The 115,343-nt window shown below is 30.9% G+C and carries 104 protein-coding genes and 1 riboswitch (2 of these 105 cut by a window edge); of the genes, 95 read left to right on the top strand and 9 right to left on the bottom strand.

Annotation, left to right across the window (positions count from 1 at the left end; all coding sequences use genetic code 11):
• From glgB to B9N53_RS04220, 13 genes are all read left to right on the top strand, one after another.
• Positions 1 to 1,839, top strand: the 3' portion of a protein-coding gene (gene glgB / locus B9N53_RS04275) for a 1,4-alpha-glucan branching protein GlgB (RefSeq protein ID WP_094203835.1). It extends 66 nt beyond the left edge of the window; 1,839 of the gene's 1,905 nt are visible here — the last part of the coding sequence; its start codon lies off the left edge, out of view; it ends in the stop codon at positions 1,837 to 1,839.
• 8 nt (positions 1,840 to 1,847) lie between these two features.
• Complete coding sequence (locus B9N53_RS04270) at positions 1,848 to 2,987, top strand: glucose-1-phosphate adenylyltransferase (protein WP_094203834.1); 1,140 nt, start codon at positions 1,848 to 1,850, stop codon at positions 2,985 to 2,987.
• 9 nt (positions 2,988 to 2,996) lie between these two features.
• On the top strand, positions 2,997 to 4,109 hold the full coding sequence (gene glgD, locus B9N53_RS04265) for a glucose-1-phosphate adenylyltransferase subunit GlgD (RefSeq protein ID WP_094203833.1): 1,113 nt from the start codon (positions 2,997 to 2,999) through the stop codon (positions 4,107 to 4,109).
• Positions 4,110 to 4,119: 10 nt separating this feature from the next.
• Positions 4,120 to 5,544: a glycogen synthase GlgA gene (gene glgA, locus B9N53_RS04260; RefSeq protein ID WP_094203832.1), complete on the top strand. Its 1,425-nt coding sequence runs from the start codon at positions 4,120 to 4,122 to the stop codon at positions 5,542 to 5,544.
• Entirely contained in the window at positions 5,541 to 7,634 is a 2,094-nt protein-coding gene (locus B9N53_RS04255) for a glycogen/starch/alpha-glucan phosphorylase (RefSeq protein ID WP_094203831.1), read from the top strand. The genes glgA and B9N53_RS04255 overlap by 4 nt, the downstream gene beginning before the upstream one ends.
• Positions 7,635 to 7,643: 9 nt before the next feature.
• Positions 7,644 to 9,452, top strand: coding sequence for a type I pullulanase (pulA, locus tag B9N53_RS04250; RefSeq protein ID WP_094203830.1), 1,809 nt, complete (start codon positions 7,644 to 7,646; stop codon positions 9,450 to 9,452).
• Positions 9,452 to 9,637, top strand: coding sequence for a hypothetical protein (locus tag B9N53_RS09300; protein ID WP_242432399.1), 186 nt, complete (start codon positions 9,452 to 9,454; stop codon positions 9,635 to 9,637). Before pulA ends, B9N53_RS09300 begins: the two co-directional genes overlap by 1 nt.
• Positions 9,579 to 10,070: a hypothetical protein gene (locus tag B9N53_RS04245; protein WP_242432398.1), complete on the top strand. Its 492-nt coding sequence runs from the start codon at positions 9,579 to 9,581 to the stop codon at positions 10,068 to 10,070. The genes B9N53_RS09300 and B9N53_RS04245 overlap by 59 nt, the downstream gene beginning before the upstream one ends.
• Positions 10,071 to 10,079: 9 nt before the next feature.
• Positions 10,080 to 11,777, top strand: coding sequence for a phospho-sugar mutase (locus tag B9N53_RS04240; protein WP_094203829.1), 1,698 nt, complete (start codon positions 10,080 to 10,082; stop codon positions 11,775 to 11,777).
• A 119-nt stretch (positions 11,778 to 11,896) separates the two neighbouring features.
• The gene (locus B9N53_RS04235; RefSeq protein WP_094203828.1) at positions 11,897 to 12,469 is read left to right on the top strand and encodes a xanthine phosphoribosyltransferase; all 573 of its coding nucleotides are present in this window, start codon (positions 11,897 to 11,899) and stop codon (positions 12,467 to 12,469) included.
• A gap of 88 nt (positions 12,470 to 12,557) precedes the next feature.
• Positions 12,558 to 13,064, top strand: a complete 507-nt coding sequence (locus B9N53_RS04230) for an FHA domain-containing protein (RefSeq protein ID WP_002837647.1) — start codon at positions 12,558 to 12,560, stop codon at positions 13,062 to 13,064.
• On the top strand, positions 13,054 to 14,388 hold the full coding sequence (locus tag B9N53_RS04225) for an FtsW/RodA/SpoVE family cell cycle protein (protein WP_094203827.1): 1,335 nt from the start codon (positions 13,054 to 13,056) through the stop codon (positions 14,386 to 14,388). The genes B9N53_RS04230 and B9N53_RS04225 overlap by 11 nt, the downstream gene beginning before the upstream one ends.
• Entirely contained in the window at positions 14,378 to 15,796 is a 1,419-nt protein-coding gene (locus tag B9N53_RS04220; RefSeq protein WP_094203826.1) for a peptidoglycan D,D-transpeptidase FtsI family protein, read from the top strand. Before B9N53_RS04225 ends, B9N53_RS04220 begins: the two co-directional genes overlap by 11 nt.
• A gap of 53 nt (positions 15,797 to 15,849) precedes the next feature.
• Here the strand turns inward: B9N53_RS04220 and B9N53_RS04215 are convergent, their stop codons facing one another.
• Complete coding sequence (locus B9N53_RS04215; protein WP_094203825.1) at positions 15,850 to 16,671, bottom strand: NAD(+)/NADH kinase; 822 nt, start codon at positions 16,669 to 16,671, stop codon at positions 15,850 to 15,852.
• Between the two features lie 64 nt (positions 16,672 to 16,735).
• Between B9N53_RS04215 and B9N53_RS04210 the strand changes: the two genes are divergently transcribed.
• The 12 genes from B9N53_RS04210 (at position 16,736) to B9N53_RS04155 (ending at position 28,255) form a co-directional block, all read left to right on the top strand.
• Positions 16,736 to 17,557, top strand: a complete 822-nt coding sequence (locus B9N53_RS04210; protein WP_094203824.1) for an RluA family pseudouridine synthase — start codon at positions 16,736 to 16,738, stop codon at positions 17,555 to 17,557.
• Positions 17,558 to 17,905: 348 nt separating this feature from the next.
• Complete coding sequence (locus B9N53_RS04205) at positions 17,906 to 19,147, top strand: zinc ribbon domain-containing protein (RefSeq protein ID WP_094203823.1); 1,242 nt, start codon at positions 17,906 to 17,908, stop codon at positions 19,145 to 19,147.
• 91 nt (positions 19,148 to 19,238) lie between these two features.
• Positions 19,239 to 19,862: a YtxH domain-containing protein gene (locus B9N53_RS04200; RefSeq protein ID WP_094203822.1), complete on the top strand. Its 624-nt coding sequence runs from the start codon at positions 19,239 to 19,241 to the stop codon at positions 19,860 to 19,862.
• Between the two features lie 7 nt (positions 19,863 to 19,869).
• On the top strand, positions 19,870 to 20,310 hold the full coding sequence (locus B9N53_RS04195) for a hypothetical protein (protein WP_094203821.1): 441 nt from the start codon (positions 19,870 to 19,872) through the stop codon (positions 20,308 to 20,310).
• A gap of 158 nt (positions 20,311 to 20,468) precedes the next feature.
• Positions 20,469 to 21,374 carry a diacylglycerol/lipid kinase family protein gene (locus B9N53_RS04190; protein WP_094203820.1) on the top strand — a complete coding sequence of 302 codons (906 nt, stop codon included), beginning with the start codon at positions 20,469 to 20,471 and terminating at the stop codon, positions 21,372 to 21,374.
• Positions 21,375 to 22,382 carry a LacI family DNA-binding transcriptional regulator gene (locus B9N53_RS04185; RefSeq protein ID WP_002836734.1) on the top strand — a complete coding sequence of 336 codons (1,008 nt, stop codon included), beginning with the start codon at positions 21,375 to 21,377 and terminating at the stop codon, positions 22,380 to 22,382. It abuts the gene before it with no gap.
• A gap of 67 nt (positions 22,383 to 22,449) precedes the next feature.
• Entirely contained in the window at positions 22,450 to 22,710 is a 261-nt protein-coding gene (locus tag B9N53_RS04180; protein ID WP_002836732.1) for an HPr family phosphocarrier protein, read from the top strand.
• 59 nt (positions 22,711 to 22,769) lie between these two features.
• A complete protein-coding gene (gene ptsP, locus B9N53_RS04175; RefSeq protein ID WP_094203819.1) occupies positions 22,770 to 24,464 on the top strand; it encodes a phosphoenolpyruvate--protein phosphotransferase in 1,695 nt (564 codons plus the stop codon).
• A 53-nt stretch (positions 24,465 to 24,517) separates the two neighbouring features.
• Positions 24,518 to 25,402: a hypothetical protein gene (locus B9N53_RS04170; protein WP_094203818.1), complete on the top strand. Its 885-nt coding sequence runs from the start codon at positions 24,518 to 24,520 to the stop codon at positions 25,400 to 25,402.
• The gene (locus B9N53_RS04165; RefSeq protein ID WP_094203817.1) at positions 25,386 to 25,724 is read left to right on the top strand and encodes a winged helix-turn-helix domain-containing protein; all 339 of its coding nucleotides are present in this window, start codon (positions 25,386 to 25,388) and stop codon (positions 25,722 to 25,724) included. The genes B9N53_RS04170 and B9N53_RS04165 overlap by 17 nt, the downstream gene beginning before the upstream one ends.
• Before the next feature lie 128 nt (positions 25,725 to 25,852).
• Entirely contained in the window at positions 25,853 to 26,785 is a 933-nt protein-coding gene (gene arcC, locus B9N53_RS04160) for a carbamate kinase (RefSeq protein WP_002836727.1), read from the top strand.
• A gap of 120 nt (positions 26,786 to 26,905) precedes the next feature.
• Positions 26,906 to 28,255 carry a uracil-xanthine permease family protein gene (locus tag B9N53_RS04155; protein WP_094203816.1) on the top strand — a complete coding sequence of 450 codons (1,350 nt, stop codon included), beginning with the start codon at positions 26,906 to 26,908 and terminating at the stop codon, positions 28,253 to 28,255.
• Between the two features lie 23 nt (positions 28,256 to 28,278).
• Here B9N53_RS04155 and B9N53_RS04150 read toward each other — a convergent pair whose 3' ends face one another.
• Positions 28,279 to 29,304, bottom strand: a complete 1,026-nt coding sequence (locus B9N53_RS04150; RefSeq protein WP_094203815.1) for an NAD(P)/FAD-dependent oxidoreductase — start codon at positions 29,302 to 29,304, stop codon at positions 28,279 to 28,281.
• A 239-nt stretch (positions 29,305 to 29,543) separates the two neighbouring features.
• Here B9N53_RS04150 and B9N53_RS04145 point away from each other — a divergent pair, with 239 nt between their 5' ends.
• The 4 genes from B9N53_RS04145 to B9N53_RS04130 all read left to right on the top strand — a co-directional run bounded on the left by B9N53_RS04145 (position 29,544) and on the right by B9N53_RS04130 (position 34,243).
• Positions 29,544 to 30,620, top strand: coding sequence for a BMP family lipoprotein (locus tag B9N53_RS04145; protein ID WP_094203814.1), 1,077 nt, complete (start codon positions 29,544 to 29,546; stop codon positions 30,618 to 30,620).
• Positions 30,621 to 30,685: 65 nt separating this feature from the next.
• A complete protein-coding gene (locus tag B9N53_RS04140; protein WP_094203813.1) occupies positions 30,686 to 32,218 on the top strand; it encodes an ABC transporter ATP-binding protein in 1,533 nt (510 codons plus the stop codon).
• Complete coding sequence (locus tag B9N53_RS04135) at positions 32,208 to 33,308, top strand: ABC transporter permease (RefSeq protein ID WP_094203812.1); 1,101 nt, start codon at positions 32,208 to 32,210, stop codon at positions 33,306 to 33,308. Before B9N53_RS04140 ends, B9N53_RS04135 begins: the two co-directional genes overlap by 11 nt.
• Positions 33,308 to 34,243 carry an ABC transporter permease gene (locus B9N53_RS04130; protein WP_094203811.1) on the top strand — a complete coding sequence of 312 codons (936 nt, stop codon included), beginning with the start codon at positions 33,308 to 33,310 and terminating at the stop codon, positions 34,241 to 34,243. The genes B9N53_RS04135 and B9N53_RS04130 overlap by 1 nt, the downstream gene beginning before the upstream one ends.
• A gap of 52 nt (positions 34,244 to 34,295) precedes the next feature.
• On the opposite strand, the gene B9N53_RS04125 is transcribed toward B9N53_RS04130, so the two are convergent.
• From B9N53_RS04125 to B9N53_RS04110, 5 genes are all read right to left on the bottom strand, one after another.
• Positions 34,296 to 34,640: a hypothetical protein gene (locus tag B9N53_RS04125; protein ID WP_094203810.1), complete on the bottom strand. Its 345-nt coding sequence runs from the start codon at positions 34,638 to 34,640 to the stop codon at positions 34,296 to 34,298.
• Positions 34,633 to 35,061 (bottom strand): DUF1576 domain-containing protein, encoded by a 429-nt coding sequence (locus B9N53_RS09295; protein ID WP_242432397.1) that lies wholly within the window; start codon positions 35,059 to 35,061, stop codon positions 34,633 to 34,635. Before B9N53_RS09295 ends, B9N53_RS04125 begins: the two co-directional genes overlap by 8 nt.
• Positions 35,052 to 35,897 (bottom strand): DUF1576 domain-containing protein, encoded by an 846-nt coding sequence (locus tag B9N53_RS04120; RefSeq protein ID WP_242432396.1) that lies wholly within the window; start codon positions 35,895 to 35,897, stop codon positions 35,052 to 35,054. Before B9N53_RS04120 ends, B9N53_RS09295 begins: the two co-directional genes overlap by 10 nt.
• Positions 35,898 to 35,989: 92 nt before the next feature.
• Positions 35,990 to 37,108 carry a toxic anion resistance protein gene (locus tag B9N53_RS04115; RefSeq protein WP_094203809.1) on the bottom strand — a complete coding sequence of 373 codons (1,119 nt, stop codon included), beginning with the start codon at positions 37,106 to 37,108 and terminating at the stop codon, positions 35,990 to 35,992.
• Positions 37,108 to 38,187 carry a 5-bromo-4-chloroindolyl phosphate hydrolysis family protein gene (locus tag B9N53_RS04110; RefSeq protein WP_094203808.1) on the bottom strand — a complete coding sequence of 360 codons (1,080 nt, stop codon included), beginning with the start codon at positions 38,185 to 38,187 and terminating at the stop codon, positions 37,108 to 37,110. Before B9N53_RS04110 ends, B9N53_RS04115 begins: the two co-directional genes overlap by 1 nt.
• A 163-nt stretch (positions 38,188 to 38,350) precedes the next feature.
• On the opposite strand from B9N53_RS04110, the gene B9N53_RS04105 reads away from it, so the two are divergent.
• From B9N53_RS04105 to B9N53_RS03900, 43 genes are all read left to right on the top strand, one after another.
• Positions 38,351 to 38,755 carry an NUDIX hydrolase gene (locus B9N53_RS04105; protein WP_002836712.1) on the top strand — a complete coding sequence of 135 codons (405 nt, stop codon included), beginning with the start codon at positions 38,351 to 38,353 and terminating at the stop codon, positions 38,753 to 38,755.
• 4 nt (positions 38,756 to 38,759) lie between these two features.
• Positions 38,760 to 39,677 (top strand): DNA-binding protein WhiA, encoded by a 918-nt coding sequence (gene whiA, locus B9N53_RS04100; RefSeq protein WP_094203807.1) that lies wholly within the window; start codon positions 38,760 to 38,762, stop codon positions 39,675 to 39,677.
• A gap of 64 nt (positions 39,678 to 39,741) precedes the next feature.
• Positions 39,742 to 43,227 carry a DNA polymerase III subunit alpha gene (locus B9N53_RS04095; RefSeq protein WP_094203806.1) on the top strand — a complete coding sequence of 1,162 codons (3,486 nt, stop codon included), beginning with the start codon at positions 39,742 to 39,744 and terminating at the stop codon, positions 43,225 to 43,227.
• A gap of 9 nt (positions 43,228 to 43,236) precedes the next feature.
• Positions 43,237 to 44,196 carry a 6-phosphofructokinase gene (gene pfkA / locus B9N53_RS04090; RefSeq protein WP_094203805.1) on the top strand — a complete coding sequence of 320 codons (960 nt, stop codon included), beginning with the start codon at positions 43,237 to 43,239 and terminating at the stop codon, positions 44,194 to 44,196.
• Between the two features lie 12 nt (positions 44,197 to 44,208).
• The gene (pyk, locus tag B9N53_RS04085; RefSeq protein ID WP_094203804.1) at positions 44,209 to 45,966 is read left to right on the top strand and encodes a pyruvate kinase; all 1,758 of its coding nucleotides are present in this window, start codon (positions 44,209 to 44,211) and stop codon (positions 45,964 to 45,966) included.
• 34 nt (positions 45,967 to 46,000) lie between these two features.
• Entirely contained in the window at positions 46,001 to 46,891 is an 891-nt protein-coding gene (locus B9N53_RS04080; protein WP_094203803.1) for an HAD family hydrolase, read from the top strand.
• On the top strand, positions 46,878 to 47,123 hold the full coding sequence (locus B9N53_RS04075) for an RNA-binding S4 domain-containing protein (protein ID WP_094203802.1): 246 nt from the start codon (positions 46,878 to 46,880) through the stop codon (positions 47,121 to 47,123). Before B9N53_RS04080 ends, B9N53_RS04075 begins: the two co-directional genes overlap by 14 nt.
• 1 nt (position 47,124) lies before the next feature.
• Positions 47,125 to 47,499: an FtsB family cell division protein gene (locus tag B9N53_RS04070; RefSeq protein ID WP_094203801.1), complete on the top strand. Its 375-nt coding sequence runs from the start codon at positions 47,125 to 47,127 to the stop codon at positions 47,497 to 47,499.
• Positions 47,500 to 47,567: 68 nt separating this feature from the next.
• The gene (locus B9N53_RS04065; RefSeq protein ID WP_094203800.1) at positions 47,568 to 47,990 is read left to right on the top strand and encodes a S1 RNA-binding domain-containing protein; all 423 of its coding nucleotides are present in this window, start codon (positions 47,568 to 47,570) and stop codon (positions 47,988 to 47,990) included.
• Positions 47,991 to 48,027: 37 nt separating this feature from the next.
• Positions 48,028 to 49,383: a tRNA lysidine(34) synthetase TilS gene (gene tilS, locus B9N53_RS04060; protein WP_094203799.1), complete on the top strand. Its 1,356-nt coding sequence runs from the start codon at positions 48,028 to 48,030 to the stop codon at positions 49,381 to 49,383.
• Positions 49,373 to 49,933, top strand: a complete 561-nt coding sequence (gene hpt / locus B9N53_RS04055) for a hypoxanthine phosphoribosyltransferase (RefSeq protein ID WP_094203798.1) — start codon at positions 49,373 to 49,375, stop codon at positions 49,931 to 49,933. Before tilS ends, hpt begins: the two co-directional genes overlap by 11 nt.
• The gene (gene ftsH / locus B9N53_RS04050; RefSeq protein ID WP_094203797.1) at positions 49,933 to 51,846 is read left to right on the top strand and encodes an ATP-dependent zinc metalloprotease FtsH; all 1,914 of its coding nucleotides are present in this window, start codon (positions 49,933 to 49,935) and stop codon (positions 51,844 to 51,846) included. The genes hpt and ftsH overlap by 1 nt, the downstream gene beginning before the upstream one ends.
• On the top strand, positions 51,846 to 52,307 hold the full coding sequence (locus tag B9N53_RS04045) for a DUF5673 domain-containing protein (RefSeq protein WP_094203796.1): 462 nt from the start codon (positions 51,846 to 51,848) through the stop codon (positions 52,305 to 52,307). Before ftsH ends, B9N53_RS04045 begins: the two co-directional genes overlap by 1 nt.
• Before the next feature lie 117 nt (positions 52,308 to 52,424).
• Positions 52,425 to 54,479, top strand: a complete 2,055-nt coding sequence (locus B9N53_RS04040; RefSeq protein WP_094203795.1) for a glutamine synthetase III — start codon at positions 52,425 to 52,427, stop codon at positions 54,477 to 54,479.
• Between the two features lie 14 nt (positions 54,480 to 54,493).
• A complete protein-coding gene (locus B9N53_RS04035) occupies positions 54,494 to 56,092 on the top strand; it encodes a CTP synthase (RefSeq protein ID WP_094203794.1) in 1,599 nt (532 codons plus the stop codon).
• 5 nt (positions 56,093 to 56,097) lie between these two features.
• Positions 56,098 to 56,886, top strand: coding sequence for a type III pantothenate kinase (locus B9N53_RS04030; RefSeq protein WP_094203793.1), 789 nt, complete (start codon positions 56,098 to 56,100; stop codon positions 56,884 to 56,886).
• Positions 56,879 to 57,811: a tRNA dihydrouridine synthase DusB gene (gene dusB / locus B9N53_RS04025; RefSeq protein WP_094203792.1), complete on the top strand. Its 933-nt coding sequence runs from the start codon at positions 56,879 to 56,881 to the stop codon at positions 57,809 to 57,811. Before B9N53_RS04030 ends, dusB begins: the two co-directional genes overlap by 8 nt.
• Positions 57,812 to 57,893: 82 nt before the next feature.
• Complete coding sequence (gene greA, locus B9N53_RS04020) at positions 57,894 to 58,373, top strand: transcription elongation factor GreA (protein WP_094203791.1); 480 nt, start codon at positions 57,894 to 57,896, stop codon at positions 58,371 to 58,373.
• A gap of 2 nt (positions 58,374 to 58,375) precedes the next feature.
• A complete protein-coding gene (gene lysS, locus B9N53_RS04015) occupies positions 58,376 to 60,268 on the top strand; it encodes a lysine--tRNA ligase (protein WP_094203790.1) in 1,893 nt (630 codons plus the stop codon).
• Between the two features lie 114 nt (positions 60,269 to 60,382).
• Positions 60,383 to 60,976, top strand: a complete 594-nt coding sequence (locus tag B9N53_RS04010) for a type IV toxin-antitoxin system AbiEi family antitoxin domain-containing protein (RefSeq protein ID WP_094203789.1) — start codon at positions 60,383 to 60,385, stop codon at positions 60,974 to 60,976.
• Positions 60,969 to 61,268 (top strand): nucleotidyl transferase AbiEii/AbiGii toxin family protein, encoded by a 300-nt coding sequence (locus tag B9N53_RS09490; RefSeq protein ID WP_275542207.1) that lies wholly within the window; start codon positions 60,969 to 60,971, stop codon positions 61,266 to 61,268. The genes B9N53_RS04010 and B9N53_RS09490 overlap by 8 nt, the downstream gene beginning before the upstream one ends.
• Positions 61,262 to 61,792 carry a nucleotidyl transferase AbiEii/AbiGii toxin family protein gene (locus B9N53_RS09485; protein WP_335341176.1) on the top strand — a complete coding sequence of 177 codons (531 nt, stop codon included), beginning with the start codon at positions 61,262 to 61,264 and terminating at the stop codon, positions 61,790 to 61,792. Before B9N53_RS09490 ends, B9N53_RS09485 begins: the two co-directional genes overlap by 7 nt.
• A 108-nt stretch (positions 61,793 to 61,900) precedes the next feature.
• On the top strand, positions 61,901 to 63,178 hold the full coding sequence (locus tag B9N53_RS04000; protein ID WP_094203788.1) for an ABC transporter permease: 1,278 nt from the start codon (positions 61,901 to 61,903) through the stop codon (positions 63,176 to 63,178).
• Between the two features lie 10 nt (positions 63,179 to 63,188).
• Complete coding sequence (locus B9N53_RS03995) at positions 63,189 to 63,833, top strand: ATP-binding cassette domain-containing protein (RefSeq protein ID WP_094203787.1); 645 nt, start codon at positions 63,189 to 63,191, stop codon at positions 63,831 to 63,833.
• A 10-nt stretch (positions 63,834 to 63,843) separates the two neighbouring features.
• On the top strand, positions 63,844 to 65,220 hold the full coding sequence (locus B9N53_RS03990; RefSeq protein ID WP_094203786.1) for an ABC transporter permease: 1,377 nt from the start codon (positions 63,844 to 63,846) through the stop codon (positions 65,218 to 65,220).
• A gap of 78 nt (positions 65,221 to 65,298) precedes the next feature.
• Positions 65,299 to 65,955 carry a response regulator transcription factor gene (locus tag B9N53_RS03985; protein WP_094203785.1) on the top strand — a complete coding sequence of 219 codons (657 nt, stop codon included), beginning with the start codon at positions 65,299 to 65,301 and terminating at the stop codon, positions 65,953 to 65,955.
• The gene (locus B9N53_RS03980) at positions 65,952 to 67,265 is read left to right on the top strand and encodes a sensor histidine kinase (RefSeq protein ID WP_094203784.1); all 1,314 of its coding nucleotides are present in this window, start codon (positions 65,952 to 65,954) and stop codon (positions 67,263 to 67,265) included. Before B9N53_RS03985 ends, B9N53_RS03980 begins: the two co-directional genes overlap by 4 nt.
• Positions 67,266 to 67,276: 11 nt before the next feature.
• Positions 67,277 to 67,843, top strand: a complete 567-nt coding sequence (locus tag B9N53_RS03975; RefSeq protein ID WP_094203783.1) for a hypothetical protein — start codon at positions 67,277 to 67,279, stop codon at positions 67,841 to 67,843.
• 370 nt (positions 67,844 to 68,213) lie between these two features.
• A complete protein-coding gene (locus B9N53_RS03970) occupies positions 68,214 to 71,768 on the top strand; it encodes an Ig-like domain-containing protein (RefSeq protein ID WP_158520787.1) in 3,555 nt (1,184 codons plus the stop codon).
• Between the two features lie 163 nt (positions 71,769 to 71,931).
• A complete protein-coding gene (locus B9N53_RS03965) occupies positions 71,932 to 72,969 on the top strand; it encodes a metal ABC transporter solute-binding protein, Zn/Mn family (protein ID WP_094203781.1) in 1,038 nt (345 codons plus the stop codon).
• A gap of 1 nt (position 72,970) precedes the next feature.
• Entirely contained in the window at positions 72,971 to 73,612 is a 642-nt protein-coding gene (locus tag B9N53_RS03960) for a metal ABC transporter ATP-binding protein (protein WP_094203887.1), read from the top strand.
• A complete protein-coding gene (locus tag B9N53_RS03955; RefSeq protein ID WP_094203780.1) occupies positions 73,605 to 74,411 on the top strand; it encodes a metal ABC transporter permease in 807 nt (268 codons plus the stop codon). Before B9N53_RS03960 ends, B9N53_RS03955 begins: the two co-directional genes overlap by 8 nt.
• Positions 74,412 to 74,526: 115 nt before the next feature.
• Positions 74,527 to 75,417 carry a YitT family protein gene (locus tag B9N53_RS03950; RefSeq protein WP_094203779.1) on the top strand — a complete coding sequence of 297 codons (891 nt, stop codon included), beginning with the start codon at positions 74,527 to 74,529 and terminating at the stop codon, positions 75,415 to 75,417.
• A gap of 12 nt (positions 75,418 to 75,429) precedes the next feature.
• Complete coding sequence (locus B9N53_RS03945; RefSeq protein ID WP_094203778.1) at positions 75,430 to 76,287, top strand: S1 RNA-binding domain-containing protein; 858 nt, start codon at positions 75,430 to 75,432, stop codon at positions 76,285 to 76,287.
• Positions 76,268 to 77,020 carry a peptidylprolyl isomerase gene (locus B9N53_RS03940; RefSeq protein ID WP_094203777.1) on the top strand — a complete coding sequence of 251 codons (753 nt, stop codon included), beginning with the start codon at positions 76,268 to 76,270 and terminating at the stop codon, positions 77,018 to 77,020. Before B9N53_RS03945 ends, B9N53_RS03940 begins: the two co-directional genes overlap by 20 nt.
• A gap of 19 nt (positions 77,021 to 77,039) precedes the next feature.
• Complete coding sequence (locus B9N53_RS03935) at positions 77,040 to 78,599, top strand: cell wall-binding repeat-containing protein (RefSeq protein ID WP_094203776.1); 1,560 nt, start codon at positions 77,040 to 77,042, stop codon at positions 78,597 to 78,599.
• A 111-nt stretch (positions 78,600 to 78,710) separates the two neighbouring features.
• Positions 78,711 to 81,134, top strand: a complete 2,424-nt coding sequence (locus B9N53_RS03930; RefSeq protein WP_094203775.1) for a hypothetical protein — start codon at positions 78,711 to 78,713, stop codon at positions 81,132 to 81,134.
• Entirely contained in the window at positions 81,135 to 81,983 is an 849-nt protein-coding gene (locus B9N53_RS03925) for an ABC transporter ATP-binding protein (RefSeq protein ID WP_094203774.1), read from the top strand.
• Positions 81,984 to 82,190: 207 nt separating this feature from the next.
• Positions 82,191 to 83,441, top strand: coding sequence for a dicarboxylate/amino acid:cation symporter (locus tag B9N53_RS03920; protein ID WP_094203773.1), 1,251 nt, complete (start codon positions 82,191 to 82,193; stop codon positions 83,439 to 83,441).
• Positions 83,442 to 83,596: 155 nt separating this feature from the next.
• Complete coding sequence (gene uvrB / locus B9N53_RS03915) at positions 83,597 to 85,567, top strand: excinuclease ABC subunit UvrB (RefSeq protein WP_094203772.1); 1,971 nt, start codon at positions 83,597 to 83,599, stop codon at positions 85,565 to 85,567.
• Positions 85,568 to 85,576: 9 nt separating this feature from the next.
• Complete coding sequence (gene uvrA, locus B9N53_RS03910) at positions 85,577 to 88,396, top strand: excinuclease ABC subunit UvrA (RefSeq protein WP_094203771.1); 2,820 nt, start codon at positions 85,577 to 85,579, stop codon at positions 88,394 to 88,396.
• Positions 88,397 to 88,457: 61 nt separating this feature from the next.
• Entirely contained in the window at positions 88,458 to 89,147 is a 690-nt protein-coding gene (locus tag B9N53_RS03905; RefSeq protein WP_094203770.1) for a response regulator transcription factor, read from the top strand.
• A complete protein-coding gene (locus tag B9N53_RS03900) occupies positions 89,147 to 90,421 on the top strand; it encodes a sensor histidine kinase (RefSeq protein WP_094203769.1) in 1,275 nt (424 codons plus the stop codon). The genes B9N53_RS03905 and B9N53_RS03900 overlap by 1 nt, the downstream gene beginning before the upstream one ends.
• An 86-nt stretch (positions 90,422 to 90,507) precedes the next feature.
• On the opposite strand, the gene B9N53_RS03895 is transcribed toward B9N53_RS03900, so the two are convergent.
• Positions 90,508 to 91,281 carry a DeoR/GlpR family DNA-binding transcription regulator gene (locus B9N53_RS03895; protein ID WP_002836607.1) on the bottom strand — a complete coding sequence of 258 codons (774 nt, stop codon included), beginning with the start codon at positions 91,279 to 91,281 and terminating at the stop codon, positions 90,508 to 90,510.
• A gap of 209 nt (positions 91,282 to 91,490) precedes the next feature.
• Here B9N53_RS03895 and B9N53_RS03890 point away from each other — a divergent pair, with 209 nt between their 5' ends.
• The 6 genes from B9N53_RS03890 to B9N53_RS03865 are packed head-to-tail and all read left to right on the top strand — an operon-like array spanning position 91,491 to position 97,850.
• Positions 91,491 to 92,558, top strand: a complete 1,068-nt coding sequence (locus B9N53_RS03890; protein WP_094203768.1) for an ABC transporter ATP-binding protein — start codon at positions 91,491 to 91,493, stop codon at positions 92,556 to 92,558.
• Position 92,559: 1 nt separating this feature from the next.
• On the top strand, positions 92,560 to 93,489 hold the full coding sequence (locus B9N53_RS03885) for a carbohydrate ABC transporter permease (RefSeq protein WP_094203767.1): 930 nt from the start codon (positions 92,560 to 92,562) through the stop codon (positions 93,487 to 93,489).
• A gap of 8 nt (positions 93,490 to 93,497) precedes the next feature.
• Positions 93,498 to 94,325 carry a carbohydrate ABC transporter permease gene (locus tag B9N53_RS03880; RefSeq protein ID WP_094203766.1) on the top strand — a complete coding sequence of 276 codons (828 nt, stop codon included), beginning with the start codon at positions 93,498 to 93,500 and terminating at the stop codon, positions 94,323 to 94,325.
• A gap of 17 nt (positions 94,326 to 94,342) precedes the next feature.
• The gene (locus tag B9N53_RS03875; protein WP_094203765.1) at positions 94,343 to 95,671 is read left to right on the top strand and encodes an ABC transporter substrate-binding protein; all 1,329 of its coding nucleotides are present in this window, start codon (positions 94,343 to 94,345) and stop codon (positions 95,669 to 95,671) included.
• A gap of 51 nt (positions 95,672 to 95,722) precedes the next feature.
• Positions 95,723 to 97,153, top strand: a complete 1,431-nt coding sequence (locus B9N53_RS03870) for a CehA/McbA family metallohydrolase (RefSeq protein WP_094203764.1) — start codon at positions 95,723 to 95,725, stop codon at positions 97,151 to 97,153.
• Positions 97,143 to 97,850, top strand: coding sequence for an HAD family hydrolase (locus B9N53_RS03865; protein ID WP_094203763.1), 708 nt, complete (start codon positions 97,143 to 97,145; stop codon positions 97,848 to 97,850). The genes B9N53_RS03870 and B9N53_RS03865 overlap by 11 nt, the downstream gene beginning before the upstream one ends.
• Before the next feature lie 147 nt (positions 97,851 to 97,997).
• Here B9N53_RS03865 and B9N53_RS03860 read toward each other — a convergent pair whose 3' ends face one another.
• Positions 97,998 to 100,925 carry a penicillin-binding protein 1A gene (locus tag B9N53_RS03860; RefSeq protein WP_094203762.1) on the bottom strand — a complete coding sequence of 976 codons (2,928 nt, stop codon included), beginning with the start codon at positions 100,923 to 100,925 and terminating at the stop codon, positions 97,998 to 98,000.
• A 127-nt stretch (positions 100,926 to 101,052) separates the two neighbouring features.
• Between B9N53_RS03860 and hflX the strand changes: the two genes are divergently transcribed.
• The 17 genes from hflX to folK form a co-directional block, all read left to right on the top strand.
• Positions 101,053 to 102,309, top strand: a complete 1,257-nt coding sequence (gene hflX / locus B9N53_RS03855; protein ID WP_094203761.1) for a GTPase HflX — start codon at positions 101,053 to 101,055, stop codon at positions 102,307 to 102,309.
• Positions 102,296 to 102,940: a YigZ family protein gene (locus B9N53_RS03850; RefSeq protein ID WP_094203760.1), complete on the top strand. Its 645-nt coding sequence runs from the start codon at positions 102,296 to 102,298 to the stop codon at positions 102,938 to 102,940. The genes hflX and B9N53_RS03850 overlap by 14 nt, the downstream gene beginning before the upstream one ends.
• Before the next feature lie 39 nt (positions 102,941 to 102,979).
• Positions 102,980 to 103,705, top strand: a complete 726-nt coding sequence (locus B9N53_RS03845; protein WP_094203759.1) for an NAD+ synthase — start codon at positions 102,980 to 102,982, stop codon at positions 103,703 to 103,705.
• 12 nt (positions 103,706 to 103,717) lie between these two features.
• Positions 103,718 to 104,443, top strand: coding sequence for a YebC/PmpR family DNA-binding transcriptional regulator (locus B9N53_RS03840; RefSeq protein ID WP_094203758.1), 726 nt, complete (start codon positions 103,718 to 103,720; stop codon positions 104,441 to 104,443).
• Between the two features lie 2 nt (positions 104,444 to 104,445).
• Positions 104,446 to 105,192 carry a prolipoprotein diacylglyceryl transferase gene (gene lgt, locus B9N53_RS03835; RefSeq protein WP_094203757.1) on the top strand — a complete coding sequence of 249 codons (747 nt, stop codon included), beginning with the start codon at positions 104,446 to 104,448 and terminating at the stop codon, positions 105,190 to 105,192.
• Between the two features lie 30 nt (positions 105,193 to 105,222).
• The gene (locus tag B9N53_RS03830) at positions 105,223 to 105,816 is read left to right on the top strand and encodes an SOS response-associated peptidase (RefSeq protein WP_242432395.1); all 594 of its coding nucleotides are present in this window, start codon (positions 105,223 to 105,225) and stop codon (positions 105,814 to 105,816) included.
• Between the two features lie 228 nt (positions 105,817 to 106,044).
• Positions 106,045 to 107,442: a glycine--tRNA ligase gene (locus tag B9N53_RS03825; protein WP_094203755.1), complete on the top strand. Its 1,398-nt coding sequence runs from the start codon at positions 106,045 to 106,047 to the stop codon at positions 107,440 to 107,442.
• 4 nt (positions 107,443 to 107,446) lie between these two features.
• A complete protein-coding gene (locus tag B9N53_RS03820) occupies positions 107,447 to 108,712 on the top strand; it encodes a Glu/Leu/Phe/Val family dehydrogenase (protein ID WP_094203754.1) in 1,266 nt (421 codons plus the stop codon).
• Positions 108,712 to 109,596, top strand: a complete 885-nt coding sequence (locus tag B9N53_RS03815; protein ID WP_094203753.1) for a DNA-3-methyladenine glycosylase family protein — start codon at positions 108,712 to 108,714, stop codon at positions 109,594 to 109,596. Before B9N53_RS03820 ends, B9N53_RS03815 begins: the two co-directional genes overlap by 1 nt.
• Positions 109,597 to 109,774: 178 nt before the next feature.
• The gene (locus B9N53_RS03810; RefSeq protein ID WP_002836581.1) at positions 109,775 to 110,059 is read left to right on the top strand and encodes a co-chaperone GroES; all 285 of its coding nucleotides are present in this window, start codon (positions 109,775 to 109,777) and stop codon (positions 110,057 to 110,059) included.
• Between the two features lie 13 nt (positions 110,060 to 110,072).
• Entirely contained in the window at positions 110,073 to 111,692 is a 1,620-nt protein-coding gene (gene groL, locus B9N53_RS03805) for a chaperonin GroEL (protein ID WP_094203752.1), read from the top strand.
• A gap of 105 nt (positions 111,693 to 111,797) precedes the next feature.
• Positions 111,798 to 112,916 carry a YcjF family protein gene (locus B9N53_RS03800; RefSeq protein ID WP_094203751.1) on the top strand — a complete coding sequence of 373 codons (1,119 nt, stop codon included), beginning with the start codon at positions 111,798 to 111,800 and terminating at the stop codon, positions 112,914 to 112,916.
• Complete coding sequence (locus B9N53_RS03795; protein ID WP_002836577.1) at positions 112,909 to 113,124, top strand: hypothetical protein; 216 nt, start codon at positions 112,909 to 112,911, stop codon at positions 113,122 to 113,124. The genes B9N53_RS03800 and B9N53_RS03795 overlap by 8 nt, the downstream gene beginning before the upstream one ends.
• A gap of 29 nt (positions 113,125 to 113,153) precedes the next feature.
• A riboswitch (THF riboswitch) is annotated at positions 113,154 to 113,242 on the top strand.
• A 103-nt stretch (positions 113,243 to 113,345) separates the two neighbouring features.
• On the top strand, positions 113,346 to 113,900 hold the full coding sequence (gene folE / locus B9N53_RS03790; RefSeq protein ID WP_094203750.1) for a GTP cyclohydrolase I FolE: 555 nt from the start codon (positions 113,346 to 113,348) through the stop codon (positions 113,898 to 113,900).
• Positions 113,900 to 114,379, top strand: a complete 480-nt coding sequence (locus tag B9N53_RS03785; RefSeq protein WP_094203749.1) for an HD domain-containing protein — start codon at positions 113,900 to 113,902, stop codon at positions 114,377 to 114,379. Before folE ends, B9N53_RS03785 begins: the two co-directional genes overlap by 1 nt.
• An 11-nt stretch (positions 114,380 to 114,390) precedes the next feature.
• Positions 114,391 to 115,206: a dihydropteroate synthase gene (folP, locus tag B9N53_RS03780; RefSeq protein ID WP_094203748.1), complete on the top strand. Its 816-nt coding sequence runs from the start codon at positions 114,391 to 114,393 to the stop codon at positions 115,204 to 115,206.
• Positions 115,206 to 115,343: the 5' portion of a 2-amino-4-hydroxy-6-hydroxymethyldihydropteridine diphosphokinase gene (gene folK / locus B9N53_RS03775; RefSeq protein WP_094203747.1), read on the top strand. 681 nt of this gene lie beyond the right edge of the window; 138 of the gene's 819 nt are visible here — the first part of the coding sequence; it begins with the start codon at positions 115,206 to 115,208; the stop codon falls past the right edge of the window. The genes folP and folK overlap by 1 nt, the downstream gene beginning before the upstream one ends.

Genomic DNA, 115,343 nt, shown 5'->3' with positions numbered 1-115,343 from the left:
AATAATTTGTATAAATTTTTGGGATCTCATATTTACTCAGATGATTTAGGAACCTACACCAGATTTTTGGTGTGGGCACCTAATGCCAAACATGTAAATTTGGTTGGAGATTTCAATGATTGGGACGATTATTCACTTCCACTTCAAAAATTACACGATGGAGAAATTTGGGAGATTTGTCTCAGAGATGTTAAAATCTTTGATTCATATAAGTACAGAATAGTTACACAAGATTCAGAAGTTTTGTACAAGGCGGATCCATTTGCATTTCATAGCGAATTAAGACCTAAAACAGCAAGTAAAGTTTATGACATTGAAGGTTATAAGTGGAATGACAAAAAATGGCTAAAAAAAAGAGAACAAACAGATAGATTTCACAGCCCTATGAGTATCTATGAGATAAATCTTTCTTCATGGAGAAAACATGGGGAGAATTATTTATCTTACATTCAATTAGCAAATGAACTTGTGACTTATCTTAAAGAAATGAATTACACACATGTTGAATTTATGCCTTTAATGGAGCATCCTTTTGATGGATCATGGGGATATCAACTTACGGGATTTTTTGCAGCTACTTCTAGATTTGGTTGTCCAAAAGATTTGATGTATTTGATTGACAAATTACACCAGAACGATATTGGAGTTATCATGGATTGGGTTCCGGCTCATTTTTGTAGAGATGATTTTGGACTTAGAAAATTTGACGGAAGTAATTTATTTGAAAAATCCGACCAGTACTTAGCTGATAATGATCAATGGGGAACACTGAACTTTGACTTTTCAAAAAAAGAAGTGGTGAATTTTCTGGTATCTTCTGCATTATTTTGGTTCAAATACTACCATTTGGATGGACTTAGGGTTGATGCAGTTGCTTATATGATATATTTGAATTTTGCTGGAAAAGATATCAGAAACGAAGATGGCAGCTACGAAAACAAGGAAGCTATAGAATTTATTAAAAAATTAAATCAAACAATTAAACAAGAATTTCCAAGTGCTTTTGTAATTGCAGAAGAATCAACTTCATGGCCAAATATTACGAAACCTGTAGAAGAAAACGGACTTGGTTTTGATTTTAAGTGGAATATGGGTTGGATGAATGACATAATCAAATACATGAAGATGGATCCTATTTTCAGGAAAGACCATCATAATTTATTAACTTTTTCGATAATGTATGCCTTTAACGAAAATTACATTCTACCATTTAGTCACGACGAAGTAGTTCACATGAAAAACTCAATGATTGGTAAAATGCCTGGAACTTACGATGAAAAATTCGATCAAATAAGACTTTTGTATTCTTTTATGTTTTCTCATCCTGGAAAAAAACTTTTGTTTATGGGTAATGACATTGGCCAATTTGATGAATGGAATGAATACAAAGAAGTAACGTGGGAAGTTTTGGAATACGAAAAGCATCAAAAATTAAAACATTTTATGAAAGATTTAAATAAATTTTATATTGATAATGATGAATTCTATGATATGGATACAAGTTATTCGGGTTTTCAATGGGAAGATGTAAACAACGCAAGTGAATCTTTGATAATTTTTGAAAGAATAAATTCCAAAAATGAGAAAATAATTTGTATTTTTAATTTCACACCTGTAAAAAGAGAAAAATATCCAGTAGGAGTCGATGATTACGCACTTTATTCAGTTGTACTTAATTCTTCAATGAAAAAATACGGTGGAAATTTACCAAGGAACAAACCTTATTATTCGAAAAACGTAGAACACAACGACAGAAAATTTTCAATTACAGTTGATATAGAACCATTTTCTGCGATGTTTATAAAATTAAATAAACTTAGAAATATCAATAAAAAATAGGAGGACTTATGAAGGCACGAAATAGAGTTGTCGCAATGCTTTTAGCGGGAGGACAAGGTTCAAGACTAAAAGCATTGACAAAAAATGTTGCAAAACCAGCAGTGTCATTTGGTGGAAAATATCGAATAATTGATTTTGCTTTGAGTAATGCAGCAAATTCAGATATAAGAGATGTTGGAATTTTAACACAATACAAACCGTTCAAATTAAATTCACATTTAGGTAATGGATCTAGCTGGGATTTATCTAGAAATTCTGGTGGTTTGAGAATTTTATCGCCGTTTGCGACAGAAAGTGGTGGTAATTGGTATGAAGGTACAGCTAATTCTATTTACGAAAATATGAATTATTTGGATGAATTGGACGCGGAATATGTTGTGATTTTATCTGGTGACCATATTTACAAAATGGATTACAACAATATTTTAAAATATCACAAAGAAAAAAATAGTGAGCTAACAATTGCAGTAATGGAAGTAGATTGGAGCGAAGCTAGTAGATTTGGTATTATGAATACTGATGAAAATGGAAAAATTGTTGAATTTGAGGAAAAACCAAAAAATCCTAAAAGCAATTTGGCTTCTATGGGAATATATATTTTCAATTGGCACACTTTGAAAAAATATTTGATTGAAGACAATGATGATAAGAATTCCAAACACGATTTTGGAATGAATATAATTCCTAAGATTATAAATGACGGTTTAAATGTTTTTGCATGGAAATTTGATGGCTACTGGAAAGATGTCGGAACTGTAAGAAGTTACTGGCAAGCTAATTTGGATTTATTAAATCCTGATAATAGGCTGGATTTGTATGATACTAGTTGGAGAATTTACACGAAAAATAGAAATCTTCCACCACATTATGTTGATGAAGTTGCAGAAGTAAAAAAATCTTTAATCAATGAAAATTGTTTGATTTACGGAAATGTAAACAATTCAGTTTTGTTTTCATCTATAACTGTGGAAAAGAATGCAGAAGTTCATGATTCTGTCATTTTAAGCGATACTGTTATCAAAAAAGGCGCAAAACTTTACAACTGTGTAGTTGCAGAATCCATGACTATCGAAGAAAACCAAGTGATTGGTGAAAAGGACTCCGACAAAATCTTCTTGGTTAGTGAAGATGGAATTGAAGAGTGTTAGGAGGAAATTATGCAAAATTGTATTGGAATTATATACGGTGGGAAAAGTAGACAAGATTTTGGATATCTAACTGATTCCAGACCAGAATATATGCTTCCTTATGGAGCAAGATACAGAATTATAGATATTGCTTTAAGTAACTTTGCAAATAATGAGTTTTCAAATGTTGTTTTGTATGGCGGAAAAATTATGAGATCTACTCTAGATCACTTGGGAAATGGTGAAAGTTACGAATTAAATAGAAGAAGAAATGGACTTGTTATATTTCCTCCAACTTTTGAAAATGCTGGTAAGGAAATCGTCGCTTACAACGAAACTAGGGAATTTTATTTGAGATCAAAAGAAGATGAGTTGTACTTCTACGATCCAATGGTTATTTTCAGAGAAGATTTTTCTGTTTCTCACGATAGATTTATCGAAGAAGATTTGGATATACTATTGTTTTGCAAAAAAATGGACAATGCAACGGGATTATTCATCGGAGAAACTAGATTAAACTTGGATGATGAAGGCAATCTAATCAGTATAGGAACGAATCAAGGAATTGATGATGAATTTAATTTGATGACAAACATTGGTTACATGAAAAAAGAAGTTTTCTTGAATTTGATTCACGATGCAGCTAAAAATTCTAATTCTAATGAATTAATCGATGTTATTATTTCTAATTTGGATAAATTAAAAATCGGTATTTACATGATTGATGGATATGTAGAAGTAATCAGAAATTTGACACAATTTTACGATGCAAATTTGAAATTATTAAATGCCGATATTTACAATAATGTATTTTTCAAAAATGGATTGTTGTTAACAAAATCAAAAGACGAACCGTCAGCATTATACGGTGACTCTGCTTGCGTTAAGAATTCATTGATAGCAAACGGAGTCAAAATAGATGGTAAAGTTGAAAATTCAATTATTTTTAGAGGCGTAGAAATTCAAGAGGGCTCTGTTATCAAAAACTCTGTTATTTTCGAAAGAACGGTAATAGAAAAGAATGCAGTAGTTGTAAACACGATTACTGATAAAGGAGTTTTGATAAAGGAAAATGTAACTGCAGTTGGTAATCCAAATTATCCATACGAATTAAAAAAGAATGCAATATTAGAAGATAAATAGGGGAATGTAAATGAAGATATTATATTGTGCAGCAGAGGCTGATCCGTTTATAAAAACTGGTGGACTTGCAGATGTAGCGGGTACACTTCCACTTGAAATGAAAAAACAAGGTCATGATGTGAAAGTGGTCATCCCTTTGTACAAATTGATAAATGAGGAATACAGAAATAAATTTGAATTTGAAGGAAGCTTTTATGTAGATTTGGATTTTAAGCATCATTATGTTGGTGTGTTCAAATACATTCATAGAGGTGTCGAGTTTTATTTTATAGATAACGAAGATTATTTTAACAGAGATAATGTGTATGGAGAAAATGACGATTGCGAAAGATTTGTGTTTTTCTCTAAAGCTTGTGTCCAATTACTAAGATATATCGATTTTGATTGCGACATTATCCATTCCAATGATTGGCACACAGCCATGGTCAATGTTTATGCAAGAGATTTTGCTAAAGGTGATCCATTCTATGAATCTATCAAAACTGTTTTTACAATTCACAACCTAAAGTATCAAGGTGTGTTCAGTTCAAATTCACTTCGACAAACTGATTTATCACCGATGTATTTTTCTGAAGATGCATTGAAATTCTACGATGCAATCAACTTCATGAAAGGTGCTATAGTTTTCAGCGATAAAGTTACCACTGTTTCTAAAACTTATGCTGATGAAATTAAGTACTCATTCTTCGGAGAAGGATTGGATGGAGTTATCAGGCAGTATCATTACAAAATATCTGGAATCACAAATGGAATTGATACAACTATTTGGAATCCAGAAACAGACAAATTTTTATTTAAAAATTACTCAATGAAAAATATTAAAGACAAATCTGTCAACAAAAAAGCACTGCAAAGAATGTACGGTTTGGAAGAAAAAGATGTTCCTATATTCGCAATGGTGACTAGATTGGTTGAAAATAAAGGATTAGAACTTGTTAGATACATTATGGATGAGTTTTTGACGACAGAAGATGCACAAGTGATAATTTTGGGAACAGGTGATTATTCATATGAAGAAATGTTTAGATATTACGAATGGAAATTCCCAGATAAATTAAAAGCAAATATTTATTATAATAATGAAGAATCACATAAGATTTATGCAGGAGCAGATTTCTTGATGATGCCTTCAATATTTGAACCTTGTGGTATATCCCAATTAATTGCTATGAGATATGGAACCATACCAGTAGTGCGTGAAACTGGAGGATTGAGGGATACTGTTCAATCATTTAACGAATTTAGCAAAGAAGGAAATGGATTCTCTTTTACAAATATCAACGCGCATGATTTCTTGTACACATTGAGACGTGCAATATCCTTTTATTACAGTGATGATTTCAAAATAATTCAAGAAAATGCTATGAATTCCAAAAATGATTGGGAAAAATCTGCAAAAGAATATATCGAACTTTATGAGGAGATCATTAAATGATTGATATTTCAGAAGATCGACTAAGGAAATTATTGCAAATCAAATTATCGTATAATTCATTGGTCGATCTTCAAAATGCGAATGTCTATGAAATTAGAATAGCATTAAATGAAGCCATTAAAGAAATTATTTCTGAACAATACACAAATACCTTTGCCGATAAATATTCTAGGACATACATTGTGTCATTTGAACTAATGGTAGAAAATTTGTTTGACGATTATATTGAAAAACTCAATTTAAAAGCTCCATTGCAAAAATTATTAAATGATAAATATGACAATGTTGTAAATATGAACAATGATTTGCACTTGGGACAAAGTTATATAGGAAGATTCTCAGTAGATTTGTTTGAGAAAATCTCAAAACAAGGACAGTTTTGTAAAGTGTATTCGATTTTTTACAAAAATTCACAGTTTAAACAACAAATAGTCGATGAAAATCAGATTGAGACTGTATTCCACGAACCAAAAACAAGTGTAGTTTTTAAAAGATCTAGCGAATACGATATATTATTAGACAATAATAAAATTAAATCACAAATTTACGATATTCCTTATATAAATGATAATACGAATTTCATTAGATTATTTTCACCAAAAGCTAATCCAAATCTTAATTATGAAAATTTTATTCGTGGAAGAATTGAGGAGATTTATTCTGAGGAAAACAAATTGGACTCAATTCGCCAATTTGTTTACACACCTGAAATCGACGAATTCGGCAAGTATATTAAATTCTTGCAACAAAAATTTCTTGCGGATTCAATAGTTGAAGACATATTTAATGACGAAATAAAATTTTTTAAAAATACAGATAAAATCGAAGACCATATTCAAATTAATATCGTTGAAACAAATGTCGCTTTGTTAATAATCACGTTTTTACAAAAACTAATGGGTGAAGGATATGATTTCGAAAAAGCTTTAGAAAAATCTAATAAAATTTTCGAGTATTTTAACATCAATTTACACAGAGAATCATTTGAATTAATGGATCTGAGTTACTTGTATCAGTTTGATAACATTAAAAATATTATTCAGTTGATAAATGAAAATGCACTGAAAAATGGATATCCGGAAATTTTTAAAGACAATTTCCTAGACTGTTTTAATCTTATAGCTTTTGTAACGCATTCTATAATAGTTGGGTCTGAATATCAGAAGAAACATCTATTGAAAAGCGAATATGTAGTTATTGATAAAAATATTGAAGATAAAATTGTGATACAAACTTACGGTTTTAACGACGATTTATTCAGAAATAAAATCCAATATCATGATTTGTATTATAGCAAACTAAAATACAAGAAAAAACTTGTCGATAAGTACAACTTAAAAAATATCAACGATAAGAGTATTTTCAATATGCAATTATCAGACTTTCACGAGGGTAAGAGACAAATTCTGAATGTTTTTTATATTTTGTATCTGTACTTAAAACTCAAAGATAATGTAAATACGATAATTACTCCTACGACATTTTTTATCGGAGGAATGAGTTCATTTGATTACTTGTTTTGCAAGAAAACAATAAGTTTGTGTCTTGGTTTGTCTAAGGTAATTAATTCGGATAAGCTAATTCAAGAAAAAATAAAATTGGTGTTTGTCGAAAATATAATGCTAGATCAAGTGCCAGACTTCGCCAAAGCTTGTGATGTTTTCAATTATATACCATATAAAAACTTCGACATTTCAAACACATATCCCTATGCATTTATGAATAACGGTTCGATTTTATTAACGAGTAATTCTAGTATTTTTGAAAATATATGCCAATTAAAAGATATTGGAGTTTTCAAGTTTGATGAAGAACGTTTAGTAAATACTGAATCCAGATGTATCGATTTTATTTTAAAAAATATCGAATTATTAAAAAACAAAAAAATCATAGATGAATTTTATGAGATCTATAATTTGATTCTTAAATACAATGATAGTTTTAATGTGATAAATTCTTTTGACAATTTTGTGGAAGTTAACGGAAGAATTCAAAAATTGTATTTGAATGAAAATTCGTGGAATGATTTAATGAATAAGAATATAGAACTATCCAAAAAATTTGGGATTAATTATCTGAAAGATGTTTAGGAGTTATAAATGTATGAGTTAGGGTTTAATTACAACAAAGAATATACAGTTTTTAAGATTTATGCTCCGCAAATAACTAATGTCAAGTTATTATTGTACGAAAATTTCGATGATGTCAGATACAAATCCATTGATATGAAAAAAAGTGATGGGTATTTTGAAGTCAAGGTTGAAGGAGATTTGGATGGAATTTATTACAAATATCAGCTTGATGATGAGTTTGAAATTGTAGATCCATTTTGCAAAGCTTCATCAATTAATAGCTTAAAGTCATGTGTCGTAGATTTGAATTCCACAAATCTAGAAGGTTTTGCTGATGAACAATACAAAATAGCAAACAGAAATGAAGCTATAATCTATGAATTGTCCATAAAAGATTATTCTTCAGATATTTCCAGTAAAGTTGATGAAAATCATAGAGGAAAATTTTTAGGATTGGTAGAAGAAAATGATGTTTCAGGAATAAATCATTTGAAAAATTTGGGGATAACACATGTTCATTTGATGCCTGTTTTTGATTTTGTAGGTGTAGATGAGAGAAATTCCGAAAGTTTTTCTGAAGATAATTACAATTGGGGATACAATCCTGAAAATTATAATTGTATTGAAGGAAGCTTTTCTACAGAACCAGATAATCCCAAAAAACGAATTATCGAATTCAAGAAAATGATTCAAACTTTGCATGAAAATAATATTGGGGTGATTATGGATGTTGTATACAATCACACTTTTAGAAACAAAGATCATCCATTTAATTTGATTTATCCACAATTTTATAGATGTGATAATAACGGAGATTTCACGAATGGATCTGGAGTTGGCAATGAATTAAATACCGAAGATGAATTTGTGAGAAAATTTATTATCGACAGCTTATTGTATTTTCAAAAAGAATTTCACATTGATGGTTTCAGATTTGATTTAATGGCTTTAATAGATTCAGAAACAACTGATAAAATCGTATGTGAACTTCGAAAAATCGATGAAAATGTAATTATTTACGGAGAACCTTGGGCGGCAGACGAATCTCCATTACCAAAAAACAAAAGAACCACTTTTGGTAGTCAAAAAGTAAAAGCTTATGCTTTATTCAATCCTTTTTTCAGGAATGCCATTAAAGGTGATAACGATGATAATTCTACAGGTTTTGTTCAAAAAAATGTAGATAAAATCGCTTTAGAAACTGGAATTTGTGGATCGATTGACTATGATGAAAAAAGACGTGGATTTTGCAAAAATCCTAATGAAACTATTAACTATTTTAATTCACACGATAATTTAATACTTCAAGATAAATTGCTTAAAACAAATACGGATATCGTAATATCGACAAAACTTTGTTTTGATTTGATAATGCTAAGTCAAGGGATACCTTTTTTCCATTGTGGAAATGAATTCTTGAGAAGTAAATTGATGTTTAAAAATACTTATAATCTACCGCTTGATGTTAATGCAGTGGATTGGAAATTGAAGAATTATAACAACGAAGTATTCCAATATGTAAAATCGCTTATTGAATTTAGAAAAACACATCCAGAATTTAATTTAAAAGATGAAAATGAGATTAAAAACAAAATAAAATTTTTCGATGTAAATGATTTTTGTATTTGTTTTAGTATTAAAAATGATAGAGGATTTTTGCTTGTTTTTATTAATTCGGGAGAAAAATTCGAATTTGATTTGAACGATTATTTTAAAAATTTCGTAAAATGCACGAAGATTTTTGATGACAAAATAATTGAGACACAAGTAACAGACAATGTGATTTTGATTGATGGGAGAAAAAGCGGGGTATATTCTATAAGTATGGAGAAATAATGGATACTAGATATGAACTTAAAGATGTAGATAGAATTTTGAATATTGAAGGTTTTTTCGGTGGAGATCAACAATGGTTTGAGTATGTTTTGCATTCAAACTACCTAACGAAAAAAAGGTTGTTCAGTGATTGCTATCACAAATTTTTTCATCTACATTGCAAATACAAAAAAAGAATATGCTAAGTTAGTTCCTGAAAATTTTATAGACAGTCCGATAACCAAGACTGATTATATAAAATTTGCTGACAAGCTATCTACATTTGTTAAACCTAAAATATACGGCGTGCCATTTTTGTTTCCAATGAACAGTGGTATTCGAAAGTATGCCAAGAAAAACGGAATGAGTTTGGTGACACAAAACTACAATTTTACTTGGAAAATCAGAAACATAGTGACATATATTATCGGTGCAATAGCAAATGGTTATCCGGTTTTGATGTTAACATTAAATCACAAAAATCCTGATGTTAAATTTCATTGGGTTACGATAACTGCGATTTACTATGATGATAGCTGGAAAATTGAATGCTCAAACTGGGGAACAAAGAGAGTGTATGATTTAGAAAAATGGTTTAAGGAAAAGTCTTTGTATAAAGGATTAATTTATTATCAATAGGAGGATTTTATGGATTATTTAAAAGTATACAATGAATGGTTGAATGATGAGTCTTATGATCAAGAAACAAGAGACGAATTAATGTCAATAAAAGATAATGATGAAGAAATAAAAGATAGATTTTATAAATCATTAGAATTTGGTACTGCAGGTTTGAGAGGAAAAATCGGTGCAGGTACAAATAGAATGAACAAGTACAATATAATGAAAACAACACAAGCACTTGCTGATACTATAAAACACTACGGAGAAGAAGCTTTGAAAAGAGGCGTAAGCATTAGCTACGATGTCAGAAAATTCTCCAAAGAATTTGCAGAAATATCAGCAAATGTATTAGCTTCTAATGGAATAAAAGTTTACTTGTCTGACGATATTAGACCAACACCTATGTTGTCTTATTCCATAAGAAAATTCAATTGTATTTCAGGGATTATGATTACAGCTTCTCACAATCCAAAAGAATACAATGGATACAAGGCCTATTGGGAAGAAGGTAGCCAAATTCTTGAAGATAAAGCTAATGAAATTTTGAATAATTTGGACAAAATCGAAAGTTTTACTGAAGTGAAGATAGGAGATTTCGAAAAATTAATAGCTGAAGAGAAAATAGAATATTTTGGTGAAAATTTGGACAAAGATTACTTTGAAGATGTGCTTAGCCTTACAATTAATGACGACAATATTGATAAAGATGTAAAAATAGTTTACACTCCATTGAATGGGACTGGAAATAGATTTGTAAGACATATCTTAGATGTCAGAGGATTTAAAAATGTCTACGTAGTAAAAGAACAAGAAAATCCAGACAGTGATTTTACGACTGTTCCTTATCCAAATCCTGAAAATCCAGAAGCGTTTGAATATGCTATCAATTTAGGAAAAGAAGTTGGAGCTGATTTGTTATTGGCAACTGACCCTGACGCTGATAGAACTGCTGTGGAAGTTTTAAGTGATGGTGAATATGTCTTCTTAGATGGAAATAAAATCGGAGCTTTATTGACTAATTATATTTTGAGTCAAAGATACGAAAAACACGATTTGCCAGAAAATCCTGTAGTTGTAAAATCAATTGTAACAGGAGATTTGTCAGCTAAAATTGCTAAAAAATACGGCGTTGAAATGATAGAAACATTAACTGGATTCAAAAATGTATGTGGAAAAGCTAATGAATACGAAAAAACTGGAGAAAAATCTTGGGTATTTGGATATGAAGAAAGCATTGGTTATTCTTACGGAACATTTGTAAGAGATAAGGATGCGGTAAGTTCTTCAATGATGATTTCAGAAATGTTAGCTTTTTACAAGAAACAAGGAAAGACTTTGATAGACGTTTTAAATGATTTGTATGAAGAATTTGGTTATCACGAAAACTCACTTTCTTCAGTAGTATTAGAAGGATTGGATGGTCAAGAAAAAATCGGAAGAATTATGGAAGAATTCAGACACAATCCAATTAATGAAATAGGTTCTACAAAATTAGTTGAAACAAAAGACTACGATGTAAATTACAAAGATTTTGGAACTCCAAGATCAAATGTTTTGAAATATTATTACGACGATGGGTCATGGTATGCATTAAGACCTTCTGGAACTGAGCCAAAAATAAAATTATATATATATTCTGTTGCAGATTCAAAAGAAAAAGCAGAACAAAAAGTTTTGGATATTGAAAAAATAGCAAAAGAAAAAATGATGAATGTTAAATAATTTTAAGATATCACTTGCTCTTATATTTTTAGGGTAAGTGATATTTTTTAAATTGGCAAATATTGAGATTTTTTGATATTGTATGTATAATATACTATATTAAATTCTAGGAGAGAAATATGAGAAAACTTGAAGAGAGAATAATGAAAGATGGTCAAGTATTACCAGGAAATATACTTAAGGTAGACAGGTTCATTAATCACATGATTGATCCTGTTCTTTTTGAAGATTTGGCAAATGAATTTTACGAAAAATTTAAGGATAAAAAAATAAACAAAATACTTACGATTGAAGTTAGCGGAATAGCAATTGCGTATGCTTGTGGAATTAGATTTAATTGCCCGGTTGTTTTTGCCAAAAAAACAAGTTCAAAAACTTTGGGAGACAACTGCTACAGAACAGAAGTGTTTAGTTTTACTAAAAATAGAAGCTACGAAGTAATGGTTTCAAAAGAGTACTTAAATGAAAATGATCATGTTTTATTGATTGATGACTTCCTTGCAAATGGTAAAGCGTTGGAAGGTTTGATTGATATTTGTTCACAAGCGAATGCAACTGTTGAAGGAATTGGAATTTTAATCGAAAAAGTTTTTCAAAAAGGTGGAGACAATTTAAGACAACAAGGTTATACAATAGAATCATTGGCAAGAATTAAAGGATTCACCGACGATTCTGTTATATTTGAGGATTAATTTTGACAAATTGTAACTTTATTATTCATTTTTTAAGTCCAAAATATGATATATTAGATTAGGATAAAAATGAGAAAGGATGGAGCCTATGAAATACATTATTGACATATTGGACGCATTCTTTTCTATACAAATTACTCCAAATTTAAAATTATATAATTTAATTTCTATGTTTTTTAAATATTTATTTGTAATAATAATTTACTATTTTATTTTCAACATAATCAAGATGATTTATTTGGACATAAAAGGAACAAACAATATGAATTACAGTTCAAATACTTATTTAAAACTAATTAATAGAAAAGAAAATTTGCCTTTTAAAATACAAGAGCATTATTTTATAGGAAGAACTGCTACTATAGGAAGAGACGACAGCAATCAAGTTGCATTAAAAGATAGGTTTATATCGAAGAGACATGCACGTATTTATAAAGAAAAAAATAATTATTATATAGAGGATTTGAACTCTGCTAATGGAACTTTTTTGAATGGAAATAAATTGATTAATTCTGCAAGATTGAACGACAAAGATTTGATAGATATCGGACAAATTGAATTTATGTTTGTAAATGGTGACAAAGATGCAAACTAAACGTAAGAAAAATAGCAGATTTAAAGAATTTATCGATAACTTAAAACCAATGCGTGTAAATAGTAAGATGATTAAACCAGTTTATTTGATATTACTGTTTAACATATTTGGTTTTTTTCTAGCTTTGGGATCAAATGAAAAAGAATTAGATCCGAAAGCCTTAGCTTACTTTTTGTTTGCTACAATTTTAATGTTTTTGGCAAATAAATACGTAACAAAAATCACTAAAGGTGATGGATATATATTACAAATCGCTTGTATGCTTTTTAGTATTGGTGTAATCGTGATTTACAGGCTTAATCCTTATGAAGGATTGAAGCAAATAATGTGGTTTACCATTGGGATACTATTGTTTTTTGGAACATTTTTTATTTTAAAAAGCTACAAAAAATGGTACAAATTCACGGCACTTTATTTAATAGGTTGTGTTGTGATGTTTCTAATGACACTAGTTCTCGCTGAAGATAAATACGGAGCTAGAAACTGGATTAGCATATTCGGGGTTGGTTTCCAACCGTCTGAAATTACGAAAATATTGTATGTATTTTTCCTTGCTAGTTATGATTACAACACTGATTTGTTAGATAAGATAAATATAAAGTCAGCGCAAAAATACAAAAAATATCTACCTGTAATCAAAAGATATTTCTTGATGATAGTTGTTTATTTATTTATAGGTATGTTTTTCTTGCAAAAAGATTTGGGAACTGCAATGATTTTTTACGGATTATTCTTAGTTTACCAAATTGTAAATCAAGAAGACATCAGATTAATTTTATTAAATTTATTCATAGCGATTGTCGGGGCGGTGGCTGCGTATATGCTTTTTTCTCATATAAGAATAAGGGTGTCTACATGGCTTGATCCATGGAAGAATATCGATGGAATAGGTTATCAAATCACACAAGCTTTGTTTGCGATTGCGAGTGGAGGATTTTTTGGAACGGGTCTTGGATTAGGAAGACCGGATGTAGTTCCTGTAGTCACAAGCGATTTTATTTTCGCTGCGATTTGCGAAGAAATGGGAACTTTCACAGGAATGGGTGTAATAATGTTGTTCTTGATTTTGATTTACAGGGGAATGAAAATTTCGTTGTATCAATCAAATAAATTCTACAAGATTGTAGCGCTTGGAATTTCTGTTATTTTTGCAATTCAAGGGCTTGTTATGTTTGGTGGTGTTATGAAGTTGGTTCCTTTGACAGGAATTACGATACCATTTGTAAGTTACGGTGGTACTTCAATGGCGATGTCATTTATTTGCCTTGCGATTTTACAATTCTGTTCAACTGATCAAGGAGAGGAAGATATTTATGCAAAATAAAATGAACAAAAGAATTATTGTGGTTTTATCTTTCTTGATGACTTTATTTGTATTGTTGGTTTTGTATTTGACTTATTTCCAAATAGTAAAAGCTGATAAAATTGCAAACAATGAATACAACAAAAGGTTGTGGGTAGATGAAGATAAGGTTGAACGTGGAACAATCTATGATAGAGATAAGAATGTTTTGGTCGAAACTAAGAAAGATTCATCTGGGAAAAATTATAGATTTTTCGATTATGCAGATATTTATGGAAATATAACTGGATACAATTCAAAAACTTACGGTACAGCTGGTCTTGAAAAATCGTATATGAAAGAATTGTTAAACATTAACAAAGATACTCCTTTATCGCAATTGAGAAATATAGTAAGCTCAAACAATAAAGGTAACGATCTTGTTTTGACAACAAATTCCACTTTACAAAAACTTGCGTACAATTTATTAGACGGCAAAAAAGGTTCAATCGTAATGATGAATCCGACAACTGGTGAAGTTTATGTAATGTCAACTTTCCCTTCATATAATCCAAACGAAGTTTCATCACAATGGCAAGAACTTTTGAATAGGGAGACATCTCCATTATTAAATCGTGCAACGCAAGGAATGTATACTCCAGGATCGGTTTTTAAAATAATTACTGGTAATGCAATATTAGAAAATGAAGACAAAGTTGATAAAGTTGTAGAAGATAATACTGGTACAATTGAGTTTAATAAATACACAATTTCTAATAACAACGGCGCTGTTTTTGGAGAGACGGATTTGAGAAAAGCTCTTGAAAAATCATCAAATGTTTATTTTGCATCGCAAGGTGTAAAATTGGGCAATAAAATTTTGCAAGACAATGCTTCAAAATTTATGATTGGCAAGAAAATTCCTTTTGATTTGCCAGTAGCAGTAAGCATTAATGGATATACAAAAACAAAAAGTGATGCAGATATTGCAACGACAAGTTTTGGACAAGGAGAAACTTTGGTAACTCCATTGAATATGGCTATGGCAATGAGCGCTGTAGCAAATGATGGACAAATGTTGAAACCTTACTTGGTTAGTCAAATAATAGATTCAGAAGGAAAAGTAATTAAAGAAACTAAGCCAGAATTATTATCTGAAGTTGGCAATAAGAAGAATATGGAAAACTTAAAAGATTATTTGAGATCTACTGCAGAAAGTTACGATACACTTAATGTTAGTACATCTGTAATCGCAAAATCAGGTACGGCAGAAATTAAAGATAAAACAAGTACACATGCTTGGTTTGTAGCTGCTGCACCGGCAAAAAAACCAAAATTTGCGATAGCAGTTATTTTAGAAGATGATAACTCTTATGGTGTAAAAACTGCAGGACCTATAGCTTCAAAAATGCTCAACGCAGCAATTAATGAATTGGGATTAGAAAAATAAAACAAAACATGGATAGCTTTGATGATTCATTGCAATCCATGTTTTTTTATTGCTTATAAGAATTTGTCTTTGATATTTAACCAATACCAGTCTTTTAAGAAAACTAATTTATTGATATATTGATCTGAATAAGTGAAGTTTACATAATCTACATTATCATAACTTCTGTTCAATCCATCAGCTAGAACTATGGAACTTTTTCTGTCAAAATTGTGATCTCTAAAATACAATGTAACGTTACTTTTTGATGGAACTACAAGAGAATTTAAAAGCGAACGGTATGCTTTTGAGTTAATTGGTGCAAGAGGTGTCACTTGGAAACCATCAAGCCCGTGATACAATACAGATCCACCAGCTGAGAAGTTATACGCAGTTGACCCAGAAGGAGTGGATACTATTATTCCATCTCCAGCAAAGGACTCTAAGTGGTTATCATCGATGTATACATCCAAATATACAATCGATGAGTCATCACTTTTTACTACGAATTCGTTCAGTGCTTTGTGTGTATAAGTTTTGCTGCTATTTCTGATTGCGGTTTTAGATTCTAGTAGGGAAATTTTTTCGATTCCGTAATTCTCGTTAATTAAATCTGAAATGAATTTGTCTATGTTAGGGATTAGAATTTCTTGATAAAATCCTAAGTGTCCAGTATTTATTCCGACAAAAGGAATAGTTGAAAATTCGTATTTGTGAACTGCTCTTAAGAATGCTCCATCTCCACCGATACAAAGATTAATCAGCGCATTCTCATCAAAATCAAAAGTAGGTTTGAATCCTTTTTGTTCTAATTTTTCTTTGACAATTAAAGCTGTTTCAAGTGATTTTTGGTTATCGTTTACATATATATTTATAATTTTGCTGTCCTTATTCATTTATACTAAAAGCTCCTAATATTTGATATAATTTTATTATACCAAATAACTGGAGATTTAAACAATGAAACAAATTAGTTTTGATATAGATAAAAAAATAAGGTTAGATGAATTTTTGAAATCAAATCACATTTCCAAAAATTTATTTCTCAGTATTTACAAAGATGACATTTTTATAAATGGAGAACATGCTAAGAGAAACTCTAAGTTAAAACCAGGTGACAAAGTAACTATCAATCTTAAAAATGAGGAAAATAATTACGAACCAATAAACTTAGACATTGAAGTTTTGTATGAAGATGATGATATTTTTGTATTAAATAAACCTGACAAACTCACGATGAATACAGATGGAGAAGAAAGCTTAGCGAATTTTGTGTCTTATTTATTTGAGCAAAGAAATATTAATCAAAAAGTTAGATTTATTAGCAGATTGGACCAAGACACATCAGGAGTTGTAATGGTTGCTAAAAATAAAATAGCTCAAGCGTATTATCAAAAAACTTCGTTTGAGAAAAAATACTTAGCAATCGTAGAAGGAAATCCTAAAAATCAAAAGATAGAATTAAATTTAAAACGCGATGGAATTAAAACAGAAATTGATGAAAATGGTAAAAAAAGTGTTACTATTTTGCAAAATCTCAAAAGTTACGGAGACTATTCCTTGGTTAGTTTAAAGCTTTTGACGGGAAGAACTCATCAAATAAGAGTAAGCATGGAATATATTAACTGTCCAATAGTTGCAGATAGTTTGTATGGAGAAAAAATTGAAGGATTTTCTCAAATGCTTCACGCGAATGAAATAGAATTTGTAGATATGAAAGGAAATAAGCATATTATTGCGACAGATTTTCCTAAAAGATTTAATAATTTTTTGAAGAAATAATCTCCCTTGAAAACACTTTTATGTTGTAGTATAATTAAATTAACCTCAGAAGAGGAACCCTGAAAAATTAAACCGACACACACTATAAGGGATGACGGACGTTCGATAATTGATGACGAGCCCTCTTTGAAGGGATGTCAGATGTTTGAGACAGTCAACCCACCTTCACATACTGAAGGTCATTAATTGATTAGGGTCTTCTGAGGATATTTTGTAAATAAAAGCGATTTCGCTTATTAGCATGGGACAAAATCTCATGCTTTTTTCTTATGTGTTTAAATTGAGATTATCTATTCACTAAAGTAGTATGAGAATGTATAATATATGGTAGATAAGGTGAGTGATATTATGAAAGATTCTAATTTAAAGAAATGCCCAAATTGTAATTCATTTGTTGGCGTTGATGATAGATTTTGTAGAGTTTGTGGTCATGATTTTTCAAAAGATGATGATTTTTCTTCTGAAGGAAAAACATTTGAGGATTTTTTGTTAGAGGCTTCTAAATTTAAAAACGAAACTCAAAATCATGATCTTGATTTTATAAAAAAAGAAGATAGTTCAACTGATAATGAAAAGATTTATTCTAAGATAGATAATGGATCTAATCAAGATACAACTGACAGATTAAATGTGGTGGATATTGAATCAGAATCATTAAAAAAAGAAAGAGAAAAAGCATTCCAAGAAACAAGCAACGATTATGATGATTACTATGATTATTATGATTATGAGGATGATGAAAAATCATCGATATTTAAGAAAATTATATTTTCAGTTATTGGTGTGGCTTTATTAATTGGTATTGTATTTGGCGTTAAATACATAAAACCTATGTTCCAAGAAAATCTAGCTGAAAAGACTATTACAGCAGAATCTGTAAAAGGTAAGTTCATACAATCAGTACAAGCTAAATCCTCAGAACAAATGATGAGTATTGTGAAATCATCAAATCAATCTGTACCATTCAGAAACAAAGATGCGGAAGAATTTATCAACGAAATAAATTCTAACCCTGAGTATCAAGCGACTATATTAAAATGGTTAGAAGATGATGAAGCAAACTTAAAATCGGATAAATCTTATAAAAGTACTAACCAATTAAAAATGGTAAAGGAAAACGACGGATATAAAATTTTGATTGATCCTATAAAGATAACGATAGAAAATCCAGAAAATGCAAAGTTGAGTTTAGAAAATGCTTCAGAATACGCATTTCCAGGAAAGAAAATTTTGTTAATAGAATCTAATGATTTAACTTTGAGACAAAATTATGATTTATCTTTCTTCTCAAAGAATAATGCGATTAATTGGGATATTGTAGATATTAATAAAACATTGTCTGATTTTGATGTAACAAGTGGTGAGAAGAATTACGAAATCAGAAAAACAATAGATGATGATTGCCTTGTATTTGTTAATGACAAAAACACTGGACTTACTACTGATAAGTTTAATGAAAAAGGCAGAAAGAATTTAACGGAAGACCAAGATTTTGTAAGAATGGTTGCCAAAGGAAAAAATGGTTTATTGAAATCACCAAAACAAACTGTTGGCTGGGAAACTTGGGTTAGATTGTATCTGAAAGATTAAAACTTTATAAATAATTCACTAATAATGTTTGAGATATGAAATTAGAGGGTATACAATAATCATAAGAAAATTTATTTAAGGAGATGTTATTATGAGTTTAATGGATTATTTAGAACATAAAAGAAGAGAAAAGGAAAGACAAATCAAATGGGAAATTGCTAAACGTAAATATGAAGACGAAGCTAAAATTACTTTAGGTACAGTTATTGGTGCTTCATTAGGTTTAGCAGCAGGATTATTATTGGCACCTAAATCAGGTGAAGAAACTAGAAAAGATATCAAAAAATTTGCAGAAGAAACAAAGAAAACAGCAGTAAATAACTTTAACGATGCAGTAGATACTGTAAAATTAACTGCTGACAATGTAACAGACAGCGTTAAAGACAAATATCAAGATTTCCAAGATAGAGGAATGACTGAATTAAATAGAGTTTCTGATCAATTTGACGAAGTTAAAACTGATTTGGGAGTTCTTGGTGAAGATCTTAAAGAAGTAGTTAAAAAAGACGGAAAAGAAATCAAAGAAGATGTTAAAGACACTAAAGATCAAGTAAAAGATTCTGCAGAAAAAGTTGGCGAATCAGCTAAAAAAGTAGCAGAAGAAGCAAAAGACGGTGCAGAAAAAACTGTCGAAGAAGGAAAAAAACAAGCAAAGAAAACTGCTGACACTGCAAAAGAAGAAGCAAAAGAAGTTAAAAAAGAAATCAAAAAGTAGGTAAGAAATGGTAGATGCTTTATATATATTTAAAATAATATTATATATTTGTTTATCTGGATTCTTAATTGCTTTAATCGTATTTTTCTTTAAACTTACTGACTTAATAAAGGGCGTAAAGGCCGTTTTAGCAGATAACAAAAAGGATATCGATAGATCAATTGGCGAAGTACCACAAATACTAGATAATGTAACTGGTATTACTAATAAAGCCGATAGATTAATAGGCGATGTTTCTCCAGATGTAAGAAATATTACAAACAATGTAAGTAACACTTTGTCTCACGTTGAATCAGTTTCAAGTAACGTGTCTAATACTGTGGACTATGTTGCCGAATCTGTAACAGATACTGCAACTAATATTAAATACGGATTTTTAAACTCTACAGACTATGTTGGGTCTGCAAGAGATATTATTAATTTCGTAAAAAGTTTAGCTAAAAGATAATTAAAGAAGATTTTATAAGCCAATCGGAAAATTTCTGATTGGCTTATTGTAAATCTTTAAAATTTTTTATAATTCATGAAAACAATTGTAGAAATTGTTAAAATCCTATTGAAAAACAATTAATTTTTTGGTATGCTATTAAGGAAAGATGGGATAGAATGAAAAGAATAAAAATTATCTCAAATCCTTCATCTGGAAGTCAAACACACGCGAGAGATTTAACAAAATTGATTAATTATCTAATTGAGGATAATTTTGTCGTTCAGCTTTTCAAAACTAAAGGCAAGAATGACGCATACAATGAGGCGTTAAACACATCTTCTGATGATTGGGATTTGATAGTTATTTCAGGCGGAGATGGAACGGTTAACGAAGTTGTTCACGGAATTTGCGACAGCGATAGCGATATTCCAATTACGATTTACTCCACAGGTACAGTAAACGATTTCGCAACTTACTTAAACTTGCCATCAACACCTTACAAATTATATAGAATGATTAAAACTGGGAAAATAATAAAAAGTGATGTCGGAAAAGTTAGCAATGAAGACTCACACAGATATTTCATCAACGTTTTTGCAGTTGGAAACATAGCGTCTGTTAGTTATGTTACTGATAAAGCTCAAAAAGCGATTTTTGGTAGACTGGCATATATTGTAGAGGGGTTGAAAGAACTTCCTAACACATTGAATCAGCCTATGGAATTGAAGATTAAAACAAAGGATGATTATTTAGAAGTAAAATCTCCTGTTATGATTATTTCCAATTCAAATACTGTAGGTGGATTTGAAAATATTTGCCCACAAGCCAAAATTGACGATCAAAAGTTAGACGTTTTGATTATTAAGCATTCCCGTCTTAAAGAAGTTGCTCAGATTTTAATAGATGCTTTTAGTTCAAAGCATATTTACTCTGAAGATGTATTATATTTTCAAACTGATACTTTAACCATTGAATCTAATCAAACAGTTCCAGGAGATGTGGATGGAGAATATGGTGGAAATTTACCAGTGAAAGTTGAGATTAATAATAAACCAATAAATATTTTAGTAAGGAGCGATTAAATGTCATCACCAACAATTAAAGACGTAGCAAAACTTGCTGGAGTTTCAATTTCTACAGTATCTAGAGTTATGAATGATTCCAAGCCTGTAAGTCCAGAAGCACGTAGAAAAGTTTTAGACGCAATTGAAAAACTTGACTTCAAACCAAACGAATTGGCAAGATCTTTAGTAATGAAAAGATCCAATTTAATAGGCGTAGTAGTTAAGGATATCGGTATTCCATACATGGCACAAATTGTAAGAGGTGCTGAAGAAATTGGAAGAATGTACAAATACGATATATTATTGTCGTCTACATACGGCGATTTGGAACAAGAAAAGAAAATTATAGACTTCATGTTTACAAAGCAAGTAGAAGGGATAATTTTGATTTCTGAAGACATTGAACCAGAGGTTATATTCAAGTTGAAAGATCAAACTGTTCCTTATATCCAATTGGATAAATTCTGGAATATAAAAGACGTGCACACAGTACAAATCGACTACAAAGAAGCTATGATAAATATGATTAATCATATTTATGATTTAGGTCACAAGAAAATTTTATTTGTAAAGGAAAATCAAGACACTGAGATTGGTCAAGAAAAACTTAAAGGTTACAGACAAGCTTGTGATGACTTGAAATTAGAAAAATTTGAAATCTCATCAGAAGGAGTTTCAGTAAAAGATGGTTACGAAGCTGGGGATAAGATTTTCGAAATGAAAGATTCGAAAGACATAACTTGCGTAAGTTTTAGTGAAGACGCACAAGCAATTGGATTTATAAATTATTGCTATGATAATAACAAAAAAGTTCCAGATGATATTTCAGTATCTGGATTTGGCGATATACCAATGACAAGTATTTACAGACCTACTCTTACTACAGTTCAAGAACCTTATTATGACATAGGGGCTGTATCAATGAGAACTTTAGTAAAGGTTTTGAAAGAAAATAAAATTATCAACGAAAAGGCAATATTGGGTTCTCAAATAATGAAGAGAGAATCCGTAAAAGATATCAATTAAAATATTTTCCTGTTTAAAAAATCAATTAATAGGATATAAATAAAGTAGTCATAGGAGGATTATTATTATGGTAGAACAAAATGTTATAGTTAAAAACGAAACTGGTTTGCATGCTCGTCCAGCTGCATCTTTGGTACAATTTGTAAAAAATTTTGATGGTAAAGTTGAACTTATTAAAGATGGTAAAACAGCTAACGCAAAATCTATTTTCAACGTTATGGCTTTAGGTATTTCTCAAGATACTGAAGTTACTGTTAGATTAGATGGCGAAAACGAAGAAGAAAACTTAAAAAAACTAGTTGAATTTATAGAAAACTTAGAAGATTAATTAAATCAAGAATTTATAGCCGTCACTTTTGTGGCGGCTTTAGTTTATGAGGAGGTATTATGAGTTTAATTAAAAAAGGTATTATTGCAAGTGAGCAGATAGCAATTGGTAAAGTTAAACTTATGAAAAAACAGGAAGTTAAAATAAGTACCGAAAAAATTTCTGATGATGAAATAAAGCTTCACGTTGATAAATTTAATAAAGCTTTGAGTGATTACAAAACAATATTATCTGAAACAAAAGTTGACAATGATACACAAAAACAAGTAATAGAAGCTCATTTGAGTATGTTGGATGATCCTTTTTTATCAGAAAGTGTAATTTCAAAAATTAACGAACATTATTCAAGCGACAAAGCACTAACAGATACGATAGATGAAATGGTTGTTATGATGCAGTCACTTGATAATGAATACATGAGAGAAAGAGCATCCGATTACAAAGATATTGGTCAACAATTATTGTACAAAATTAAGGGAATTGAGAACCAAAAACTCGACTCATTAGAACCAAATACTATTTTGGTTTCAAAAGAACTAACTCCTTATGAAACATCAATAATTGATAAAGATAATGTTGTTGGATTTTTGATGGACTTAGGAGGAAAAACCGCACATACTTCAATTATTGCGCAAACCTTAGGCATTGCTTGTCTTGTTGGAATGAAAGATATTACAGAAAACGTCAATGATTCTCAAACAGTTATCATCGATTCATTTAAGGGAATATGTATAATTGATCCTGATGAAGAAACTCTTTTAGAATACAAAAAGAAAAAATCTGAACTGGATGATGAAAAATCAAGACTCGAAAAGAACAGATATAACAAAGCTATTACTAAAGATGGAAGAGACATTGATGTTATGACAAATATCGGCAACATCGAAGATTTAGAAAAAGGCTTGGAATCTGGTGCAGAAGGCGTTGGTTTATTTAGAACAGAATTTTTGTATATGTATAATGATAATTTTCCGACAGAAGATGAACAATTTGAATCTTATAAAAAAGTAGTCGAAATTTTAGATGGAAAATCAGTAATTATTAGAACTTTAGATATTGGTGGGGACAAAGAACTTCCTTACTACAAGTTTCCTAAAGAAGATAATCCATTTTTGGGTTGGAGAGCTTTGAGATTTTGTTTTGATATGAAAGATATTTTTGATGCTCAAATCAAAGCGATTTTGAGAGCTTCTGCGTTTGGAAAAATAAGAATTATGCTTCCTATGGTTATTTCAGTAGAAGAAATGGAAAAAGCTCTCGAAATAATTGAAAATAATAAAAAAGAGTTGAGAGATGCAAATATTGATTTCGATGAAAATATAGAGGTTGGTATAATGATTGAAACTCCAGCTAGTGTTATTGTCGCTGAAGATTTAATAGAATATGTTGATTTCTTTAGCATTGGAACTAATGATTTAACTCAATATATCTTGGCAAGTGATAGAGGAAACGAAAAAATTTCAAATCTTTACAACACATACAACCCAGCAGTTTTAAGAGCTATCAAAAAAGTTATCGATGTTAGCCACAAACATGAAAAATGGACAGGAATGTGTGGAGGATTTGCAGGAGATACCAAAGCGACGAAACTTCTCTTAGGTATGGGATTAGATGAATTTTCTGCCCCAGCAGCTTCAATTCCAAAAATTAAGGATGTTATCGCTAACAATTCATTTGAAGAAGCTAAAATTTACGCAGATGAAATTTTACAAATGAAAAAAACTTCAGAAATTGAAAGGAAAATATCTGAATAAATATTTTGTTTTAAAATTCTGATATTTAATGATAAAATTGTATTGGTGATTATATGGAAATCAAAGATTTACAATTTTTTAAAGATAAAGATATTTACGATTGTGATTTACAAGAGGATAAGTACATTGTAAATACAGATTCTGGTAAATATATCGTTGAAATATATGAAGGGGATTTGGAGTCTTTTTTGAACTACAACAAACAAAATAATTATTTGTTGTATGAATTAAATGACAAGTTTGCAAAGATTGAAGATAGCGGATTTGAAAATGGTCACACTTTTGTGATTAAAAAATTTATTCAAAATCTTACAGATCAAATCTCTACTGAACAACAAATACAACTTGGAAGTGAAATAGGAAAAATTCTCAGAAAACTTCACGAAAATAGTCAAATTAACGATGATACTACTTGGTCAAAGATTTTTAATTATAAAATAAATAATCTTATATACAATTACTCAATGACTAACTTCAGAGGAGATAAGGATTATATTGTTTTCGATTACATTGAAAATAATAGATATTTAATTGAATCGAGGAAGTTGAGCAATATTTATTTGTTTGATAATTTATGCTCTATCTATGCTGATGATAATAATTTGAATTTTGTATCGAAGAATGTAAGTTATATGGCAGACTCTTTTTTTGAATTTAGAAAAATCAACGAAGTAGATGAGAAAAATAGAATTTTCTACTATTCCTTATTAAAATCTTATTTTAATGGGAAAATTCCTAGACTATTTTACAGAATTCTCGCAATATATACTATATTGGATATACTGGAACCAAAATTAAATGGAGAAAAAGAGGTTGATTTGACAGGAGAATTTGATAGAATTTTAAAAATTTACAATGATTTTGATTGTATAATTCCTGTGTGGATTAAGGAAACTGAGGAAAAAATAAAGGAGCTTAGCGATGAAAGTAAGTTGTAAGTTTTGGTTTGAGGATGACGATGGTAAGAAATTTTTCGGAAAAGGAAATTACATTCTTCTAAAAGAAATAGACAAGACAAAATCTTTGAACAAGGCTTCAAAAAATCTCAAAATGAGTTACAGTAAAGCTTTTAATATCATAAAAAATAGCGAAAAAATTTATGGTGAGAAGTTTGTGGATACTGAAATCGGAGGAGCCAACGGCGGAGGGTCGACGTTAACTGAAACAGGGGAAAGATTAATCAAAGAATATGAAAAAGCTATGTCAAATTTTACCAGAACTAGCAATAATTTAACAGAAAAAATTACAAAAAATTCCTAAAAAGCTTGTATTTTTTATAAAATCAGTGTAATATATATTTATCGAAGTGTCTTAATAATTAAAATCTCAATGTTTAGCATTGGGATTTTATATTTGGATACTATTTTTAATTTATAAAAGGAGTTAAAATGAAGAAAGTAGTTTTAGCATTAGGTGGAAACGCTCTCGGAAATTCACCTGAAGAACAAATCAAAGCTGTTAGAAAAACCGCTGTATCTATAGTTGATTTGGTTGAAGATGGCAACGAAGTTATCGTTTGCCATGGAAATGGTCCACAAGTTGGTATGATTAATTTAGCTATGGAAACTGCTCATAATTCTAATCCACAAATTTCTAACATGCCATTTGCAGAATGTGTTGCTATGAGTCAAGGATACATAGGATACCATTTACAAAAGGCTATCAAAAACGAATTATCAAAAAGAAACATGAAAAACGCAGTGTCTACAATAATTACACAAGTTAAAGTAGATAAGGATGATGAAGCTTTTGCTAATCCAACAAAACCAGTGGGATTATTTTATTCAAAAGAAGAATCTGAAAAACTTGCTGCTGAAAGTGGATATACTTTCAAAGAAGATGCAAACAGAGGATATAGAAGAGTTGTTCCATCTCCAAAACCAATTGATATAATTGAAAAAGAAGAAATCAATACTTTGATTAAGAAAGATTTCATAGTTATAGCTGGAGGTGGCGGTGGAATTCCTGTCGTAGAAAATGATGGACAATTAGAAGGTATAGGAGCTGTTATAGATAAGGATTTCACTTCAGAAAAATTAGCTGAGATTTCTGATGCGGATTTGTTAATCATTTTAACTGCAGTAGAAAAAGTATGTATTAATTACGGAACAGAAAATGAAGAAGGCTTGGATGAATTAAATTTATCTAGAGCTCAAAAGTTAATAGAAGAAAAACAATTTGCAGAAGGATCTATGCTTCCTAAAGTTAAGGCTTGTTTGAATTTTATTCAGTCAGGTGAAGGTAAAATTGCTTTGATAACTTCTTTGGAAAAAGCAAAAGAAGGAATAAATGGTTTAACAGGAACTAGATTTGTAAAATAATAATAGTACTTCCAAAACAAGAATTGATTTGATGTTTTTGGAAGTATTTTTTTATTGCTCTTTAAATTATTTTGAATTTAATATAGAATATACTTTAATGAAATTAAAAGGAGAGTGTATATGGAAAAGAATTCGAATTCATTATTTGATTATTATGGTAAGCCTTCGATGCTTAAATCATTTCCAATAGCAATGCAACACTTATTGGCTATGATTGTGGGTAATGCGTTGCCATCAATAGTCTTGGCGAGTGCTTTGAAATCAAGTGAACATGCAATTACAGATGCACAAGCAATTTATTTGATTCAAGCGGGAATGTTTATTGCTGCAATAGCGACGTTATTGCAATTGTATCCAGTTTTAAAATTTGGTGCAAAATTACCAGTTATTATGGGTGTTAGTTTTGCTTATATTCCAGTTTTATTATCAATTGGTAAGCAATACGGAATAGGTGCTGTGTATGCGTCACAGTTGATTGGTGGTATTGTAGCGATATTCACAGGAATGTTTATTGGAAAAATTAGGAAGTTTTTCCCACCGATTGTGTCAGGAACAGTTGTATTAACTATTGGGCTTAGTTTGTATTCAGTTGCTGTAAATTATATGTCAGGTGGAAATGGACCTATGCAAGGCGAAATCAGAAACTGGGTTGTGGCAATCATAACTTTGTGCGTTGTTTTGTTTTGTAATATGTTTATGAAAGGTTACATAAAATTAGCAGCGATTTTGGTAGGAATTATTGTAGGATACATAATATCATTATTTTTAGGCATGGTTAAATTTGACAATGTTGTTAGTGCGTCTTGGTTTATGCTTCCACAAATTTATCCATTCAAATTCCAATTCCATTTGGACGCTATCTTGACTATGTCAATTATGTATATTGTAAATTCTGTTCAAGCAGTGGGAGATTTAACTAGCACTACTATTGGAGGAATGGATCGTGAGCCTACTGATGTAGAGTTATCTGGTGGTATCAAGGCAAATGGTATTGTAAGTGTTATTGGTGCATTTATCGGAGCACTTCCAACTGCGACTTATTCACAAAACGTAGGCATTGTTTCAATGACAAAAGTAATTGCCAGAAAAGTTTTGTTGATTACTGCTAGTATGGTATTTGTCTGTGGACTGATTCCAAAATTTGGAGCATTGATGCTTTCAGTTCCACAAGCAGTAATTGGTGGGGCAACTATATCAGTATTTGCACAAATAGCTATGAGTGGTATGAAACTTATAACTTCAAGTGAAATGAGCGTAAGAAATACAACTATTGTTGGATTGGGAGTTGCACTTGGTATGGGAATCACACAAGTTGGTCCAAACGCTGTAAGATATTTTCCACAATGGTTCAGAATGGTGTTCACAGCATCACCTGTAGTCGTTGCAACGTTGATAGTATTTTTCTTGAATATTATTATTCCAGAAAAAACATTAGAACAAGAAGAAAAAGAAAGAAAAGAAATAGACTAAAAAAATCCCTCGCAAGAGGGATTTTAATATTTCATATATTTTTTATCAATGTACCTTTTTAGTACGAATGAAAGGTGTGAATACCAAGTGAATCCTTTGTAGTATAATAGTGCTTTTTCATTTCCACAATATAAAATTTGCATAGGGTCTGTGTCAGGAACATAAGATTCTAATTTCTCATCGTTCAATGTATGTGCAATATTTTTCATTAATATTGGCGATTGTCTTATAGCGTATACTCCAGCTTTTGGTAAATTAGGGTATTTGTCGATACTAACACAATCTCCAACGGCAAATATTTTGTCAGAAATTCTCATGTATTCATCGGAAATCAAGAAGTTTTTATCAGTAGTATTTAGATTTCCAAAATCAACGTTCACACCGCTAGAACCAATGCACATAATCAATTTATCAAAATCAATATCAATTTCATCAATAGAAGATACATTTTTGTTTTCGTAAACTTTTATACCTTTTTTCTTTAATAACTTTCTGGCTTTTTCATTAGCTTTGTCGCTGAATCCTTCCATATTCACACTGCCTCTTGTTACTATGGATATATTCTTATCAGGATAGATAGTTTTGAGCACAAAAGCTAATTCCAATCCACTTGCACCAGCTCCTAATATAAGGATATTTTTATCAGTATCTTTGATTTTTTCTTTTAAATCAATAATTGTATTGATAGGTTTGGAATTTATTACATTTTCTCCAGTTCCAATAGTTTTTTGAGTCGCTCCTAAATTAATACTCAAATAATCGTAGCCTACTGTGTGATTTTTTGCTATAACTTTTTTGTTTTCATCGTCGATTTTTACGATTTTATCGAAAATCAAATCTGCTCTGTATTTTTCGCAAATTTTTCTTACATCAAAGCATATCTCATCATGAGTGTATACTCCTTCCAAAAAACCAGTATACATACCAGAATAATACTGGTATTCATTGTCTGTTATAACAGTTATTTTAATATCTGGATATTTTTCTTTTATATTTTTGATTACAAAAATATGCCCGTGACCGCAGCCACACAAAACTAAATGCTTCATTTTGTCTCCTTCAGTAAATTTTTTATTTATAATTATATATATCATATCAGAAAAGTAAAGCAATGTTAAATTCATTCTTCGTTTGACAATATTGTTAATAATTGCTAATATTATATTGTATAGAAGATATCTATATTTACACGATAACAACGTTTACGTTATCAAATGAAAATCGATAAATTTTTATTAAGTTTTTTAATTGTAAGCAAATGTTATCGCAAAAATTTAAGGAGGACATTATGTCAAAAGTTTACAAAAAAATAATTGCTTTATTTCTTTGTTTAAGCATGGTTTTTGCCACTGCATGTGGTGGTGCTGGCAAAGATTCATCTGATAATGGAAAATCATCAGATACAAATGAAAAGAAAGAAAAAGTAAAAGTAACTATGGTTACTGACCAAGGTGGAATTAACGATAAATCTTTCAACCAATCAGCATATGAAGGATTTGAAAATGCTAAAAAAGAAGGATGGTTGGATTACAGATACATCGAATCACACAAAGAAGCAGAATATGCACCAAATATGGAAACAGCATTGGATGATGAAAGTGATGTAATATTTACAATTGGATATGCATTATTTAAAGCAACAGATGCTGCAGCTGAAGCTAATAAAGAACAAAAATATGCAATAATAGACAATGCAAATGTAGAAAAAAGACCAAACATGATTGGGGTTTTATTTGCAGATAACGAAAACTCATTCTTAGTTGGCTACATCGCTGGTATGACAACTAAAACAAACAAAGTTGGTTTTGTTGGTGGTATGAAGAGTGATGTAATTGATAGATTTGAATACGGATTCAAAGCTGGTGTTAAAGAAGCTGAAAGACAAAAGAAACAACCTATTGAATTCCAATCACAATATGCTGATAATTATGCTGCACCAGATAAAGGTAAATCAATCGCTAACTTAATGTATCAAAAAGGCGTAGATGTTATATTCCATGCAGCAGGTGGTACAGGTTATGGTGTTATTCAAGCTGCTATCGACAATAACAAATACGTTATAGGAGTTGACAGGGATCAATCAGCTGATGCTCCGAAAAACATGTTAGTTTCTACAGTAAAAGGAGTTAATGTTGCTGTTCAAAAAATCTCAAAAGATCTTAAAGATGGTAAGTTTGAAGGTGGAAGCACAGTAACTTATTCATTAAAAGATGGAGATGCTGTAGATATTGCTTATGCTAAAAATGATTTAGTTGCACAAGATGTTAAAGACAAAGTAGAAAGCTTAAAGAATGACATCAAAGAAGGAAAAATCAAAGTTCCACAAAACGAAAAAGAATTTGCAGAATTCGGATTTGATAAATAAGGTTGAGAACAGGGATTGAAAAATCCCTGTTTTTATAACTGTTTTTAAAGATGAAAGGGAAAAACATGAACGATGAAAAAAACATTGTTGTAGATTTAAAAGACATATCAAAATCTTTTGGCAGCAATAAAGTACTTGATAATGTAAATTTCACGCTCCATGAAGGAGAGGTTCATGCTTTGTTAGGTGAAAACGGAGCTGGGAAGACAACTCTAATGAATATACTTTATGGGTTGTATGAACCTACATCGGGAAGTGTTACAGTAAAAGGAAAAACTTTTGATCAAATGACTCCTAAATTAGCAATACAAACTGGTATAGGAATGGTGCATCAACACTTTATGCTTATAGAGCCATTTACAGTTTATCAAAATATTGTTTTAGGAAAAGAAATAACAAGTAAAGGCGGAATTCTAGATAATAAAAAATCTATCGATGCTGTAAAAGAATTGTCTGAAAAATACGGTTTGGTGATTGATCCAGAAGCAAAAGTTGCTGATATTTCAGTAGGAATGCAACAAAGAGTAGAAATCTTAAAATGTTTGTATCGTGGAGCAGATATTTTGATATTTGACGAACCGACAGCGGTTTTAACTCCACAAGAAATAGATGATTTCATAAAAATTGTAAAAAATCTTACAGAATTAGGAAAATCTATAATAATAATTACACACAAATTATCTGAAATCAAAGCAATGGCAGATTATTGTACAGTTATTAGACGTGGTAAATTTATTGATAAGTTAAACGTAAAAGAAATCGACGAAAACATCTTAGCAGAAAAAATGGTTGGTCGTGATGTTAGATTTAATGTTGAAAAGCAAGACCAAGAGCCAGGAGAAGTTGTATTAGATATTAAAAATTTGGTGGTAAAAGATTCTAGAAATATCGACGCTGTGAAGAATTTAAATCTTCAAGTGAGAAGGGGAGAAATTGTTGGTGTAGCAGGTGTAGATGGCAATGGTCAATCGGAATTGATTGAAGCAATTACTGGCCTTAGGAAAATAGAATCTGGACAAGTTACTTTAAAAGGAAAAGACATCACAAATCATTCTCCAAGAGAAATTATAGATTCAGGTATGAATACAATTCCAGAAGATAGACAAAAACACGGACTTATATTGGATTATTCTATCGCTGACAATTTAATTTTGGAAAATGTTAAAAAGAAACCTTTTAGTAAAGGGTTAAAGTTAGATTTTGATGCTATTAATGACAATGCAAAACAATTAATCGAAAAATTCGATATCAGACCTAATGATTATCATCAAAAAACAAAAAATTTATCAGGTGGTAACCAACAAAAAGTAATTATCGCCAGAGAAATTTCCAACGATCCTGATTTGTTAATAGCAGCTCAACCAACCAGAGGATTAGATGTTGGTGCAATAGAATTTATTCACAAATATTTAGTGGATCAAAGAAACAAAAACAAAGCTGTATTGTTAGTTTCATTTGAGTTAGATGAAATAATGGATTTGTCAGATAATATAGCAGTTATTTTTGATGGTAAAATTGTTGGAGAAAAAACAGCAAAAGAAACTAATGAAATGGAACTTGGTAGATTAATGGCTGGAGGTGTTGTAGATGAAAAATAACAATGAAAAAATTTCAATATTCACAAAGTACAACAAGCTATTCTTCATGCTTTTATCTATCATAATAGGTTTATTGGTTGGAGCTTTGGCTTTAGTATTAGCTGGTTATAATCCACTGGAAGCATACAAACTAATGCTTGAAGGAATATTTAAAAGACCGAAAAATGTTGGTTGGACAATTGTAAATGCCATTCCAATAATTTTTACAGGTCTTGGCGTTGCATTTGCTTTTAAAACGGGATTATTTAACATCGGTGCAGAAGGTCAATACATCGTTGGAACAATGGTTGCATTTTTATTGGGATATAATCTTCACTTACCAGCATTTATTCACGTTCCAGTAGTAATAATTGTGGGAATGTTAGCTGGGGCGGCTTTTGGAGCATTGGCTGGATTTTTGAAAGCTAAATTTGGCATACATGAAGTTATATCAACGATAATGCTTAACTGGATAGCTTTTTATTTTAACAATATGGTTGCAAATTATCCAAAATTCAAAGCACCGAACTCAATGGGAACTCACGAAGTACAAGAAACTGCTAAAATTACATTGATGCAAAATGTTAAAGGACTTCCAAAAGCAATCGACAACTTCTTCAAAGCTCCAATACATTTGGGATTGATATTAGCAATTGTAGCAGCAATTTTATTATGGTATATTTTGAAGAAAACAAACTTAGGATATGAATTGAAGGCTGTAGGTCTTAATCAAGATGCAGCAAAATATGGTGGAATTGATGTCAATAAAAAATTGACTTTATCTATGGCTATAAGTGGAGCAGTGTGTTCACTTGGTGGAATCACTCAAGTTTTAGGATACAGATACACAATTTCTGCATTATCTAGTATGGAAAACTTTGGATTTGATGGACTTGCAGTAAGTTTACTTGCAAATAATAACCCAATAGGTTGTATTTTCTCTGGATTATTTTTCGGTGGATTGAAATACAGTGGGGCAAATGTTCAAAGAGTTTTACACGCCCCAACTGAAATGATTAACATCATAATGGGAACAATCATTTTGTTCACAGCAATTCCACTGATGTTCAGAATAATTAAATCTAGATTTAAAAGCAAAGGAGGCAAATAATGAACTTAGTACTTTTAGGGTTAGTAATAGGTAATACATTAATAAATGCGACTCCTATTTTATACGCTGGATTAGGTGGTATGATTTCTGAAAAGTCTGGAGTTACAAACATCGGACTTGAAGGTATGATGACAATTGGTGCATTAATCGCAGCCACTGTGGGATATTATACACACAATCCTTGGTTAGCGCTTTTGTGCGGTGGATTAAGCGGAATGGTATTTGCCTTAATTCACGCAGTAGTATCAATCACATTTGCAGGAGATCAAACTATTTCTGCAATTGCTATAAACTATTTAGGACCTGGTGTTGCTTTATTTGTTTCCAGAATATTTTTCGATGGAGCAACTCAAACAAAACCAATTGAACCACAATACAAAATTCCAGTATTATTTGACGGAATTCAAAACAAATTCTTAGCTAATGTAATTTCATTACCTGCTACAGTTTATTTGGTATTTGTTTTAGTATGTTTCATTTATATATTTATGTACAAAACAAAATGGGGAATGAGATTGATTGCAGTTGGTGAACATCCAAAAGCAGCAGAAACTTTGAATATAAATGTATTTTTCGTTAGATACATGGCTGTTTTATTCTCAGGATTTATGGCTGGTTTAGGTGGAGCTACAATGTCTATTTCACTTGTATCTTCATTCTTCCCTGCATTAGTTGCTGGTCAAGGTTTCATAGCTTTGGTTACAGTAATATTCGGTAAATGGACTCCACAAGGTGTTATGTTAGCAGCGTTATTCTTCGGATTCGCTCAATCATTATCAGTTGTCTTGGGAGGAACAAATCTTCCGATACCATCAGAATTAATATCAATGATTCCTTATGTTGCAACATTAATCGTATTGATACTATTTGGTGGAAAAACAAAAGCACCTACAGCAGATGGAATTCCTTATTTGAAAGACGATATAGCACTTTAATAGAAAAAATAAAGGTAGTGTGAGATTTCACACTACCTTTTTTAAACTAAATCTAAATTAAATTTCTCTCTACATAAAAGCTCAATATTTTTCCATCGTAAGAAATTATTCCAGAGTCAACCATAGAGCCAAGAAGATTTATATCGTTATAATCTGATTCCCATCCCAACAAATTTGCATAATAATCTTCAATTTGAGGAGATCTGCTTACATTAATAAGTCTTTTCATATCTTCAAGATGTTGTGGTGTTTTTGTTGGCATTCCTTCGGCAATAATTATTAATTTATCGTCTTTGAATTCCGAATCAATTCTTATACTTTTTGTGTCGTACATGAAAAAATAACTTAAAATTTCCGACACGATTAATTTTGCTTTTTTCTCTTCGTTACTAATCATCGTTTTTTAACCTCACTCTCATTAAAAAATTATCCATTTCACTAAATACAGGAACTAAAATTCCTGCGACAAATCCTCCTGAAAAGCCATTATTGTACAAATTAACTCCGCCGTGAACAACTCCTATGTTTAAAACCATAGCCATGTGCAAAAATCCAGCTAAAATACCTCTGAAGAATCCAAACTCACCAGCAATTGGAGCAAGAGTCGTTCCAAATAACGCTGCCAAAAGACTTGATGTCGATAGTGGATTAACTGTATTTAATATTGATGCCAAGAATACACCGATTAAAATTGGTATAGTGTTTTTAGGGTGTTTACCAAATGCAGAAAAACCTGTCACGGTAAAAATACCGCCAATTACTGGACCACTTATATTTCCACCCACAATAATGATGTAGGTCGTCGCTATTAGCCCCATAATGCCCATATTAAACCATCAAGAGCTATAAAATCTGTCGCCAATCTACCAGAATTGTACATTATATTTTGATATCCATGAAAAGACAAATTGTTTTTTACAAATCCCAATAAAAATATTGAAATAAATAGCAAATACAAAAATATTATTATTCTAATATCATTGACAGGGTATACTAAATTAACAGATTTTATGGTTACATTGAACATTCTCAGAATTCCTACATAAAGCATTCCTACAATTCCTGCTGTAAATCCCATATTGTATAAGTTATAACCTTGATGAAATCTAAGAAAAGTTCCAGAAAGTGGTACCATTATCATTCCTATACTTATTCCGACAATGTAACTTATTATAATCGAATGCACAGGGGATAGACTAGAATTGAATGCTATTTCGCTAATTAAAGGGCCCAATGCGCTCCCAAATAATGCAGGAAGTATTACGGATGCTCTTGATGTGTTTTCTATTTTCGCATATATCAACACTCCAATAGTTATTGGAATTGTGTTGAAAATATTTTTGCCGAAAAAAGCAAACCCAGTCATCGTGAAGATAGCCGCAACTCCTGGACCGGAAATAACAACCTTAAAATTATGTGATAGAAGAGTTGACAATAAACAAATTAAACCGGCATTAAAAAACGCAGCTCCAATGTTTGCCAAATACATATAGTCAGTAATTAAAGTACAAGGACTTTTAATTATAGTTATCAAACCGTTAAAAATTTCTGTGGGAGAATTAAACAAAAATGCTACTGCCATCAGCAAACCGGCCAATGTGTAAAGAAGTTTATAAATTCCCTTTGAGTGAAAAACTTTTTCTTTCTCTTTCATAAGACCTCCATTTATAATTTAGTATATTTTATTATAAAGAAGTGCAATTTTCAACAAAAAAGGAGCGATAATAATATATCACTCCATAAAAATTAATTAGGCTTATTTAATAGTCTGTTTTTTAATTCTTGTTCCATTGCCATTAATTCTTGTTTTGCTTTAAGTCTATTTTCATGACCTTCGATTTGAATATTACGGACTTCATCTAATGCACTGATGAGTTGTTCGTTTGTGTGTCTAATTGTTTCTACATCGACGATTCCTCTTTCAGTTGCTTTTGCAGTTTCGATAGTGCTCATCTTCAATGTGTCAGCGTTTTTACGCAACAAATCATTGGTCAAATCAGTAACTTTCTTTTGAGCTTCTGCTGCTTGAGAGTTATGGTAAACGCCTAATGATAAAACCATTTGGTTTTTCCAAATAGGGATAGTATTTACTATTGTAGATTGGATTTTTTCAACCATGACAGCATTTGAAGATTGAACCATTCTTATTTGTGGAGCCATTTGTAAACTTACCATTCTCGTAAGTTCAAGATCGTGCAATTTCTTTTCAAATCTTGTAGCCAAATCTCTCAAATCATTTGCTTTTTGTGCAGTGATTGAGTTCGGAGAATTTTCAGCTTCTCTGAGCATATTAGGAAGTTCTTCATTTCTTACTTGATCTAATTTCTTTTGTCCAGCAAGAATGTACATGCTTAATTCCTTGAAATATTGTTCGTTTAGCTTGTACATTTGGTCTAATAATGAAATATCTTTCATCAAAGTGATTTGATGATTTTCCAAAATTTTTGAAATTTCATCTACATTCTTTTCAGCCTTTTCGTAGTTTGCTCTCAATGCAGTAATTTTGTTGGCGCCTTTTTTGAAAAATCCAAACACACCTTTATCTTCAGTTTCGTCAAATGATTTTAATTCTGTAACTACGGAAGATAAAAGATTACCAACTTCTCCCAAATCTTTTGTCTTTACTGAATTTAATGTTTTTTCAGAGAAACTAGCGATTTTCTTTTGTGCTCCAACTCCGTATTGTAAAACTATGTTGGAATTAGATAAATCAATTTGTTTAACAAATTCATCAACTGTTTTTTGCTCTTCAGGAGTAAGGTTAACTTTTTGTTCAAATTCTGGGTAAAAAACTTCATCTTCTTTTACTTCATCAAGCGTAGGTTCTTCTACATCTAAAGTCAATTTAATAGGTTTATCTTCCATTATTCAGCACCTCTCTTAAACATAGTATTTTTCTCAATCAATCCATCTTGTGACAACAAAGTATTCATAACTTCTATTTCTGAGTTAATATTCAAAATATCATCGCTATATAAATCAGTTAATAACTTTGAAAAAGCTTTATTGATATTTTGAATAGCATTTTTAATATCGTTTTTTGATTTTTCTACACTTATTATATCGTTCTTTTCGTTCTCAAATTGAATATAATTTTTCACCAAATTTATAGCAGTTGGAGTGTAATAATCTACGAATTTGTTAAGTCCATTGACATCAGAATTGTCGTTTTGAATTTGATTATTTATCGACACTAACAAATCTTTTAATTTAATGACATCTTGTTTGAAATCAAAATCCTTAATAGATGTGATTAAATTTTCAGTTATCGTAATATAATTAGTAATATCTCTGTTTGATTCTATCTCTTTTTGATTTTCTTCCGATTTGCTTTCATCTAAGTAATGAGCCTTGTATGCTTCGTAGCTTGTTCTATCTAACAAAAACAAATGACCGTTTTCCACAACACGAGCTTGAGGGAAGTATCTTTTGTTTATGAAATAAATTAGTTCCTTACTACATTTTTCAACAGGAAGATTAACAGCCGATGCAAAATCTTCTACGCTTAAAATTTTATTGTCTCCAATTTCTGTTTTGTATCTTAAAAATCGTTGTAATTTTGATGCGTGAATATTTGACAAAAATCCCACAACACCAAAAGCTAAGCTTACCATAATACCAGAAAACAGATCGGGTAAACTATGGGTCAACGATGAGACAGAGCCAAATAAAGTCATAGCGCCTATAGCATAACTAATATTTCTTAGTGCAAAATAACTTTTTGGATTAATCTTTTTTTGAGTTACTAATTTAGAGTCTTTGTTTGCCAGATATTGTTGTTTCGGTTTAGGCTTTAGATTAAATGTGTTCATAACTACATTTAAACCGTTTTTTGATAAATCCAACGCCATATCAATAGATTTTTCTATTATTTCACCAACTTTTGAAAAATCATTGTCACTTATAGCGTTATCTATATATTCTTCTAATTTGTTTTTCTTCATTTTACACCTTCCTATTACTATTGTATCATATATAGTAGTTGAAATTAAATGAATTTTATTTACAAAAATTCAAATTATTTTTTAAATTTTGCTTTGACTTTTAAATATTTTAAATTCAGTTTATAATAGTATTAGATTTTTAAAATAAAATACAGGAGGATATATGGAAGAAATAAGTGCAGGTGGGGTTGTTATCAATAATGGTAATGTTGCTGTGCTTAAAAAGTTCCGTGGTGAATGGGTTCTTCCTAAAGGTAGGGTAGAGAAAGGAGAAAGTTTAGAAGAAACTGCAATTAGAGAAGTTTTTGAAGAATCGGGACTAAGAGCTGAGATTGTTAAGTATATTGGATATGTAAAATACAAATATAGACACATGGACGGTACAAAAGTTCTTAAAACAGTTCACTATTTTTATATGGTAACGAAAGATAATAATATTATCCCACAAAGAGAAGAAGGCTTTGCAGAAGGAGATTTTATGAATCTCGACAAAGCTTTAAGATATGTGCGTCACAGCGCAGAAAAAAATATGATAAAAACAGCTAAATCATTTATAGAAAAAAGGTAAAGATATGAGCTTTTCATCTGATATTAAAACTGAAATAATAAGTAATCTTGATGATTACGATGTTTTGGCAATGCTATTAGCTTTTACTAAGACAATCGGAACTTTAAATTACAATTCATTGGGTGTAAAGATTACTTTAAAGACAGAAAGTAATCCCGTTGCAAGATTGATATTTTCTAATTTGAAAAAACTTTACAATTATGAGTGTGATATTAAAGTTATTCACAACAACAATCTTCGCAAGAAAAATATCTACGAAATATTAATTGATGACAAGATATCCAAACAATTTTGTGAAGATACGCATACTTCAACAAGTCCTTTTGACTTCGATCTGGGAATTGACGAAGAAATCATCAACTCTAATATTAAAAAAATTAGTTTTCTACAAGGAGCTTTTTTGGGTACGGGTTTTTGTTATGACCCATCAAAAATGTATCATTTGGAGATGATTTTCAAGCATGAAAATGTTGGTAACCTAGTTAAAGATATACTTCATAATTTTGGAATAAAATCCTCTATTTTTGAGAGAAATGAAAATTATGTATTGTATATAAAAGAAGCTGAAGCCATTTCTGATTTTTTGAGCTTAACAAAGGCTTATAATAGCGTCTTAAAACTTGAAAATGTCAGAGCTTTCAAGGATATCAAAAATAATGTAAACCGAAGATTTAATTTTGAAACGGCAAATTTGAATAAAACTGTGGATGCTGCTTTGAAACAAAAGCTTATTATTGAAAAAATTGAAAATACAATTGGTCTTGAATCGCTAGACCCATTATTGTTAGAACTAGCTTATGCCAGAATAGAAAACCCAGATGTTTCACTAAAAGAATTAGGAGAGATGATGACTCCTAAGATTTCAAAATCTGGAGTTAGTTACAGACTTAATAAACTAAAAAAAATTGCTGATGATTTATAATTGTCAGCAATTTTTCTTTTAAAATAAGCTAAATTATTATAAAATAAGGCTAAAGGAGTTTGAAATGATAGATACGTTTACGCATTTACATGTTCATACAGAATACAGTTTACTTGATGGATTTTCTCCAATCGAAAAACTTTTGGATAAAGTTGAAGAATTGCAAATGAAAGCCATCGCTATTACTGATCACGGTAGTATGTTTGGAACAGTAAAGTTTTATAAGGAATGCAAAAAAAGAAATATAAAACCTATTATTGGTTGTGAAATCTACACTACTAATAAGGATCATAAAATCAAAAATCCAGAAAATAAATTCTACAATCATTTAGTTCTTTTGGCTAAAAATCAAATAGGTTATTCTAATTTGATGAAAATTGTGTCACTTGGATATGTTGAAGGATTTTATTATAAACCAAGAGTAGATAAAGATACTTTGAGAAAATATTCTGAGGGAATCATTGCTTTGTCTGCGTGTTTGAAAGGAGAAGTACAAGAATCTCTGATTAGATATGGATACGACAAGGCAAAAGATGTCGCAAAGGAATTACAAGATATTTACGGAGAAGATTTTTACTTAGAATTACAAAACCATTCGTCACGAGAAGATATGGTTGTTATGGAAAATATTCCAAAAATAGCAAATGAATTAGACATTGGTCTTGTGTGTACGAATGATGTTCATTATATTGAAAAAGAAGATTATAAAATACACAATATTTTGATTTGCCTCCAAACGGGAAAAACAATCGAAGAAGAAAATAAAATGAGCTACATTCCAGGAGAATTTTTCTTAAGAAGTGAAGAACAAATGAGAGATTTGTTTATAGATTATCCTGAAGCAATTGAAAACACGAAAAAAATTGCAGAAATGTGTAACGTAGAACTTGAATTTGGTAATCTTCATCTGCCTTATTTTGCAATTCCTGACGGCTTTACAAACAGTAGCTATCTGAAAAAACTCGTCTTTGATGGATTAGAAAAAAGATTTGCAAATGATGACAGATTAGAAGAAGCGAAAGAAAGATGCGAATATGAACTATCTGTAATTGAAAAGATGGGGTATGTCGATTACTTTTTAATCGTTTGGGATTTTATTAGATTTGCAAAATCACAAGATATTCCTGTTGGCCCTGGACGTGGTTCTGCGGCGGGAAGCATTATAAGTTATTGCTTAGAAATTACAGATATCAATCCACTAGATTACAATTTAATTTTCGAAAGATTTTTGAATCCTGAACGTGTTTCTATGCCAGATATCGATATAGATTTTTGTTATGAAAGAAGAGAAGAGGTAATAGATTACGTCGTAAATAAGTATGGCGAAGATAAGGTTGCCCAGATTGTAACTTTTGGAACTATGGCAGCAAGAAATGCAATTAGAGATGTTGGAAGAGTTCTTGCCATGGATTTCAAAACTGTGGATGACACTGCAAAGAAAGTTCCGAATCTTCTAAATATTAATATAGACAAATCCCTTGAGATTTCTCCAGAATTTAGAAAAGCTTATGAAGAAAACCGTGATGTAAAAAAACTAGTAGACGTTGCACGAAGAGTTGAAGGAATGCCACGTCACACATCAACTCATGCTGCAGGTGTGGTTATTTCCAAACTTCCAATTATGGAATACGTTCCGTTGGCAATTAACAAAGATGCAGTAATTACACAGTTCAATATGACAGAACTTGAGGAACTTGGTCTGTTGAAGATGGACTTTTTGGGTCTTAGAACTTTAACAGTAATAAGTGATTGCATGAAATATATCAAAAAAAATAAAGACATAGATGTAAGTTTTGAAGATATGAACGAAAATGATCCGAAAGTTTTGTCGATGTTTACAGTTGCACAAACTTTGGGAATATTTCAATTTGAATCTCAAGGCATGAGAAACTTTTTAAAAGAATTAAAACCAACTAAATTTGACGATTTGATAGCGGCTAATGCTTTGTTTAGACCTGGTCCAATGAATGAAATTCCAACTTATATTCACAACAAACACAACGAAGAAGATGTTGAATATTTATCTCCATTACTTGAAGATATTTTGAAACCGACTTATGGTACGATTGTCTACCAAGAACAAGTTATGCAAATTGTACAAAAAATTGCGGGATTTAGCTTGGGCGAAGCGGATAATTTGAGACGTGCGATGAGCAAGAAAAAAATGAAGGTCATGGAAGATGGTAGGAAAGAATTTATCTTTGGAAAAGAAGATGAAGATGGCAATATTCTGATTGAGGGAGCAATTAGAAGAGGTGTTGAAGAAGATGTTGCAAATAAAATCTACGACTTAATGATAGATTTCGCAAAGTATGCATTCAACAAATCTCACTCTGCAGCTTATTCATTAGTTGCAATGAGAACGGCTTGGCTAAAATATTATTATCCAGTCGAATTCTTAGCTGCACTTATATCTTCAGTTATGGGTAATACTTCACAACTTTCATTGTATATTGAAGAAGCAAGAAGACTTGACATAAAAATTGAGGCACCTGATATCAATTACAGTCTGGATAAGTTTGATGTTGAAGATAATTCTATAATTTATGGATTGAAAGCTATAAAAAATGTAGGAACGAACTTAATCGATCAGACAATTATTTCGAGAAATGAAAATGGTAAATTCAAAAGTTTCAGAGATTTTGTGGAAAGAATTTATGCAAAGGACAAATCAGCTATAAATAAAAGATCTATTGAATCGCTAATAAAAGCTGGAGCATTTACATCTCTAGGGGAAACTAGAGCGACACTAATGCTTCAATACCAATCTATCATTGACTCAGTTCAATCGGGATTAAAAAACAACGTTCCTGGACAATCTAATTTGTTTGATATGTTTGAGTCAAACGATGACGATGATCGTGACGATTTCACTAGAAGAGAAGAATTCGACAAATCAGAACTTTTGAGAATGGAAAAAGAAGTATTGGGTATATATTTATCAGACCATCCTTTAAGGGCGTATTCAAATATTATAGGAAAGTATTCTAATTTTTCTACAGGAGATTTGGAAGATGATGCCTACAATGAAAAAAACTTCGACGGGAAAAGAGTCAAAGTCGTAGGAATTGTTGAATCAATTAATAAAAAATTTACAAAAAACCAAAAAATAATGGAATTTGTGAAATTTGAGGATTTGTATGGAACTATGGAGCTAATAGTTTTTCCACAAAAGTACGAACAATATTCCGATATTTTAAATGAGGATGAGATTTTAATTGTAACCGGTAGACTTAATATTATTGAAGGTGAAGATCCAAAAATTTTGGTAGATAACATTCAAAGTATAAAATCTATTTCAAGCGTTGAAAAACTAGATGAAACAGAACCAAAACTATTTTTACGAATTACAAAAAATATGCCAAGTTATATCTTGGATAAGGTCAAACCAATACTGCTTAATAGCAAAGGGAATACTCAATCAAATATATTTTTTGAAGAAAAAAAACAAAACTACTTGCTAGGCAATGAATTTAGAATTTCTTGTGAAGATGATACTATTGATGAATTAGTTTCATTATTAGGAAGAGAAAATGTAGTTTTAAAATAGAGGGTAAATATGAAAACAATAGCAATACTAACAAGTGGTGGCGATGCACCAGGCATGAATGCGTGTATTCGTTCAATAGCTAGAACTTGTATATACAATGGAATAAGAGTAATGGGAATAAGGTCTGGATATGACGGTCTTATGAACGGAAATATTTACGAAATGAATGTGTCTTCCGTTGCAGATATTATTCACAGAGGCGGAACTATTTTAGGTTCAGCAAGGTGTAATGAATTTAAAACAGAAGAAGGTCAAAAAAAGGGAGCACAAATTTTAAAAGATTTCGGAATAGATGGGCTTGTCGTTCTAGGTGGAGATGGTTCATTCAAAGGGGCAAGTGCACTTAGTAAAATAGGAATCTCCACGATCGGAATTCCTTGTACGATTGATAATGACATGGGATACACTGATTATACAATTGGATTTTTCACGGCTGTTGAAACAGTAAGTGATGCTATATCGAAATTAAGAGATACATCTTCAAGCCATGGTAGAGCAAACATTATCGAAGTTATGGGAAGAAATTGTGGAGATATTGCATTATACTCAGGAGTAGCATCGGGAGCGGAATCAATCCTAGTTCCAGAAGTAGAATTAAATATAGATGAAGTTACAGAAAAAATCGAAAGAGGAAGAAAAAGGGGAAAGCTACATCATTTAATTATGCTTGCTGAAGGAGTAGGTGGAGCTTACGATATTAAAAATATGATTGAAGAAAAAACAGGCGTTGAAACGAAAGTTACTATATTAGGTCACGTTCAACGTGGAGGAACACCATGCACATTTGATAGATTGATGGCAACTCAGATGGGAAATCTAGCTGTGAAATTAATAATGGAAGAAAAAACAGACTTAGCAATTGCTATGAAAGACAACAAGATAATCACAGTTCCAATAGATGAAGCAGTAGCAACAAAAAGAAAATTCAGAGAAGATTTGTATGAAATATCTAAGGAAATCTCAATATAGAGAGGAGTAAATATGCTAAAGAAAACTAAAATAGTCTGTACTATAGGTCCGGCATCAGACTCTGTAGAGACTTTAAAAACATTGATGCAAAGTGGAATGAATGTGTGTAGGTTGAACTTTTCACATGGAAGTCATGAAGAACATTTACAAAGAATAAAAAACATAAAACAAGCAAGAGAAGAATTGGATATGCCAATAGCTATAATGTTGGATACAAAAGGTCCCGAAATTAGATTGGGAGATTTTGGAGTTGATCAAGTTCAACTTTCAATTGGTGATCAATTCACATTAACTACAAGAGATGTAATTGGAGATCAAAATATCTGTTCTGTGAGCTACAGAGGACTTCCAGATGATTTGGATATCGGGAAAAAAGTATTGATAGATGATGGATTAGTTGAATTAGAAGTTGTAGAAATCAAAGATACAGATGTGATTTGCAAAGTCAACAACTACGGTATTTTGAAGAGCAAAAAAGGAGTCAATATTCCTAATTCAAAAGTAAAATTACCAGCGATCACTGAAAAAGATATTTCAGATATAAAATTTGGAATTGAAAATGGAATTGATTATATAGCTGCATCTTTTATCAGAAAATCACAAGACGTATTAGATATTCGAAAAATTTTAGAAGAAAATAACGGAAATGACATAAAAATCATTTCTAAAATTGAATCACAAGAAGGCGTGGATAATTTGGACGAAATAATCAACACTTCTGACGGAATAATGGTTGCAAGAGGAGATTTAGGCGTAGAAATCCAAACTGAAATTATGCCTATTGTTCAAAAAGAAATAATCAAGAAAACTTCATTAGCTGGAAAACCAGTTATTACTGCGACACAAATGTTGGACTCTATGATTAGAAATCCGAGACCAACAAGAGCAGAAGTTACAGATGTAGCGAATGCTATTTTGGACGGTAGCGATGCGGTTATGCTTTCTGGAGAGACAGCAGCAGGAAATTATCCAGTAAATGCTGTAAAAGTAATGAACGATATAGCAATTAATACTGAAAATTCTGAAGAATTTAAAGAAGCTGCAAACAAAAGATTGAAATGGTTGGACATTACAACTACGAATGCAATAAGTATTGCAACTAGAAGTATTAGTGAACAACTTGGAGCGAATGCAATTGTAGTTGCTACAACTTCAGGTTCAACAGCTAGAAATGTTTCGAAATATCGTCCATTATCTCCAATAGTTGCAGCAACTACATCAGAAGGAGTAATGAGAAAACTATCTTTGATTTGGGGTGTTCATCCAGTTCTTAGTGAATTGAGCGAAAACACTGATGAAGTAATCGATAGATCTATTTCTGCAGGAATCAAAAAAGATTTGGTTCACGAAGGAGATTTAATTATAATTACTGCGGGACTTCCGGTTGGAGTTTCTGGAACTACAAACTTGTTAAAAGTTCACACAATTGGAGATATTTTGATTGAAGGAACAGGAATTGGTAAAAAATCTGTCACTGCAAAAGCAAGAGTTGCCAAAGGAGTAGAAGATTTGGCTTCTAAATTTGAAGATGGCAATGCAATTGTATTGTACAGTTTGGAAAGAGAATTCGTTCCATATATTCAAAAAGCTTCTGCAATTATTGTAGAAGAAGGTGGACTTACATCACCTGCTGCAATAGTTGGCTTGCATTTGGGAATTCCAACGATTGTAGGATGTGAAGATGCTGTAAGTAAAATCAAAGATCAAGAAATCTTGACTATTGATCCAATAGCTGGGTTAGTTTATCGCGGAGCAGCCAAGATTTTATAACAGTAATGTGGTACAATAAACTTAGAGGTAGGAAATGAAAACTGTAATTTTTGATATGGACGGCGTAATAATCGATAGCGAAGTAGTTTATATTGATTTTTTCAAAAAAGTACTTGAAGATTTTGACGTCGAAATATCTGAAGAAGATTTGTTTTCTCTTGCTGGTTTAAGTCAACAAAAAACTGATGAATTTTTAGAATCAAAACTTCACAGAAAACCTGAAGAAGTATATAGTTTGATGAAAAAATACATCGAGGGTGATAAAATAAATTACAGTTCTATAGTAATGGATGGTTTCTATCCATTACTAAAAGAACTAAAACGAAAAAACTTCAAACTTGCATTAGCATCTTCATCACCAAAAAACACTATTAACATTGTTTTAGATGAATTAGATATTAAAGATGAATTTGATGCGATAATTAGTGGTGAAGATTTTGAAGAATCAAAGCCAAATCCTGAAATTTACATTAAGACATGTGAGATTTTAGGAGTAAGGCCACAGGATGCAGTTGCAATTGAAGATTCAGATTACGGTATTGAATCTGCGAAAAACGCAGGATTAACAGTGATTGCCAGAAGAGAGGATAGATTTAATTTTAAACAAGACAAAGCTGATTTTATTGTCGATAATTTGCAAGATATTAAACTTGTATTGGAAACATTTGAAAAAGAAAAAAATGGCGTTTACAAAATCAAAAGAAAGTCAAAGGAATTTGTAAAAGCGATGTTTTTTATCGACAGAGATTCGTTTAATGATGATATAGAAGATTGTGATATTTATTGTTTATATCGAAATGATAAAATGAAGTCTGCAATCATTAAAAAACATGATAAAATAATATATAAGAATGTAGAATCAGATTTGGATTATAAATCAATACTAGAAGAAATAGAAAATAAGGAAATAGATGAGATTAGATAAATTTTTAAAAAATTCAAGGATTATTAAAAGAAGAACTGTAGCCAAGACTGCTTGTGAATCCCAAAGAGTGAAAATCAACGACAAAATCGCTAAACCTGGAGACAACGTAAAAGTCGGAGATATAATTGAAATAAGTTTTGCTCAATCGGTTTTGAAGGCAAAGGTTACAGAATTAATAGATAATCCTAAGAAAGACGATGCAGATAAAATGTTTGAAACTTTAGGAGATTAAAATGAATGCCAGGGAAAATCAGATAAGAAAAAGAAGAAGAAACGTTAATAAATTTAGAATAATTGTTTCAGCGATAACTATTTTTGCTTGTATTACTTTGTTATTTACAATTTTTAAACAACAAATTCAAATCAGAAACATAAATAATGTTAAGTTGGAACAACAAACAAAGAAAGCTGAACTTGAAAAAGAAATAGTGAAATTATCTGACGATTCCAAAAATTTGGACAATCCTGAATTGATTGAAAAATACGCTAGGGAGAAATTAGGAATGGTAAAACCAAATGAAGTTTTGATCAAGGATGAAAAGGAAAAACCAAAAAAAGATACGAATTTTACGCCATCACCAACTTTCGATAAGAAGTCTGATAAATAATTATTGACACCGTTTTTTTAGTAGTATATACTGGTATATAGTATTATATTAGGAGGAAGATATTGCGTATGTCTATATCAGTGGGCGATATTGTTGAAGGTAAAGTAACAGGTGTTACTAAATTTGGTGCATTTGTAGAATGCGAAGGTGGAACCAAAGGTTTGGTTCATATTTCACAAATTTCTAATGACTACATAGAAAAAGTTGAAGATGTGTTAAAAGTTAATGATGTAGTTAAATGCAAAGTTATGAGCATTGAAGATAATAAGGTTAGCTTTTCAATAAAGGAATGTCTTCCGAAAAAAGAACACAAAAAAGAATTTTCTAAGAAAACTTATTCAGATGATGATAAGAATTCAAACAAAGAATCTTCTAAAGAATCAACTTTTGATGATTTACTTTCAAAATTTATGAAAGAAAGCAATGAAAGATTAGATTCCATCAGACAAAGAGAAAACAAAAAGTTTTCAAAGAAGAAAAAGTATAATTAGGAGTAACGCCGCAGATTAATGCGGCTTTTTTATTAGTATGGATTTAATACGTAAAATAAAAAACACTATTATAAGAGAAAATTTAATAGAAAAAAACGATAAAATTTTGATTGGATTATCAGGTGGAGCAGATTCAGTGTTTTTGTTCAATGTTTTATATCAACTAAAAGATGATTTGGATTTTGAAATAAAAACATGCCACATTAATCACTCTTACAGAGATGCTGCACTTAGGGATGAAAAATTTTCAAGGGAAATATCTGAAGAAAAAAATATACAATTTTTTTCAAAAAAAGTAGATATGAAACAATTTTCCATAGATAATTCTATTAGTTTGGAGGACAGCGGTAGAATTTTAAGATATAATTGCTTCAACGAAATCTTGGAATCAGAAAAACTTAATAAGATTGCTGTAGCCCACCATTTGGACGATCAAGTGGAGACTTTCTTTTTACATTTATTTAGAGGAAGTGGAATTGATGGATTGTGTGGAATACAATATCGAAACAAGAATATAATAAGACCACTATTGGATGTTTCGAAAAGCGAAATCCTAAATTATCTTGATGAAAATAATATTGAATATGTAACTGATGAGACAAATTTCGTGGCTGATGTCCAAAGAAATAAGATTCGACTTGAAATGTTGCCTTATATTCAAGAAAACTTCAACAGTTCTATAAATGAATCGATATATAGAACTATAAATATTTTAAAAGATTCCAAAGAAATAATTGACGATGTTACGAAATTAAAATACGAAACATTAGTCAATCAAAAATACAGTGAATATTCTATAGATGTTGATTTATTCAAAAAAGAAAAGACATCTGTTAAAAGAAACATAATCAGAAAACTTTTAATTGAATTAAATGGTTCTAACCAAGACATTAGAATGGTATATATAGACGATATTATAGAATTATTTGATTTAAAAAATGGTAGCGAATATGTATTTAAAGACTACAGTTTTTTCAAAAGTTATGATAAAGTAATAATTAGGAAAAATCTAAACAATAAAAAAAGTCAAAGTGTAAAATTTGAACTTGGGGAAATTAATTTTGGAGACTTCAAGATTAATAGCTACTTAACAAAAGATACTAATGTAAAACCTTCAAGAAACAAAATGGTGTTTGATTCTGAAATTCTATCGCATAATCTTATTTTAAGACAAAGGAAAAATGGAGATAGAATAAAATTAAAAGGATTTACTAAGAAAATTAAAGATGTATTTATTGATAATAAAGTTTTACAGATTGAACGCGATAATTATCCTATTTTTAGCGATGACGAAAATGTGTATGCTATTTTGTCGTTGAAAAGATCAAATTTGTACATGAAAAATTCTAACAGTAAAGAAGTTTTAGTTATAGAGGTGACTTATGAAAAGTAATTTATGTGATGCAGTCGAAAAGGTACTAATACCAAAATCAGAAATCGACAAAAGAATTGGAGAACTAGGAAAAGAAATTACTGAAGAATACAAAGATAAGGGAGAGCTTATTGTAGTTGGTATTCTAAGAGGTGCAGCGATGTTTATGAGTAATTTAGCATTGAATATCGACCTTGAAGTTGGAATAGATTTCATGGCAGTATCAAGTTATGGACATTCTTCAGAATCTAGTGGAACTGTAAGAATCATCAAAGATTTGGAAGAAGATATTGCCGGAAAAAATATCCTTATAGTTGAAGATATTGTGGACAGTGGATGCACATTAAATTACTTGGTTCGAAACTTAATGGATAGAAAAGCAAAATCGGTTGAGATAGCAACTCTTCTTGACAAACCTGAAAGAAGAACTAACGAAGTTGATGTTCAATTCAAAGGATTCACTGTGCCAAATGAGTTTATAGTTGGCTACGGATTGGATTTTGCTCAACAATTTAGAAATATTGAAGATATTTGCGTATTGAAGAAATCTTTTTATGAAAAGGAGATTTAATGAAAAAGGTAACTAAAAGTTTAGCGATTTACCTTGTTCCAATTATTTTAATAGCTTTTTTTGTGACTATGACTCAAAACAATACATTGAGCACAAAATATTTTACAGTCAATGAAATGATTGTAAACGTCAAGAAAGATAATGTTAAAGAAATTGTGGCAAGAGGAAACGATATAAAAGGAACTCTGAAAGATAGCAAGGGTACTCCTTTCAGAATGTATATGCCATCAGAAATGTGGGAAGTTTTTTACAATAATTATCTTAAAGAATCTGTTGAAAATAATAAGATAGTTTTGAAGACGGAAAAAGATCCTGGCAAACCATGGTATGTGGATATAATGCCAACAATATTAATTATAGTTGGGCTTGGAATAATTTGGTTTATGTTTATGAATCAAACACAAAACTCTGGAAACTCTAAGGCGATGAATTTTGGAAAATCAAAAGCAAAACTCAACCAAGATTCCAAGGAAAAAGTTGTGTTTGCTGATGTAGCGGGATTAAAAGAAGAAAAAGAAGAATTGATGGAAATAGTAGATTTTCTGAAAAATCCTTCTAAGTATATTGATATTGGCGCTAGAATTCCTAAAGGTGTTTTGTTAGTTGGTCCTCCAGGAACTGGTAAAACATATTTATCAAGAGCAGTTGCAGGAGAAGCTAAGGTTCCATTTTTCAGTATTTCTGGTTCTGATTTTGTCGAAATGTTTGTTGGTGTCGGTGCATCAAGAGTTCGTGATTTGTTTGAACAAGCTAAGAAAAACGCTCCTTGCATCATTTTCATCGACGAGATTGATGCAGTAGGTAGAAAAAGAGGAGCAGGACTTGGCGGTGGCCATGACGAAAGAGAACAAACGTTGAATCAATTATTAGTTGAAATGGATGGTTTTGGCAAAAATGAAGGCGTAATTGTAATGAGCGCCACTAATAGACCTGATATTTTGGATAAAGCGTTGTTGAGACCTGGAAGATTTGACAGAACAATTTATGTGGGACTTCCAGACGTTAGAGAAAGATTGGAAATATTAAAAGTTCACACTAAAAACAAAAAACTTAAAGCAGATGTGGATTTGGAAAATATTGCAAAAACAACTACAGGTTTTTCTCCAGCTGATTTGGAAAACTTGTGCAATGAAGCGGCACTTCTTGCAGCAAGAGATAATGAAGCAGAAATTTCAAATGAAGTATTCAAAGAAGCATCCATAAAAGTTATTGCAGGTCCAGAAAAGAAATCACAAGTTGTAATCGAAAAAGAACGTGTGCTTACTGCTTATCATGAATCTGGACATGCCATTGTATCTGGATTTTTGGAAGATAATGACAAAGTACACATGATTACAATTATTCCTAGGGGAAGAGCTGGAGGATTTACAGCATATCTTCCACAAGAAGATGCGAAGTTTATGACTAAGAGACAAATGCAACACAAATTGATTTCGTTATTAGGTGGACGTGCCGCAGAAGAAGTTGTACTGGACGATATTTCCACTGGAGCAAGTAACGATATTGAAAGAGCAACGAAAATCGCACATGCAATGGTAACAAAATATGGTATGAGTAAAAGATTGGGACCTATGATGTACGGTGGAGATGACGCTGAGGTATTCTTAGGTGAAGAGCTTGGTAAGAACAAACAATATTCTGACAAGATTGCTTATGAAATTGATTCTGAAATGAGAGAACTAATCGACGAAGCATACAATAAGGCTTTAAATATTTTAAATGAAAACATCGATTTGTTACATGCATTGGCGAACAGACTTTTAGAAAAAGAGACTATTGGACAAGAAGAATTCGAAGCTATATTTGACAAATACACTAAGACAAAAATTCACGAAAATGAACCTAAAGAATTAGTTAACGTCAGAAAAAAAGACGAAGAAATAGAAAACAACATAGATAATCAGGAGAAATAATGAACGCACAAAATATAATTAATGTGATGTATATTTTGATTTTGCTTTTTGGATTAAAGCAAATGTACAATGTATACAAAGTCAAAAAAAATATTGGTAGAGTTATCAAAAACTTTAACCAAAGAAAAAGAGTGTTGATGATGGTTGCATCATACTCAATCGTAATATTGGGATTACTATATCTTTACCAACAAAAAACATGGTTCCCTTTAATTTATATATTACTCGGGGTTATATTCATTTATTTAACATTCGAAAAAATCTCATTCACAGATAAGGGAATTTATTTCAATGGTTTTTTGGCTGAATATGAAGACATAAAACAATGGAAATACTCAAAAGACAAGAGATTTTTGGAATTAACTTTGAAAAATTCCAAAGCTACTAATAAACTTATTCCTATCAATCCAAGTGATGCTTCTGAAATGCAAGTAATCATAAAAAAGAATAAGAAAAAATAATAAAATACTTGACAACAAAACTGTGATTAAATATAATAAAAAAAACACTATTTTTGTTTTTCATAAATTGGCTTTCTTTGATTGCCAATTTTTTTTATTTTAATACATGGAGGTATTATGGATACAAACAAAATTTTTGGGATTGACACTTTTGATAAAAAACAAATGAAAGATTCATTACCATTTCCGATTTATCAAAAATGGAAAAACGCAGTTAGAAAAGAAGACTTACTTGATATTGAAACAGCAGAAATAATTGCACATGCGATGAAAAAATGGGCGATTGAAAGAGGAGCCACTCATTTTTGCCATTGGTTTCAACCGTTAAATGGATTAACAGCAAAAAAACACGATTCATTTTTGGATAGAGGAGACGATAATACTCCAATTAATAGATTTTCAGCAAAAGAATTAATTAAAGGAGAACCAGATGCTTCATCATTTCCTACAGGATCAATTAGATCAACATTTGAAGCAAGAGGTTATACTTATTGGGACTGCACATCTAACACTTTTATAGTAGACAACATAATGTATATACCATCGGTTTTTGTATCTTATGATGGGACTACACTAGACAAAAAATTACCACTACTTAAAAGTTTGGACTATTTGTCAGATTACGCTACAAAACTTTACAACGAAATTTCTGATGAACACTGCTACAGAATGAAAGTCAAAATCGGATTAGAACAAGAATTCTTCTTAATAGATGAAAATGTATACAAACAAAGAATAGATTTGATTAATACAGGAAGAACACTTTTAGGAGCACAAGCACCAAAATCACAAGAACTTACTGACCATTATTTCGGTTCAATTCCACAAAGAGTTGAAGCATTCTACAAAGATTTTGACGAAAAATTATTCAGGCTTGGAATATACGCAAAGACAGAACATAACGAAGTTGCTCCAAATCAATTCGAAGTAGCGATTCTTTTTGAAAATGCGAATATTTCCGTAGATGATAACCACTTAGTTATGGAAATACTTAAAACTACTGCAAGGAAACACCATTTAGTATGCTTATTGCACGAAAAACCATTTAAAGGAGTAAATGGATCCGGTAAGCACAATAACTACTCTTTAGTTACAAATCACGGTAGAAATGTATTTTCACCAAAAGCTGATATGGAAAATGACCTTGTATTTTTGATATTCACAGCATGTTTGATAGAAGCTGTAGACAAATCACAAGCACTTTTAAGATCCGCATCTTCAACTACTTCCAACGACTATAGATTAGGAGGAGATGAAGCGCCTCCATCAATAATATCTATGGATTTGGGGCAAGATATTGAAGAAACATTTAACTCTCTTATGAATGAAGAAGAAATTGTCAGAAATTATCCTGAATTTTCGATAAATAGATTTGATTACATTCCACCAAATATGACAGACAGAAATAGAACAAGTCCATTTGCCTTCAGTGGAAACAAATTTGAATTTAGAATGTTAGGCTCTTCAAATAGTGCAAGCGATGTGAACATAGTTTTAAATACAATGTATGCAAATGCAATTAAAAGAGTATATGAAAAATACAAATCTCAAAATGAGAATATAGAACAATTTATTAAATCAGAAGTTGTCAATATTTTGAAAAATCACAAACATATTTTGTACAGACAAGACAACTACACAGAACTTTGGAGAGAAGAAGCAAAGAAGAGAGGTTTATTGGATTTAGTTCATTATTTTGATTCTTTGTATTCCTTAATTTCAGAAGAATCTATCAAGGATTTTTGTGGTATACTAAGTGAGGAAGAATTACATGCAATCTACGATGTTGGATTGGAAGATGTAATAACAACTCATGGAATTGAAGCGAAGACTTTGATTTATATGTTAGATAAATTTGTTATTAATGCTTTCTCAAAGCAACTTATTCAAAACAGCAATTTAATCGAAAAATGTGGAATTAATAGTTTGGATTCTACACAAGAAAAATTGAAAAATGGTTTGAATGAAATTATTGACAAAAGAAATAATTTGGAAGAAATGATACAAAAATCTGATTTTGAATCTAAATACGATAAGGCTAAATATTTTCAATATGAAATTAGTCCATTAATTGAAGAAATCAGAGAAATACACGACAGTCTTGAAAAATTTGTCTACAAAGAAAATTATAGTTTGTGTGATATTCAAGACATATATTCATCATTAATATAGTTATAGGAGGAGTAATGAGTAAATTTATTTTTATTACTGGAGGAGTTGTCTCTGGTATAGGTAAGGGAATTAGCGGAGCAAGTATTGGAAGAATGCTAAAAGATAGAGGGATTTCTGTATTCATGCAAAAATTTGACCCGTACTTGAACATAGACCCAGGTACTATGAGTCCTTATCAACATGGAGAAGTTTTTGTAACAAAAGACGGAGCAGAAACTGACCTAGACTTAGGCCATTATGAAAGATTTATTAACGAAGAATTAACTCAAAGATCTAATATTACGACTGGAAAAGTCTACAACGACGTTATCAAGAAAGAAAGACGTGGAGATTATAACGGCAAAACCGTACAAGTTATTCCGCATATTACTGATGAAATAAAAAAAGCGGTGTATAAAGCAGCTGAAGAATCACAAGCAGACATTGTTATAACAGAGATCGGCGGAACTGTAGGTGATATTGAATCATTGCCATTCTTGGAAGCAATCAGACAAATCCACGCTGAAAACGAAAAAGAAGACGTATTATTCATTCATACAACCTTAGTTCCAACAATTCCTGGAAGCAATGAACTAAAAACAAAACCAACACAACATTCTTATAAAGAATTGATGAGTTTGGGAATAAAAACAAATGTAATAATCCTTAGAAGTGAGGGAATAGTTACAGATGAATTAAAAGAAAAAATCTCATTATTCTGTGATGTTCCAGTTGAGGCTATTATTCAATCATTTAATGTTGACTTTATCTACGAAGTTCCATTGAAATTCCAAGAACAAAATTTGGATAAATATATCATGAGAAAAATGAAACTAAAATCCAAGGGCGAAGAAGATGGAAAATGGAGAAAAATGATTGAAAACTACAGAAAAGCAACTGAAACTGTAAATATCGGTTTAGTTGGAAAATACACAGAACTTCACGATGCTTATCTTTCTGTAGAACAAGCATTGATAGATGCTGGATATGCAAACAATCACAAAGTAAACATTCGTTGGATTAATTCCGAAGAATTAAACAAAGACAATATCAAAGAATCATTTGAAGGATTGAATGGTATTATCGTTCCAGGCGGATTTGGTGGCAGAGGCATGGAAGGAATGGTTGAAACTTCAAAATACTGTCGTGAAAACAATATGCCATATTTCGGAATTTGTTTAGGAATGCAAATCGCAGCAATAGATATCGCTAGAAATATACTTGGTTTAGCTGATGCTAATACGGCAGAAGTTGTTGCTGATTGCAAAAATCCGGTAATAAGTTTAATGAAAGAACAAAGAGATATTGAAGATATAGGTGGAACATTAAGACTTGGTAACTACGAGTGTCACTTGAAAGATAAATCTTTGGCAAAAGAATTGTACGGTGAAGAATTCATACAAGAAAGACACAGACACAGATACGAATTCAACAACGACTACAGAGAACAATTTGAACAAAATAATGTTGTATTCTCAGGAATTAATGACCAATATAACTTGGTAGAAATGCTTGAAATACCACAAAATAAATTCTTCTTAGGTTGCCAATTCCATCCGGAATTCAAATCAAGACCTAACAAAATTCATCCTTTATTCGATGGATTCATAAAAGCATCCATTGAAAACAAATAAAGAAGGTGGAAGATATTTTACTTGTAATAGATATTGGAAATACTAATATTGTTTTGGGTATTTTCAAAGATGATGAGTTGATTTTTGAATGGAGAATATCTACAGATTTGAGAAAAACGAGTGATGAATACGCTCTAACATTAAGACAAGCTTTGGAATATTCAAACGTTAAAAAATCAGATATAAAAGAAGCTATTATTGGTTCTGTAGTACCAAATCTGATGCCAACTATACCAAAGGCAGTAAAAAAATATTTGGGAATTGAACCGTTAATAGTAGATGAAAATATAAAGACGGGAATAGTTAATAAATACGCAAGTCCAAAAGAGGTCGGTGTAGACAGAATAATCAACGCAGTAAGTGCTTGTAAAAAATATTCTACTCCAGTTATTATTGTAGATATTGGAACGGCGATTACTTTCGACTATATTTCGGAAAATAAAGAATATTTGGGAGGAGCAATAGCTCCGGGGATTGCAATTTCATCAGAAGCATTATTTATGAAGACTGCAAAACTACCAAAGATTGAAATAGAAATGCCAGATAAAGTTATTGGAGATAGCACCGTAAAAAGTATGCAATCAGGAGTTGTATTTGGATTTATAGGATTAATAGATTATATAATTGAAAAAATCCTAGAAGAAAAACACAAAACAAAAGATGAAGTTACAATTATTGCAACTGGTGGTTTTTCTTATTTGATTGCCAAACAATCAAAGTACATTACAATTATTGACAAACTAATCACTTTAGATGGCTTAAAAATTATTAACGAATTAAATAGAAATGATTAAAGAAAAATTGAACTTAAATAGTAATTTGTTTTTGGCACCATTAGCTGGAGTTACAGATATTCCATTTCGAATAATCTGTGGAGAATTGGGAGCGGGGTTGTGCTTTACAGAAATGATAAGTGCCAAAGCACTTTACTATAATGATAAGAAAACTAAGAAACTTCTAGATACAGATCCAAGAGAGAACAATACATCTGTTCAAATATTTGGACATGAACCAGAAATCATTGCTTATGCAACAAGATTTCTGACGGAAAATTACAATTTCAAATCAATTGATATAAATATGGGATGTCCTGCACCGAAAATTTTCAAAAACGGTGACGGATCAGCTTTAATGGGAGATTTGAACTTAGCTGAAGATGTTATAAGAGCTTGTAAGAACAATACTGATTTGCCAGTTTCTGTAAAATTTAGACTTGGAATCGATGAAAACTCCATGAATTATATGCAGCTTGGACAAATTTGTGATAGATTGAAAGTAGATTATATTACACTACATGCTCGAACTAGAAAAATGTTTTATTCAGGAGAAGCTGATTGGTCACATATAAAAAGATTAGTGGAAAATGTAGACATACCTGTATTTGGCAATGGCGATTGTTTTACAAAAGAAGACATTAGAAAAAATATGGAATACTCAAATTGCGATGGAGTTTTGTTGGCAAGAGGTGCGATGCAAAATCCATTTATTTTTAGTGATGATGAAATCAAAACGAAAGAAGAAGTTATCGACACAATCAAAAAACACATGCAATTGAAATTGGAATTTTATGAAGAAAAACGAGCGATTTTAGAAATGAGAAAGCATATTCAATGGTATCTGAAAGGATTTAGAAATTCTAATAAAGTTAAGAACAAAATCAATCAATTGACTGACCTTGTTGAAATATACAAAATACTAGATGAATTTAAAAATGAATAGTTAATCATATAGTGAAAACTTGACAATTATGCCTTTTGTTATATAATTTTAGAATATATGGTTAAAATAAGGAGAATAGATTATGGCAGATAAAGAATTTTTATTAACTCAAGAAGGATTAGATCAACACAAAGAGGAACTTGAGTTTTTAAAGACTACTCGCAGAACAGAGATAGCTGAGAAAATCAAAGTTGCCAGAGGATTTGGCGACCTATCTGAAAATGCAGAATATGATGAAGCTAAGAATGAACAAGCGCAAGTAGAAGAAAGAATTAACTATCTTGAAAACTTGCTACTATATGCAAAAGTAATTCAAGATGACGAAAATCAAAAAGACGTTGTGACAGTTGGATCAACAGTAACTTACAAAAACTTAAAGTCAAACAAAGAAATGACATATAAAATAGTGGGAACAGCAGAATCTGATCCTTTTTCAGGTAGAATTTCAAACGAATCTCCAACTGGAAAAGCTCTGTTAAACCTAAAAGTTGGTGACACTACTACAGTTGAAACACCAGGTGGAATCGTAGAATTAAAGGTATTAACTGTAAAGAAAGGATAAAAATGGAAAATTTAAACGAAATGCTACAAATTCGTAGACAAAAGTTACAAGAATTATTAGATGCAAATGAAAATCCTTACGTTCATGAAAAATTTGACAATGCTAATAATACAAAAGAAATCCTAAATAACTTTGACGAATTTGACGGAAAAGAAGTTAAAATAGCCGGAAGAATTATGAGTAAAAGAGGACATGGAAAAGTTAATTTCATGGACTTACAAGATTCTGTTGGCAGAATTCAATTATTTAATAAAGTAAATGAATTAGGCGAAGAAAATTATGCAAAAGTAAAAAATATGGATATCGGAGATATAGTTGGTGTTGAAGGATGTATCTTCAAAACACAAAGCGGAGAAGTATCCATTAGAACAAAAACTGTAGTTTTATTATCTAAATCATTACAAATACTACCTGAAAAATGGCACGGACTAAAAGATCCGGATTTGAGATATAGACAAAGATATGTGGATTTAATTATGAATCCAGAAATCAAAGATACATTCATAAAAAGATCTAAAATTATTTCAGCAATCAGAGAATTTTTGGATACAAGAGGATTCTTAGAAGTTGATACTCCAATTTTGAACACAATAGCTGGTGGAGCAAATGCTAGACCTTTTATAACTCACCATAACACATTGGATATCGATATGTATTTGCGTATCGCAAATGAATTATACCTAAAGAGATTAATCGTAGGTGGATTCGACAAAGTTTATGAAATGGGTAGAATGTTCAGAAATGAAGGAATGGATCACACTCACAATCCAGAATATACGGCAATAGAATTGTATCAAGCATACGCTGACTACAATGATATGATGGATATCACAGAACAATTAGTTGCATTTGTTTGTGAAAAAGTTAATGGATCTATGAAGGCTCAATTTGGAGAAACAGAAATAGACTTTACACCACCATGGAAAAGAATCACAATGGTTGATGCAATAAAAGAATACGCAGACATAAATTTTGATGAAATTGAAACAGATGAACAAGCTCGTGAAGTTGCCAAAGCAAACAATGTTGAAATCTCAGACAATATGTCACGTGGCGAAGTTATCAACGAATGTTTCGAACATTTCTGCGAAGAAAAATTAGTTCAACCAACATTTGTATTGGGTCATCCAGTTGAAGTAAGTCCATTGGCTAAGAGAAATCCAGACGATGAAAGATATACTCACAGATTTGAAGCATTTGTATGCACAAAAGAAATCGCAAACGCATTTAGTGAATTGAACAACCCAATCGACCAAAAAGAAAGATTCTTAAAGCAAGTTGAAGCCAGAGAGAATGGCGATGACGAAGCTCAAATGATGGATTATGATTTCTTGAATGCATTAGAAGTAGGACTTCCACCAACAGGCGGTTTGGGAATTGGTGTTGATAGACTTATAATGATGTTAACTAACAATGAATCAATCAGAGATATAATGTTGTTCCCAACAATGAAGCCAGTTGGAAATAATTCTTCTAGCAATTCAAAAGATGGCGAAGATAATACAAAAGCTAAGAAATTGGACTTATCAAAAGTGAAAGTTGAACCATTATTTGAAGATTTTGTAGATTTTGATAAATTCTCAGAATCTGATTTCAGAGTAGTAAAAGTAAAATCTTGTGAAGAAGTTCCAAAATCCAAGAAATTATTAAAATTTACATTGAATGACGGATCTGGAAAAGATAGAATCATATTATCAGGAATTAAAAACTACTACAGCGCAGAAGACTTAGTAGGTAAAACATTACTTGCAATCACTAACTTACCACCGAGAAAAATGATGGGTGAAGAATCTTGTGGAATGCTTTTATCTGCAATCTGTGAATATGATGGAGAAGAAGTATTGAATCTTATAATGTTAGATTCAAATATTCCGGCAGGATCAAAAATTTATTAATTAAATTATCAGGCGATAGAATTGAATTCTGTCGTCTTTTTTTGAGACATTTGTTGCAAATACACTTTAAAAACTGTATAATATAAGTGTAAATACAACAAGAGGAGGTGCTATATGAATTATAAAAAAAAGATTATAAATTATTTGAACAAATCAGGTGGAATTATTACATCAGAATATTGTAGAGGACACAATATTCCTACCGTTTATCTAAGTAGGCTCAGCAATGATGGTGTTATTACAAAGGTGAAAAATGGAATCTATATAACTGAAAATGGTGATTATGATGAATTGTATTTCTTTCAATATAATTATAAAAAGGCGATATACTCTTACGAAACAGCCTTGTATTTGATTGGACAAACAGATAAGATACCATGGACTAATGATATAACGGTATATAATGGATATAAATTTAATGAAAAACCAATGCTTACTAATGTGCATTATGTCAACAAATATATTTATGAGCTTGGAATAGAAGAAGTAGATACTATGTTTGGTAATAAAGTTAAAACATATTCGTATGAGAGAATACTCTGTGATTTTATTCTTAATAAGAAAGATATGGATCCAGAAGTATATTCAAAATTGATAATGTCATACCCATCATATGATAAAAGAAACCTAGATTCACTTTATTGTATAGCATCTAAAATGAAAATAGAAAACAAAGTTAGAGATATAATGGAGGTTGTGTATGAATAAAGCTCAACTGACTTGGAAGTGTCATAAAATAAGTTCCATTACAGGACTTCCATTTAACTCTATTATGATTTATTATTTTCTTGAAAGTATCTTACAAAAGTTTTCTCAAAGTAATTACAAAGACAATTTTATTTTTAAGGGAGGCTTTCTTCTTTCTAACTTAATAGGGATTAGTAGCAGAAGTACTATTGACATCGACATTATATTAAAAAACATGAAAATAACTGAAGATAATATAAAAACAACATTAAATGAAATATTGAAGCACACACCTGGTGAAGACGTATTTTAAACATTGAGTCTATAAAAGATGAAGACGAATATGGTGGATTCAGATGTAAAATAATATGCAAATTAGAAAATATTCGCCAAGTAGTTCCATTAGATATTGCAACAGGAGATATCATTACTCCTGAACCTATTGATTACAATTATAGTAGCTCATTTAGTGATGAAAAAATAAATATTAAGGCATATAATTTAGAAACTATGTTAGCTGAAAAAATACAAACAATATACTCTAGAGGATTTTTTAATAGCAGGAGTAAAGATTATTATGATTTATTTATAATTCGAAAGATGAAAATGGATAAAATAGATATCGAATTATTAAAAGAATCATGTAAAAATACATTTAAATATCGTAATACTGAATTTGATATGGATAAAATTTTGGTATTATTAGAAAAAATTAAAGATGTTTTAAATTTTCAATCTAGATGGAAATCTTTTTGCAAAAAAAATATTTATGCAAATGGTTTAGAATTTGAAAATGTAATTGATGAAAGTATTAGCTTAATAAAATTAATGAAATGATTAAATAAAATTGAAGGAGAAATCCTTCTTTTTTTATTGCCATGAATTTCATATACATTTCATAAAACTTTTGTAATATATACATGTAACAAAGCTAAGGAGATATTTATGATAAAAAATGCGATTGCTTATATAACAAGAAAAAGAAATAGGTCTTTGATAATACTGATAATTTTAACACTTGTCTTATCATGTTTGTATGCTTGTTTGAGCATAACGAAATCACAGAAAACACTGGAAAAATCATTGTACGAAACATCGAATTCATCTATTTCAATAACGAAAAAAGATAATAACGGATATTTTGATATAAAAGAATTTGACAAATTGAAACAGATCAAAGATATAAAAGAGGTTTCATATCATTATGAGGGATTAGCCAACGTAACAAATACCAATGTCGTTGAAAGTGATCAGAAAGTTATGCGTGAAGATTTGTCCTCAAATATGAAAAATTTAGTATCGATAGATGCTATGACATATCAAAAACGTAACCAATTATTCACAAGTAATGTGTTTACTATAAAACAAGGCAAGAATTTGGATAAAAATGATGACAATAAGATTCTAATTCATGAAGAATTTGCAAAGAAAAACAAGCTCAAACTTCACGACAAAATAGGTCTAAAGTTCATGAATATGAATGGAAATGGAGATACAAATAAAGAGACACAATATGAGATAGTTGGGATATTTTCAGGAAAAAAACAAGAAAAATATACAGGTTTGTCTTCTGATTTTAGTGAAAACTCAATGTTTGTGAATTACAATTCAGCGCAAAATTCATTGAATATAATAGACGGTAACAAAATTGCGAATAAAATCTCAGTTTATACACAAAATTCAGCCTTAATGGATAATGTAATAAATCAGCTGAAAAATCAAATCGCTAATTCTTCACAATACATTATCGAAAAAGATGACAATGCATTCAAAGAAGCTATTGATTCTATAAACGGCGTAAAGCATATCATACAAATGATGACATATTCCATAATGGTTGCAGGACTTGTAGTTTTATCGTTGATTTTAATACTATGGCTAAGAGAAAGAATTTATGAAATAGGAATACTTTTATCAATTGGAGTTAGCAAAGCAAAAATCATAGGACAATTCATCATGGAGCTTGTATTTGTATCCGTTCCTGCGGCAGTTTTATCATTCATTAGTGGGGATTTTATTATCAAACTAATTGCATCAGGAATAACAGAATCGGAAAATGCATCATTTACAGGTAGCCTATTAATTACTAAAATATCCGATAAATTAGAAGTATTTATCAAAAGCTACGGATTGCTTTTATTAATAATCTCAGTTTCTGTGATTATCGCATCGATAATGATATTAATCAAAAAACCAAAACAAATATTATCACAAATAAGTTAGGAGATATAAAATGAATATTTTAGAAATCAAAAACGTATCATACAGTTATTCAAGTTCAAATGAAGAAGTTTTGTCATTAGTTAACAGAGGATTTGAACAAGGAAAATTCTACGCAATCATTGGAAAATCTGGCACAGGTAAATCAACACTTTTATCTTTATTGGCTGGATTAGATTCACCAGATACAGGTCAAATCTTATTCAAAAACAACAACATCGAAGAAAAAGGACACAGCTATCATAGAAAAAACAACATATCATTAGTTTTTCAAAACTATAACTTAATAGATTATCTGACTCCTCTTGAAAATATAAGATTAGTAAATAAAAATGCATCAGAAGATATTTTATTGGAATTAGGATTGGATAAAAGTCAAACAAGAAGAAATGTTATGAAACTTTCCGGTGGACAACAACAAAGAGTTGCGATTGCAAGAGCTTTAGTTTCAGAAGCCCCAATTATATTAGCAGATGAGCCTACTGGAAACTTGGATGATGTGACTGCTGGTGAAATTATAGATATATTGAAGAAACTTGCAATGGAAAGAAACAAATGCGTAATAGTTGTTACTCATAGTAAAGAAGTAGCGAAAGCAGCAGATATTGTTCTTGAATTAAAAGATAGAAAACTACAAGAAGTAGTTGACAATATTTAGGGAGGAAATTATGATAAAAAACGCATTTGCTTATGTAACTAGAAAAAGTCTCAAATCGATAATTATACTAATCGTAATAATGTTGATGTCAGCTTTAAGTCTGATTAGTTTATCCATCAAAGATGCCACTGACAAAGCTTCAGAAAAAACATTTGGAAATATTACCAACAGTTTTTCAATGGAAATTAACAGACAAGTAAATCCAGGAACACCAAGAGGCGGTGGAAATGTCAAAGGACAAGACATCAAAAAAATCACAGATTCACCTGACATTGAAAGCTATGTAAAAAGAATAAATAGCGTGGCTGATCTGGATGGATTGGATATAATTGAAACACAAGAAACTTTGGCAAACCAATCCCCAGAACGTGCTAAAAATTTTAAAAGCACTGTAATGTTGACTGGAGTTAATGAATCATCCAAGGAAACAAAATTCGTATCTGGAGCATACAAATTGGTAGAAGGTCAACATTTGAAAAATGACGATAAGAATAAAATTCTGATGCACAAAGATTTGGCAGCCAAAAACAATTTGAAAATAGGTGACAAATTAAAATTAAAGTCCAATTTATTTGATGCAGATAATGAAAAACAAGCCAATGAAACAGTAGAGGTTACAATTAAAGGTTTGTTTGATGGACACAATAACGGTGGAGTGAGCGCTGCTCAAGAATTGTACGAAAACACATTGATTACCGATTTGAATACAGCAGCCAAAGTATACGGTAACACTGAAGATACAGCAGTCTATCAAGATGCGACATTCTTCGTAAAGGGAAACAAAAAATTAGAAGATGTCATGAAAAATCTTTCCAAACTTGATATCAACTGGCAAGAATATAATTTAATAAAAAGTTCATCCAATTATCCAGCATTACAAGAATCCATAAGTGGAATATATGCAATAGCAGATAAATTATTTGTAGGATCACTTGCATTTGCAGGATTGGTAGTAGCTTTACTATTATTCTTATGGATGAATGCAAGAAAGAAAGAGATTGCAGTATTGTTGTCGATAGGAATGTCGAAAGCGAAAATATTCGGACAATTTGTCACAGAATTGTTGTTAGTTGCTGTACCTGCTTACATTGGTTCATTCTTCTTGGCTAGATTTGCAGGAGATAAAATTGGAAATAATATACTACAAAAAGTTACAGGAAATATCGCAGAAAAAATCGCCAAGCAATCAGCGTCAACTGGGCTTGGTAGCGGTGCTGAAGTTGATGGATTCAATAAAACATTGACAAGTCTAGACATTAACATTTCATCAAAATCCTTAGTTTATGTAGTTATATTCATGACAATTGTGTTGTTAATATCATTGATTATTTCATCAACAAATATTCTTAGGAAAAATCCAAAAGATTTATTAATAGATACTAAGTAAAATTATCGGGGCATATGCTCCGATAATTTTGTAATTAAAATAAATATTGTATAATAAAATAAAAGAGAGGAATAAATTATGAACTTACTTGTAGTAGAAGATGACAAAATGATACGTGAAGGAATTTGTGAATTTTTGTCTGAATTTGGATACAAAACATATCAAGCTGAAGATGGAAAACAAGCCATATCCATATTTGAAAATAACGAAATCAACTTGGCGATATTAGACATTCAACTTCCATACATAAATGGACTTGAAGTTCTCAAAAAAATCAGAGAAACAAGCGATATTCCAGCTATAATGTTAACTGCATTCAGTGATGAAGAATACAAAATCAACGCATTCACAAGCTTAGCAGATGGCTACATTGAAAAGCCATTCTCACTTCCTGTTCTCAAAGTTAGAATAGAATCTTTAATTAAAAAACATTATGGAAATAATGAAACATTTAATTACAAAAACACCGAAGTTAACTTCACAAGCTACACTGCAAAAATAAATGGTGAAAAAGTTGATATAAATGCCAAAGAACTCGAAATACTCAAATATATGATAGAAAATGAAGGTCAAGCACTCACGAGAATGCAAATAATCGATAGTGTATGGAAAGAAACCGACGAAATACCATTTGACAGAGTAATTGATGTTTACATAAAAGAATTACGTAAAAAATTGCAACTAGATTGCATAGTAACCATCCGAAACGTTGGCTATAAATTGGAGAGAAAATGAAAAATTTAAAAATATTTCCGAAAATGTTCCTTCAAATATTCACAGCGTTAGCATTTACAGTTTTGTTCATACATTTTATGGTGTTTTTAATATTTCCCAAAACATATTTGGAAGATAGAAAACAAGAGATAAATAAAAAAGCAAATGAAATATCCAAGACATTAACAAATAAAGATATAGGATATGTTACACAGTCTTTGGATTTTTATTCTAATAACAACGACATTAAAGCTTATATTAAGAATAAAAATAACGACAACGAATTACAAATCAAAGAAATCATCGATTTTGACAAAAAAAGTCAAAACAATTCACTTATAATTGAAGAACGAGATATTACAATTAACACTGGAGAGAAAATCTCACTTCAATTTGTATCAACAGCTGATATGAAAAAAGATGCCAAGAATTTGAGTCTAAGATTTCTTCCGTTTTCGCTTTTAATTTCTATGTTTTTCTCAGCAATCATTTCATTAATTTATGCTAAGTTAATCAACAATAATATACAAGAAATAAAACATATTACTGACAAAATGATGAATAGGGACAAAAATGCACTACTTGAAGTAGATTCTACCAACGAGATTGGACAGTTAAAATTGCAAATCAATGATTTGTACACTACATTGTTACATTCGATTGACGATTTGGAATCAAAAAACGAAGAAATTATCAAACTTGAAAAACTAAAATATGACTTTTTTAGAGGAGCATCACACGAACTCAAAACCCCTGTAGCGAGCCTCAAAATAATTTTGGAAAATATGAAGTACAACATAGGAAAATACAAAAATAGAGATTTGTACATTGACGAATCTCTTAAAATAATTGATGGATTATCACATAGTATTTCACAAATACTAACATTGTCATCAATTGAAAATCTAAAGAATGACGAAGAAAATGTAGAGATTTTACCAATATTAAATGATATAATTAATAAGCAGGAAGTAATTGCAAATCAAAAACACATCACAATCGACAATCAGATTACAGATGAAAAGATTTTGATTGGGAAATCAGCTCTTAAAATAATACTATCTAATGTGATTGGTAACGCCGTAAAATACACTGATGAATATGGGACAATTACTATCAAATCAGATGGAAAATGGTTTGAAGTAATTAATACTTGCGAAAAGGCAAGCGAATTAGATACCACTAAAGTGTTTGATGTGAATTGTGATTTGAACAAAGAAAACAGCAACGGACTTGGATTGTATATCGTTGGAAACTTATTAAATAATTACAAAATCGATGCAATTATTGAGACACAAGATGAAAACGTAACATTCAAAATCAAGTTATAAAGGAGATTAAAATGTATATTTTAGAATTGAATCAAAATGGTGAAGCAACAGAATTAGCGTTATTTGACACAATTGAAGAAGGAAGAGAATTCATAAAGAAAACAAACTGCTACGAAATCACGGAAGAAGATGGATTTGTATATGAATACATCATTCCTGAAAAATTAGGTGAATACGTTGAATTAGAATACAACGGAAACATTATTCCAATGACCAAATTCATGTTTACAGATCAAGGAAAAGCGGAAATTTTCTGGAAAGAAATTCCGAATCTTTCAGAAAAAGGAAATGGAATAGTAGATAGTTCTACGAGAGTAGACGCTTATGTAATAGCTAACAAAGATGTGAAAACATATATTGAAGCAAGAGAAAAATCCTACAGCGAAGTAAAAAAATACTTGCAAGAAAAAGGATATGACGTAGACAGAGCATACTTCGGATCAGAAGATGGAGAAGCAATAGTTTACAGAAAAAACGAAAAAGATGAATGGCACTTCTTAACACATATGGATCCATCATTTTTTGAAGACAAAACACCACAAGAAATAATCGACGAGATACAAGAAGATTTGAATTAAATATTTATACATTGCTCACTTGTTTTTCAAGTGGGCATTTTTAATTTGCATGTAAATAATTTAATAGTATTAAAAGAATGATAATTAATAAAGCTAATAAATTAATTATATAATGATAAAAGTTAATTATTAAACTAAATATATCATACGAATAAAATATATTTCGAAATCTAAACATTTGGCACGATATTTAAAAAAATATGTTTATTTTTTTCGCAGTAGGGTATATAATTAAAGAAATGATAAAAATGATTAATAATAAATAATAATTTAAAGCTGTACGGTATTAAAAAAAGAGAAAAATATTTATTTATGACAATCATTTAATCAAAATATGTTGATGGATAACATACCATTCAAGGAGGATTTAATGGACAAAAAGAACAAGAACAACATAGCTAAGATTTTGTTGGCTTTCGGAGTATTAGCCAGCCCAATGATGTTAGCAAACCAAGTATCAGCAGATAATTCAATCGCTAATACTAATGCTAATAACATTGAAACAAATACAGAATCTAACGCTGTAACAACTGAAAATGTAATTAACGAAAACAAAGAAAACAAAAAAGAAGAAAAAACACAACCAGAAGCTACTACACCAGAAGCTACTACAACAGAAAACACTGCAACAGATGAAACTGTAGCAAATTCACAAACAGAAGAAAAATCAGATGAAAATACTAAGGTAGTAGAAAACAAAGAAGAAGTAGACTTCAAGCTAGATGCTTCACAAAGACATGAATTAAAAGAAGCTGGATATACAGATGAAGAAATACAATCAATAGAAAACTCTATTAAAAAGTCATTAACTGAAGATTCTAAGTTTAATGTTTATGATTTTGTTGCTTCAAAAGTAAATGCTAAAAAAGCAGAAAAAGAACCTGCAGCAGAAAATACACCTGCAGAAAAAGAAACAAATGCACTTGGAATTTCTGAAGAAAAGGCACCAGAATCGGTGGCAGCTCCTGCTGATGAAAATAGAGAACCAAAAGACATTTCTAATGAAGTTACAAATATCAAAGGATCAATCGAAGGACTTATTAACAAAGATGCGACAACAATTAAACCAATCGCTCAAGATCCTAATCTAGAAGGAAAAGACTATGATACACAGGCTGAAGCACATGTAAGTTTTGATGTACCAAATTCAACAATAGAAGGCGATTATGTTGACATACAACTATCAAACAATGTAAACATTAACGGAATTGTAGAAAATGTACAACCAGGACAACTAGATGCATACTTTGGACCAGAAAAAATAGCATCTGCTTCTTATGATAAGGAAAATAGAAAAATTAGATACACATTTACTAAGGATGTTGAAAATTACGGTAATGTTGAAGTTAATACTAGATTCCCATTATTTATCGACAAAAATGTAGTAACAGCTCCAACAAGTGAACAAACTATAGGAGTAAAAGTCGGAGATAATGCTCCAATAGAAAGAACATACACAGTTGATTATCATATGGATAACATAGGTGGAAATGATAAATATGTTTCTAATGGATATTCTGATATTACAAATGTAAACAGAGAAGAAGGAACATATGATCAAACGATATATATCAATCCACTTGGAAAGGATCAAAGAGGAACAAAATTAACTATAGAAAACCTACCAGGAAACAGCGGAGTTATTTTTGATCAAGAAGTTTTAGATAATGTAAAACTTTATGTAGTAAAAGATCCATCTAACTTGGCAATGAGTTTTGCTTGGGATCCTGACAACTTAGTAGAAGTTAGAGCAGACGGATATACAAAAACTCTTGATGGAGATAAAATTGTATTAAACATAAAGAATAAGGTAGATCCGCTTAACCCTAATAAACCTGATGTAATTGTAGGAGACAGTGTACTAGTTGCAAGATATGAAGGTAAATTCAAAAATGATGCCTTTGATGATGCAGCAACACGTGTAACATTTGACAATGGAACTCCAGCTAGAGCTGATAACTACCACTGGGATAATATTATCTATACTACTGATGCAGATGCAAGTAGTACAGGTGATGAAGAAGTAGGATATTTTGAAGACTACCATGTTTATCAAACAATCAACGCAGATGGAACTATTACAACAGATGGTTTTGATTTTGTAGCTCAACAACAAGGACCTGAAAGTGAAAAATATACTACTGTAAAGATAGATAGAGAAGGTTATGAATTAGTTTCAGTTGAATCACCAGATGGAGCTGCATTTGATGAAAATGGAGCTAAAACAACAGGCAACTTCGTAAACGGAAAAACTTTACATGTTAAATATGTTTACCAAAAAAGACCAGTAGAAAAGAAAGGCTCATTCCAAGAACATCACATCTACCAAACAGTAGATAAAGATGGCAAAGTAGTATCAACAGACTTGACAGTAGATAAAGATGAAACTCAAGGAACAGAAAAAGAAAACTACAAAACAGCTAAAGAAGATAAAGAAGGTTACACACTAGTAAAAGTAGAATCTAAAAATGGCGGACAATTCAACAAAGACGGAAGTCTAAAAGAAGCAGCTTACATTGCTGATACAAAACAAGAAGTAACATATATTTATCAAAAAACACAACCAGTAGAAAAGAAAGGTTCATTCCAAGAACATCACATCTACCAAACAGTAGATAAAGATGGCAAAGTAGTATCAACAGACTTGACAGTAGATAAAGATGAAACTCAAGGAACAGAAAAAGAAAACTACAAAACAGCTAAAGAAGATAAAGAAGGTTACACACTAGTAAAAGTAGAATCTAAAAATGGCGGACAATTCAACAAAGACGGAAGTCTAAAAGAAGCAGCTTACATTGCTGATACAAAACAAGAAGTAACATATATTTATCAAAAAACACAACCAGTAGAAAAGAAAGGCTCATTCCAAGAACATCATATCTACATCACAAAAGATAAAGATGGTAAAGAAATCAAACGTGAAGTAGTAGATGGTGATGTAAGTGGTGGAACAAAAGACATGACTTACGAAACTGGTAAGAAAGAGAAAGATGGATTCAAATTTGTAAGAACAGAAAACCCAGTAGAAGAACCAAAATTCAATGAAAAAGGGGAAACTACAGAAGGCAACTACAAACCAGGTGTAAAACAAGAAATCACATATGTTTATGAAAAAACACAAATAGATTGGACTCCATTAACACCAGCAGTAGAAAATGGTTCATTCCAAGAACATCACGTATATGAAGTATACAAAGATGGTAAGTTAATTGAAAGTTCAGAAATTACTTTAGAAGAAACTACTGGAACAGAGGAAGAATATTTCACAACTTCAGCAAAGCCAAATGGAACAAAAGATCAACCAAAAGAAGGATTTAAGTTAGTTAAAGAGTTAATAGCTAAATCTGTTGATGTAGAATCTCATTTAACTGGTGAAGAAATTAAAGAACATTATAAAAATAATGAAAAATTGGAAGTAAGATATATTTATAGAAAAGATATAACTACTCCTGCTACACCAGAAACACCAGAAACACCATGGACTCCATTGGAACCATCTGAACCAGTTGAACCAGAACAACCAGGAACACCTGAACAACCAGGTACACCTGAACAACCAGGTACTCCAGAACAACCAGGTACACCAGAACAACCAGGTACACCTGAACAACCAGGTACACCTGAACAACCAGGTACTCCAAAACAACCAGGTACACCTGAACAACCAGGTACACCTGAACAACCAGAAACACCTGAACAACCAGGTACTCCAGAACAACCAGGAACTCCAGAACAACCAGGAACTCCTGAACAACCAAGCAAACCAGAACAACCAAGTAAACCTGATCAACCAAGCAAACCAGTAAGACAAAGTAAGAAATTACCAAAAGCAGGTGCTGATTACGAGTTATTGAAACTTGCTGCTGGCGCATTATCAATAGTTAGTGGTTTGGGATTATCTCTTGGAAGAAAAAAAGAAGACTAATAAATAAATATAGTTAAATTTTTAGAAGCAATTCATATGAGTTGCTTCTTTTTCTTTTTGAAAAATTTTAATGTTTTGTATATAATTCTTGACAAAATAAAAAATACGCTCTAAAATGATAATGCAAATAATTTGCATTAATAAATTATTATATGGAGGGTTTATGAAAAAAATTTATAGAATATTATTGTTAGCTCTTATGATTGGTGTGGCATCAGGATGTACTAGACAAAACAATGATGTTAACAATCAAAAGGTGCAAGAACAAAAAGAAAAAACTGATGAAAAATCTACTGAAAAGTCCGATTCAAAGAAATTATATGTTAGTTTTTATCCGATTGAATATATGGCAAAAGAAATTGCTAAGGATAAAATTGATGTGGTAAATGTTATGCCAAAAGGCGCTACAGTTCATGATTGGGAACCAACAGCACAAGATATTAAAAATTTATCTGATTCAAAGATGCTTATTGTTAACGGTCTTGGATTGGAAGGTTGGTTAGAAGATGTTAAATCTAGTTTAAAGAACACGGAAATAGTTGATTCATCTACAAATATTGACAAGATTAAAGCTGAAGAAGAACATGACCACGACCATGACCATGAAGAACATGAACACGATCATGACCACGAAGAACATGAACACGATCATGACCATGATCATGAACATCATCACCACGGTGAATTTGATCCACATGTTTGGATGAGTCCAAAACAAGCTAGAATTCAAATGAAAAATGTATATGAAGCTATTATTAAATTTGACTCTGAAAACAAAGATTTCTATGAAAAAAATTACAAAGAATTAGATAAAAAGTTTGAAGAATTAGACAAAAAATACGCTGAAGTTTTGGCACCACAAAAGGACAAATATTTCATCGTGCCACATGAAGCTTTTGGATATTTAGCTAGAGATTATGAAATAAAACAAGTTCCTATTGAAGGTATTAATTCAGATTCAGAACCTGATTTAAATAAGATGAAAGAGTTGACTAATTTCGCAAAATCACATAAGATAAATACAGTATTTTATGAAATGGGAGAAAGCGATAAGATTGCAAATTCCTTAGCTAAGGAAATCAACGCAAAGACTGCAGGGTTATCTACTATAGAAGCTAAGACTCAAGATATCGAAGATGGAAAGGACAATTATTTTTCATTGTTAGAAAAAAACTTGGATGCAATCTCACAAGCAAAATAATATGAATAGTATAATTAGTGTAGAAAATTTGAATTTTTCGTATAGAAACGAAAAGCTATTAAGGGATATAAATTTTAATATCGAAAAGGGAGATTTCGTAGGGATAACCGGAGCTAATGGCTCCGGTAAATCTACGTTATTGAAACTTATTTTAGGATTTCTGAAAGCAGATAGTGGTGATATAAAATTTGCTGGAGGAAGGGACAATTTTAGTTTTGGATATGTTCCTCAAAATAATCACGAAAAGAGCATTTCTTTTCCTATTACTGCATGGGAAATCGTGGCTATGAATGTAAGCGATGATGAGAATATTAAAGCTAATGAAAAAATCGAAAACGCGTTGTCTATTGTAGAAATGAAGGATAAGAAAAATTACGACTACAATAGGATGAGCGGTGGAGAACAGGAAAGAGTCATGATTGCAAAGGCATTGGCTAACGATCCGCAAATTTTGATTTTTGATGAACCTACTGCAGGGCTAGATCAACGAAGCAAGGAAAATTTATTTGATTTGTTGAAGCATTTGAATAATCATCACAATATAACTATTTTGGTGGTTACTCATGAGTTGGATTTTACTAAAGATTATTTTAACAGAATTTTTAGATTGGATAATGAATTTGTTGAGGTGAAACATGTTTGAGATGTTTTCATATGATTTTATGAGAAGGGCTTTTATCGTGGGGATATTAGTGTCGATTATTGTTCCTTTGATTGGAACTTTTGTCGTTAACAAGAAAAACTCCATGGTAGGAGATGCTTTAAGTCATAGTTCATTGGCCGGTGTTGCGTTGGGGCTTATTTTCGGAATAAATCCTGTTATTGCGGCGATCTTCGTGTGCGTGATTGCAGCTTTTGGTATAGAAATCATCAGAAAAAACTTCGCTAAAAGTTCCGACTTGTCAACTGCGATTGTGATGAGTAGCGGTATAGGACTTGCGGCAATCTTGTCCGATTTTGTTCCTGGTGCTGCTAATTTTCAATCATTTATGTTTGGATCTATTGTAGCTATTCCGGATATTGAATTGTACACGGTTATTATTGTGAGTTTTATTGTTATTGTGACTTATGTGATGTTGTACAAAAAATTAGTGTATATTATTTTCGATGAAGATGGAGCTAGATTGTCTAATATTAACGTAGGACTTATCAATAAAATATTTACTTTTTTAATAGCTATCACTGTTGCTATTGCGTCTAGAACTGTCGGCGCACTTATGGTTTCAAGCTTGATGGTTATTCCTGTGTCTTGCGCAATAATGGTATCTCATTCTTTTAAAAGAACTGTGATTAATTCGTCACTATTTGGAGTTTTGTTCACAATTATCGGAATTAATATGTCTTATTATTTTCAATTAAAACCAGGTGGATCAATCGTGTTAACAGGACTTCTAGTTCTGATAATTTTGATGATAGTAAATAAATTTAGAAAAAATAATTAACTGTAAACACTGCATTATAAATTTTGAATTAATTTATTTTGTGGTGTTTTTTGGTGTATAAAACGTTGTAATTTGCAATTTTTACAAGTATAATAAAAGGATAGGAGGCGATAGCATGAACAAAATGATTAAAAAAATAATGATATTAACATTGGGAACATTAATACTAACTTTTGGTTTTTTCTTCTTTATAATGCCTTTTAATTTAACTATTGGTGGAATTTCTGGTATTGCGATAAGTTTGAACGCTTTTGTTCCACAAATTCCAACGGGTATTTTCGTTATGATTATGGATACTATTTTGTATATTATAGCGTTTATTATTCTGGGAAAAAGCTTTGGAGTTTTGTCGATATATTGTTCTTTTATTTTTGCAAGTTCAACGACGTTACTTGAAATTTTGCTACCAAATTTCAAACCTTTGACAGATGATATTTTGATTAATTTGATTTTTGGAATTATTATTTCAGCTGCTGGTATGGCGTTGGTTATCAACCAAGGAGCATCAACTGGTGGTACGGATATTATCGCTATGATAATTAGAAAATATTTTTCAATTGATGTGGGTAAATGTATGCTTGTAGCAGACTTTTTTGTAGTGTTGCTTGGTATGTACACTTTCGGAACAAAAAGTGGTATGTATGCTATGCTTGGTATTTGCATCAACTCAATTGTCATTGACAAGGCTATCGCTGGTCTAAATACAAGAGTAAATATGATGATAACAAGTGATAAATACAAGGAAATTAACGCTTATATTATAGATCAAATTTCGAGAGGATCCACAATTTATAAAGCAGTTGGTGGTTTTTCTGATAATGAAAAATTTGTTATCAATACGATTGTTTCAAGAGGAGAGTATATTAAGATTAAAAACTACGTAAAATCTATTGATCCTAAGGCATTCGTATGTATTTCGTATGTCAGTGAAGTGGTTGGTGAAGGATTTACTTATGATCCAGTGGATAATCCAGAGCTTGAAATACTTCCTGGTGGAATGAGTTAGAATGGAGAAGAAATGTATAAATTAGGACAAAGAGAGAATTTGAAAATTGATAAGATAAACACGGAAGTTTTGTTGAAAAAAGATAACGAAAATAATTTTGTTAGAATGAATGTAGACGAACTTTCCGGAGAAAAAGTTGGCGATATTGTCGATGTATTCATTTACAACGATAATAAAAAACTTATGGCAACAAAGAAACAACCTAAGATTGAATTGGGTAAGATTGCAAGACTGGAAGTAAAAGATATTACGAGAATTGGTGCTTTTTTGGATTGTGGCTTAGACAAGGATATTTTGTTGCCTTTTAAGGAGCAAACTTCAAAATTAGTAAAGGGTCAAAAATATTTGGTGTATTTGTATATTGATAAGTCGAATAGATTGGCACTTACCATGAGAATTAAAAATTTATTGAAAAACGACAGTGGCTATGTGAAGAACGACTGGGTGGAAGGCGTTATATACAACATAGTGGACGGCTTAGGAGCTTTTGTAGCTGTAGATAATAAATATGAAGGGCTTATTCCTTCAAGCGAATTAACGGGCGTTGTGGACCTTGGAGAGGAAGTCAAGTGTAGAGTTACGGATGTGAAGTCTGATGGAAAATTGGATTTGTCATTTTTTGAACCTGCATATAAGCATATCTCATCAGATGCTGATGTTATTTTGGAAGAACTTAAAAACTCTGATGGATTCATTAATTTTAACGATAAAACAGACGCCAACAGAATTAAATCGGTATTTAATATGTCAAAGTCTAGTTTTAAAAGAGCTGTTGGAAGACTATTAAAAGAAAATATGATACAATTTTATAAAGACGGAATAAAATTAACTAGTAAAGGGAGAGGTAATAATGGAAGACAACAAAGATAAAATATTAGCAGTAGTAAATGGTGAAGAAATTAAACAATCAGAAGTTGATAATTTTATTCAAGCTTTAGGTTATAGAGGAGCGCAATTCAATAATGAAGAAGGAAGAAAAAGATTAACTGATGAGTTAATCAACAGAAAGCTTTTATTCTTTGATGCTAAGAAATCTGGCTTGGATAAAGATGAAATATATGTAAAAGAAGTCAAAAAACAATCAGAAGAATTGTTGAAGGACTTTGCGATGGCTAACATAATCAATTCTGTTCGTGTATCTGATGAAGATTTGAAGGAATATTATGAAAGCCACAAGGATAGTTTCAAGGTTCAACCAACATTTACAGCTTCTCATATTTTAGTTGAATCTGAAGATTTGGCTAACGAAATCAAAGAAAAAATCGATAACGATGGTGATTTTACGGAATTAGCAAAAGAATACTCTACTTGTCCATCAAAAGAACAAGGTGGAGATTTGGGAACATTCCAACAAGGTCAAATGGTTAAAGAATTTGAAAATGCTTTGCTTGAAAATGAAATTGGTGATATTGTAGGACCTGTTAAAACACAATTCGGTTATCACATTATCAATATCAAAGATAAAACTGAAGGAAAAGTAAAATCTTTTGAAGAAGCAAAGAACGAAGTGAAACAAACACTATTACAATTAAAACAACAACAAGCATATATTGATGCTACAGACAAATTACAAAAAGAATACAAAATAGAAAAATTTTATTAATAATAATTGGAGAAGTTAAATGAATAATCTTAAGAAGAAGATAGTAGCTTTATGTTTAGCATTTAGTATGATGTTGAGTACAGGCACTGCTGTATTTGCAAAGGAACAAGATGATAATGCAAGTCCTACAAAAGTACAATCAACTATGAATAGGATTGAAGGACGCGATAGATTTGCCGTTGCAAATAAAGTAATGGAAGATTATTATCAAAACTCTAAAAAAGTCGTGCTTGTATCCGCGATAAAATTTCCTGATAATATCAGTTCTACTGTTATGAGTCAAGGACAAATCCCGATATTATACACTTATTCAGATAAATTAGACGCTTCCACTGAAAAACTTTTAAAATCAAAGGATTTGGATGAAGTTATAATTATAGGTGGAGAAAAATCTGTAAGTAAGGCTGTTCAAAATCATATAGAAAATGATTTGAAAATAAAAGTTGTTAGATATGCTGGATATGACAGATATGCAGTTAATGCCAAGATAGTTTCTGAAAAGTTCGCTAGTAAAAATGCTGAAAAACAAAACTTGGTTGTAGCTAGTGGTGAAGTATTTGCAGATGCTATTAACGCCACATCTTTGGCACAAAAACACGATGCGCCAATATTATTGGTATCAAAAAACAAAATTTCTAGCGACACAAAAGATTATTTGCAATCTTTCTATAAAGGAAATATAGGTAAAATTTTTGTAGTCGGTGGACAAAATACAGTTTCAGAAAAAGTACTACAAGAAATCAAAGCTATTACTAATGTAAAACCACAAAGAATTTTTGGCTCTAACAGATATATGACATCTGTCAGAGTTGCGAACGCAAGTTTTACTGCACCAACTAAAGCAATATTTGCTAGTGGTGAAGTTTTTGTAGATGCATTGGTAGCTGCACCACTTTCACAAAAATTAAAAGCTCCAATACTTTTGGTTTCAAAATCTTCTATAACAAGTGATGTAAAATCGTATATTGGTAGCAATTCTTTTGAAGAAATGTACATTGTCGGTGGAAAGAATACAGTCTCTGAAAAAGTAAAAGATTTGATTTTGGATAATAAATCAGACGAAACTGTTACAACTGATCCAAAATATCCAGGGAAAAAAGTTATTCGTAGAAAGCCATTACCAGGATTAGAAAATGAACAAGAATTTCCAGTTCAAATCAGTGACGATACGATTGTAATGGTACGTGGTCATTATGATGATAAAATGGCAGATGAAATATTAACACTTTTGAATCAATATCGTAAAGAAAATGGTTTAAAAGAATTGAAACAAGATAATTCATTAACACCAGTTGCAAAGACAAGGGCAACGGAAATTGTTCATTTGTTTGAACACGTTAGACCAAGAGGTGGGCTAGTAACAGATATTTCTAACATCAATGGAGAAAATATCTACAACGGACCATACACTGCAAGTGGTGCAATGGAAGCCTGGAAGAATTCTCAAGGACACAACGAAAATATGTTGAGAGAAGTATTCACAAGAGTTAAAGTAAAAGTATTCGTTACAAAAGCGTATTATGAAGATTCCGATCAAACTTATGACAGATATTACGCAGTTCAAATATTTGGAATCTAATATTAGAGTTAAGAAATGAAAGTCGATGTAAAAATCATCGATTTTCTTTTTTTTTTTTTTGAAATTTGGGTATAATATTTGTAATATATCAAGTTATCGCAGGAGGAAACAATGCTAAAATATTTACATAAAAAACTAATCAGAAACAAAACATATTTTTTCGTGATATTATTGTCGTTAATAATGTGCTTCGCGACTATATTTTTACAAATGCAAAAGTCAACATATTTTGAGTTGGACAGAATTAAAGAAATAGAATCCAGCACGGATAGTTTGATTGCGTATTTTTTGAAAAACAAACGAAGTGGCAAAAAATTAAATCCAAAGTTAAGCGTTGAAGAAAATGAAAAAATATATGATACAGAATTAAAATATTATGGGAAATTATCGGATAATTTGTACGAGATAGACAATTTTATGTCGACAAATACGAATAAATCATCGTTTGGAGAATACAGTAGGAAATACGATGCTAAATCAATCTATACTCACGAACAAAATGTTTTAGAACTTTTAGGAGAATTGGATTCTCATACTGAATACAAAAAAATAAAAGTAGATAAAGACTACATTAATTTTATTAAACACAGGAATGCCGATAATTCAACAAAAACAAACGGAATTATTAATGAATATAAACAGTTGAATTTTGCGGCAATTATTTCTAAACAATCGTCTATTTTATTCGGCGTAGTGCCGGCAGCTTTTTTAGCAATATTTCTAATAATTTCCCTGGAAAATGACGATGTATTGAAGAAGTTACCATTCAAAAATATTTCAATTACGAAGAATAGATTTCTTATGAGTCTATTAATTTACGTAGTGTATATTGTCTCTGTTTTATTATTCCTATTGTTAATTAGCACAGTATTTCTGGATGGTTTTGGCAAATTTGATTACTACCACATATCTGTACTTGAAAGATACAAATTCTTAACTGAAAAACAGAACTTAGGATTTGTGAAGTTGGAGTATTTGAAACCTTACGAAATCTTGTTGCGAGCAATTGTAACTTTGGTTTTATCTTCTACTTTTGTATTTGGAATATTATCATTTGTTAAGAAAATTTTCACATCAAAAACAATGGAGATGGTTTGTTCTATTATTGTTATTGGTGGTTTTGTTGGTGATTTGTTACTGTTCAATCACAGATTCAATCCACTATTCATAACTAAATATTTTTCTTGGATGCAAATTGTATGCTTGTTGTTGATGGATATAATTCTTTTAGTTTGCTGTTTCAGTGTCAAAGATAGAGCGAAAAAAGAAAAAGTATCCTACAGAAAAGTTGACACGACTAGTGTGAAGGGGTTGGTGTTAACTAATATAATTTCCAAGCAAATGGTTGTGTTTATTGTGGTTTCAGTTGGATTGTTTTCGTTATTTACGGCTTTTAAAACTGAAAAATACAATAAATTACGTGAAGAAGGAGAGCAAGTTTACAAGAATTACTTAGCTTTTGGAGAATCCTATAAGGCGAAGATTTTAAATGATCCTTATATGACAGACGCGGAAATTAAACAAAATCTAGAAAATTTTGAAAAAGAATTTGAAGGCGGAATCAAAGAATACAGAGTGTACATCAATAGAGAAAAAGATCCAGATAAATTCTACAAATTTTATCAAGACAAATTGACATCTGGGGATTTGAGGTTCGATCAAAGTAGTGGTTTCATGGACAAGAGCGATTCATTGAGTATGTACACAAAACGATATATGTACGATAAGCTTGAAATATTAAAGAATATGAAGGTGACTCCTTCTAATAGATTATACGATGGAATATATAATGTGGATTACAATCCAGAAGATGGAGTTAAGTATTTGAAGATAAAAGACAGAATATTTTCATATTTGTTTAATGGAAGTAGTGAGGGGATTTCTGGGATTAATCTGTTGTACGACTTATTCTACACAAAATTCAATGTTTTTGTGACATTATTATCCGCTTGTTTGTTTGGAAGTTTGCTATCTAGAAATAAGAAAATTATAGAAATACAAAAACTAACACCACTTAACATAAATTCTATTTACAGAAGAAATGTATTATCAAGTATTTTCAGCACGATAATTGGATTCTTAATTGTTTTGGTAATTGTATTTGCAATAGGATTAGCGCTTGGTGGAGTTGGCAATTCACAACTTCCGACAATGGGAATATCAAACATAATGTTCAGTGCAGAAGTTATGAGATACAGGGAATTTATCATCAAGAGTGTGATATTGTCTATACTAGTGTGTGCTTGTATATCAATGGTTATAAACCTTATAAAACTATTTATAGATAATAAAATGTCCAATTTGGTTATTGCACTGATTGTAATTTTATCAATAGGATTACCTTATATGGCGAAAATAGTTCCAGCATTTTTACCTTTATCTTATATTGATAGTTCGGGTATGGCGAATGGATTTATGTCATTTCATCAACAAAATGGATATTTAAATTTTATGCTTGGTGTGATATCAGTTATTTTATGGACTGTAGTGTTGTATTTTATTAGCAAGAAGAAATTTGAAGAAAAGAGGAAATAAATGTTACAAGTTATTGATTTAGAAAAGAAATACGGCGACAAAACTATATTAGATAAGGTTAATTTTGAGCTTGAAAAAGGAAAAATAAAAGCATTAGTTGGGCCAAATGGATCTGGTAAAACGACTTTGATGAACAGCATATCTAATTCTATAAAAGTTGACGGTGGAAAAGTAGTGATTGATGATGAACAATATAGTGATGAAAAAATCTTCAATAAACTGACTTTTTTCAGAGATGAAACTATCCTTGATGGCAATATGAAGGGCATAGATTACTTGGAATTAATCAAGAATGCTTATAACAAAAATTCAGATGATGTGAATAATATTTGCAAAAAATTTGAAATAGAAGGATTTGTAAATAAGAGAGTTGGAGAATATTCATTGGGAATGAAGAAAAAATTGATGCTTGCGATGTCATTCTTGCCAGGAAATGATTATGTTTTGTTAGATGAACCGTTAAATGGTTTGGATCCAACTAGTGTTATTAAAACGAAGAATTTCTTGAAAGACATTGCTAAACAAAATGTAGGAATTATTATATCAAGCCATGGGTTGAATGATTTGGATGATATAAGTCGTGATATTTTATTTTTGAAAGATAAGAAAATCTTAGAAGAAAAATTAGAATCTGTGAAATATTTGAATCTTTCAACTTCAAATGATGAACTTGTCAGAAAAACTTTGATAAATAACGGATATGAATACGAAAATAATTTGATTATTCTAAAAGATGAAAATATTAAATCAATTTTGAAGATTTTATCCCAATTGGATGTTGAGATTTTTAGTATAGACAAGAAATCAAAATCTTCTCAAGAAAGATACATGGAATTGTTTGAAATTTAATATAAAATGTATGAGACTTTGAGTTATAAGAGTCTCATTTTTTATTTAGAAGAAAATATTACTAAAAATGAAAAAATTTATAAAAATTGTTAAAAATTTGCGAAAATACTTGCGTTTTTTTCATTTGTATTGTAAAATATTATAGGTTATTATAAATATGTTAAGTTTTTTACATATAAATAAAGAAAAAAGGAGATTAGTAAAACTATGAGTAAAACTGAAAAGAAAAAACTAGGATTAATACCAAAATTATTAATCGCGATCGGATTAGGTACTTTAGCTGGTTTGTATATGCCTCAATGGTTTGTAAAAACTGCAGTAACATTCTCGTCAATGTTCGGAGCATTCTTAAACTTTGTTATTCCTCTTATGATTATCGCTTTTGTAACGAAAGGAATTGCTGATCTTGGAGAGGGAGCTGGAAAATTATTATTAGTAACTGTTGTAATTGCTTATGCATCTACTATTGTTGGGGGATCATTATCATACGTTATGAGTTCAAATATATTCCCAGCATTTATAAGTCCAGATCAAGTTTCTAAGATTCAAGCTTCAACCAAAATAGGAATGGATCCATTTTTTGAGGTTCCAATTAAACCATTTTTTGATGTAACTTCATCGATTATTTTTGCATTTATGATGGGAATTGCAATTTCATGGTTAAGGAAACAAGGCAAAGGTGAATTTTGTTATGGATTAGTTGGAGAATTTAATGACATAATAACAAAAGTATTATCGACTGCAATTGTACCATTATTACCTTTCTTTATTTTTGGTAATTTTTCAAAAATGGCATTCACAGGATCTGTATTTGCAGTGCTTTCAATTTTCTGGAAGATATTCTTATGTGTAATTGCACTTCATTTAATATATGTATCAGTATTATTTGTAATAAGTGGCATTTACACAAAGAAAAATCCTATAAAACTTATCAAAAATCAAATCAAGGGATATTTGACAGCGATAGGAACTCAATCATCTGTTGCAACAATTCCGGTAAACTTGGAATGTGCTAAACAAAACTCAGTAAGTAAAAATATTAGAGATTTTGTAATTCCATTGGGAGCTACGGTTCATATGCCAGGTTCAATGATTACAATTACTGCTTGTACTTTTACAATATTAACAATGTATGGAATGGATCATTCTTACTTACTAATGTTAAGATATATGGCAATTCTTGGAATAGCTATGGTTGCTGCACCAGGAGCTCCGGGTGGAGCAGTTATGAGTGCTTTGCCATTTTTGCCAGTAGTTGGAATTCCATCAGAAGGTGAACTTGCATCATTATTGATTACACTTTATTTGACACAAGATTCATTTGGAACTGCTGCGAATATTTCTGGGGATACTGCAATCTCTGTAGCTATCGATAAAATATTCAACAGACATATTGTAAAGAACGATGAATACAAAGACGGTTTCAATGAAAAAGTAATAAATGAAGAAGATTTATAAAGAATTTTTTGGCTAGGCTCTGAGAGCCTAGTTTTTAATTGAAAGATTTTTATTTTTTGAAATTTTTTAAAAATCAATGCGAATTATTGTTTATTGAATTAAACAGACAGATGATATATAATGTTAAAGTAAAACATATGTTCAAGGGGTGAGTTATGGAATTTAAATTACATTCAAAATTCAAGCCAACAGGTGATCAACCACAAGCGATTGATAAACTTGCAAATGGTTTGGAAAATGGAAAAAATCATCAAATTTTAAAAGGAGTTACTGGTTCAGGTAAAACTTTTACGATGGCAAATATTATTCAAAAAGTTCAAAGGCCGACTTTGGTTATAGCTCACAACAAAACTTTGGCATATCAGTTAGCTAGTGAGTTTAGGGAATTTTTTCCAGAAAATGCAGTTGAATTTTTCGTTTCGTATTACGATTATTATCAACCAGAAGCATATGTTGTTCAATCAGATACTTATATTGAGAAAGATTCAAGTATCAATGAGGAATTGGACAAGCTTCGCCATAGCGCTACGATGAGTTTGTTTGAAAGAAGAGATGTTATTATTGTGTCTTCTGTTTCGTGTATTTATGGTTTGGGAGATCCAATTGATTACGAAAATTTGGTTATATCTTTGCGCCCAGGAATGGAAAAAGATAGAACTGAAGTTATGAAAAAATTAATCGACATTCAATACGTTAGAAATGATATTAATTTTACCAGAGGAACTTTCAGAGTCAGAGGAGATAGCTTGGATATTTTCCCAGCATCAAGTGGTGAAAAAAGCGTTAGAATAGAATTTTTCGGTGACGAAATAGATAGAATTACTGAAATAGATGCGTTGACTGGAGAAATCGTCGGAGAAAGAAATCACGTTGCAATATATCCAGCAAGTCACTATGCAACAACTCAGAAAAAAGTTGAAAAAGCTATCGTAACTATAGAAGAAGAATTAGAAGATAGATTAAAATACTTTAAAGATCACAATAAATTGTTGGAAGCTCAAAGATTAGAGCAAAGAACGAGATATGATATAGAAATGTTAAAAGAAATGGGATTTTGTACTGGAATAGAAAACTATTCAAGACATATGTCCCAGAGAAAGCCTGGAAGCAGACCTTACACTCTTATCGACTATTTCCCAAAAGATTTTGTGACAATGATAGACGAATCACATGTTACTGTTCCTCAAATCGGAGGAATGTATGAGGGAGATAGGTCCAGAAAAACCAGCTTGGTTGATTATGGTTTCAGATTGCCTTCTGCATTGGACAATCGTCCTTTGAGATTTAATGAATTTGAATCGATGATGAATCAAGTAATATATGTGTCGGCAACTCCAGGAAAATATGAAAAAGCAAAAACTAATGAAGTAGTTGAACAAATTATCAGACCTACGGGATTATTAGATCCCAAAATTGAAGTTCGTTCTACAAAGGGACAAATCGATGATTTGGTTAGTGAAATCAATAAAATTATTGAAAAAGGTGAACGTGTTCTGATCACAACCCTTACTAAAAAAATGAGTGAAGACTTGACACGATATCTTGAAGATTTGGATATAAAAGTAACGTATTTGCATTCAGATATTGATACGATTGAAAGAATGGAAATCATCAGAGATTTGAGAGAAGGAAAATACGATGTACTTGTTGGTATCAACCTTTTGAGAGAGGGTTTGGATTTACCAGAAGTTTCTCTGATTGCGATTTTGGATGCTGATAAGGAAGGTTTCTTGCGTTCAGAGACTTCTCTTATACAAACTATCGGTAGAGCAGCTAGAAACTCAAATGGTCACGTTATAATGTACGGTGATACGATTACTAGGTCGATGGATGTGGCTATAACAGAAACTAATAGACGTAGAGAAATACAAGAAGAATACAACGAAGAGCACAACATTATTCCAACTACTATTAATAAATCTGTTAGAAAAAGAATCCAAAATACTTTTGTGGCAGAAGAAAATGAAAATTATGATGCTAATAAAGTTACGGAGTTTTCAAAGGACGAAATCGAAGTTATTATTGAAAATTTGAACACAGAAATGTTAAAAGCTGCGGAAGAATTAGATTTCGAAAGAGCTGCTACACTTAGAGATCAAATAAGAAACTTGAAAAACACTTACTAAAGGAGCAAAATGAGCAAAGATAAAATTATTATAAAAGGTGCAAAGGAGAATAACTTAAAAAATGTGGACCTTACCATTCCTAGAAATAAAATGGTCGTGTTCACTGGATTGAGTGGATCGGGTAAATCTTCTTTGGCATTTGATACTATATATGCGGAAGGACAACGAAGATATGTAGAATCTTTGAGTTCTTATGCACGTCAATTTTTAGGGCAAATGGATAAACCAGATGTAGAATATATTGAAGGATTGTCGCCTTCAATTTCTATCGACCAAAAAACAACTAACAATAACCCACGTTCAACAGTGGGAACTGTTACAGAAATATACGATTATTTTAGACTACTTTTTGCAAGAGTGGGAACTGCTTACTGTCCAGTTTGTGGGAAAGAGATCGTCAGTCAAACTGTCGACCAAATTGTAGACAGCGTGAAAGAATTAGAGGAACGTTCCAGAATTCAGATTTTGAGTCCTGTAGTAAAAGATAAAAAGGGTGAATTCAAGAAACTACTTCAAAATTTAAGAAAAGATGGTTTCATAAGAGCAATTGTAGATGGTGAGCAAGTTGAATTAGCTGAGGAAATCGAACTTGATAAAAATAAAAAACACGATATTGATGTAATTGTCGACAGAATTATCATAAAAGACGGAATTGATTCAAGGCTTACAGATTCAATAGAAACTGCTCTTAGATTATCTGAAAATAATGTAAAAGTTGATGTAATTGGTAAAGACGTAATTTCCTACAGTACATCGATGAGTTGTCCAGATGGACATATTTCTTACCAAGAATTAGAGCCAAGAGATTTTTCTTTCAATAATCCATTTGGGATGTGTCCGCATTGTAATGGACTTGGTTTTCATAAAAAGGTTGATGAAGATTTGGTAATTCCTAATAAAGATTTGTCGATTTTACAAGGAGCAATAGATCCTTATCAATCTTCTAAACCAGGTGGATATTATTTTGAAATAATAAAAGCAATAGCTGATTCTTATGATTTTCCATTGGACAAACCAATAAAAGAAGCTCCAAAGAATATGATTAATGAAATTTTAAATGGATCGAAGAAAAATCTCTCATTTATTTTTGATAGTCATTTTTCTGGACGAAAAAAATTCAACGGTAAATTTGAAGGAGTTTTGAAAAACTTAGAAGAAAGATACAATAGAAGTACGACAGATTCTATGCATCAAAAAATTGGTGAATACATGACTGACGTTGAATGCGATTATTGTCATGGAGCTAGATTAAAAGATGAGTATTTGTCAGTTCGCATAAATGAAAAAAATATTTACGAAATATGCCAAATGCCTGTAAAAGATTCTCTTCAATGGTTCAAAGATTTGGAATTGGAAGAGTCCAAGAAATTTATTGGAGACGAAATATTGAAGGAAATTATAAGTAGACTTCAATTTTTGAACGATGTTGGGCTTGATTATTTGACTTTGGATAGATCTGCTTCCACTTTATCAGGTGGAGAATCTCAGAGAATTAGATTGGCAACACAAATTGGATCTGCATTGGTCGGCGTTGTCTATGTATTAGATGAACCTTCAATCGGACTTCATCAAAGAGACAATGACAAATTGATTAAGGCGCTTAGAAATTTGACGGATATTGGAAATACTTTGGTTGTAGTTGAACACGATGAAGATACGATGAAAGAATGCGATTATCTTGTTGACATCGGACCGGGGGCTGGTGTTCATGGAGGCGAAATCGTAGCTTGTGGAACTATTGATGATATTATAAAAGAAAAAAGATCCATTACAGGGAAGTATTTGTCGGGCGAATTGGCAATTCCTGTTCCGGAACAAAGACGAAAACCAAATGGATATTTAGAATTTAAAGGTTGCAAAGAAAATAACCTAAAGAATATAAATGCGAAATTTGCACTTTCATGCTTCAACTGTGTTACAGGAGTTTCAGGATCTGGCAAATCTTCATTGGTCAACGAAGTTGTCTACAAGAAATTAGCCAGAGATTTGAATAATGCGAAGATGAAAAATGGTAAATTCAAATCAGCCACTGGAATTGAAAATTTGGATAAAGTTGTACAAATAGATCAATCTCCGATTGGTAGAACTCCACGAAGTAATCCGGCAACTTATACAAAAGTGTTTGATTTGATAAGAGATTTGTTTGCATCGACTCCTGAAGCAAATATGAGAGGATATCAAAAAGGAAGATTTTCATTTAACGTAAAGGGTGGAAGGTGTGAAGCTTGTAAGGGCGATGGAACTATAAAAGTAGAAATGCACTTTTTACCAGACGTTTATGTTCCTTGTGATGTTTGTAAAGGAAAAAGATACAACAGAGAAACTTTGCAAGTAAAATACAAAGGCAAAAATATCGCTGATGTATTGGATATGACAATTGATGAAGCGTTAGAATTTTTTAGAAATTTCCCACCAATTAAAAACAAATTGCAAACTTTACAAGATGTAGGTTTGGGATATCTTAAATTAGGACAATCTTCAACTGAATTATCCGGTGGAGAAGCGCAAAGAGTAAAACTTGCCAGTGAATTATCTAAAAAAAGTACAGGAAAAACTGTATATATTCTGGATGAACCAACTACGGGTCTTCATTCAGCAGATATTGATAAATTAATTGAAGTCTTGCAAAGACTTGTGGATCAAGAAAATACCGTTATTGTTATTGAACATAATCTTGATGTTATTAAGGTCGCGGATTATATTATCGATTTGGGACCTGAAGGAGGAAATGGTGGAGGACAAGTTATCTTCCAAGGCACTCCTGAAAAATTAATTAGTAAGAAAAATTCATATACTGGTCAATATTTGGCTCCAAAATTGAATCGTTAAATTTTTGTAATAATCACCTTCTGATTTTTAGTGTATAATAAAAGTTAAGAAGGTGATTTTTATGTACAATATTATGGTTGTCGACGACGAAAAAGACATAGTAAAAGCCATAGAAATATATTTGAAAACAGATAATTACAATGTGTTGAAGGCTTATAATGGTTACGATGCATTAGAATTAATGGAAAAGAATAAAATAGATTTATTTTTGGTAGATATAATGATGGAAGGAATGGACGGATTAGAACTAACACAAAAAATAAGAGAAGTATCCAATGCGCCAATCATAATTTTGTCTGCAAAAAGCGAACTGAATGATAAGGTTATGGGATTGAATTTGGGTGCTGACGATTATATTACGAAACCTTTTGATGCCGTAGAATTATTGGCTAGAATCAAATCTTGTTTGAGAAGATTAGAACTTAGCAAAGACAATTCTCTAAATGGCAATGTATTTTCGGCTGGAAGATTGACAATCAACGACGACAAAAAAGAAGTGTTGATAGATGGCGAAGAAATAAAGTTAACTCCATATGAGTACGGAATAATTTTACTTTTATTAAAAAACAAAGGTGTAGTATTCACATCAGAAGAAATTTATGAAAATGTGTGGGAAGCTCCACCTTATGATGTCAAAAAAATAGTTTCAGTCCACATATCAAGACTCAGAGAAAAAGTTGAAATCAATCCTAGAAGACCTGATTTGATTAAATCAGTGTATGGAATGGGATATAAGATAGAGGATATTTAATGATAAATTGGATAAAGAAAAGTTTTAGATCTATCGATGGTTATGTTGAAAAACAATTGGTAGATCTACTACTGTATTTTAGTTTTGGTTTTATTCTTGTATTCACTGTATCATTTTTTATTGAAAATATAATTAATGTATATAATTTTTCAGTTGCCATAACGTTGATATATGCGATGCTTGCTTTCTTTTATTCAATGGTTAAGGTAGTAAGGACTATTTACAAAAAGAAAAAGAATGCATTTTTAATATATCAATTCATTAGTAATTTCAAAGGAAAATACTACAATATTTATGTTGAGTCATTATTAACTTTGATTTTTTTTATGTATACTATGGCGACAATTATGGTCACAAACAGGAATTTGTTTGGAATTGTATTTATCGGTGCAATTTTAGCGAAGATTTACATATCAATTTTGATTAATAATCTTGGAAAAATACTGCTTAACAAAAAAGTTGAGGCTATGTATTCTGGAAAAGATATTGATGTGTTTATTGACGACGAAATTTACAAAGACTCTGTGTATTTGATTAACCATTTACATGATTCGGTTATTAGTACAATGCAAGATAAAATCAATTCAGAAAAAATGAAAACTGAATTGATTACAAATATTTCACATGATATCAAAACACCTTTAACTTCTATTATAAATTACGTTGATTTGTTGAATCACGAAACTGATGAATCGGAAAAGAAAAGATATATTGAAATTCTAGAATATAACGCTAAAAGATTGAAAACTATGGTAATAGATTTGATTTATGCTTCTAAAACTGGAACGGGAAATATTGATATTGAAATGGAAGTTGTGGAACTAAATGAATTAGTATTGCAAGTTTACGGTCAATTTGATTCTGATTTCAATAAGTTGGGACTGGATTTCGAATATAGTGATAAAAGAAAAACAGTATTGATGATGACAGATGGTGCAAAGTTATCTCGTGTAATAGAAAATATTTTTAGTAACATTGTGAAGTATTCAAAACCTAACACAAAAGTATATGGTGAATGTGATGTAGTCGATGACAATATTATTCTGAAATTTTCTAATGTATCCAAGAATAAGATTGAAGTGAGCGCAGAAGAATTGATGGGGCAATTTGTAAGAGGGGAAAGGTCTCGCCATTCTGAAGGTAGTGGACTTGGTTTGTACATTGCGAAGAATTTGATAGAATTGCTTGGAGGAACAAGTAAAATATCAATTGATGATGATAGATTTATTTATGAGATTAATTTTAAAGTAACTAGAAAGAAGAAAGTAAAATAGAATACAAAATTACATGATCCACATTGCCACCCCGCTTTAATTTATTTATTATAGCGGGGATTATTTTTATATAACTTCAATTAATATTAATTATTTTCCGGATAAAAAAGATTTATTCCCAATTCCGAGAAATTCTCTTTAATTTGAGAATCTAAATTCTGGTCGGTAATAATTCCATCAACTTCATTAAAATTACAAACTCTAATAGTTGCTGTATTTCCAAATTTTGTACTATCAGCTACACAAAATGTTTTTGAGGAGACCTGCTTCATTGTAGTTTTTATATCATATTGATCAAATCCATAATCCATAATTCCGTGTTTCAAATTTATACCACTTGCACTCATAAAAAATATATCAGGATGGTACATTTTGATAAAATTTATTGCTGATAATCCGTATGTAAATAAATCTTTATTATTAAGTCTTCCAGAAGCAAGTAATATTTTGATAGAAGGATTAGTAGCTAATATTTGTGCTATTGACAGAGAGTTCGTTATACATGAGATATTGTTAAATTGTTTTATTAATGATTTAGATATTTCTACATTTGTCGTACTGTCGTCTAGAGCTATCATAGAACCTTCTTTAACAAAGTCAGTAGTTATAGTAGCTAAATTTATTTTTTTTTCAATGTTGATTGTTTTTCTTGTAATCAAATCAAATTCTGGAATGTTTTCGTCAATTAAAATAGCACCTCCATAAACTCTTTTTAATTTATTTTCATTTTCTAATGTTTCTAGATCACGGCGTATAGTTTCAGGAGTAACATTAAAATTTTTCGATAAATTTTGGACTGTGATGCTACCATGTTTATTTAAATCTTGTAATATTTTATTTAATCTATCATTTTTTAGCATAGTATTTTAAAATTTTCACCTCATTTTTATTATAGCATATTAAAAATAATTTTTATGTTTTTATTTTAGCTTATTTACGTATATTTTACCAATACATTAATATTTTTTAACACCTAAAGATTATTATAAGATTAGGAAACAAAGATAAGCAAAAACAAAACAACAAAAACAAATATAAAATTGTGAAAAACACATAATAAGGAGGTTAAATGAGCAAAATTTCTCTAAGAAATATTTACAAAAGATATGAAAATAGCAAAAAATCTGCGGTTACCGACTTTAATTTAGAGATAGAAGATAAAGAGTTCATAGTTTTTGTAGGGCCTAGTGGTTGTGGAAAATCTACTACACTCAGAATGATTGCTGGATTGGAAGATATATCTGAAGGTGATTTATTTATTAATGGAAAAAAAATGAACGATGTTGCTCCTAAGGATAGAGGAACGGCCATGGTATTTCAAAACTATGCATTATATCCTCATTTAAATGTTTATGACAATATCGGATTTGGTTTAAAAATCAGAGGTGTTGACAAAAATACAAGAGATAAGAGCATTCGAAAAACAGCTGAAATGTTAAGTTTGACACCTTATCTTAAAAGAAAACCTATTGAGTTATCTGGTGGTCAACGTCAAAGAGTTGCATTAGGGAGAGCAATAGTAAAAGAATCTGAAATATTTTTAATGGATGAACCTTTGTCAAATTTGGATGCAAAGTTAAGAATTCACATGAGAAAAGAATTAGTAGAATTACAACAAAATTTAGGTTCTACAGTTATTTATGTAACACATGATCAAACAGAAGCAATGACCATGGCAAGTCGAATTGTTTGCTTAAAAGATGGGATTATTCAACAAGTCGGGACGCCGGAAGAACTTTACTCTAATCCTAATAATATGTTCGTCGGGGGATTTTTAGGGTCTCCACCGATGAATTTTATAAAAGGGAAAATTGAAGACGCGAAATTCTATGATGAATCAAGTAATTATATATGCGATGTTAACCAAGATTCTGCTAAAGATGTTGTATTAGGAATTAGACCCGAGAACATCAAAATTTCTAATAATGATTCAGGAATTAAAGTTCCGGTGAAGTTAATAGAATTGCTTGGTGCTGATTATAATATTCACGCTGAGTTATATGGAAATAAAATTACTATAAATACAGATGCTAATAGGTATATAAAAGATAAGGACGAATTAAACATTGTATTTGATGCAAATAAATTATTGTTTTTTGATTCAAAAACAGAAATGAGATTATTTTTGGAGGATTAATATGGACAATGTAAAAAGTGTAACAAAGCATCAAGATAATAATAGAAAAATAAAAGATATTAAAAGAAATAGTTTGAATGTTCCTAACTTCATAATATATATACTTATTCCATTATTACCATTATTGGTTTTCTGGTTCATTCCAATGATTATTTCTTTTCTGATAAGTTTTACCGATTGGGATTATATTAGTCCAAAATTTAATATAATTGGTTTAAAAAATTATTCAGAGATACTTAAAAGTTCAGAATTTTGGCAAGCTTTAAAGAATACAATTTTATTTGGTTTTGGAACAGTATGTCCGACTTTAATAATTGGTTTTCTAATGGCCCTAATAATCGAAAAAGTAAAAAAAGGAAAAGATATTTTTCAAGGATTTTTATTTTCGCCATGGATTACTCCAATGGTTGCAATGAGTATTGTATGGAGTTGGATGTTCAGGCCTAGTGTTGGATTAATTAATTATTGTTTAAAATTTTTGGGAGTTAATGGCCCTAATTGGCTAATGGATTCTAAATATGCGCTTATAGCTGTTATGATAGTTACTGTTTGGAAAACAGCTGGATGGGCGATGCTGTATTATTCAGATGCAATAAGTAAAATACCAAAAGATTTATTTGAAGTTTGTAATTTGGAAGGAGCAAACTCACTCCAAAAAATTAAATATATTTATTTTCCACTAACAATGAAAACGACATTGTTTCTAGGAATCATAAGTCTGATAAATTCAATTCAGGCTTATGATCAGATTTCTGTACTAACTAGAGGAGGTCCAGCTGGATCAACTAGAACATTATTATACTTATTTTATCAGATGGCATTTGAACAATTTAATATGGGCAAAGCTACAACTATTGCAATAATAATGGTAATTATCACAGGAATACTAGCTAGTATCATGTTCTATATGCAAAAGAAACTAGTAAAATAGGAGCTAAAATGAATAGAATAAAAAAAATAATCAATTTATTATTATTAGCGTTTGTAAGTATATTAGCTTTTTTTCCGCTATTATGGATGGCTACAAATTCTTTTAAAACAGCAAATAAAATTATTCAACAACCATTAAACCTGTTTCCTGAAGTATTAGATTTTAGAAATTTCATAGGTGCATTAGAAAAAGCACCATTCGATCTTTATATAATTAATAGTATTATAACAGCATTTGCAATAGTTATTTTACAACTATTGCTTGGGATTTTGATGGGATATGGGTTATCGAAGTTTGATTTCAAAGGTAAAAAGATTTTGTTTGGATCTATTCTCTTGACATATATGCTTCCAGCAGCAGCGACATATGTTCCGAGTTATGTTATTCTTGCAAAGATGAATTTAATTGATACAATACCAGGAATTATTATTTCTAATGTGGCAAGTGTGTTTACGATATATATGGTTTACCAAACTTTTTCTTCTGTACCTAAAGAAATGATAGAAGCAGCTGAGATGGATGGAGCAAATAATTGGCAAATACTATGGAAAGTTATGGTTCCACTTTCTAAATCTACAATATTAACAACAGCATTGATACAGTTTGTTATTATGTATAATAACTATATGTGGCCATCTCTAATAACAAACAGTAAAAAAAATTATCTCATAAGTGTGGGATTAAATATTTTCTTTAATTCAAAAGGGAATTTCACACAGAATTTACCGATGTTGATGGCTGCAAACACTATATCAGTATTACCACTATTAATTTTATTTTTAATTTTAAAGAAGTGGTTTATTGAAGGAATAAGCGATAGCGGAATAAAAGGATAAAAAATTAGGAGGGAAAAATGAGAAAATTAAGAAAAATTTCATTAATGATACTTTGTGGTATATTAATGCTTACAAGTTGTTCAGAATCTGCTAAAAAAGCACAAAATGAAAATAGCAGTGGTTCTAATGTTGCATCAGAAGATAGCAGCAAAAAGGAAAAGGTTGAAATTCAATTTTGGTATGGATTAGGGTCTGTTGCAGGTCAGACAATGGAATCAATTATTGCAGATTTTAATGCATCACAAGATAAAGTAAAGGTTGTAGGGGTACAACAAGCCGATTACAACGAAACGTATCAAAAAGTTCAAGCTGCAATAGCTGCTAAACAACCACCAGCAGTTTTTATAGGAAGTAAGATTTCTGAAATGGCTGAATCACAAATAGCTGTAGATTTATCCACATTTATGAATGATAAGACACCAGAATCTGATTATCTTGATGTACTAATGAAACCGGCAAAGATTAATGGTAAAATTTATGCGATACCTGCATATGGAACAACACAAGTAATGTATTATAGAAAAGATTTATTGAATAAAGCGGGCATTAAGCCAGAAGAGGCTTATTCTTCTTGGGAAAAAGTATATAAAGCATCTAAAGAAATACAAAAAAAAGGTGTTACAAAATGGGGACATCTTCCAATGTGGGGTGCTGATAATCTTATCGATATAGCTTTGAGCAATGGAGGATCAATCCTTAGTGAAGATGGAAAAAAAGTTACAATAAATTCACCTGAATGGATTGAATCTTGGGATTTTATTAGAAAACAAATTTTTGAAAACAAAACTGCAAAGATTGAATCCGGAGGACAAGGATGGGAATACTGGTACAGAACAATTGATAATGTGATGAACGGACAAGCTATGAGTTATACAGGATCTTCAGGGGACAAAGGTGATTTGGATTTTAAAATTATCGGATCATGTCCTCAACCAGGATTGAATGGAAAGCCAGGAAAACCACAAGCTGGAGGACATTATTTAGTTGTACCACAAGCAGCTTCTAAAGAACAACAACAAGCTGCATTTGAATGGATATCATACTTTACTAGTCCAAAAATTTCTGCGAAATGGTCAATGAAAACAGGATACATTCCAGTTAGAAAAAGCGCTATGGAGGATGAGGATTACAAAGCTTTTACAAAAGAAAATCCTTATGCAATTGTACCATATCAACAAGCGCTTAAAGCTACGCCAGTATTTGTTGACCCAACAAAAGGAAAGATTACTGATGCTTTGAGTATTGCAGCAGATAAAATTGAGTTACAAAATATTTCAACAAAACAAGCATTGGATGAAGCACAAAAAGTAGCTCAAGAAGCATTAGATAAGATTAATAATAAATAGATTGTTCGAATAGAAATTTGAATGAAATATGATAATTTTTGGAGATAATTAATGAAAGATCGATTACTGTCTAATAGTGATAAGAATATTTTCTTAGAAACAAATCTAAAAAAAAAATATGATAAAATTGTTTTCGATATCAAATGTAATGTAATCACTATATCGATAAGTTGGAGAAACAATAAAAATTTATTATTTATGTATTTATTTGGTCCGGACAAGAATTTGTATGGACAAATTGTTACTAATTCAAAAAATGGAAGAAGATGCATATCTACAATAAGGGATTATACTTCTCCTTGTTGCAAAACACTAAAATCAATTGAAACTTTTCAAGGTGAATGGACCATAGAATACGCAATTTATGGAGAAGTTGAGTCTAATATTGTAAATATACTAGTAAAAGAAGAGGATGAATTTAATCATAAATTAGAAGAAATAAGTTTAATTGAACGACCAAACATATCTGAACATACCATATCTGATGAAATGAAATGGTATGCAGGTGATTTTCATACACATACTATATTTTCAGACGGTAAAATGACAAGAGAAGAGAATAATGATATAGCGAAAAAACAGAATCTTGACTTTTTTATTCCAACAGACCATAATATTTTTCATTATAAATGGCCCAAATATGATGATGTATTCATATATCCAGGGGTTGAGATTACTTCAAGTTATGGACATATTAACTTATTGTTTTCAGAAAAAAATCCATTTGAAGAACATTCTATATATGAGATTGAGGACAAAACCTCACTTATAGAAATAATTAAGGAGGCTGAAAAATACTCTATAGTATCAATAAATCATCCATTCATGCCTCCTTGGAATTTTTTGCTAGACGATTTTCCACTTGAATATGTTAAAATCATGGAAATAATTAATGATCCAACATACAAAACATCCATAAATGCAACTAAAGATGCAATAGGCAAATGGAATTGTCTACTGAATGATGGATACAAGGTTGTAGGAATAGGAGGAAGTGACTCACATTTAAGACCAGATGAAAAATATACAAATTCTATATATCCTTCTATATTGGGAGATCCAAAAACATATTTATATTCAAAAAGTAATTCTTGGAATGATTTAAAACAAGCTCTTATACAGGGAGATGTCGTAGTATCGAGAAAAGATTTTATTGACCTTAACGCACACGGATTAAATAGAGAAAATAACTCTTTTGAAGGAAAAATATTTTTAGAAAGCAAGCTAACTAACGGAAAATTTCATGATCTCGATCTATATCATAATTGGATTGTTGATGGAAAGACAATTTTGAAAGAAAAAGGATTAGTATCAAAATTGGATCAAGAAATAGATTTAAAATATCATTGGATTAGACTCGATATAACTGACGATGATGATAATTTGTATGGGTTTACTAATCCGATATTCTTTAATCGAGATGAAAAAACTCAAAGTATGAAATACTGGAAAGACTTAATGGTAAAAAAAGATGAAAATTAGAGGGATAATATTTGATAAAGATGGTACGTTGATGGAATTTTCAGATTTATGGCAATGTGCAGTTGAAGAACTATTCAATGAATATTCATTATCTGAAGAAGTAAAAGAAGAAATAAGAGAAAAAATCGGAATAAAAAGTGATTTGACAATTAGAGAAAATAGTATTCTAGCATCAGGGACGATGAATGAATTATTTGAAGTGATTAGTATGTATATTCTAAATTCTGAGGATGAAATATATGAAAATATGGAAGAATTTTTTTCTGAATATTTAAAAAGTCATTCTAACATGATTAAAGAGACCTGCGATTTAGATGGATTATTCAATAAATTAAAAAATGATGGCATAAAAATCGGAGTAATTACTGCAGATAATTACCGTCAAGCTAGGTTTTGTTTTGAAATTCTTAAATTAGAAAAATATATTGAATTCTTAGGTAGTGGAGATAGATATTTGAATAAGCCGAATCCACAAGCGTTACAAGCTTTTTGTAAAAAATTTTCTCTAGATATAAATGAAGTTGCAGTTGTTGGTGACTCTGAAATAGATATGCAATTAGGAAAGCATGCTGGACTTTCAATAGGTGTTTTATCAGGTGTGGGAACAGAAAAAATGTTGTTAAATTCTGCTGACGTAGTTGTAAAATCACCATGTGATATATTATCTGTAATAGATAATTATAATAAACATCGATAATAAATTACTACCAAATATAATAAAGTAAAAGTATTACCTTATTTTTTGATCAAATCGATTTGTTTTAAAAGATAAACCACCTGATTGGAAATATGTTCTAATCAGGTGGTTTTTTGAATAAAGATTATAAAGTTTTATAATCGAGTGTTAGTTATCATTATTGTCCGATGAATCGTTATTGTTTCGCTTCCTATTGTTACCGTTTCTATTATTTCGATCATTTTTATCGCCGTTTTTTTCATCTTTATTATTTTTATCGTTGTCTTGTTCTTTTTTGTCAGTATTTTCCTCGTATTCTTTTGGTCTGAAAACATTAAATATTGTTCTATCAGAATAACCAGGCATACTATATTTCCAGTCTTTAGGAATAATGTTGTTATGTTCTGATGGTTTGTATGGAGGATCTCTTTTTATGAAAACTCCCCATCCTAATTCCCAAGGTGGAGTATTATCTGTAGCTAATTTTCCATCTACAACGTCAATTCTTCTAGATTCATACAAATCAGAAACTTCTGTAGGTTCTGTACCTGCTTTGTAGATTTCTTCTTTTACAATTCCACGAGGATCTCTCCAACTGTATTTGCTTGGCAATTTATTCGCCAAAGTATCAACCTTAACTCTTACGATACCGTCTGGTTCCTCAAATTTAATTGGAATTTTATCTTCTAAAGTATATCTGTTGACTGCACTCCAGATTTGTACAACTTTTTTCTGACTAATTTGAGTCATTTTCAATTGTTGATTGTCAAAGCCTAACCAAGTACTTATAGTGTAGTATGGGCTCATTCCGACAAACCACACGTCTTGGTAGTCGTTTGTAGTACCAGTTTTTCCTCCAATATCAAAGCCATCTAACCTTGCATATTTTGAATAGTTGTAATCTGTAGAAGTTCTGAGTATATCTCTCATAATGTATGCAATTTGAGGACTCACGACTTCATTTTGTTTTTGAGGATTTTCAATTATAACTTTTCCTAAACTGTCAGTAACTTTTGTAAATGAAATAGGTTCTCTGTACTGTCCGCTATTATTGATAGCGTTGTATGCACCTGCCATCTCTACAGGCGTAAATCCTTTAGTTAATGAACCTAGTGCCATTGCCGATGTGTTTTCGTCATTTTCTGAAGTATTTTCAGCTGCACTTATATAGTTATCGGCTTTAGGATTTTTTGCATTAATCAATCCGAATTTTTCTAAATATGTTTTTGATTTTTCAATACCAATATCTTCCAAAACTTTTACGGCAGTTACGTTGATTGAGTTTTCCACTGCATGTCTAAGTGAAACTAAACCTTCATAGCCTTCGTACCAGTTTTGTGGCCACAATTCGTGCTTTTCATTGTAGTGAGGTAAATCATCTAAGCCTGATGCAGGGGAATATCCATTGTCCAATGCTGGAGTATATACACCTAATGGTTTCATGCTAGAACCAACTTGTCTAGGAATATCAGATGCTCTGTTAGTAGTATCTTTATTATCTGAATATCTTCCACCAACCAATGCTTTGATTTGTCCAGTTGTTCTATCTACAACAACACTTGATGATTGTGGTTGTTTAATTCCATCTTCATTTATAGTGTAGAAATCCTTAGCAAAAATCAAATTGTCGTTGTTGTCGTATTTGATTAAATTTGGATTTTCTTTTATATATTGACTTGAGATTGTAATGTTACCTTCACCATCTGTATTCAAATTCTTACTACCAATATTGATTGAAGATATTTTATGAGTTACCAAATTATTACTATCGTTTACTGAGTAATAATCTTTCAAATCCAAATAGTTTCCGTATTGTTTTACTTTAATAGATTTTGAATAATTAAAAGTAACAGAACCATCTGGGTTTTTAGTATATTGTTCTGGTGAAATAAAGAATTCATCGTTGTCATTGATTATATTTTTCTTTCTAAAATAAATGACTTCATTTAATGCATTCGTAATATTTCTACCGTCATCGCTTGACCATTTTAACAAATTTGCTGATGAACCATCTGCAATTATATCATCGACTTTTTTATCATATAATTTTTCCAGGTTACTTTGCATATTCATATCAACACATGAATATATCTTTAATCCACCATTGATAAGTTTACTTTTTGCTTCTTGTTGTGAATACCCTTTTTCGATAAGTTTTGCAATAACTTGTTCGTAGATGATATCTGAATAGTAGTTGGATAAGTTATCTACGTTTTTAATTCCAGGCTTAATATTAGCTGCGATATTTTCTTGAAGAGCTTTGTCGTATTCTTCTTTGGTGATTTTGTTGTTATCTAGCATTTTTTTAAGAACGTAATCTCTTCTGTCGATAGTTTGTTGATTGTAGACAGCTTTGTATGTTTCACCGTTTAAAGTAACTTCGCCGACGATTTTTGATTGGTCTTTTACTTGACCTGGTTCAATTGCCTTGTATAATGCCAAGTTAGTAGGACTCTTTACAATTCCTGCAAGTGTAGCACATTCAGATAAAGTTAGTTCATCGATGTTTTTCTTGAAGTAAATTTCAGAAGCGGCTTGAACTCCGTAGGCATTTTGTCCCAAGAAAACAGTATTCATATATGTTTCCAAAAGTTTTTCTCTGCCTAGATAGTTTGTCAATTCCATTGCCAAGTAAGCTTCTTTGAATTTTCTGTCAAATGATCTTTCATTAGTTAAGTACAAATTACGAGCCAATTGTTGAGCTAGAGTACTTGCTCCACGTTTCATAGAACCAGATTTTAAATTATCAAAAATAGCTGATGTGATACCGATAGGATCCACACCATTGTGTTTGTAAAATCTTTCGTCTTCTACAGATGTGAAAGCATCCATCATATGTTGTGGTATTTTATCTAATTTAACAACCTCTCTATATTCAGTGGTTTTGATTTTTTCGATTAAATTTCCATCCTGATCCAAAATTTCTGATGTCTGATTCATCATATTATTTATTTCTTCGGGATTAACTTTTGGAGCTAATTGCATAGCGCGTACTCCGGCTACTCCAATTAATCCACCTACAAATGCAAATATACAAATCAAACATAATATTAAAATTTTTATGGATTTCAATATTATATTTTTATCTTTATTCATAAATTCCTCCATAAAATGTATATACACTATTATACCACAAAGTGTAGATTCAACATATATTCCTAGAAATACGATGAACATTTTACTTAAAGAGAGATTATTATATAATATAAATAAAGGAGCAACAATGAAAGAAAAAACAATTTTAGTTTATTTTGAATTTAAAAACAAAAAAATAAACGATGAAGATATAAAAGAAATGGAAAGTTTGATTGAATCTTCTGGTGGTGAAGTCTGCGCAATTTCAGAAGTTCGCAAAAACTTTATTGATTCAAAATATTACATAGGCAAAGGAAAATGTCTGGAGATAAAAGATGCTGCAGAAAAATTGGACGCAACAACTTTGATATTTAATGTAGAAATATCTGGTTCAAATATTAAAAATTTGGAAGATATAACTGGGCTTAAAATAGTCGACAAAACAAATTTAATTTTAGATATATTTGCAAGCAGAGCGAAAACAAAACAAAGTGTGCTTCAAGTTGAACTTGCAGAATACAAATACAGACTTCCAAGATTGATTGGATTTAGAGACCACTTATCCAGAACTGGTGGTGGAATTGGAACTAGAGGACCTGGGGAAACAAAGCTTGAAGTAGACAGAAGAACTATCCAAAAGAAAATTGACAATATCAAGCGCGAATTAAAAAGTATCGATAAAAGTCAAGAAAATATGAGAAAACAAAGACTAAAATCAGATATAAAAATGGTGAGTATGGTTGGATACACAAATGCAGGCAAATCTACTTTGTCCAACAAATTGGTGAATTTCTACAAAGATAAGTACACGGAAGAGTTTGAAACAGAAGATTTGCTATTTAAAACATTGGATACTACTTTAAGAAAATGTACATTGCCGAATAAAAAACAATGCCTTGTGATAGATACAGTTGGATTTATTAAAGATATTCCAACAGATTTAATCGAAGCTTTTAAATCAACATTATTGGATTTGAAACATTCAGATTTGATATTATTTGTATTGGATTCTTCAAGTTCTGATTTGGACAATCAAATAACCACTACGATGGATATATTAAAGGAACTAAAAGTGTTAGACAAGCCTATGGTTACTGTATTCAATAAATCTGACAAAAATCCTAACGTGATTTTCCCGTATAATTTGGAAAATAAAATCAAGATATCAGCTTTTAACGATGAAGACATCGAAATGTTATTGTACAAAATTCAAGAAGAATTATATGGCAATTACAAATGTGTTAAAATGAGATTTGACTACGATCATCAGGATGTTTTGAACACGGTTTTACAAAATTTTAAATGTGAAGATGTGTCATACAACAATGAAGATGTTAGCCTTGTGGTTGAAATCTCTGAGTCTGAAATAGAAAAATATGAGGAATTTATAAATGAAAAATTATAGGAGTATTCACAAAAGCATACCTTTTTCTTTTGTGATCAACAAATCAGAATTTATCGGAAATTGTAAGTTCGTGGAATCAGAAGAAGAGGCTTTGGAATTTGTGGATAGTATAAAAACAAAATACAGTGACGCAACTCACAATTGTTCTGCATATATCATTGGAGAGGACAAACTAATTCAGAGATTTGATGACGATGGTGAGCCTTCACAAACAGCTGGTATTCCAATTCTTGAAGTAATTAAAAAAGAAGATTTGACTAATGTTTGTGTAGTTGTTACAAGATACTATGGCGGAATCAAACTTGGAGCAGGTGGACTTATAAGAGCATATACAAAAGCTTCCAGTGAGTGTTTGAATGAATCAATTATTGTAGATAAGAAAATATTTAGAAATTTTCAAATAGAATTTGACTACACCAATGTTGGTAGTATTGAAAACTTTCTGATGAATAATGATATTTACGTAGCTGATAAACAATACTCAGACAAAGTTGTGTTCGATATATTACTAGATGAAGATAAATACGGAGAAATAGAAAACAAGTTAATTGATTTAACAAGCGATAACATAAAGTTTACGATGATTGAATTTACTTACCAATCATCTTTAAATGGTAAGTTAATATTTTAAAATGATGTAAATTGTGATAAAATTTGAAGGTGGATTAAAATGGATTACGCAAAATTATGTGAAGATATAACAAAATGGATAAAAGAAGAAGTCAAATCAGCTAATCTAAAAGGAGCTGTTTTTGGAATTAGTGGTGGAATCGACAGTGCTGTGTTAGCTTGTCTGTGCAAAAAAGCTTTTGGAGATAACGCCTTAGGTTTGATTATGCCAATAAAAAGCAATCCCAAAGACGAAGAAGATGCTAGAATATTAGCAGAAGCGATTGATTTGAATTGTAAAAAAGTCGATCTGAACGATGGGTTCGATGCATTGATACAAACTTTTGAGAAAACTTCTGTAGAAATGGCGGCATCAAACATTAAGCCAAGGCTTAGAATGTTGACTTTGTACTATTATGCTCAAAATAATGATTATATGGTGCTATCTGGATCAAATCGTTCCGAATTTATGACTGGATATTTTACAAAATACGGCGACAGCGGAGCTGATTTAATGCCACTTTTGAATTTGTACAAAACAGATATTTTCGAAATGGCAAAAGTTTTGGGAGTTCCAGATATAATTATAAATAAAAAACCTAGTGCTGGTTTGTGGGAAGGTCAAACAGATGAAGATGAGTTTGGATTTACTTACGAAGAACTAGATAATTATTTGATGAATAATTCTGAAACTAAGTCCAAAGATTTGATTGATAAAAAGATAAGACAAAGCGAACACAAAAGAAAATTTGCGAAATCATTTGAGTTCGATAGAAATAAATATTAAGGATGTGATTTTATGTCAGGACATAATAAATGGAGCAAAATAAAAAACAAAAAAGGTAGTGAAGATGCTAGAAGAGGTAAAGTATTCACAAAAATGGCAAGAGCGATAACTGTTGCTGTAAGAGAAGGTGGAGCTGATCCTGAATACAATCCTAGTTTAAAATCTGTTATAGAAAAAGCTCGTGCAGAAAACATGCCTAATGATAATATCGACAGAGCTATCAAAAAAGCAAGTGGCGACGGAGATTCTGCAAACTACGAAAACATCGTTTATGAAGGATACGGTCCAGAAGGGGTAGCTGTTATAGTTGAATGCTTAACAGATAACAGAAATAGAACTGCTTCAGATGTTAGACATTATTTTGATAAATTCGGTGGAAATCTTGGACAAAATGGTTCTGTATCATTTATGTTCCAAAGAAAAGGGCTGTTATTAATTGAAGCAGAATCGTTGGATGAAGAAGAAGTTATGATGGACAGTTTAGATGCTGGTGCAGAAGATTTTGAAGCTGATGATGGAATTTTTGTAATCAACACAGCTATGGAAGATTTTGCACAAGTGAGAGACACTTTGTTGGATAAAGGATACAAATTCGTAAAATCTGATTTGGTTTATGAACCATCAAATTACGTTAAAATCAACGACGAAGCTAATGTTGATAAAATGGAAAAATTAATCGATAATCTAGAAGATAGTGATGACGTTCAACAAGTAAGTCATAACTGGGATAACGAATAAAAATGGACAGGGTAGCTTTTTCTATTTTTGGAATAGATATAATGTGGTATGGAATATTGATTACTTTAGGGGTGATTTTAGGCTATGTAGTAGCTGTAAAGTTAGCCAAATTAGAAAATATTTCAGAAAATACCATATTGGACATTTTAGTTTGGGCACTTCCTCTTGCAATTGTAGGAGCAAGGGCTTATTATGTAATATTTGAATGGGATTATTATTCCAAAACTTTAGGAGAAATCATCGATATTCGCGGTGGCGGATTGGCGATTTATGGAGGAATAATTGCCGCAGTTATTACTTGTTATGTTATTTGTAAGAAGAAAAATCTTAAATTTTTGAAGATGCTGGATATTTTTATGCCGGCGATTGCATTGGGACAAGCAATAGGTAGATGGGGTAATTTTATTAATAAAGAAGCCTATGGTACTCCAACTAATCTTCCTTGGGCAATTACAATAGATGGTGTAAAAGTTCATCCTACATTCTTGTACGAATCTCTTGGAGATTTTATAATATTCTTAATATTAGTGTATATATTCAAGAATAAGAAGAAATTTAATGGGCAAATAACAAGTTTGTACATGATTTTATACGGAATATTGAGATTTTTTGTAGAAGGACTCAGAACTGACAGCTTGTACATTGGAGCATTAAGAGTGAGTCAATTAGTAAGTATTGCAATTGTAATTGCAGGAATAATTTTACAAATTAAATACAAAAAGCAAATTATTAAGTCAGATGAAAAGTAATTCATCTGGCTTTTTACAAATATAAAAGAGGTGATATATTTGTGTTCTAGATTTGAACTGAATATTAGTAAACTTGATTTATTGAAAAGATACAATAAAAAACAAATCACAAAATTAAATACAAAAACAGAAATATTTCCTGGTCAACAAATTTTAACTTTATGTGATGATTTTGATTATATGAGGTGGGGAATAGATGTTGATTTTATGAAAAAATCTATAATAAATTCTAGAATTGAAAAGATTTATACATCAAAGTTTTTCAAGGAAGATTTCGAATACAGAAGATGTTTGATTCCGGCGACTGCATTTTTTGAGTGGAATCAGAAAAACAAAGATAAGTACAGATTAACTGTTGCAAATCAAAAAATATTTTCTATTGCAGGTATTTTTAGAGAATATAAAAGTCGAGAAACTAGTATAAGACATGTGAGTATGCTTACCACAGAGGCTAAAGGATCAATATCGGAAATTCATACTAGAATGCCAATTATATTGCCGAAATTTTTTGAACAAATATATTTGTACGGAGGAAATTCCAAAGAAATTCACGAGTTTTTGTTGGCAAATTTTATTGACTTAGATATGGAAAATTTATCGGATAGTCAATTAACATTTTTGTAAATTTATGATATAATTTATATGAATATTGAAAAGCGAAGAAGGATATATAAAATAACAATTACAGAGAGTTAATGTGTGGTGAAAATTAACAAGTTATAACGGCAGTCTGGAGCTAATAATTCTAAGAGTGATGTTTTATCATAATTAGGGTGGAACCGCGGAAAATACATTTCGTCCCTGAAGTTTTACTTCGGGGATTTTTTATTATTCAAAAAAATGGAGGGTTTTATGAAAAACGAAGAAAAAACTATGGAAAAAATAGTGAGCTTATGTAAATCAAGGGGAATTATATTTCCTGGTAGTGAAATTTATGGAGGATTATCAAATACTTGGGACTACGGTTCTCTAGGTGTTGAAATCAAGAATAATATCAAAAGAGCTTGGTGGAAAAAATTTATCCAACAAAGTCCTTACAATGTTGGCTTGGATTCTGCTATACTTATGAATCCTCAAACTTGGGTGGTTTCTGGTCATGTTGGTGGGTTCTCAGACCCATTAATTGACTGTAAAGAATGTAAATCTAGATTTAGAGCTGATAAATTAATTGAAGACTATTTCATGAATGAAAAAAATGAAGAAATAACTGGATTAGATGGAAAATCAGAACAAGAATTGTTAGATATTATAGAAAAAGAAGATATCAAATGTCCTGAATGTGGAAAACACAATTTTACAGATATCAGAAAATTCAACTTGATGTTCAAAACTTTCCAAGGGGTTACTGAAGATAATAAATCAGAAATTTATTTGAGACCTGAAACTGCACAAGGTATTTTTGTGAATTTCAAAAACGTTCAAAGAACTTCAAGAAAGAAAATTCCTTTTGGAATTGGTCAAATAGGTAAATCTTTCAGAAACGAAATCACTCCAGGTAACTTTATTTTTAGAACAAGAGAATTTGAACAAATGGAATTAGAATTCTTCTGTGAACCTGGCACTGATTTGGAATGGTTCGAATATTGGAGAAATTTCTGTAAAGAATTCTTATTAAATTTGGGAATGAAAGAAGAAAACTTAAGACTTAGAGATCACGAACAAGAAGAACTATCATTCTACTCAAAAGCCACAACAGACTTTGAATATCTATTCCCATTTGGATGGGGAGAATTATGGGGAATTGCCGATAGAACTGATTACGATTTGTCTAAACACAGCGAAGGTTCTGGAGAAAAGCTAGAATATATGGATCCAACTACAAACGAAAAATACATTCCATATTGCATAGAACCATCAGTAGGTGTAGACAGAATGTTTTTATCGTTCTTGTGCGATGCTTATGAAGAAGAACAATTAGAAGACAATTCTACAAGAACTGTTTTAAAGATTCATCCTGCATTAGCGGCATATAAAGTTGCAGTTCTTCCTTTAACTAAAAAATTAAATGATAAAGCAATGGAAATTTATAACGAATTAGCTAAGAATTTTATGACTCATTTTGATGATGCTGGTTCAATTGGTAAGAGATACAGAAGAGAAGACGAAGCAGGAACTCCATATTGTGTAACGATAGATTTTGATACTTTAGAAGATAATACAGTTACTATCAGAGATAGAGACACTATGGAACAAAAGAGAATGACAGTTGAAGAAATTATAGAATTTGTTAATAAAGAAATGGAGTTTTAATTATATGACAGAAACATTGAATCCGTTAGAAAATGCAAGATATCAAATAAAAAAAGCTTGTGATATTTTAAATTTAGACGATAGCGTTTATGAATTATTGAAAGATCCTTACAGAGTAATTGAAATAAATATTCCAGTGAAAATGGATGATGGTTCAATGAAAGTGTTTAAGGGTTACAGATCACAACATAATAATGCAATGGGTCCTACAAAAGGTGGATTGAGATTTAGAGAAGATGTTAACTTGGATGAAGTTAAAGCTTTATCTATATGGATGACTTTTAAATGCCAAGTAACAAACCTACCTTATGGTGGAGGAAAAGGTGGAATAATTGTAGATCCATCAAAGCTTTCTGAAGTAGAGTTGGAAAGATTATCTAGAGGATTTGTTGATGGAATGTACAAATATTTAGGAGAAGATTTTGATATTCCAGCTCCAGATGTTAATACAAATGGGAAAATTATGAGTTGGATGGCTGATGAGTACAACAAATTAACTGGTACTAATCAAATCGGAACTTTCACTGGTAAACCGATTGAATTTGGAGGTTCCTTGGGAAGAACAGAAGCTACAGGATTTTCAGTAGCTTTAAGCGCGAAAAAAGCAGTTCTAAATTTAAATAAAAAATTAGAAGAAACAACTGTTGCCTTACAAGGATTAGGCAATGTTGGTATTTATACTTTAAAATATGTGCTTGAACATGGTATGAAAGTCAATTACATCATGGAATACAATAAACAAAGAGGAGTATTTGCAATTCACAAGGAAGACGGATTCAATTTTGAAGAATGCTATGAAATCTCTCAAACGAAAGAAAAAGACTTCGCTAGTATTGAAGGATGTGAAGTAATTTCAAATGAGGATTTTTTCGCAGCTGATGTTGATGTTTTGATTCCTGCTGCTTTGGAAAATGCAATTACAACTGAAAATGTTAATTCAATTAAAGCGAAAATCATTGTAGAAGGTGCAAATGGACCTATAACAAAGGATGCAGATGAAATTTTAAATGAAAAAAATGTAGTTATTGTTCCAGATATTTTGGCAAACTCTGGAGGAGTCACTGTATCTTATTTTGAATGGGTACAAAATAAAGCAGGATATTATTGGTCTGAGGAAGAAGTTAGAGAAAAAGAATATTATTTGATTAATAAATCATTTAATGAAATTTGGGAATTATCCGAAAAGCTTAATATAACTTTGAGACAAGCTGCTTATGTACATTCAATCAAAAAAATTAGCGAAACAATGAAAATACGCGGATGGTATTAATGCAAACACAAATAGAATTTAATGATGAATTAAAACTTACTAAAATTAAACAATCATCTTTTAACCCTACCCACATTTTTGAATGTGGGCAGGCGTTTAGATGGTACAAAGAAGATGATATGTCATACACAACTGTTGATGGCGACATGTACTGTAATGTAAGTTTGGTTGGAGATTACGTTTATATTAAGAACTGCACAGAAGATGATTACTATAAAAAATGGGAAAATTATTTTGATTTGAAAACAGATTATTCAAAAATTAAAGAAGAATTATCTTTCAATGAAACTTTGAAAAACGCATTAGAATATGGTGATGGAATCAGAATATTGAACCAAGATAAATTCTCTACAATAATTTCGTTTATTATATCAGCAAACAATCAAATACCTAGAATTATGAAATCGGTAAATATAATTTGCGAAAATTACGGTAAATTATTGGGCGAATTTAACGGTAGAAAATTGTATTCTTTTCCTAAGCCTGAAGATTTAGAAAAAGTACCAGTGGAAGAAATGAGAGAAGTGTGTCGCGTTGGATTTAGGGATAAAAGAATTGTAGATGTGGCAAAAATGGTTGCAGATAATGAGTTTGATATATTTGAAATAGATAATTTATCAAATGAAGAATTAAGAAAAGAATTAATCAAACTTCCGGGAGTAGGACCAAAAGTTGCCGATTGTATTATGCTTTTCTCATACAACAGACACAATACATTTCCAGTTGATGTGTGGATAAAAAGAGTTATGGAGTATTTGTTTATAAAAGAAGAAACAAATAAAAATTTGATTGCAAAGTACGCTGACGATTTGTTTGGAGATTATGCTGGATATGCACAGCAATATTTATTCTACTATGGAAGAGAAAATACAATCGGAAAATAATTTTCAGAAATTCATCATAGAAAATAGAATTAAAACAAGAAATATCAAAATAAACTGAGCTATTTGCTTTTAAATACTAATAAATACGTTTGATTAAAACAAAAACGTGGTTTATTATATAAGAGGATTAACACTCAACAGGTTAGAGTGCTAACAAAAGATTCTGAAGGAGGATATCATGAATTTAAAACCTATTGGTGATAGATTAGTATTAAAAAAACAAGAAAAAGAAGAAGAAAAAACATTCTCTGGAATAGTTCTCCCATCTTCAGCTAAAGAAGCTCCTGTTTATGCAGAAGTTTTAGCTATTGGATCTGAAGTAGAAGAAGATGAAAAAATGAAAGGCAACATTAAAGTTGGAGATAAAGTTATATACTCAAAATACGCTGGAACAGAAATAAAACTAGAAGACACAGAATATATATTAGTTAAATATGAAGATATTCTAGCAGTTGTAGAATAGGAGGATAAATTTTATGGCAAAACAAATCAAATTTTCAGATGATGCTCGTAAAAGCATGGTAGAAGGTATTAATAAATTATCAGATACAGTTAAAGTTACATTGGGACCAAAAGGTCGTAATGTAGTTTTGGATAAAGAATACGGCGCACCATTGATTACAAATGACGGTGTTTCAATTGCAAGGGAGATTGAACTTGAAGATGAATACGAAAACATGGGTGCACAATTAGTAAAAGAAGTTGCTACTAAAACTAATGATGTTGCAGGTGATGGTACTACTACTGCTACACTTTTAGCACAAGCAATTATTAGAGAAGGTTTGAAAAACTTAGCAGCTGGTGCTAATCCAATTGTTTTACAAAAGGGTATCAGAAAAGCTGTTGAAAAATCTGTGGAAGCTATTAAATCTAGAAGTCACAGTGTTACAACAAAAGAAGAAATAGCAAATGTTGGTAGCGTATCAGCTGCAGATGAAACTATTGGTAAACTAATTGCAGAAGCTATGGAAAAAGTTGGAAACAATGGTGTAATTACTGTTGAAGAATCAAAATCTATGGGAACTACTTTAAATGTTGTAGAAGGTATGGAATTCGACAGAGGATATGTATCTCCTTATATGGTTTCTGATTCAGATAAAATGGTAGCAGCAATGGAAGATCCATTTATTTTAGTTACTGACAGAAAAATTACAAATATCCAAGATATATTACCATTATTAGAACAAGTTGTTCAACAAGGTAAGCCATTATTTATAATTGCAGAAGATGTTGAAGGTGAGGCATTAGCAACTTTAGTTTTAAATAAAATCAGAGGAACATTCAACTGTGTAGCTGTTAAGGCACCAGGATTTGGGGACAGAAGAAAAGAAATGCTTGAAGATATTTGCATTTTAACTGGAGCTCAATTAATCACAGAAGAATTGGGAATCGAATTGAAAGATGCATCTTTTGATATGCTAGGAAGAGCAAGAAAAGTTAATGTATCAAAAGACAAGACAACTATTGTTGACGGAAATGGTGAACAATCTAAGATTGAAGAAAGAATTAACCAAATCCAAAACAGAATTCCTGAAACTGATTCTGAATATGATAGAGAAAAACTTCAAGAAAGATTAGCAAAATTATCTGGTGGAGTTGCTGTAATTGAAGTTGGAGCAGCTACAGAAACAGAATTAAAAGAAAGAAAATTGAGAATAGAAGATGCACTTGCAGCAACAAGAGCAGCAGTTGAAGAAGGAATTGTTGCTGGTGGTGGAACAGTTCTATTGGATGTTCTTGAAGAAGTTGAAAAACTTGTCGATGAAGTTGAAGGCGATGAAAAAACAGGAGTTAAGATAATTCTAAAAGCGTTAGAAGAACCTGTAAAACAAATCGCAATTAATGCTGGAATCGACGGATCAGTTATAGTTGAAAATGTTAAAAACAAAGACAAAGGAATTGGATTTGATGCATACAAAGGTGAATATGTAGATATGTTAAAAGCTGGTATTGTAGATCCAACAAAAGTAACATTATCTGCATTACAAAATGCAGCATCCGTTGCAAGTTTATTATTGACAACAGAAGCAGCAGTAGTTTCTATAAAAGAAGACGAACCAGCTATGCCTCAACCAGGTCCTGGCGCGTATATGTAAACAAATTAAAGGTGAGGATATATTCCTCATCTTTTTTTATGCAATGAATTAAAAATGTTAGTTGAAAATGAATATCGGGTATATATACATTAAGTTGGTGAGATAATGAATAATTACGATTTAATAAATGAAGTGCTTGGCAAAACAAGTGAAGAAATACAAAAAATGAGTCCAATCAATATATTATTGGTTGGGAAAACTGGAGTTGGTAAATCGACTTTAATTAATGGAATGTTTAGAGATAATTTGGTAGAGACAGGTGTAGGAAAGCCTGTCACTAAATATTTGCAAAAAATTACAAAGGAAAATATTCCTATTAATTTATACGACACTCAAGGACTCGAGCTTAACTCACAAAATCAAAGAGAAGTCCTTACAGAAATAACAACTTTATTAAAAGATTTAAAGCATCAAGGTGAAAAAGATAGAATTCATTTGATATATTATTGTATTAATTCAAATGGATCTAGGATAGAAGATTCTGAAATAGCTCTTATTAATTCCTTAAAACAATTTGCACCGGTAATCATAGTCCTAACACAATCATTAGGAGAAAATTCTGAACAATTAAAAGACTATATTCAGAATTTGAATTTAGATGTGGCAGATGTTATCGAAATACTTGCAAAACCATACCGAATTAATGATATGGTTATTGAAGAAAAAGGATTGAAAGAACTGATGACTAAAAGTTTTGAACTTTTAGATGAGGAAATAAAAAATTCTTTTATTAATGCCCAACATGTCGATATTGATTTAAAAGCAAAAACGGCAAGACGTTGGGCAAAAAGATATATAAAAACAGCTTTTGGAATTGGATTTGTTCCTATACCGTTCTCAGACGCATCCATTTTAGTACCTATGCAAATAGGAATGATAGCTCACATTAATTCTATATTCGGAATTTCAATGGATAAACAAAGAGTTGCTTCAATCATAGCTGCTATAGGAGGAACGGGAGGTGCTACTTTTGCGGGACGATTCATAGTAACAAATGCTTTGAAGTTTATTCCGGGAGTAGGTAGCTTAGCTGGTGGATTAATATCTGCAGCGACTGCATCTATAATGACAACGGCGTTAGCGATGAGTTATATAGAAGTTTTGAGTTATATTGCTAAAAGAGAAAAGCTAGGAATTAATATGGATTTTTCTGAAATTGAAAAATTAATGCAAAAAACTTATACAGAATATTTGAAGAATAGGAAGAAGAAAGACGATGAATGATTTAACAAAAAAAGATTTTATTGAAAAATATAAAGATGGAAATTTTGATTTTGCAGTTCAAAATACTTGTAGAGCTGTTGAATACGCAAAGCTTGAGGACTGTTTCAACGTAGCTGAAAGAAATAGAGAGCCATCTGATATAATAATTTATGAAGATGACGATATGATAGACTATTTTCACTTTGATGGGTTAAAATATCAAGATTAAAAAACACATAAGTGTGGTATAATAGTAATTACAGAGTAGGGTTGATGCGTTTAGTGTAATGGGATAGGGAGTTGCCCATTAACGAAATTATTGCGATATCAATGCCGCTTCCGCTGATAATATGAATTAGTGGGAGCATTATCTTTGAAACAGAGGATAATGCTTTTTTTGTGGAGCACTCTCGGGTGCTCTTATATTTTTTATAAATGAGAGGGATTTTAATGGATAAAGAAAAAATTGAACAAGCAGTGTCAATGATAATAGAAGCTATTGGTGAAGATCCAAACAGAGAAGGATTATTGGAAACACCTCAAAGAGTAGCTAGAATGTACGAAGAAATTTTCAGTGGATTAAATCAAAATGCGAAAGTGCATTTGTCGAAATCTTTTGAGATAGTTGATGACAATATGGTAATAGAAAAGGACATTCCTTTTTATTCAATGTGCGAACATCACTTACTACCATTTTGGGGAAAGGTTAATATTGCTTATATTCCTGATAAAAGAGTTGCTGGTTTATCAAAATTAGCTAGAACTGTTGACGTGTATTCAAAAAAACCACAATTACAAGAACGTTTAAATATTGAAATAGCTGATGCATTAATGGAATATTTAAATTGCAAAGGATGTTTAGTTACTATTGAAGCTGAGCACATGTGCATGAATATGAGAGGTGTTAAAAAACCAGGTACTTCAACAATGACTTCTGTAGCAAGAGGAGCTTTTGAAGAAGATTTGGATTTGAAAAACGAAGCTTATAGATTAATGGGATTATAATGAAAAATACTGACATTGTCCTTAATCACAATTTATTTAATGAAAAAATAAATAAAATTGAAGATGATGAGAAAACTCGTGTTTTTTGTAAACATGATTTCTCTCATCTAATGGATGTAGCTAGAATCTGCTATATTATTAATTTAGAAGAGAATCTGAATATTGATAAGGATTTAATATATGTTACAGCGCTTTTACATGATTTGGGAAGAGCTGACGAAGTGGATACTGGGATTAATCACAGTATATTATCACAAGAAATTGCTCAAGAAATTTTGAAAGATTTGGATTTTGATGATAAGTCAAAGCAACGAATAATAAGTGCAATTAAACATCATAGAACTAATAAAGAAAACGATGATAGATTTATAGAGATTTTTTATAAAGCAGATAAGCTGTCGAGGATGTGTTTCAGATGTCCTGCTAGAAGTATTTGTAATTGGCCAGAAGAAAAGAAAAATAAAACGGTTATTTATTGAAAGGATACAAAATGTTAATTAGAAACAAAGAATTTGATTTTAAAAACGATGCATATATAATGGGGATTTTGAATGTCACACCAGATTCTTTTTCAGATGGTGGGAAATGGAATGATGTTGATAGAGCTGTTAAACACGTTGAAGATATGATAAAGGAAGGAGCTAGTATCATTGATATTGGGGCTGAATCAACAAGACCAGGCTTTACTCCTTTGTCATCTGAACAAGAACTTGAAAGAGTTATTCCTATTATTAGAAAAATAAGAGAAAACTTTGATATTCCAATTTCTTTAGACACTTACAAAGCTAATACTTTGAGAGAGGTTGTGAAAGAAGGAGCAGATATTTTAAACGATGTTTGGGGATTAAAATCAGATCCAGAAATGGCACAAACTGCTAAGGAATTAGATATACCAGTAATATTAATGCATAATAAAGACAACAATCATTATAATGACTTAATGAAGGATTTAAACAGAGAAACATTAGAATCAGTTGAATTAGCAAAAAAAGCTGGAATAAAAGAAGAATTAATTATATTGGATCCTGGAGTTGGATTTGCACTAGATTATGAAAAAGATTTAACAGTTGTAAATAGAATCAGAGAATTTGTCGATTTGGGATATCCTGTATTATTGGGAACAAGTAGAAAGAGATTTATCGGGAAAGCTATGGGAATAGATAAAGCAATTGACAGAGATTTTGGTACAGCTATAACTACAGCTATTGGTGTAATGAATGGATGTTCAATTTTCAGAGTTCACAATGTAAAAGAAAGTTATGATGCTATGAGAATGACTTTGGCTATAAAAAGAGAAGGAAAATAATGGACTACCTTTTAGTAAAAGATTTAGAAATATACGCTAACCATGGAGTATTTCAATCTGAAAAAGAATTGGGACAAAAATTTTTGGTTACTTTGAAGATGGGATACAATATGAAAAAAGGTGCAACCTCTAACAAT

Source organism: Finegoldia magna (genome assembly GCF_002243175.1).
Classification (GTDB): Bacteria; Bacillota; Clostridia; order Tissierellales; family Peptoniphilaceae; genus Finegoldia; species Finegoldia magna_J.
The sequence above is the reverse complement of the archived record's forward strand: the minus strand, read 5'-3'. Positions and strand labels throughout refer to the sequence as shown.

What these genes read in the sequence shown, in the direction of transcription:
- B9N53_RS04270 (WP_094203834.1), top strand. Translation starts at nt 1,848, where the DNA reads ATGAAGGCACGAAATAGAGTTGTCGCAATGCTTTTAGCGGGAGGACAA.
- glgD (WP_094203833.1), top strand. Translation starts at nt 2,997, where the DNA reads ATGCAAAATTGTATTGGAATTATATACGGTGGGAAAAGTAGACAAGAT.
- glgA (WP_094203832.1), top strand. Translation starts at nt 4,120, where the DNA reads ATGAAGATATTATATTGTGCAGCAGAGGCTGATCCGTTTATAAAAACT.
- B9N53_RS04255 (WP_094203831.1), top strand. Translation starts at nt 5,541, where the DNA reads ATGATTGATATTTCAGAAGATCGACTAAGGAAATTATTGCAAATCAAA.
- pulA (WP_094203830.1), top strand. Translation starts at nt 7,644, where the DNA reads ATGTATGAGTTAGGGTTTAATTACAACAAAGAATATACAGTTTTTAAG.
- B9N53_RS09300 (WP_242432399.1), top strand. Translation starts at nt 9,452, where the DNA reads ATGGATACTAGATATGAACTTAAAGATGTAGATAGAATTTTGAATATT.
- B9N53_RS04240 (WP_094203829.1), top strand. Translation starts at nt 10,080, where the DNA reads ATGGATTATTTAAAAGTATACAATGAATGGTTGAATGATGAGTCTTAT.
- B9N53_RS04235 (WP_094203828.1), top strand. Translation starts at nt 11,897, where the DNA reads ATGAGAAAACTTGAAGAGAGAATAATGAAAGATGGTCAAGTATTACCA.
- B9N53_RS04230 (WP_002837647.1), top strand. Translation starts at nt 12,558, where the DNA reads ATGAAATACATTATTGACATATTGGACGCATTCTTTTCTATACAAATT.
- B9N53_RS04225 (WP_094203827.1), top strand. Translation starts at nt 13,054, where the DNA reads ATGCAAACTAAACGTAAGAAAAATAGCAGATTTAAAGAATTTATCGAT.
- B9N53_RS04220 (WP_094203826.1), top strand. Translation starts at nt 14,378, where the DNA reads ATGCAAAATAAAATGAACAAAAGAATTATTGTGGTTTTATCTTTCTTG.
- B9N53_RS04215 (WP_094203825.1), bottom strand. Translation starts at nt 16,671, where the DNA reads ATGAATAAGGACAGCAAAATTATAAATATATATGTAAACGATAACCAA.
- B9N53_RS04210 (WP_094203824.1), top strand. Translation starts at nt 16,736, where the DNA reads ATGAAACAAATTAGTTTTGATATAGATAAAAAAATAAGGTTAGATGAA.
- B9N53_RS04205 (WP_094203823.1), top strand. Translation starts at nt 17,906, where the DNA reads ATGAAAGATTCTAATTTAAAGAAATGCCCAAATTGTAATTCATTTGTT.
- B9N53_RS04200 (WP_094203822.1), top strand. Translation starts at nt 19,239, where the DNA reads ATGAGTTTAATGGATTATTTAGAACATAAAAGAAGAGAAAAGGAAAGA.
- B9N53_RS04195 (WP_094203821.1), top strand. Translation starts at nt 19,870, where the DNA reads ATGGTAGATGCTTTATATATATTTAAAATAATATTATATATTTGTTTA.
- B9N53_RS04190 (WP_094203820.1), top strand. Translation starts at nt 20,469, where the DNA reads ATGAAAAGAATAAAAATTATCTCAAATCCTTCATCTGGAAGTCAAACA.
- B9N53_RS04185 (WP_002836734.1), top strand. Translation starts at nt 21,375, where the DNA reads ATGTCATCACCAACAATTAAAGACGTAGCAAAACTTGCTGGAGTTTCA.
- B9N53_RS04180 (WP_002836732.1), top strand. Translation starts at nt 22,450, where the DNA reads ATGGTAGAACAAAATGTTATAGTTAAAAACGAAACTGGTTTGCATGCT.
- ptsP (WP_094203819.1), top strand. Translation starts at nt 22,770, where the DNA reads ATGAGTTTAATTAAAAAAGGTATTATTGCAAGTGAGCAGATAGCAATT.
- B9N53_RS04170 (WP_094203818.1), top strand. Translation starts at nt 24,518, where the DNA reads ATGGAAATCAAAGATTTACAATTTTTTAAAGATAAAGATATTTACGAT.
- B9N53_RS04165 (WP_094203817.1), top strand. Translation starts at nt 25,386, where the DNA reads ATGAAAGTAAGTTGTAAGTTTTGGTTTGAGGATGACGATGGTAAGAAA.
- arcC (WP_002836727.1), top strand. Translation starts at nt 25,853, where the DNA reads ATGAAGAAAGTAGTTTTAGCATTAGGTGGAAACGCTCTCGGAAATTCA.
- B9N53_RS04155 (WP_094203816.1), top strand. Translation starts at nt 26,906, where the DNA reads ATGGAAAAGAATTCGAATTCATTATTTGATTATTATGGTAAGCCTTCG.
- B9N53_RS04150 (WP_094203815.1), bottom strand. Translation starts at nt 29,304, where the DNA reads ATGAAGCATTTAGTTTTGTGTGGCTGCGGTCACGGGCATATTTTTGTA.
- B9N53_RS04145 (WP_094203814.1), top strand. Translation starts at nt 29,544, where the DNA reads ATGTCAAAAGTTTACAAAAAAATAATTGCTTTATTTCTTTGTTTAAGC.
- B9N53_RS04140 (WP_094203813.1), top strand. Translation starts at nt 30,686, where the DNA reads ATGAACGATGAAAAAAACATTGTTGTAGATTTAAAAGACATATCAAAA.
- B9N53_RS04135 (WP_094203812.1), top strand. Translation starts at nt 32,208, where the DNA reads ATGAAAAATAACAATGAAAAAATTTCAATATTCACAAAGTACAACAAG.
- B9N53_RS04130 (WP_094203811.1), top strand. Translation starts at nt 33,308, where the DNA reads ATGAACTTAGTACTTTTAGGGTTAGTAATAGGTAATACATTAATAAAT.
- B9N53_RS04125 (WP_094203810.1), bottom strand. Translation starts at nt 34,640, where the DNA reads ATGATTAGTAACGAAGAGAAAAAAGCAAAATTAATCGTGTCGGAAATT.
- B9N53_RS09295 (WP_242432397.1), bottom strand. Translation starts at nt 35,061, where the DNA reads ATGGGGCTAATAGCGACGACCTACATCATTATTGTGGGTGGAAATATA.
- B9N53_RS04120 (WP_242432396.1), bottom strand. Translation starts at nt 35,897, where the DNA reads ATGAAAGAGAAAGAAAAAGTTTTTCACTCAAAGGGAATTTATAAACTT.
- B9N53_RS04115 (WP_094203809.1), bottom strand. Translation starts at nt 37,108, where the DNA reads ATGGAAGATAAACCTATTAAATTGACTTTAGATGTAGAAGAACCTACG.
- B9N53_RS04110 (WP_094203808.1), bottom strand. Translation starts at nt 38,187, where the DNA reads ATGAAGAAAAACAAATTAGAAGAATATATAGATAACGCTATAAGTGAC.
- B9N53_RS04105 (WP_002836712.1), top strand. Translation starts at nt 38,351, where the DNA reads ATGGAAGAAATAAGTGCAGGTGGGGTTGTTATCAATAATGGTAATGTT.
- whiA (WP_094203807.1), top strand. Translation starts at nt 38,760, where the DNA reads ATGAGCTTTTCATCTGATATTAAAACTGAAATAATAAGTAATCTTGAT.
- B9N53_RS04095 (WP_094203806.1), top strand. Translation starts at nt 39,742, where the DNA reads ATGATAGATACGTTTACGCATTTACATGTTCATACAGAATACAGTTTA.
- pfkA (WP_094203805.1), top strand. Translation starts at nt 43,237, where the DNA reads ATGAAAACAATAGCAATACTAACAAGTGGTGGCGATGCACCAGGCATG.
- pyk (WP_094203804.1), top strand. Translation starts at nt 44,209, where the DNA reads ATGCTAAAGAAAACTAAAATAGTCTGTACTATAGGTCCGGCATCAGAC.
- B9N53_RS04080 (WP_094203803.1), top strand. Translation starts at nt 46,001, where the DNA reads ATGAAAACTGTAATTTTTGATATGGACGGCGTAATAATCGATAGCGAA.
- B9N53_RS04075 (WP_094203802.1), top strand. Translation starts at nt 46,878, where the DNA reads ATGAGATTAGATAAATTTTTAAAAAATTCAAGGATTATTAAAAGAAGA.
- B9N53_RS04070 (WP_094203801.1), top strand. Translation starts at nt 47,125, where the DNA reads ATGAATGCCAGGGAAAATCAGATAAGAAAAAGAAGAAGAAACGTTAAT.
- B9N53_RS04065 (WP_094203800.1), top strand. Translation starts at nt 47,568, where the DNA reads ATGTCTATATCAGTGGGCGATATTGTTGAAGGTAAAGTAACAGGTGTT.
- tilS (WP_094203799.1), top strand. Translation starts at nt 48,028, where the DNA reads ATGGATTTAATACGTAAAATAAAAAACACTATTATAAGAGAAAATTTA.
- hpt (WP_094203798.1), top strand. Translation starts at nt 49,373, where the DNA reads ATGAAAAGTAATTTATGTGATGCAGTCGAAAAGGTACTAATACCAAAA.
- ftsH (WP_094203797.1), top strand. Translation starts at nt 49,933, where the DNA reads ATGAAAAAGGTAACTAAAAGTTTAGCGATTTACCTTGTTCCAATTATT.
- B9N53_RS04045 (WP_094203796.1), top strand. Translation starts at nt 51,846, where the DNA reads ATGAACGCACAAAATATAATTAATGTGATGTATATTTTGATTTTGCTT.
- B9N53_RS04040 (WP_094203795.1), top strand. Translation starts at nt 52,425, where the DNA reads ATGGATACAAACAAAATTTTTGGGATTGACACTTTTGATAAAAAACAA.
- B9N53_RS04035 (WP_094203794.1), top strand. Translation starts at nt 54,494, where the DNA reads ATGAGTAAATTTATTTTTATTACTGGAGGAGTTGTCTCTGGTATAGGT.
- dusB (WP_094203792.1), top strand. Translation starts at nt 56,879, where the DNA reads ATGATTAAAGAAAAATTGAACTTAAATAGTAATTTGTTTTTGGCACCA.
- greA (WP_094203791.1), top strand. Translation starts at nt 57,894, where the DNA reads ATGGCAGATAAAGAATTTTTATTAACTCAAGAAGGATTAGATCAACAC.
- lysS (WP_094203790.1), top strand. Translation starts at nt 58,376, where the DNA reads ATGGAAAATTTAAACGAAATGCTACAAATTCGTAGACAAAAGTTACAA.
- B9N53_RS04010 (WP_094203789.1), top strand. Translation starts at nt 60,383, where the DNA reads ATGAATTATAAAAAAAAGATTATAAATTATTTGAACAAATCAGGTGGA.
- B9N53_RS09490 (WP_275542207.1), top strand. Translation starts at nt 60,969, where the DNA reads ATGAATAAAGCTCAACTGACTTGGAAGTGTCATAAAATAAGTTCCATT.
- B9N53_RS04000 (WP_094203788.1), top strand. Translation starts at nt 61,901, where the DNA reads ATGATAAAAAATGCGATTGCTTATATAACAAGAAAAAGAAATAGGTCT.
- B9N53_RS03995 (WP_094203787.1), top strand. Translation starts at nt 63,189, where the DNA reads ATGAATATTTTAGAAATCAAAAACGTATCATACAGTTATTCAAGTTCA.
- B9N53_RS03990 (WP_094203786.1), top strand. Translation starts at nt 63,844, where the DNA reads ATGATAAAAAACGCATTTGCTTATGTAACTAGAAAAAGTCTCAAATCG.
- B9N53_RS03985 (WP_094203785.1), top strand. Translation starts at nt 65,299, where the DNA reads ATGAACTTACTTGTAGTAGAAGATGACAAAATGATACGTGAAGGAATT.
- B9N53_RS03980 (WP_094203784.1), top strand. Translation starts at nt 65,952, where the DNA reads ATGAAAAATTTAAAAATATTTCCGAAAATGTTCCTTCAAATATTCACA.
- B9N53_RS03975 (WP_094203783.1), top strand. Translation starts at nt 67,277, where the DNA reads ATGTATATTTTAGAATTGAATCAAAATGGTGAAGCAACAGAATTAGCG.
- B9N53_RS03970 (WP_158520787.1), top strand. Translation starts at nt 68,214, where the DNA reads ATGGACAAAAAGAACAAGAACAACATAGCTAAGATTTTGTTGGCTTTC.
- B9N53_RS03965 (WP_094203781.1), top strand. Translation starts at nt 71,932, where the DNA reads ATGAAAAAAATTTATAGAATATTATTGTTAGCTCTTATGATTGGTGTG.
- B9N53_RS03960 (WP_094203887.1), top strand. Translation starts at nt 72,971, where the DNA reads ATGAATAGTATAATTAGTGTAGAAAATTTGAATTTTTCGTATAGAAAC.
- B9N53_RS03955 (WP_094203780.1), top strand. Translation starts at nt 73,605, where the DNA reads ATGTTTGAGATGTTTTCATATGATTTTATGAGAAGGGCTTTTATCGTG.
- B9N53_RS03950 (WP_094203779.1), top strand. Translation starts at nt 74,527, where the DNA reads ATGAACAAAATGATTAAAAAAATAATGATATTAACATTGGGAACATTA.
- B9N53_RS03945 (WP_094203778.1), top strand. Translation starts at nt 75,430, where the DNA reads ATGTATAAATTAGGACAAAGAGAGAATTTGAAAATTGATAAGATAAAC.
- B9N53_RS03940 (WP_094203777.1), top strand. Translation starts at nt 76,268, where the DNA reads ATGGAAGACAACAAAGATAAAATATTAGCAGTAGTAAATGGTGAAGAA.
- B9N53_RS03935 (WP_094203776.1), top strand. Translation starts at nt 77,040, where the DNA reads ATGAATAATCTTAAGAAGAAGATAGTAGCTTTATGTTTAGCATTTAGT.
- B9N53_RS03930 (WP_094203775.1), top strand. Translation starts at nt 78,711, where the DNA reads ATGCTAAAATATTTACATAAAAAACTAATCAGAAACAAAACATATTTT.
- B9N53_RS03925 (WP_094203774.1), top strand. Translation starts at nt 81,135, where the DNA reads ATGTTACAAGTTATTGATTTAGAAAAGAAATACGGCGACAAAACTATA.
- B9N53_RS03920 (WP_094203773.1), top strand. Translation starts at nt 82,191, where the DNA reads ATGAGTAAAACTGAAAAGAAAAAACTAGGATTAATACCAAAATTATTA.
- uvrB (WP_094203772.1), top strand. Translation starts at nt 83,597, where the DNA reads ATGGAATTTAAATTACATTCAAAATTCAAGCCAACAGGTGATCAACCA.
- uvrA (WP_094203771.1), top strand. Translation starts at nt 85,577, where the DNA reads ATGAGCAAAGATAAAATTATTATAAAAGGTGCAAAGGAGAATAACTTA.
- B9N53_RS03905 (WP_094203770.1), top strand. Translation starts at nt 88,458, where the DNA reads ATGTACAATATTATGGTTGTCGACGACGAAAAAGACATAGTAAAAGCC.
- B9N53_RS03900 (WP_094203769.1), top strand. Translation starts at nt 89,147, where the DNA reads ATGATAAATTGGATAAAGAAAAGTTTTAGATCTATCGATGGTTATGTT.
- B9N53_RS03895 (WP_002836607.1), bottom strand. Translation starts at nt 91,281, where the DNA reads ATGCTAAAAAATGATAGATTAAATAAAATATTACAAGATTTAAATAAA.
- B9N53_RS03890 (WP_094203768.1), top strand. Translation starts at nt 91,491, where the DNA reads ATGAGCAAAATTTCTCTAAGAAATATTTACAAAAGATATGAAAATAGC.
- B9N53_RS03885 (WP_094203767.1), top strand. Translation starts at nt 92,560, where the DNA reads ATGGACAATGTAAAAAGTGTAACAAAGCATCAAGATAATAATAGAAAA.
- B9N53_RS03880 (WP_094203766.1), top strand. Translation starts at nt 93,498, where the DNA reads ATGAATAGAATAAAAAAAATAATCAATTTATTATTATTAGCGTTTGTA.
- B9N53_RS03875 (WP_094203765.1), top strand. Translation starts at nt 94,343, where the DNA reads ATGAGAAAATTAAGAAAAATTTCATTAATGATACTTTGTGGTATATTA.
- B9N53_RS03870 (WP_094203764.1), top strand. Translation starts at nt 95,723, where the DNA reads ATGAAAGATCGATTACTGTCTAATAGTGATAAGAATATTTTCTTAGAA.
- B9N53_RS03865 (WP_094203763.1), top strand. Translation starts at nt 97,143, where the DNA reads ATGAAAATTAGAGGGATAATATTTGATAAAGATGGTACGTTGATGGAA.
- B9N53_RS03860 (WP_094203762.1), bottom strand. Translation starts at nt 100,925, where the DNA reads ATGAATAAAGATAAAAATATAATATTGAAATCCATAAAAATTTTAATA.
- hflX (WP_094203761.1), top strand. Translation starts at nt 101,053, where the DNA reads ATGAAAGAAAAAACAATTTTAGTTTATTTTGAATTTAAAAACAAAAAA.
- B9N53_RS03850 (WP_094203760.1), top strand. Translation starts at nt 102,296, where the DNA reads ATGAAAAATTATAGGAGTATTCACAAAAGCATACCTTTTTCTTTTGTG.
- B9N53_RS03845 (WP_094203759.1), top strand. Translation starts at nt 102,980, where the DNA reads ATGGATTACGCAAAATTATGTGAAGATATAACAAAATGGATAAAAGAA.
- B9N53_RS03840 (WP_094203758.1), top strand. Translation starts at nt 103,718, where the DNA reads ATGTCAGGACATAATAAATGGAGCAAAATAAAAAACAAAAAAGGTAGT.
- lgt (WP_094203757.1), top strand. Translation starts at nt 104,446, where the DNA reads ATGGACAGGGTAGCTTTTTCTATTTTTGGAATAGATATAATGTGGTAT.
- B9N53_RS03825 (WP_094203755.1), top strand. Translation starts at nt 106,045, where the DNA reads ATGAAAAACGAAGAAAAAACTATGGAAAAAATAGTGAGCTTATGTAAA.
- B9N53_RS03820 (WP_094203754.1), top strand. Translation starts at nt 107,447, where the DNA reads ATGACAGAAACATTGAATCCGTTAGAAAATGCAAGATATCAAATAAAA.
- B9N53_RS03815 (WP_094203753.1), top strand. Translation starts at nt 108,712, where the DNA reads ATGCAAACACAAATAGAATTTAATGATGAATTAAAACTTACTAAAATT.
- B9N53_RS03810 (WP_002836581.1), top strand. Translation starts at nt 109,775, where the DNA reads ATGAATTTAAAACCTATTGGTGATAGATTAGTATTAAAAAAACAAGAA.
- groL (WP_094203752.1), top strand. Translation starts at nt 110,073, where the DNA reads ATGGCAAAACAAATCAAATTTTCAGATGATGCTCGTAAAAGCATGGTA.
- B9N53_RS03800 (WP_094203751.1), top strand. Translation starts at nt 111,798, where the DNA reads ATGAATAATTACGATTTAATAAATGAAGTGCTTGGCAAAACAAGTGAA.
- B9N53_RS03795 (WP_002836577.1), top strand. Translation starts at nt 112,909, where the DNA reads ATGAATGATTTAACAAAAAAAGATTTTATTGAAAAATATAAAGATGGA.
- folE (WP_094203750.1), top strand. Translation starts at nt 113,346, where the DNA reads ATGGATAAAGAAAAAATTGAACAAGCAGTGTCAATGATAATAGAAGCT.
- B9N53_RS03785 (WP_094203749.1), top strand. Translation starts at nt 113,900, where the DNA reads ATGAAAAATACTGACATTGTCCTTAATCACAATTTATTTAATGAAAAA.
- folP (WP_094203748.1), top strand. Translation starts at nt 114,391, where the DNA reads ATGTTAATTAGAAACAAAGAATTTGATTTTAAAAACGATGCATATATA.